Consider the following 112,254-nt stretch of genomic DNA (forward strand, 5'->3'; position numbering starts at 1 on the left):
CGGTGTCTGGTGACCTTCAAGAGCCTTCCTATAGGTGCTGGAGGCGTTTGCCATGTGAAACTCCCAACAGGTTTCAGTCGCCAGGCCAACACGGCCTGACTTAATAGTTGATTGCAAGCCCGCGGCGAGCGGGCTGATTCGGCGCCGCCGTCCTGGCTGCCGGGTCGTGCTTGTTGTTATCGCGGTTTGTTGTTGTCGTGAGGGACGGGCGCGCAAAGACACGCCCGTCTGCGTCACGGGGGCAGTTGAATCGTTGAATGGAGATTGAAGTCGTCAGTCAGCGCGTATCGCGATGTACCGCGGCGCCGAGGGCACGCAAGCACCTGTCGCCGCTGACGTGGCAGGGGGGCGGGTCAATCGGGTTGACGCACGCAGGAACGCCGATCAATGGCTTGAATGCCATTTTTATCACCTCGCAGTTTCACACTTGAACGAGCTTTTCCTGAGCTTAGCCTTGTTGATTTTATTTAACAACTCTCGTGTAAAAAATTCTAAACGTCGAGCGTCGGGTGTTGCTGATTTACCCGCGAGCCAGGGCTGATCCGCCGCTATCGTGCTGAATAACGGCCTGAAAAATAACGGCGCGGGGAAAAATGTTCGCTATTGACTTCACTTTGCCTTTCGGATTGACTGGCTTCGTGAAAGAGCAGTGAACATAATAATTAACACAATAGGTGCCTCATGTCGGTCCCCCTGCGTACCGTTCAGCTCAACGAAGCGAACGCATTCCTTAAGAAATATCCTGAGGTTTTGTACGTCGACCTTCTGATTGCGGATATGAACGGTGTGGTGCGCGGCAAGCGCATCGAGCGCACCAGTCTCCACAAGGTCTACGAAAAAGGCATCAATCTCCCGGCATCACTGTTTGCCCTGGACATCAACGGTTCGACGGTGGAAAGCACTGGCCTGGGCCTGGACATCGGCGACTCGGACCGGATCTGCTACCCGATCCCCGATACCCTGTGCATCGAGCCCTGGCAGAAGCGCCCGACCGCGCAACTGCTGATGACCATGCACGAGCTCGAAGGCCTGCCGTTCTTCGCCGACCCGCGGGAAGTGTTGCGTCAGGTGGTGAGCAAGTTCGATGACATGGGCCTGACCATTTGCGCGGCCTTTGAACTCGAGTTCTATCTGATCGACCAGGACAACGTGAACGGTCGTCCACAGTCGCCACGCTCGCCAGTGTCCGGCAAGCGTCCGATGTCGACCCAGGTCTACCTGATCGACGACCTCGACGAATATGTCGACTGCCTGCAGGACATCCTCGAGGGCGCGAAAGAGCAGGGCATCCCGGCTGACGCGATCGTCAAGGAAAGCGCCCCCGCGCAGTTCGAAGTCAACCTGCATCACGTTGCCGACCCGATCAAGGCCTGCGATTACGCGGTGCTGCTCAAGCGCCTGGTGAAGAACATCGCCTATGACCATGAGATGGACACCACCTTCATGGCCAAGCCGTATCCGGGCCAGGCGGGCAATGGCCTGCATGTGCACATCTCGATTCTCGACAAGCAGGGCAACAACATCTTTGCCAGCGAGGATCCCGAGCAGAACGCCGCACTGCGTCATGCGATCGGCGGTGTGCTCGAGACCCTGCCGGCGCAGATGGCCTTCCTTTGCCCGAACGTCAACTCATACCGTCGTTTCGGTGCGCAGTTCTATGTGCCGAACTCGCCGAGCTGGGGCATCGACAACCGTACCGTGGCGGTGCGCGTGCCGACCGGTTCCGCCGATTCCGTGCGTATCGAACACCGGGTGGCCGGTGCCGATGCCAACCCGTACCTGTTGATGGCTGGCGTCCTGGCCGGTATTCACCACGGCCTGACCAACGAAATCGAACCGGGCCCACCGGTGGAAGGCAACAGCTACGAGCAGAACGAACAGAGCCTGCCGAACAACCTGCGCGATGCATTGCGCGAGCTGGACGACAGCGAAGTCATGGCCAGGTACATCGACCCGCTGTACATCGACGTATTCGTGGCGTGCAAGGAAAGCGAGCTCGCCGAGTTCGAGAACTCTATCTCGGACCTTGAGTACAACTGGTACTTGCACACGGTTTGATCGGGGAATTTTATGAAACAAACCCATGTAAACAGCTATTACGCCGCGACCCGCAATCACACAGGCGACTTCCCGGTTCTTGAGCAATTGGTGGAGTGCGATGTCTGTGTGATCGGTGCCGGCTACACCGGCCTGTCCTCGGCCCTGTTCCTGGCCGAGGCGGGCTACAGCGTGACCGTGCTCGAAGCGGCCAAGGTCGGTTTCGGTGCCAGCGGTCGCAACGGCGGTCAACTGGTCAACTCCTACAGCCGTGACGTGGATGTCATCGAGGCGCGCTACGGCGAGAAAACCGCCGAGGTACTGGGCAGCATGATGTTTGAAGGCGCCGACATCATTCGCCAGCGCATACAGCACTACGATATCCAGTGTGATTACCGTCCGGGTGGCATCTTTGCCGCGCTGAACAAGAAACAGCTCAGAGGCCTGGCCGAGCAGAAAAGCAGCTGGGAGCGTTATGGCAACAAGAACCTGCAAATGCTCGACGCGGCTGACATCAAGCGTGAAGTGGCTTGCGACAACTACGTCGGCGGCCTGCTGGACATGCAGGGCGGTCACATCCACCCGCTGAATCTGGCCCTGGGTGAAGCCTCGGCCCTTATCGGCCTGGGCGGCAAGATCTTCGAGCAATCGGCCGCCGTGGACATCACTTACGGCGAGCCGATCAGCGTGCGCACCGCCAAAGGCGTGGTTCGCGCCAAGTACCTGCTGATCGCCGGCAACGCCTACCTGCCCCAGGATCTCGACAGCCGCGTGACCCGCAAAAGCATGCCCTGCGGTTCGCAAATCGTCGTGACCGAGCCACTCTCGGAAAAAGCCGCGCGCAGCCTGATCAGCCACAATCACTGCGTCGAAGACTGCAACTACCTGCTCGACTACTACCGCCTGACCGCTGACAACCGCCTGCTCTACGGTGGCGGCGTGGTCTATGGCGCCCGTGAACCGGACGACATCGAGCAACTGATCAGGCCGAAAATCCTCAAGACCTTCCCGCAATTGAAGGACGTGAAAATCGATTACCGCTGGACCGGCAATTTCCTGCTGACCATGTCACGCATGCCGCAATTCGGTCGCATCGAGAAAAACGCCTACTACATGCAAGGCTACAGCGGCCACGGCGTCACCTGCTCGCACCTGGCCGGCAAGCTGATCTCGGAAGTGATCCGCGGCGACGCCGAACGCTTCGACGCGTTCGCCTCCTTGCCCCATATGCCGATGATCGGTGGCCGTACCTTCCAGGCGCCGCTGACGGCCATGGGCGCCGCGTATTACGCCCTGCGTGACCGTTTCGGGGTCTAGCTTCAAACCGACCGGCGGTCCCTGGAAAAGGGGCCGTCGGCCAATGCCACCATCACTTTCCGACGACGCTGGCGCACCGGTTTCGCAATATCGGCGCCGATGAGACGCCGATCATCAGCGCGAATACGCCCGCCAACTTCTGAGGTGAAAGCCGTCTTGATGGCTGTTGCCGATGGGACGAGTCAACCTCCGGGCAATCGCTGCCCGGAGGTTGTCGCCTGTTACTCGAGCAGTTGCTCCAGGCTTGGATCGCGGATCACCCGCTGCATTGGCTGCGGCGCCTCATTGCCAGACTTCATCATCTTCAACTTCAAGCCAGCAACTTTCGCACAAGCGTTGATGCCGTTTTCGTAGATCCCGCCCATGTCACACTTCCACTGATAGAAGTTCACCAGTCCGCCCGCCATCTGCAGGCTGAAATCCGTGCTCTGGGTGCCCGGGGTGAACGGATGGCCGGCCGGGATGTTCTGGAACCACTTCATCCATTTAGGCGAGCCCACCGGCGGCGGATTTTTCTGGAACAGTGGATTCATGATCGCCACTTGCGGCGATTCGGCCGTCATGTGGCAGCTCTGGCAGGAGCTGTTGGGATTGTCCACGGGGCCGTTGAGGCGACCGTTCCAACCCAGGTGGGTCGGTGGTAGCTCCTGGGTGTTGGCGTTGATGGCGGTCTGTTTCAGCGCCGGGTTGATCTTGGTGACGGTCGGTGTCGGGTTGGTGAAGTCATTGCCGGTTTCTTTCGGATCGTTGCCCCATATGATCCCCACCGGTACCAGGTTGTCCCAACCGGCCTTGCCGGTTTTGGCACCGTTGTACTGGAAGGTGCCGAAGATCCAGCCGGTCTCCTTCATGCGGGTATCACGTACGGCGATGTCCATCTGGATCAGGGCAACATCCTTTACCTGGCGATTGGCGGAGGTGAAGGTGTCGGTGATATAGCCCTGCCACAACACCGGGTTGACCAGAAACGGCACGCTGTTGCGGTCGATGTCGGCAAACAGGGCCTTGCACACGACCGTACCGTTGGGGAAGCTGTTGGGCTGCGAGGTGTAGCTCGGATCGGGGTTTTGTGGGTCTTTCCAGACCTGGCCGATGGTGTAGGCACCGATGTCGTTGTAGATGCCCACGGCGTAAGTCTGGCCGGTGGCGGTTTGTGTAGGCGCCAGTTGCTTGACCTGAATCTGCGCTTCCTTGGTCAAGCCATGGATACCCTCACGCCCCAGCGGGCCATAGTGCTGCCACGGCATGTGATACCACTGGCGAACCTTGTTTTTCTGAACGTCCCAATTGACGTCGACGTTACCTTCCAGGCAATAGTTTTTCACGGCGTCCATATAGCCACGCCAGGTTTCAAAATTATTGTCCTGCTTGGCCGGCAGCTTCTTGAAGAACTCCGGCAGCGGGCCTTTGGGCGGTGTGGTGGGATAACTCTGGCTGAGCACGAATTTGGCGCCGGTATAGGTGTCGGGTGGCGCGTAGCCATAGTCAGGGTAGGTGCCGGCCTGGGCGGCGACGCTGAACAACGCGGCCGCCACCGCGAATGCTGTGAGCTTTCCTAGGGGTTGGGTCATCAATCATCTCCTTGATAGCGAAAACGCCTGGCATCGTTTGGGCTTGTGCCCGTCGATGCGGGGGCTTCCTTCATTTATTTTTGGTCAAGGCCTCGGTTTGATCGCCGAGACGGGCTTCACGGGTGAAACGGGGTATGGATGGTCTACCTCCTCGGCGGTGCCGGACGACTGAGTTCAATCCCCAACGAATTGCCAGGAATGATCAACAGAGAGGAAACAGAGTGTGCGCAGGGAGGGCGGGGGATTCTGACTATCGACTCCTGTCGATCGCTGGCCGTTCTTCCTTGCTATCAGGTGTAGGCCATTTTCAGGAAAGTGCCATCCTTTTAGATGGCCGCTAGAGGGACATCGGGGGGGGGCATGCATGTGCCGAATCTATCGCGTTGGGCACATCCTATAGTGTGATCAATGGACCGCTGGATTAACGGCTCAGGTCACTAGACAGATATCAAATGGCCGCCTACGCTGCAAATCGCTACTGTTAGACCTGTGCCTACAAAAGCTTAATACCTGACATCGGATGTAAACTTTTCATTAGCCAGGAGGCTAACCTTATGTCTGTTCAACCGCTTACGCATGTACTCATCGATACCGATGTCGATTTCGACGATTACATGGCCATGTCGTATTTGCTCAAGCATCATGGGATAAAAGTCGAAGGTATTACCGTGACGGGGGTGGGCGCTGTTCACTTGAGTCACGGCGTTGAAAACGTCAGCAATTTCCTCACTTTGTTTAATGACCCTGAGATAGAGCGCATTCCCGTTGCGGCGGGTCTTCAGCGCCCCATGGTGTACAGCAATACCTTTCCCTTTGAAACACGCCAGGCAGCGGATCACCATTACGACGCTCTGTTTCCAAGGAAAAACCCCACTCCCACGCGAGCTGATGCGCTCGCTTTCTTAAGGGAAACCTTGGAAAAGGCCGATCATAAATTTACCGTGTTAATGATCGGCGGTGGTACGACCTGGGGGCATTTGTTCCAGCGCGCTAAAACCGACAGTGCGTTGCAACGCTTGTTGCTCAGCAAAGTAGACCGCATCGTGATGATGGGGGGGAATTTGTTGCCGGAATACGTCCAGCCGGGTGCGGGCGGTAATATTATTGACGCTTTGGGCGACGCGCCTTATTACACCAATGAAGTGGCCGAATGGAATATCTTCCTGGATCCGCTGGGTGCCCAATATGCCTTTGATGGCGGTATCCCGGTGCAGTTGGTTGCGCTGAACGCCAGTAACTTTATCCCCATTACCCAGCCTTTCGTGAGCCAACTCTCCCGTATTTCAAACCCGGTTGCTCAGTTCCTCACCCACGTGCTGCAAAGCTCGACCATCGCGCCCGGTATCGGCAAATATCTGTATTTTTGGGATCCCCTGGCGGCCGTCGCCATCACCGACCCTCAGTTTCTTCAATTTACCCGCTATCACCTGCGGGTGGAGCAGGAGCTGAACGAAGAGCAGGATATGACCGGGAAGTTGGTGCCGGATAACGCGGGTGCCCCAGTCGATGTGGCCCTGTCGGCCGCCCCCGGGTTCGTCACCACACTTTATCTGTACACCATCGCAGGCAACTCGGCCGAAGCCACCGCCGAAAACATGGCCAAAGCAGCAGAGGTCGTGGCCGCTAAGTAGAGTTGCAAGGCAAGGGCCGGCAGCCAGGGAACAGCTACGCCGATCAGGGCGCCCCCGCGCCCTGTAGTAGCCGCTATTCAAAGGAGCGAATATATGAACGTCAAAGCAATGTTGGGTCGACTGTTGCTGTGCCTGGGTGGCGTGCTGTCGGTCTCGTCGGTTTATGCGGAGAGTGTGATCATCGCCACACCGCAACAAGGTGTGGGGATCACGGTCGATGTCTTTGATCATCCAGAGGCTTCAAGTGGCACGCCTTCTTCGACGAGCACGGTGCCCTTCAGGCCGCAAGCGTTTTATATACCCTCGGTGCAGTCGTTCAAGGGTAAGGTTTATATGTTCTGGGCCAACAACAATGACCAAAAGCATATAAATTATGCCACTTCGGCGGAAGGGAAAAACTGGTCTGCCACACAAACTATCAGTGTGGATAGTATTTTTAGTAATGTCTCGGTGAGCGTGTTCAATCAAAAATTGGTACTGACCTTTACCGATCCCCAGGGCCGCTTGAAGACCGTCAGCTCCGAAAACGGCACCGGCTGGTCCACGGCCAAGCCTATCAGTACGCTCCATACGGCCATCAATAACAAACCGATTGTGTATAACGGACAGCTCTTTGTCTTGTATAGCGAAAACTCAGGTAACGCTGTTTATTATGTCACCTCGAATGACGGTGTTGCGTGGAGCCGGGAAAATCTGGCCTTCCAGGAAAGCGCCGACAAAATTCTAACGATGGTGCCCGTCGTCTATAACGGTCAATTGTGGGCTTATTACGCTTTTGAGAACGGCGCCATGTTCGCCCGCACTTACGACCGGGCCGGCCAGTGGGGCGCGAAGCAAGCGCTGACGGGGATAAACGGCCAGGGGCCCAGGGGCTTCCTGAACAGTGCAACGATGATCGGCGAGCGCGTGTTTATCAGCAGCAGTTCCAGTACGTTTTATTCAAACGACGGGCTGCACTGGAATGCGTATTTCTCCAAACGCTTCCCTGGGAATTCGGCCTATCCATCGGGATTGGGCGTTTCCTATGCCATCACTGCAAACGATTTGACCATGAACAATCCGCAACTGCCCGCGGATCTGGCCACGGGCCTTAGCCATACCGATTATGCAACTTTCGCCTGGCGCAGCTTTATCGCACTGAACAATGCCGCCAACACACCGTTGCCGGCTAACCGCGGCATTGGCAATCCCTCCAGCAGCTTTGCCGATTCGGGCAAGTTGCCACAATCTCCCAGTCCTTTGTTGTGGCAAACCTTCGCCCACCGCACCGAGTTGTTTCCTCCAGGAGGGGAAAAAAAAGGCGTAGGCGGCCCTACGCGGCCGTTCGCTTCCAGCCCCCAATACAGCTATGTCGCTTTCCCCAACGGTGTGCCTTTAGCCCCTGGCGCGAGTTTTGCTCATTACAACAATCTGGATGAGGCGACTCAAATAGGGCAAAACGCGATATTTTTCCCGGTCAACCCGCCACGACCAGCAATGAACGGGAGTCACTATGCCCCTTCGAACGACAGCCAGATCCTGTTCGAGGCCAAGGCCAATCCCGTCATTTACACGTATGCGCAAGGCCTGAGCATGTACCCGGATCATATCGTCCTGCCCGACGGCGCGGTGGAGGTCAAGGCGGCATGGCGCAAGCTGGCGGATATTCCGGTGGCGCAGCGTGCGCGCTACCATACGGCGACGGTGGTGACCTATCACGGCACCGATAAGGCACCGGTGGCGTACAACGAAGACTATGCCCTGGTCGCCTTGCATATCATCCATAAGACGGCCAACTACCCGACCTTCATATTCGCCACGTTCGAGCATGAGGATGCGATGACCTTGCCCGACAAGTCGCCGACCGGGCTTTACTATATCGCCAACTACGACAAGGTTGCCTACTCGCCGGATAACGGTTCACCGCCGGTTGCTACCTTCTCTGACGGCAACACCACCCATACGGTGACCCTGCCCAGGGGCGATGTTGTTGACTCGACCCATACTCCGCCCATCTACTCCGGCAGCAACGGGATCCCCAAGGGGCAGGCCGGGCCGATTCGTGTCGTGCAACCGCAAACCATCTATTCCGAAGTCGCGGCGGTCAACAACCAGGTCAAGCAGCTTATGGACGGCAGCAGCGCGTTCAACAATTCGGTCTGGAAGCACTACCGGCTTAAAGGGGTGCAGGCCATCCCGTCGAGCACTGAAACCGACCCGGATTATTACCTGGCCAATATCATGGTCGAAAGCAGCCAGCCGGGGATTCAACTCTTTCGCGGAAGCAACGTATTCCCCGTTCCGGAGGACAACACCCTGACCAATATGCGCACGGTGAAGAACATCAAGGTGCCGGATTTTGATCACAGCACTGGAAGCCAGACCATGGGCGGCTGCATGGGTTGTCATGGCATCGCCCAGAGCACACTGAAACAAGGTTTCAGTTTTCTGTTTGATGCGATCAATCGCGCTAACTTCATGGACCCCTCCAGCCCCACCGGCTTTGCGAATCCGGAGACCATAGGTTTGCCGGATACTCGCACCCAGCATGCACGGGCTCTGAAATACTCTTTCGGTTTTCAGAACAAAGGCGCGGTTGAGGAGACGGGCAAGTAGGAAGCCGGTGTGGCTCACTCCTGCTTCTCGGCCACCAACAGCAATGACTGAGGCGCAGCACTCTGCGGGTGCTGCGGCTCCTGCAGGCCCGCCAGCCGAAAGCCGGCCATGTCCAGTGCATTGAGCCAACTGGACAAGGTGCGGAAATACCAGGGCATGGGCTGCCACTGCCCCTTGAACCCGTCGAAGGTCTCTTTTCGCCAACCATCCTGGTAGTCGCCCGCCGCTGCGGTCCACGGATGCAGCGTCTGGATCAGCAGCGCGCCGCCAGGGGCGAGCAGGGTGTTCATGGCGGCGAGCAGGGGGATGATGTCCTGGTGCAGCAGGGCGAAGTTGGCGCAGATCAGGTTGTAGTCGCGGCCGATATCCACCGTCGCCTCTACCAAGGCTTCATAGCTCGCCACCTGCACCCGCGACGAGCCTGCTGCCCGCGCTGCCTCAACCAGCGTTGCATCGCCGTCCACACCGACCGCGTTGATGCCGCGTTTCTCCAGCGCTCGCAACAGCCAGCCCTCGCCACAACCCAGGTCCAGCACACGCTCGGGCTGGCGGCCCAGTACCGCCAGCAGGATGGCCTGGTCAGTGACCTGGCGACGGCTTTCGATGGCGCCGCCGCGGACCGCTTCGATCCAGGATTGGGCGTTGTGGTGCCAGCTTTGCAGGAGGGTGGCTTCGGGGGAGGGCATTTTGATCTCCGCAGTGGCTGGTTGGATGGAAGGATAGATCGTAAGGTACACAGCAATCGCCAGCCTAGCTTAGAGGGCATCAGCCCATGGATAGTAGAACCTTGCACAACCTGATGCGCATTGTGCAGACCGGCTCGTTGTCGGCGGCCGCGGAGCAGTCCAGTTTGACGGTGCAGGCATTGGCCGCGCAGTTGAACAAGGTCGAGGAGCAGTTTGGTTTTCGCCTGTTTCGACGTTCCAACAAGGGCCTGACCCTGACTTCACAGGGCGCGGAGCTCCTGCCCTACATGGACGGGGTGTTGCTCGCCACGCGGCAGCTGGAAGAAAAGGTCAGCGCGCTGAAGGTGCCCGGACAACGCACGCTGAAGGTGGCGTTGAATACCACGCTGTCGGAGGACTTCAATCGCAGAATGATTGGGCGCCTGATTGAGGTGTTTCCCGAACATCAGCTGGAATTCAGCTACGCCGAATCGATGGAAAACCTCAGCAAGCTCAAGAATGAAGACTTCGACCTGGCCGTGCTGATCGGCCCGCCAAGGCCCGGAGTGCCGAGTATTGTGCTGCCGAATGTACAGATTCAGGTGGTGGGCGCTCACTGCGGCCATGAGAGCGATCCGTTGGTGTTGCTGGGCGATAGGTTTCTGGTGCGTCCGGCGGATGATTGTCCGTATTCCCATAGTTTCTTGCGCTTTCTCGACGCGGGCCTTGGAAGCCATGGGGGCGGTCAGCGGGTGATTTACTCCTGCAGCGAAACCCTGACCCTTTCGCTGATCACGCAGATGGACGGCCTCGGCATGGTGTCCCGCGAGGCGGCGGAGCGTAACGGCTTGAGCATTTTTCCCGGTTTCGAGGATCACCTCGAAGTGCGGCTGGCGGTCAATAACCCCGAGTTGTCGGACCAGGCATTAAGCGCGGTGGTCGACCTGCGGCTGCATGAACGCGCCGAGCAGCCGGTACGCAGCCTTTCCAGGCGCAGTATCGAAGATGCCCCTCAGTGAGCACAGGTGTCATTGGCGCTGACCTTCAACCACTGGGGCAGCTCCATCTTGAGGAGCTCGCCGTAGCTGTTCTTGAGCAGTACATTGCGCAGCTCTGTCGGGTAGATGGGCGCGTCCCCATAGATGATGGTCCTGATTCCCTCTCCGTCGTAGCCTTGGTGGCGGCCCTGCTCGACCAGGCCCGTGAACATGGCGGGGGCCACGAACAAGGTGATCTGGCCGAACCCCCTCGCCAGCTCGAACAGTTCGTCGGCCTTGAAGTCGCGAGACTCCGGGACGACATGGCGAGCGGCGCGGCGCACATGGATCAGGCTGTAAAGTCCGGCGCAGTGCGACATCGGCGCGGCATATACCACGGCCTCATCGGCATCGATCGGAGCGACCTCGGGCGAGCAGCCCTGCGACATCGACATCAGGTTGCCGTGGCTCAGCATCACGCCCTTGAAGTGATCACTGGGACCGCAGGTGTAGAACAGCCAGGCCAGGTCAGTGGCCTGACGCGGACAAGGCCTTTGCGGCGGCGAAGTGCTCGCGGCCAGTGCTCCCATGTCCTCTCGATCCAACTCGCGACACAGCTGGGGCAGGGCGCCGGGCGCGAATACCTGGCCGCCATCGGTGAAGATCAGCCTGGCCTTGGCATTGCGCACGATCCAGCCGGCCTCGACGGGGTGCAGCTTGCAGTTGATCGGCACCGCGACGGCGCCGGCCCACCAGATGGCGTAGAGCAGTTCGAGGTATTCGCAACAGTTTTTCATGAACAGGGCGACCCGGTCGCCGGGGGTAATGCCGTGCTCGTCGATCAGATACGCGGCTCGGTGCTGGACCAGGGCAACAAAGGCGCCGTAGTTGGCGACTTGCCGCCGTCCCTCGAACAAGGCCGCGCGCTTGGGGTGGCGAAGGCCGGCTTCGTCCAGCCAGTTGGCGATATTCATGCTCGGCTCCTGCGTGGCTGAGGGACATGCGCACACGGGGCAGCCTGATAGGGCCAACGGCTCTGCATCGCCAGCCTGCGCCGCATGGAGCGGGATAGTCCATCAGGGGCGGGATTTGCGTCCATGAGGAATAATTTCAGGCATCTCAAGCGTTGTTTGAAATGGCGCCCATTTCCTATGCTCGTCACGGTCCTAGATGGAGCGCTGGTTGACGCGCGCGGAGAGTGCTTCGGCGCTTTCCTTGCGCTCGGAGTAGCGGTCCACCAGGTATTCCTCCCGGCCGCGCAACAGAAGCGTGAACTTCATCAGTTCCTCCATCACGTCGACAACGCGGTCGTAGTAGGACGACGGCTTCATGCGCCCGGCCTCATCGAACTCCAGGAACGCCTTGGGCACGGAGGACTGGTTGGGAATCGTGACCATGCGCATCCAGCGGCCCAGCACGCGAAGCTGATTGACCGTGTTGAACGACTGCGAGCCGCCGCACACCTGCATCACCGCCAAGGTCTTGCCTTGCGAGGGCCGCAGCGCTCCCAGCGCCAGGGGAATCCAGTCGATCTGCGCCTTGAACACGGCGGACATCGAGCCATGGCGTTCAGGCGAACACCAGACCTGGCCTTCCGACCACATCACCCGCTCGCGCAGTTCCCGCACCTTGGGGTGGTCGGCGGGTGCGTCATCGGGCAGGGGCAGGCCGGACGGATCGAAGATGATCGTTTCGGCGCCCATGAGCGTCAGGAGGCGTGCCGCTTCCTCCGTCAGCAACCGACTGAAGGAGCGTTCGCGAGTCGATCCATACAGCAAGAGAATGCGTGGCTTGTGCGCGGGCGGGCGGTACTGGGCGAGCTTCTCATCGGTCGGTACATCGAACAGTGACAGGTCCAGGTTCGACACGTCGCTGGGGGGGGGCTGGGTAAAGTCGTTCATCAGAGCTCACCAATCCGGTCCAGCGCCTGCTTCAACTCCATAGGGTTGAGCGCTTTGAAATCGAGAGAGAAAAAGACGGCGAATCGCTGGCGGATGTGCGCAACCGTTGCGTCGAAGGCGGCCTGGACCTCTTCATCCGTGCCGCTGACGTCAGACGGATCAGCCAAGCCCCAGTGGCTCTTGATGGCGGGGCCGAAGTACACCGGGCAGGGCTCGCCGCCAGCCTTATCGCACACGGTGATCACCAAGTCCGGTGGCGTGTCGGCAAAGCTTTCCGAGCCCTTGCTATAGAGTCCCGAAGTGTCCACGCCAAGCCCTTGCAAGGTGCTTACCGCGCGAGGGTTCAAGCGCCCGCTGGGGAAGCTTCCGGAACTGACGGCCGTCATCCCTTCAGGCGCCATCAGGTTGAACAGGCCTTCGCTGAGCACGCTACGGCAGCTATTGGCGGTACACATGAACAGAACTTTCATCATTTGCTCCTGGGCTTGGATGCTCAACCGCAGGGCCTGAGGTATGAGCGGGATGGGAAGTGTGAGAGGGCGGCCAACCTTTGATTGTCTCGGGCGCGGGCTCAGCAGCAAGCGGCCTGGCGAACAGGGCGGTCTGCCATGGAGGTAAGGCGGTCGGTGCTCCGGTCGACCCAGGCTCGATTGGCCTTGAGGGTCACCTGGAGAATGTCCGCGACCCACTCCGGCAACTGCGGGTGCAGGCGGTAATAGATCCATTGCCCTTGGCGGCGATCTTCCAGCAGTCCGCAGGTGCGTAGCTGGGCAAGATGACGAGAAATTTTCGGCTGGCTATCGTCCAGAGCCCAGATGAGTTCACAGACGCAAAGCTCTCCCTGTTCGCAGAGCATCAGCATGATCCGAGCGCGGGTCTCGTCACCGAGGCACTTGAAGACAGTGGCGGGGGAAAGGCTCATGGCGGTGCCTCACAAAACATATGAATATTCGTATATTCGAATATACATATTTATAGGCCGTGTCGATAGTGCCGGTGCGGACGGCGTTGAGCCGGGATTGGGCGTTGTGGTGTCAGCTCTGGAGGAGGGGGGCGCAACCCCCGAGCGCAACGGAGTTGGGTGGGATGTCATCGTCTGCGGCTTCTATTCACCGGCGGGTATAAATCAACAGCAAAATAGCCCCCTGTACCGAACCCGAGCTATGTGCCGCATCCGGCGCCCGGCAACAGTAGTCGCCGACATTCAGTGTTCGCTCCTGATCAAAGAAGGAGCCTTGCAGTACGAACAACTGTTCCAGCTCCCCGGCATGGGTATGGCTGGCAACTTGGGCGCCGGGATCGACCTTCATCAACAGGGTCTTTTCACCGCGCTCGGGGTCCTCGAACAGCGGCTTGATCCAAAAGCCTTCCGCCGCTGTCGGCAGCCATTCATCAGTGGAAGACGAATGATAAAGCGAGCCGCTGACCGGGCCTTGAATGCCGTTCTTGGCGCTGATTTTCCAGGAGGGGGCTTCATTGTCTGGCATGTTTTGCACCTGGGAGTGGGTTGGCTTACAAGTCCTTGACCAGTCGCAAGGCGTCGTAGATCGCGGCATGGGTGTTGCGCGCCGCCACCGCATCGCCGATGCGGAACAGCTGGAATTTGCCGTCCGGATTGGTCACGAGCTGTTGCGGGTGGCCGACGATCAGGTCCTGCTGCTCAACCACGCCACCGTTGCTGGACGCCGGTTTCAGCTCGAAATACAGCTCGTCCAGCGGTCGGGTGCCGTGGTTGACCACCACTTGATCGACGCGCCGGACCTTGCGCGCACTGCCATAGTCGCTGTCGATGCTTGCCAGCAACTCGGCGCCCTCGCGCTCTACCGCGAGCAGGCGGAAGGTGACGGTGAAGGTGGTATCCAGCGCTTGCAGCGAGCGCATGTAGGGTACCAGGTTCATCGCCATGACCTCCGGCGCGAAGGTCCGGTCCGGGGTCATGATTTCGATTTTCGCGCCCGTTTTGGCAATGAACTCGGCGGCCTGCAGGCCGGCATGATCACCGGCGTCGTCGAACAGCAGGACATTGCGCCCAGGCTTCACATCCCCGGAAATAATGTCCCAGGCCGAGACCACCAGCTCATTGCCGGCCGAGAGAATCTCGGTGTGGGGCAGGCCGCCGGTGGCGATGATCACCACATCCGGATTTTCCTCCTGCACGCTGCCGGCTTCGGCCCAGGTATTGAAGCGAAAGCTCACGCCGCGCGCCAGGCACTGGGCCATGCGCCACTCGACGATGCTGATCATTTCCCGCCGCCGTTCCGATTGCGCGGTGAGTAGAACCTGCCCGCCGGCCTGGTTGGCGGCTTCGAACACCAGCACCTCATGACCGCGCTCCGCCGCCACCCGTGCCGCCTCCAGCCCGGCGACACCGGCGCCGACAATCACGATCTTGCGCTGGCGCGGTGCCTTGGGGATGTCATGGGGCATGCTGGTTTCGCGGCCGGTGGCCGGGTTGTGGATGCAGTAGGCGGCCCCGCCCTGGTAGATCCGGTCCAGGCAATAGTTGGCGCCGACGCAGGGACGGATATCCTCTTCGCGACCTTCGATGATCTTGCGCACGATATGCGGATCGGTCATGTGCGCACGGGTCATGCCGACCATGTCGATCTTGCCCGAGGCGATGGCGTGGCGGGCGGTGGCCACGTCCGGGATCTTCGCCGCATGAAAGGTCGGGAAGTCGGTGGCGGCGCGAATCTCCCCGGCGAAATCCAGGTGCGGCGAGTTGCGCATACCCTGGATCGGAATCAGGTCGGTCAGGCCGGCGTCGGTGTCGATATGCCCGCGCACCACGTTGAGAAAGTCCACCATGCCGCTGTCTTTCAGGCGTCTGGAGATGTCCAGGCCATCGGCCTGGGTCAGCCCGCCGGGCATCTGCTCGTCGCCGGTATAGCGCACGCCGACGATAAATTCTTGGCCGACGCGCTGGCGAATGGCACGCAGGATATCGAAGGTAAAGCGCAGCCGATTGTCGATGGAGCCCCCGTAGGGCGCCTCGAGGTCGTTGGTCAGCGGTGACCAGAACTGATCCATCAGATGCCCGTAGGCTTGCAGCTCGATGCCGTCCAGGCCGGCGGCCTTCATCCGTTCGGCAGCGTCGGCATAGTCCTTGATGATGCGCTGCACATCCCAGTCTTCCATCTTCTTCGGAAAGGAGCGATGGGAGGCCTCGCGCTCGAACGACGGCGACACCACGGGCAGCCAGTCACCCTTGTCCCAACGCGTGCGCCGGCCCAGGTGGGTCAACTGGATCATCACCGCCGCGCCATGTTCGTGGCAGGCGTCGGTCAGCTCGCGCATCCAGCCGACCACCTCATCCTTGTAGGCAAGGATGTTGTTGAACACCGGCGGGCTGTCCCGGGAAACCGCGGCCGACCCCGCAGTCATGGTCAGGGCCACGCCGGCCTTCGCCCGCTCCTCGTGGTAGGCGCGATACAGCGCCTTGGGCATGCCGTCCACCGGGTAGGCCGGTTCGTGCGCGGTGGTCATGATGCGGTTGCGCAGAGTCAGGTGCTTCAACTGATAGGGCTGGAGGAGCGGATCGTTCAGCATCGTCAAGACTCTCCGGAACAGGGCAGGGACCTCGGTTGAAATTACGGTAGGGCGAAATGTACACCTGTGTCAACAAGCTGGACATAGGTGTACATTTTACTTGCGCGGTGTCGGGTGAGCGATTAGGATCGAGCCATGAACGAACCATCCAAAGCAGTAGAAAGCGGCTGGAGAGGGTCCCTGGAAGGGTGGCTCGACGCCGCGTATGAAAGCCTGACCGAGTGCGGCGTCGACACGGTCCGGGTGATGCCGCTGGCCAAGAAGCTGGGGCTGTCGCGCACCAGTTTCTATTGGTTCTTCAAGGATCGCGAAGAGCTGCTCGGCGCCTTGATCGAACGTTGGCGGCTGAAGAACACCGGCAACCTGGTCGCCCAGACCGAGTGTTATGCCGAGAGCATTGCCGAGGCGATGCTCAATGTTTTCGACTGTTGGCTGAACCCCGACCTGTTCGATTCACAGTTCGAGTTCGCCATGCGCAGCTGGGCCTTGCAGTCGGCTGAAGTGGCCGAACATATCCGGGTCGCCGACATCGCCCGACGGGAAGCGTTGATCCGCATGTTCATGGGCTTCGACTATGACTTCGACGCCGCCGATGTGCGGGCGCGCACGATCTACCTGACGCAGATCGGCTACATCAGCACCAACACCCGGGAGGACATCGGCGAGCGCATGCGGCGGATTCCCGAGTACGTGAAGATCTTTACCGGCCAGGAACCCCTGGAGCGCGAGTTGAAACGCTTCTATGCCCGCCACGGGTATGTCACGGATGACGCGTCACCCCCCAACCCGCAATGACCGCGACTTCTGACTGACGAAGGCAGGTTCATATGTTCGACGCACCCACGATAGGCATTATCGGTGGATCGGGATGGCTTGGCCGCTCGATTGCCCAGGCGCTGCTCGACAAGGCGTTTATCCCGCCCGAGGCGTTGGTGCTTTCGAACCGCAGCGGCCGCCACCCGTTAGCGGGCGCCAGGCGCTCGCAGGTGATGCTGACCTGTGACAACCAGGCCCTGGTGGAGCGTTGCGAGGTGGTCATCCTCGCCGTGCGCCCCGAGCAGTTTGCCGAGCTGGAGATTTTCGCTGAAAACCGCCTGGTGATTTCCTTGATGGCCGGCGTGCCCCTGGCGGATGTGATGGCGCTGACCGGCAGCCGCCAGGTGATTCGCGCCATGGCCAATGCCGCCGCGCAGATCGGCAAGTCCTACACGCCCTGGTTGGCCGCGCGGGCGATCACTGACCCGCAGAAAGCCTTCGCCCAGCGGCTGTTCGAAACCTTCGGCGGCACCGATCAGGTCTTCAGCGAAGGTCATCTGAACTACCTGACGGCGCTGGTGGGGACCGGGCCGGCCTACCCGGCGTTGCTGGCGCGCAGCCTGCTCGAACATGCCCTGGGCGTCGGCCTGCCGGCCGCCATTGCCCGGCGTGCGGTGAACGCCGTGGTGGTGGACGCCAGCCAACTGATCGGCCCTGGCTACAGCGTCGATGAACTCTTGCAGACACTCATCAGTTACCGCGGTGTCACCGCCGCGGGCCTTGAAGCCATGATTGCCGGAGGCTTCGATAAAACAATAAAAGCAGGTCTGGATTCGGCGGCCTCGGTCGCCAGCGCCATGGGTCCATTTGTCCATTCTGCTGACACCCAAGAAGGTCCGATGACGCGGTAGTTGGCCCTTCCTAACTCTGGCCGCAATCGAGGTTAGCGTTTATGAATATAAAGTCTTTCTCGAAGACGGGACTTGCCCTGGGGATCGTCGCCTGCAGTGGCTGGGCGGCAGCAGCGGAGTGCGGCGATGTGACCATCGCCAACATGAACTGGCAATCGGCCGAGGTGATGGCCAACGTCGACAAGTTGATCCTCAATGCCGGCTACGGCTGCAATGCCAGCCTGGTCACCGGCGATACGGTGCCGACCATCACCTCGATGGCCGAAAAAAGCCGCCCCGACATCGCCCCGGAAGGCTGGATCGACCTGGTGCCCGAGGTCGTCAGGACAGGCATTCAGAGCGGTAACCTGATTCAGGCGGCGAACTCCTTGTCGGACGGCGGCTCGCAGGGCTGGTGGATTCCGAAATACATCGCCGACGCCCATCCGGACATCAAGAGCTTCGATGATGTGAAGAAGCATCCGGAACTGTTTCCGGCCCCGGACGACCCCAAGAAAGGCGCGATCTACAACGGTCCGCAAGGCTGGGGCGGGACGGTGGTCACCAGCCAGTTCTACAAGGCCTACGGCTTCGAGAAGGCCGGTTTCGTGCTGGTGGATACCGGTTCGGCGGCGGCGCTGGACGGCTCCATCGCCAAGGCCTACGAACGCAAGGCGCCCTGGCTGGGCTTCTACTGGGCACCCACCGCCTTGCTGGGTAAATACCCGATGGTAAAACTGGACAATGGCCATGCCGTCGACCCGGTGGAGTGGAAGCGCTGCAACACGGTCGCCGACTGCCCGGATCCGAAACCCAACGGCTGGCCGATTGATCGGGTCTATACCTTGACCACCAAGTCCTTCGCCGCGCGTTCACCCACGGTCATGGCCTACCTGAACAAACGCGCCTGGTCCAATACCACGGTGAACAAGCTGATCGCCTGGATGACCGATAACCAGGCCACCGGCGAGGAGGGCGCCAAGTACTTCCTGAAAAACAACGAGGCGCTGTGGAGCCAGTGGGTCAGCCCTGAAGCGTCGAGCAAGATCAAGGCCGCGCTGTAATCCCGCGGAGCCATGCCGTCCGTTGCGACGGGCTGCCTGGCTCCCTTGGCGGCGACAACAATAAAAACACCCATGTATTGAAATGACCTGCCAGCGTTCTTACGGTCTTCTACGAAAGGGGAATGTCATGGAGTGGTTGCTCAGCTTTCCACATATGGATGACGAAAGACTCCGCGCCTTGAAAAAGCTCATCGACGGGGCCTTTCGCCATTTCACCAGTACCTACGGCGATGCGTTCGAAGCGTTTTTCCAGCCGTTGCAAGTGTTCCTCAATCAATCCGAACGGTTTATGACCACCACGCCGTGGCCGATCATTATCGTGCTGGTGGCGCTGATCGCCTGGTTCGCCAGTCGCAGCTGGCGCATCGTCCTGGGGTGCGTGTTCACGCTGATGGCGATCGGTTATCTGGACATGTGGACCGACACCATGAAAACCCTGTCGATGATCTTCGTCTGCACCGTCATCTCCATCGTCATCGGCCTGCCCACCGGGATTGCCATGGCCCGCTCCAATCGCCTGCGCAACCTGATCAGCCCGGTACTCGATGTGATGCAGACGCTGCCGAGTTTTGTCTACCTGATTCCGGTGGTGATGCTGCTGGGCATCGGCAAAGTCGCCGGGCTGATCGCGGTGGTGGTCTATGCCTTGCCGCCGATGATCCGCCTGACCAACCTTGGCATCCGCCACGTCGATGCCGAGATGCTGGAGTGCGCAGACGCCTTTGGTTCGTCCAGTTGGCAGAAACTGAAAAATGTCCAGTTGCCGCTGGCGTTGCCATCGATCATGGCCGGCATCAACCAGACCATCATGATGGCCCTGGCCATGGTGGTGATCGCCTCGATGATCGGGGTCGAGGGGCTCGGGCAACCGGTGCTCAAGGCCATTTCCAACCAGTACTTCACCCTGGGCATGTTCAACGGCCTGGCGATTGTCGGCATTGCGGTGATTTTCGACCGGGTCAGCCAGGCCTACGGCAGAAGACTGCAAAAGCACCTGGAGCGGGTTCATGGCCACTAATCCGAGCGATGATTTCGGCATCGAAATCAAGCATCTCTACAAGATCTTCGGTTACCAGGCGCAGGCCAGTATCGAGCGGGTCAAGCAGGGCATGAGCAAGGCCGAGCTGCTGAGCCGGCACAGTCATGTGCTGGGCCTGAAGGACATCAATATCAGCATGCCCTCCGGCGGCATCCAGGTGATCATGGGGCTGTCCGGGTCGGGCAAATCGACCTTGATCCGCCATATCAACCGCTTGATCGAGCCCACGGCCGGCGAAGTCATGGTCGGTGGCGTGGATGTGCTGAAGATGAGCCCGCACGCGTTGCGGGAATTTCGCCGGCACAGCATTTCCATGGTGTTCCAGAAGTTCGCGCTGCTGCCGAACCGCACCGTGCTCGAGAATGCCGTCTATGGTTTGGAGATCCAGGGCATGGCCCGTGGCCGGCAAGTGGAGATCGCCATGGGCTGGCTGGAGCGGGTCGGCCTCAAGGGCTACGAGCGGCACTACCCGAATCAGCTGTCCGGCGGCATGCAGCAGCGGGTCGGCCTGGCCCGGGCCCTGGCCAGCGACGCGCCGATCCTGTTGATGGATGAAGCCTTCTCGGCCCTGGATCCGCTGATCCGCATGGACATGCAATCGGTGCTGCTGGACCTGCAGAAAGAAATCAGGAAGACCATCGTCTTCATCACCCATGACCTGGATGAGGCGCTGCGCATCGGTGATCGCATCGCGATCCTGCGTGACGGCGAGGTGGTGCAACAAGGTACCCGGCAGGAGATCGTCATGAGTCCCGCCGACGATTACATCGCCAACTTCGTCAAGGAAGTGAACCGGGGGCGGGTGATCAGCGTCGAGGCCATCATGCGTCCGTTGGTCAAGGCCCAGGCCGCGCTGGCGGTCCCCGTGGGGACGTCACTGGAGTCGGCGGTCAAGCGGCTGGTTGAGGCGGGCGTCGATGAGCTGGTGGTGACGGACAGCCAGGGGCAGCCCGTGGGGCAACTGGCGCTGAAGTCGATCATCGCGACCATGGTCACCTCGACCGTGAGCGAAGCGTCGTCGGTGGCGCCGTCAAGAAGCGTGGCGCAGGCGCTGTTGCGCTGAGAGAGATCAAGCCCAGGGCGGCTCGATCTCTCGGGGTTTGACTAGAGCGCCGGGATCAAGGCAGTTCAACGGCTTTCACGGGCGAGCCGTTGGTGCCGCGTGGCATCAGGTGGCCGATGCTCATGATCACCAGCGGCGTGAACAGCGCGATATAGGCATTGTCGATGCCCCACGGATTGCCGGCCAGGAACCACCCGACGGTCGCCACCAGGGAGGCGATAATGCTGATGAACGCGGCTTTCGGCGTGCCGAATTTAGGCGCATAGAACACCATCAGCACCAGCACCGCCAGGGACGCGCGCAGGGCTTTGCCGAGGAAGGCGATCATCAGCACTTTGTCGGAGGTCAGGGCCAGCGCGATCGGCAACAGGCCGACGACGACGGTTGCCAGTCGGACAAAACGCAGGGATTTGACGTCGCTTTTTTCCGGGTTGAACCAGGGCTCGTAGAAGTCCCGCAGCAATAAGGTGGCCGAACCCATGCTCACCGCCGAGATGGTGCCGAACAGCGAACCGGCCAAGCCCGCAACCACCAGGCCCGCAGTCAGTTGATCCATGCTCGCGATCAGGCGGGGAAAGGCTTGCAGCGAATCCACCTGGGGAAACAAGGCGGCGCTGCACATGCCGATCAAGGCCGCGCCGATACCGAAGGGAATCATCAGGCCCGCGCAATAGAAGCACGCCCGTTGCGCCTTGCTCGCGTCGCTGACTGTGTTCACTGCTTGAATCACATATTGGGTGGAGAAGATCGAGCCGATGCCGGCAATCATCCAGGCGATGATCTGACCCCAGCCGATGGCGGTCCAGTCGAACATGCTGGGCGGCAGTTGAGTGCGCAGGGCGCTGATGCCACCGACCTGTTTCAAGCCGAACCACAGCGCCAACCCGACGCCGAGGTACTTGAGGCTGGCGTGGACGAAGTTGGTATAGATGACCGAGCGCATACCGCCGATGCTGACGTACAGCACCGACACCACACCGACAATAATGATCGCCAGGGTGCGATCAACCTGCAGCACACTGGCCAGCACCGCGCCGCCGCTGGCATAGATCGACACCGCGACGATTTCCAGGGCGAAGATGGTGATGATCGAGGTGGCAAATCGGGTGTTCTGCCCGTAGTTGCGCGACAGCACGCCGGAGATGGTGTTGTCGCCCAGATCCTTGTATTTGCGCGCCAGCAGCCAGGCGAACAACACAAAGCCCAGGGCCAGGGCGAAGAGGTTCCAGGCGGCGGAGATACCGGTTTTGAAGCCGGTTTGCGCGGTACCGATACTGACGGCGGTGCCGATAAATTCCGACAGCATCAAAAAGCCGATCAGAAACGCCGGAAAGTGCCCGCCGCCGGTGGTGTAGTTATTGGCGCTACGCGAGTGCCGACGCACACCGAAACTGATCAGCGCGAGGCTGAGCATGTAGAACGCGGTGATGGAAAGGACGATCCAGGAGGAGTGGGACTGCATGGTCATTGCCCGATCAACGTGATGAAGGTTGAGGGAAATGCAGCAGGGGCACGTTCGTGGGCTGGGTTCATGGTGATGCTCTTTAAGTATTATTGTGATGCGTTTTAGCTTCCTGGCTTTTGTTTGCGGTGTCTAATATTGAGTAAGTATTGGTGAATACCTTAAAGGTATCGGTGCGTGCCAAAAAGACGTTGAACTATTGGGGATGAAACATTCCGATGACCCTTGTAGGATCGGTCCTTCAAGTCCCGACGAGTCAGAAAAATGGATGTTCACTCGATTCTTGCCTTCACCCTGGTTGGGGGTATTGCCATCGCCAGTCCTGGTCCCGCGACGTTGATGGCCTTGAACAACAGCATCACCTATGGCCCGCGTTCCACCCTGTGGTCGTCACTCGGTAATGCCAGTGGCCTGTTCTGCCTGTCGGCGGCGGCCATGCTGGGGCTCGGGGCGTTGCTGGCCAGCTCCGAATGGATGTTCAACGTGGTGAAGATCGCCGGTGCCGGTTATCTGTTCTATCTGGGCGCCAAGCAGTTGTTGAAAAAGAGCCCGGTGCTGGCAGGCGATGCTCAAGGCCATCCGACCCGCAACAGGCCGTCGCGCAGCAAACTGTACAAGTCGGCGTTCCTGACCGCCGCCACCAACCCCAAGGCGACGATGTTTTTCACCGCGCTGTTCCCGCAGTTCATCGATCAGAGCGCTGCGCTGCTGCCGCAATTTCTGATCCTCACGGCGATCTTCATGGCCTTGTCGCTGACGTCCTTGAGTTTGTATGCCGCACTGGCCTCTCGCGCCAAAGGCCTGCTGATTCGTCCCGTATTTTCCAAATGGTTGAACCGGGTGGTGGGGTCGACCTTTATTGGCTTTGGTGCGGCGGTACTGAGCATGCGTCGGCAGGGTGTTTAGGGGAGGGGAGAGCTGTCGAGGGTGGTCGGCGGCAATCGGCCAAAACCGGTCGCTTAGGTGTCACTCAAGCACAGGGCGAAGAAAGCTTCGCTCATAGCTCAAAATGAACTTCAGTTCGGTCGTCTCTCCCACCAAACGCACACACTCCGGGTCTTGTGCGGCCTCCTGTCGATATGATCGTGTCCCAGGAAGTGGTGTAACTGAACCAACCGAAGGCGCCCTGCGGGCGAAAGAGGTTGGTCATCGTGGTTTTTGGCTAACGTTGAGTTTGCGAAGACCAAACCTTCACCGGGGGTCTGTCTTGTTCGGGGAAGTCCGTCTGGTACTCCTCATAATCAATGCGTGAAATTGCCTTCCAAAAAAAACTCATATTTCCCACACGTTTCAGGCATGGGAGAATATTGCGTGCGCCAAACGTCGAGGCTACTGTTCAAGTGTCGCTGCAAATTCAGCGACACGGGTGTGGAAACCCGTAAAGGAATCGGCGCACATTGCCGCATAAGCGGTTTTTTTGTCTTCGCTTTATGGCGGGCTGTGCGTGGGACACCTATGGTGTGCCGGGTTCCTATTCTCCGGTTTTCCACCCCGCGCACAGTTCGCCACCCTTCGCGTGGAAACGAAATGGCGAACTCCTAAATTTGAATAGGGAGGTCACCATGACCAAGAAAATTACCCCCGATCCGCCGACCGTTCGCAAAGCTCTCAGCACTGCGGATAAAGAGACATACCTGAGTAAGCTCCCGGACACTCCGTCCAACGAATCCGAGCCAGCCCCGGCCAGCACGCCGCGTTTGCTCGATACCCTCGCGCTCACCAGCTCCAAACCCGTCATCCCCGAATCCCCCTACAAACCCACGCTATTCGCCATCCAACCCGGCATCACCGCCCAGGACGCCCTGACCTACGTTTCCAATCTGCTCGAAACCGCGGAACTCAATGGCGACGAAATCAGCCTGCACACCAACCCGGTCGAACGGGCGTTGTTCTGGGGCATGCTGCATTCGGTGGAGGTGGCGCGTGCGGTGGTGGATGCCTTGCTGGAGGGCAAATCCCCGTCTAATCAGCTATCGTCAGCGTCGGGCAACCCTCCGAATGGTTGAGGTCGCCAGCCAATAAAGCGCCCCCCGTTTCCAAGGCGTTGAGTATGGGGTGAAACGGGGGCCGTCACGCCAGCGTGCCGGTCAGCTCGGCGTTAGACCTCAGAAACGAACCATAGGCCGAATACATGTCAACCGAACACCATCACGCAACCTCTGTGTCGCTTCCCCCGGAGTCGGCGATTGCCAAAGCCTACGCATCGATGAATCTCGCCGACGCTTACTCGATCGAGCTGCCCACCGGAGCGTCAACCAATCCCGAATTGTTGGCGAGGTTCATCTTCGCTCACCAAGCGCCCTGGGTCAGCAGGCTCCTGACGGTTCGAGACGCGCTCGTAGCCGGTTTCGGCCTCAAGACCGCCAAGCATCTCGCCTCACTGGATGCGCAGAGCGGAGCGGGCCGACTCGGCATCTTCAAGCTCTACAGCACAAGTCCAACTGAAGTTGTTCTTGGAGAGGACGACAAGCACCTGGACTTCAGGCTCTCTGTTCTGTGTTCCGGTCAGTCGTCGCCGGGCGCTAAACGTCACTTGACCCTGTCGACCGTTGTTCATTGCCACAATCGCTTGGGTCGTCTCTATATTTTTCTCATTGCCCCGTTTCACCGCTTGGTCGTTCAGTCCAATCTTCGCAGTGCGGCACGGGTCGGCTGGCCGTCGGCTACGGTGAGATAACGGTGCGTTCTGCCCCAAGCAAAGAGCCGTAACCCACAAAGTGTCGGTCACCAGCTCTGTGGATGAGGATTGGTATCGCGGTCGTTAGAGAGATCTCTACCGACCGCCAACATAACAATCGGATCATCAGAAAGCTCAAAGGGCGATCGTAAACCTTCATCATCACCATATGCTGTCGTGTACTGGCGCATGGACTGCGCTAGTCCGTTGCCCTAGGCTTCTGAGTAGCTGCATCACGGATGCACTCTGCGATATACGCATAGTCGACAGCGCTGTCTAAAAATGCACTCCGCCAGTGCTATCTGAATACTCGCTATTTCTGTTGGGCTCAGAATATGCCCCAAAGCGCAATTTCCTTTGGCTCGTCATCGAATGTGTTGGCTGCTATTTCAATTGTGTTGCTGTTATTGGCTGCTTTCGTAGTGCTTAGCTATTTCTAGCCAGATGTATTTGTATCTGTGCTGGAGCCATTTAATGAGTAATGTATCTAGCTGGCGTCGAAGAAAGCTTTTCTTTCGTGCGTCGAGCATTTTTTCAATGTCGCTTTCCAGTTCCTCTCTGTTGAAGCAAAGCCATATGGTAGGGAGTATGCTTTCAAGGTTGGAGTGGCAAATGGGTGCAACCTCTGAGTAGAGGATGTTTTTTATTTTATTCATGTCAAATTTTTTTACCTGTTTTACAATGGCTGCATAGTCAACTTCGTTATCAACGAATGCGTCTGACAACGCCCATCGTATATCTGCTCGTTCTTGTTTGCTTATAGAAGTTTCCACTTGGAAAACTCCTCCAATTCGTCGTCCAGACTGTCGGCAGCCATACTTCCTGCGATGCCGCCCGCAATGCTTCCTATCAGAACTACCGCTACTGCACATACAAGAGCACCAGGGCCGCAAAGTGCTGATACACCGAGGCCAGCCAGTCCACCACCAGCGGCACCACCGCCAATGATTATGCCTTGTCGAGATGTTTCCTTTACTTTGTTGTCAGCATTCATGATTTCATAAACGGCAACGGTTGCTGTGATAAGAATGCCAACCTTTCCCATTATTCTCAGTTTTTTTTGTGACGCGACTTACAGGGGGGTTATCGCGGCCCGAAGATTCTAGGATTGAATAAGGTATAGCGTCGTTCAAAGGCATGGAAGGTCTGTCGCTGTGGGCGCAGCCGGCGCGGATGGGTAGGGCGCGGTTTTTATGGTGCGCCGAGGTTATCAGCAAACGTGCCGCGCCAGGCGTTTTGAACGCTTGGAGCAGGGGGCTGTAAATAAAACAGTCCCCTTTTCGATTTATTTCGAATTTTAAATTGGAGTGAACGTTACCGTCGCGCTTCCAGAGTTATCGCTGACTTGGAGCTGATCTACGATAAAAACATAGACAGGATAGTCGCCGTCAACTTTAATTACCGCGCCTTCCGACGTGTTAACCGTATAGAACCATTTTTCATAGTTTCCATCCTTGAGTGGGGTCGTATTGAAGAGAATAACCTGTTGTATATAAACGCTGCTGCCCGAATTAAATTTCATCGTATCATCCGACAGCGTGACTGCGTACTTGCCTGTCGCCAGATTTACCGGCGTCGCCCCGCTGCCGCTTTCTGATATATTTGTCAGGTTTATTGCAGAGTTTGCATTTATCGTAATTTGAGTAGTAGACATGTCGTTGACTTTCCCTGTTCGACCGAAACTGGTCAAAATTACTATAGTCTGATTTTTATTTTTGGAAACCGCGAGCCTTTAATTTTTTCGACCATTTCCGAGAACCCTTCGTTGGAAAGCAGGCCACGCCAGTGCAGGTCTTGCGCTCCGACGTTTCAAAGCCCACAACAGTGGCTCAGAGGGGACGGGGTATCGAGGCGCAATTTAGGGGAGAACCGGAACCGGCAGGCGCCGGGATACGCTTTTGGCCGATAGCAGCCGGTCACGCAAGGTTACTATCGACAGACCGGGCCGTTGAGTACGCTGAATGGGTGGGGGGGAGCTTTGCAGCTTCCTGACGGGCGATTCGCTAGTCATCCCAGCCCAGCTCCCTGTAGGGCTTTTTGTCTTGTTCGGGGGAAGCCCGTCTGGCTCTCCCCCCCAATCAACACGCGAAATTACCTTCCAGAAAAAACTCATATTTCCCACACGTTTCAGGCATGGGAGAATATTGCGTGCGCCAAACGTCGAGGCTACTGTTCATGTGTCGCTGCAAATTCAGCGACTCGGGTTTTGCAGCCCGGCTCGAAAAGGCGCACAGCGCCGCGTAAGCGGCATTTTTACGCTCGTGTTATGGCGAGCTGTGCGCAGGAGGCTTCGGCCTGCCGGTTCCTTTTCCCGGTCTGCAAACCTGTGTACGGCTCGCCACCTTCCGTTTTGCAGCGTGGGTGACGAACTTCCATTCATGAAAAGGAGCGTCACCATGACTAAGAAGATCACCCCCGATCCGCCGACCGTTCGCAAAGCCCTCAGCACCGCGGATAAAGAGACATACCTGCGTAAGCTCCCGGACACGCCATCCAACGAATCCGAGCCAGCCCCGGTCAACACGCCCCGTTTGCTCGACACCCTCGCATTCACCCGCTCCAAACCCGTCACCCCCGAAGCCCCCTACAAACCCACGCTATTCGCCATCCAACCCGGCATCACCGCCCAGGACGCCCTGACCTACGTTTCCAATCTGCTCGAAACCGCGGAACTCAATGGCGACGAAATCAGCCTGCACACCAACCCCGTCGAACGGGCGTTGTTCTGGGGCATGCTGCATTCGGTGGAGGTGGCGCGTGCGGTGGTGGATGCCTTGTTGGAGGGTGAATCCCCGTCTAATCAGCTATCGTCAGCGTTGGGTAACTCTCCGAATGGTTGAGGTCGTCAGCCAACAACGCGGCCCCCGTTTCCAGCGCGTTGAGTATGGGATCTTGGGAGCAACTGAAAAGGTGACCCCCGTTAGCCTTGAATCGAGACCGGCTAATGGGGGGGCACTTTTCTCCAAGGCTGCTATCGACAACCGAGCGTCCAAGAAATCGAGGCGGCGCCAGCAACCGCTTTGGGGGACACGATCTTTGATCGTGTTTGCTACGAGCGCAACATAACAGCTACTCGCATCCTATCTCGCTACGGGCCACCTTTTCGTTAGCGAGTTTTTTGCCAGTCTGCACCGAAATGCGTTTTTGAATGCCCGATAAGGTGGCGGAACTGAAGCGTTCGCAGCTTTCGGTTTCCCACACATCACCGGTTAAGATGTTAACCGCGAAATGCCCCAGCACATTGGACGCCGCGCCTTTTGGATTATTAAACACCAAACCGAAGTCATAGTATCCCGGACGAAATAGAGTCCCTTTCTCTTCGCCCTGCCATGGACCGTCAATCCACATATCCGGGTTTGACATCTTGTAGTGCTGGTGTTTCAGTACCACAAGCAGAACCTGCTTGGCTTGATCCGCCGTCAAACCGGAAGGCCGAATGCTCTCTGCGTTGAGTGATTCCGCAAACACGGGCGAACAGGCCAATAGGGCAGCAGCAACCACCAATGCTTGCAGCCGACTTATGTATCGCATTGCATTCTCGCTTTCACCATACCAATTGCATCTTCCACAAGTTTTGCATACCCAAAGCGCCCGCCAGTCTCCGCATTGCCTGTGTTGAAGTGGCCTGTAACAAGGGCTCTGCTAAACTCGCCCGGATCTTTTTTACCGCGTACTGCACTCCCAAATCGCGCTAAAAAAGACTGCCCTGACTGTAAAAATGAGTCGAAAGCAGCAACTTTCATTCTTGGATCGCCCAGTGCCGTTATTGTGCCGGTCTGTAAAGGTGCTGGCGCGTGCATCGAGAAAAAATTGTTGCCCTCGGTAGCGAACCGACCTTTCCCGTATTGACTCTCATGTGCGGCAAGGCCAAGAATGTTTTCGCAAGGAACCCCGCCGTATCACTAGACCATCCCGCTCCAAGGCGCGTAGCGTCTTAGGTGTTCAGTCCCGGAATGAGAGGGTGCGGATCAATTGTGAAACGGTCTGGATTTTGAGTCCAGGCCAGATCGTGTCCCAGGCCTCGCAGATCCCCTTGAGGGGAGTACGCCTTTGCCGCATGCCCCATGTACAGATCACCAGGCCCGGCCAGGCCACTTCAACAGACATCCGCTACTTTCCCGCACAGAAATAGGGAGTGGTTGTGCCATTTGGTAGCACGCACCTCTACCAGCCGCCCGCATCTTTCCTGCGCTTAGACAAAAGACTTTATTTGAATCAAATAGTTAAGCCTTCATGGCGGCTGTTGGCACGCATCCTGCTTTTTTGTATTCATGGATAATTGGATACAAAAATACATAGGTGCTGCCAATGCAATTTGCCCCCGCTTACGTTGACCGCCAGCCCCTTACCGCTGAGGAGGAGGCCTACAAATTCCTGCTCGACGCGATCTGCGGCGGGCGCTACCGCAAAGGCGACCGCCTGATCGCCGAAGACATTGCCAGCGAGATTGGCATGAGCCGTATGCCAGTGCGCGAGGCCTTTCGCCGCCTCGATGCCCAGGGCCTGGTGACCTTGCGGCCCAACCGTGGCGCGATCGTCAGTGGCCTGGATATCGACGAGTTGCACGAAGTGTTCGAGATGCGCAGCGCCTTGGAGGGCCTCGCGGTGCGCGTTGCGGTTAGCCGCATCGGCGAGCGCCAGATGGCGGCTCTGGAGCGGCTGCTGGACGAGATGGATGACTACCGCGACGAGAGCGCCGCGTGGGTCCGTCGCCACCGCGCCTTTCATGAATACCTGTGCAGCCTCAGCGGCCGCCCGCGCTTGATGAAGCAGATTTCGGCGTTGTATTCGCTGGTGGAAGCGCCCATGCGCCTGTGGTTGCAGCACAGCGAAAAACCCCTCAGCGCGCGCCAGGAACACGCGGTGATCCTCGACGCGATTCGCGCCGGTGACGCCGCCCGCGCCGAAGCCGTGGTGCGCGAACACATCGAAAGCACCGTGCCGCTGCTGATTCAATTTCTGCAATTGAAAAAATAAGAGAGGCGGGTCCGAACCCGTCCGTGTTTTGACTTTAGTCCTGCCCCGTTATTCAACGAAGTGGAGTGTCTGGTCATGCATAAACAACGCCGTGCCTTGCTGGTGGCTGTAACCCTTGGTCTCTGTACACAATGGGCGTTTGCCGCGCCCCAAGTGCCGGAGCGTCTGCAAAAGGTCGATAAGCTCACCTACTGCTCGGGGATGGATTCACCGCCCTTGGTGTCTTTCGACGAATCCCAGAAACCGCGCGGGCTCACCGTCGACCTGGGCCTGGAAATCGCCAAACGCCTGGGCGGCAAACAGGTGCAGTGGCGGGTGATTCCGTTCTCCGGCCTGTTACCCGCGCTGCTTGCCCAGCAGTGCGACATGATCGTCGACCAACTGTTCGACAAGCCTGAGCGCCGCCAGGTGATCGACATCGTCAATTACATGTACTCCAGTCAGGCGGTGGTGGTGCCCAAGGGCAACCCCAAGGGCATCAAGACCCTGGATGACCTCTCCGCGCACAAAGTGGCCGTGCTCAACGGCTCCACCATCAAGACCCTCCTGGATACCCAGAACGACAGCCTGGTCAAGGCCGGCAAGCCACCGATGAAGCTGGTGGTCTACAACACCGACACGGATGCCTTCCAGGCCTTGCGCATCAGCCAGGTCGACGCCTACGGCACCACCGTGGAAACCGCCGGCTACTACGCCGCGATGGCCCCGGACCTGTTCCAGGAAGGCGTGCCTGCATTCAGCCGCATCCTCACCGGCCTGGGCATGCGCAAGGATGATCCGCAACTGACCGCCGCCGTGCAGCAGATCATCAGCGACATGCGCAGTGACGGCAGCTACGCGCAATTGCTCAACAAATGGCATGTCAGCAGCGATACACTCGACTGAGGCCTTACAACAATGAATTTCAATTGGGATGTGTTCTGGCAGTACCTGCTGCAGCCCAGCGGGGTTTACCTCACGGGGCTCTGGCTGACGTGCCTGATCAGCGTGCTGGCGATGCTGCTCGGCTGTGCGCTGGGCCTGGCGGCTGCGCTGTTGCGTCTGTCGAAGAACCCGCTGCTGCACCTGCCGGTACGCTTTTACGTGTGGCTGATGCGCGGCACGCCGTTACTGGTGCAGATCGTGTTTTTGTACACGGCACTGGCGGCGGGCGGGATCTTCCGCTTCGAGGACATCGAGCTGTTTGGGCTGATCATCCCGGGCAATATCCAGGCGGCGATCATCGCCCTGGGTCTGAATGAAGGTGCTTACATGGCCGAAATCATCCGCGCCGGCATCGGCGCGGTGGACAGGGGCCAGTACGAAGCCGGACGTTCCCTGGGCATGGGGTTTGGCAAGCTGATGCGGCGCATCGTGCTGCCCCAGGCGTTCCGGGTGATCGTGCCGCCGCTGGGCAATGAGTTCAATGTGATGCTCAAGAACACCACGCTGGTCAGTGTGATCGGGGTGCAGGAGTTGTTGCTCAGTACGCAGATGGTGACCTCGGCGACGTTTCGCGTATTCGAGTTGTACTTGGTCGTCGCGATTTACTTCCTGACTTTGACCACCCTGTGGGGCTTTTTCCAACGCTGGCTCGAAAACCGCTTCGGCCAGTCCGATCGACCTTCCGCGCCACCGCCGGCCGCCAGCCGCATGTTCGGTCGCAGCACCCTGAAACTGCTGAGGGGACGTTAACCATGGCGCACCAAAGTGAAGAACTGATCATTGAGGCTCTGGACGTTCAGAAGTCGTTCGGCGAGTTGCAGATCCTCAAAGGCATCTCCCTGCAAGTGCGGCGCGGCGAAGTGGTGGTGCTGATCGGCGCCTCCGGCTCCGGCAAGACCACCTTTATCCGCTGCATCAACCTGCTGGAAGACATCCAGGGCGGGCGCATTCGCGTCAACGGCCGCGCCATGGGGTATCGCGAGCGTAGCGACGGCAGCCTGGTGCGCGATTCGGAACGCAACATCGCCCGCCAGCGCCGCGACATCGGCATGGTGTTCCAGCGTTTCAACCTGTTCCCGCACATGACCGCGTTGGAGAACATCATCGAAGCGCCGATCCAGGTGCTCGGCGTGCCGCGTGCCCAGGCGCTGGAACAGGCTCGCGGCTTGCTGGCGCGGGTCGGCCTGGCGGACAAGGCCCAGCATTACCCGTCGATGCTCTCCGGCGGCCAGCAGCAGCGGGTGGCGATTGCTCGTGCGCTGGCGATGAAGCCCCAGGCCATGCTGTTCGACGAACCCACCAGCGCCCTCGATCCGGAAACCGTGGGCGAGGTCTTGCAGGTGATGAAGGAGCTGGCCGAGGAGGGCATGACCATGGTGGTGGTCACCCACGAAATGGGCTTCGCTCGCGAAGTGGCCGACCGGGTGGTGGTGCTCGATCAGGGCGAACTCATCGAACAGGGGCCGCCGGAGCAAATTTTCAGCCACCCCAGCCATCCGCGTACCCGGGCCTTTCTCAGCCGTGTGTTATGACCTTTTTTGAAGAGCCTTTGCCATGTTGAAATTCTCCGCTCACGAGTACCCCTATCCATCGCAACGCCAGAGTGTGTTTGCCCGTCGTGGCATGGTCGCGGCATCGCAGCCACTGGCTGCTCAGGCCGGGATCGAAATCATGCAAAAGGGCGGCAACGCCATCGATGCCGCCATCGCGACCGCAGCCGCCCTGACGGTGGTGGAGCCCACCGGCTGTGGCCTGGGTGGCGATGCCTTTGCGCTGGTCTGGTGCAAGGGCCAGTTGCACGGCCTGAATGGCAATGGTCATGCGCCGGCCGCCTTGAGTATCGAGGCGGTCAAGGCCGCAGGGCATGTGCAGATGCCGTTGTATGGTTGGACCCCCGTTACCGTGCCCGGCTGCCCGTCAGCCTGGGCGGAGCTGTCGCAACGCTTCGGCAAGTTACCGTTTGCCCAATTGCTGCAACCGGCCATCAGCCTGGCGCGCGACGGTTTCCCGTTGTCGCCGGTGGTTGCCCATCAATGGCAGATCTCCTTGAATGAATTCAGCCCGCACCGCGATGAAGTGCTGGAGGCCTGGTTCGACACGTTCCTGACTGACGGCCGCGCTCCACGCGCCGGGGAGATCTTCCGCAATCCGGCCCAGGCCCGGACCCTGGAAGACCTCGCCGCCACCCGTTGCGAAAGCCTGTATCGCGGCGCCCTGGCCGAGCGCCTGGATGCGCATTCGCGCGCCAGCGGCGGCTACCTGCGCGCCAGCGACCTCCAGGATTACCGCGCGCAGTGGGTCGAACCGATCCACATCAACTACCGTGGCGTGGATGTCTGGGAAATCCCGCCCAGTGGCCAGGGCCTGGTCGCGCTCATGGCGCTGAAGATCCTTGAAGGCTTCAGCTTCGATCACCGCGACAGCCAGCAGACCTGGCATCGCCAATTGGAGGCGATGAAGCTCGCCTACAGCGATGGCCTGCACTACATCACCGACCCGGCGCACATGCGCGTGGCGGTGGCCGACTTGCTCAGCGACGACTACAGCGCCCGCCGTCGAGGCCAGATCGGCGAACAGGCCCTGCCGCCCAAACCCGGCGACCCCCACGCCAGCGGTACGGTGTACCTGGCCACGGCGGATGCCGAAGGCAACATGGTCTCGTTCATCCAGAGCAACTACCACGGCTTCGGCTCCGGCGTAGTGCTGCCCGACAGCGGCATTGCCCTGCAGAATCGCGGGCAGGAATTCAGTCTCGATGCGGCCCACGCCAACTGCCTGGCACCGGGCAAGAAAACCTTCCACACCATCATCCCCGGCTTCCTCAGCAAGGACGGCAAGGCCCTTGGGCCGTTCGGCGTCATGGGCGGCTACATGCAGCCTCAAGGCCATGTGCAGATGGTGATGAACCTGGTGGACTTCGGCCTCAACCCCCAGGCGGCCTTGGACGCACCGCGCTGGCAATGGCTGGGCGACATGAAGGTCGGCATCGAACACGGCGCTTCGCGGGACCTGGTCAATGCGCTGGCGCGGCGCGGGCATAAGGTGCAGACCGACAGTGACCTGACCGACTACGGGCGTGGGCAGATCATCTTGCGTGATCCGGCCACAGGGGTGTTGTGCGGGGGCACTGAGCCACGGGCGGATTCGCACATCGCGGCTTGGTAACGGCTGCCTGATTTCCACCCTATTACAAATTCAGTACGCGGGGAGCACTATGATCCATAGTGACTTGAGAGGGCACGTGGCACTTGTCAGTGGCGCCGGAAGTGAAGTTGGAATTGGCATGGCGATCGCTCGCAGGCTAGGTGCATCTGGGGCGAAGTTGATCGTCACTGCAAGCAGCAACCGCATTGCGGATCGGGTTAAAGAACTACGCCTTGAAGGGTTTGAAGTTGCAGGCCTGCCAATTGACCTCACCGATGAAAGTCAGGTGCGTGAATTTGGCATGTGGGCGGAGTCAGTCTGGGGGCGTGTCGATATTCTGGTGAATAATGCCGGTATGGCCATGCAAGGAAGCCCTGAGCTTTTCTCGGAATTGGCAACTATGGAGTTGCATGAGTGGAATCTGTCACTGGCAAGAAACTTAACGACAGCTTTTCTTCTGACTCGAGCCGTTTTGCCCGGCATGAGGGCGCGAAATTACGGGCGCATCGTCAATATTAGCTCCACCACGGGCACCAGGGGGAGCAACCCGGGCGAAGCAGCTTATAGCGCCGCTAAGGCCGCGATGGTTGGCATGAGCATGGGACTTGCACTTGAAGTCGCTAAACAGGGGGTTACCGTAAACAGCGTTGCTCCCGGCTGGATCACGACGGGATCAACCTCACCCGTTGAAGCAGAGGCGGGGCGCTTCACCCCAATAGGGCGGGCGGGCAGTCCCCGCGAAGTGGCTGCCGCGGTTGCATTTCTGGCGTCTCCCGAATCCAGTTACATCACGGGTGAAGTCATCGTGGTGGATGGCGGGAACTGTCTGCTCGAGAACAAAGCCCCTCACGCCTGATTTCAAGTTACGTCGGTTTATTCGCTGAATTTCAGATTGTTCAGTGGGATAAATTGATGGTCAAAAATAAGGTTGCTGCGTTCACCGAAATATACCGAGGCATAGGTTGATCCGCGCTGCAAATATTGATGGCGAGCACTCAAGTTGTCAGTGGCTGGCGAAGTGTTTTCAGTCATTCACGACCGGAGAGGGGGTGAGTGTGGCGCTGGCTGGTCGTTTATCTGGGCGGTGACGATTTTTAATTAATGTAATAATTAGAATAGGGTTTTGATCATGTCGAAAAGTGGAATACGTGAATCGGCGATTGCTGCTTTTACCGCCTCCGAGCGTGCCCGTTTTATAGAAAACAACCCAACGTCAATGGCGCTGGCCAAGCGTGCCAAGGCGAATCTGTTCAACGGTGTTCCCATGCACTGGATGAGCGATTGGTCGATGCCTTCGCCGCTCTTCGTCCAGCGTGCCAAAGGCGCACGCTTCACCGATGTTGACGGTCATGAATACATAGACTTTTGCCTGGGCGACACCGGTACGATGTTTGGCCATTCACCTGATCCTATCGCCCGTGCCATAGCCGAGCAGGCGAATAATGGCTTGACCACGATGCTGCCTGGTGAAGACGCGGTGGTCTGCGGCGAGTTGCTGGCTCAGCGATTTGGGCTGCCTTACTGGCAGGTGACCGCCAATGCGACTGACGCCAATCGTTATGTGTTGCGCTGGGCGCGAGCTATCACCAAGCGCAATGTGTTGCTGGTGTTCGACGGCTGTTATCACGGCACGGTGGATGACGTGATGGTACGGTACCGCGAGGGCAAAACAGTGCACCGTTCAGGTCTTGTGGGCCAAGCCTACGACTTGACCCAATACAGTCGATCTATTCCCTTCAACGATGTCGCCGCACTAGAGGCTGCTTTAGCCCAGGGCGATGTGTGCGCGCTGATGTGCGAGCCAGCGATGACGAATATAGGCATGGTCCTGCCCGATCCGGGATTCATGCAGAAGTGCCGCGAGTTGACCCGCCAGTATGGCAGCCTGTTGGTCATCGATGAGACTCATACCATTTCTACGGGCATCGGTGGATGCACTCGCCAGTGGGATTTGCAACCCGACTTTTTCGTGGTGGGTAAACCCATCGCAGGTGGCGTGCCTTGCGCTGTCTTTGGCGTTACCGAGCAAGTTGCGTTGGCAATGCACGACGCGCAGAAGACCGTTAGCGAAGAGAGCGGCGGGCATGGCCACAGTGGTATGGGAACGACGCTATCGGCAAACGCACTGGCGATGCGTTGCATGCGAGTCAGTCTCGAAGAGGTCATGACAGACTCTGCATACCAACACATGTTGTCCCTGGCCTCAAGACTGGCTCAGGGATTTCGAGATTTGTTCAAGCAGCACCAACTGAACTGGTCGGTAACAGAGTTGGGCGCCCGTTGTGAGTTTCAATTCTGTGCCACCCCGCCAAGAACAGGTGCGCAAGCCGAGGCGGCTTTTCATGACAGCCTTCAAATGGCTCTGCATCTCTATCTGATCAATCGCGCAATCCTGATTACTCCTTTTCACAATATGACCCTGTGCTGTCCCCAGACAAGTCATGCGGATATCGACAGGCTGATCGGTGAGTTGGATAGCGCGCTGACCACGCTGCTTGCCCTACCTGGGGCTCGGCTCATCCCTTCATGACTGGACGTCTGAAGACTCCAGATTTCTCAAATACTGCCAAGTCGCTTGAATGAGCGTTAAGAGGATTGACATGAAATTTGCTGATAAAAAAGAGGCTGAAGATTATCTGGCCGCACACCCTGAAGTGCTGAGCCTCGAGTTGTTCCTTATCGACGCGAATGGTGTTCCACGGGGCAAACTGTTGCATCGCGATGAGTTGTTGGCGATCTACGAAAATGGTCGGCCGCTGCCAAGTTCCATTCTCGCGTTGACCGTGCAGGGTGAGGACGTAGAAGACACAGGCCTGGTCTGGGATGTCGCTGACGCTGATTGCTGGACTTACCCCTTGCCGGGAAGCCTGACCTTGCAACCCTGGCGTACCAATCCCACGGGCCAAGTGCAGGTGAGCATGCACCCGACCCAAGGTATCCCCGCCGCACCGGCCGACCCGCGCCATGTACTGGTGCACACCATCGAGCGGCTTAAAGCCGATGGATTCCATCCGGTCATGGCCGTTGAGTTGGAGTTTTACCTGCTCGACCAACAACGCGACGTCAACGGCCGGCCGCAGCCGGCGTTGCAGACCAATGGCGTACGCCCTGTTGCTCCGCAGGTTTATGGCGTATACGAACTGGAGCAGCTTCAGCCGTTTCTTGATGACCTCTATGCGGCTTGCGCGGTGCAAGGGCTGCCGGTGCGTACGGCAATATCCGAGTATGCCCCAGGCCAGGTCGAGTTGACGTTAGAGCATCGTTTCGACGCACTGCAGGCCATTGATGAGGGCGTACGTTACAAACGCCTGGTCAAAGGTGTGGCCAACAAACATGGGCTGCAAGCGTGCTTCATGGCCAAGCCATTCAGCAATCAGGCTGGTAGCGGTATGCATTTGCACGTCAGCCTGGCCGATGAGCAGGGTAACAACCTGTATGCGAGTGAAGACCCACAGGGCACGCCGCTGTTGCGTCACTCAATCGGAGGGATGATGGCAACCTTGTTTGATTCGCTGGCGATATTTTGCCCCCATGCCAATTCATATCGACGGTTCCAGACCGGTAGTTACGCGCCGCTGGCCAAAAGTTGGGGAGTCAACAATCGTACTGTTTCGTTTCGCGTGCCCGGCGGCCCCGCGATAAGTCGGCACATCGAACACCGGATTTGCGGTGCCGATGCCAACCCCTATCTCGCCGCGGCCGCAGTACTTGCTGGCATTCACCATGGCATCACTCATCAAAGCGATCCCGGCGCGGCGATTGAAGGCAATGGCTACGAACAGGCTACCGAATTTCTACCCACCGATTGGCTTACAGCGTTGCAGGCATTGCAAAGTTCAACGTGGGCACACGAGTCGCTGGGAGCTGAATTCCTAAAGGTGTTTCTGGCGATCAAGTGGCGCGAGTTCCGTAAATTCTACGCTGAAGTCGGGGAGCAGGACTGGCGCTGGTACCTCACTCACGCATGAGTATTGGCCGGCCAGCACGCCTTGAAATGGATCGCTGACGGCACCGACTCCCGCCCGGCCACCGTCTGAGTCAATCAGCTATCGACAGACCGTGCCGTTGTGTGTGGTGAATGGGCGGGGTAGAGCGTTGCCGCTTCTGGCGGGCGATTGAGCATTCAGATAGTGCGAGGCTCAGATCAATTGCGGGTTTTCTTCCAGCACGCCGCGACCTGCCAGCAAAGTGGTGGTTTGCATCCTGGGCGCTGTTTGTAGAAAATCCCCCTTTTGCTCGAAAGGATGCGCGCAATGAAGGTCGAGGGGACTGTTGCAACGACGGCTGTGCGCTCGCACGTCAATGACGCTCTGCCCACCTACCATGCTGGCGACGTAATCGTCAGCATCCAGGCGCAGGTCAATGGTGGAATTGGCCCACAGCGCTCTTCCGTGTCCCTGATCATCAAGACCTGAGTAGGGCTGCACATGTCCGAAATTACCCAGACGGTCATCGTCGTGGCGCTGGCCTTTCTACTTGATCGGTTTCTTAAGCCGTACCCGCTGCGCAAGTGGCTAGGGGCGACGCTGGTGGTGACTGGCGCAATCGGCTGCGTTGCACTGAGCCAGGTCCAGTTGCTGGGCTTCGACATGGGATTGATGTCGGTGTTTGCCGTGCCGATGGGAATGGGGCTGTTCGTGACCAGGCGGCGGTTTGTGGAGGTTGGCTGAAGTGCATCATTTCAAGGCAAATATGGAAGAGCTGGGCCTTCAGGGACTTGAGTCATTCTTGGGCACTCTGTCCACCACAGTGGCGACCATCGGCGAATTGATCAGCGGCTGCACAGATCACCCTGCCCAATAAAAAGCGGCAGGAGAAAAATCGCTAGCGCAAGGACGAAGAGGGTATCGGGGACGATAAGCCGTTTTGATCTGCACCCTCAATGCCCTGCCGCACGCCTGCATGCGGTGGCGCCCACGCGCTTACCGAGTTTGATGTAGAGCTGCACGACCCTCGTGCGGTCTGCGTACGAATACATGAATGATCTCTTCAAGAGTCCAGGTTTTCGTCCGCAGCTCCGGTGGGCCTGCTGGTGAGGACGTGGTGTCGGTGATTCAGCCGATATCGACTTTCATGGCGATGTCCCAGCTGCCGGCGCTGTTTTTCGCCAGGCCGATCATCATCAGGCCGAGCGCCTCGAGCGTCTGGGCCATCTGCAGGCCGCCGACATCCAACGGACGCAGGCCGAGACTCTCGAGGAAGGTCGAGACGCGCGCCTTGGCGTGCGCATCGTCCGCTGCGATGAACGCGTCGAGACGCCCGCCCTTGGCAAGGACGTGGCCGAAGAGGGTGTTGAACGCCTTGACCACATGCGCGCTGGCGGGGGCGCCCTTGGCGATCTCCTGCGCACCGGAACTGCCGTGGGGGGTAACGAGGCCCGAGAGATCGGGAGCGACCGGGTTGGTGATATCGATGATCACCTTGCCGTCGAGCGCTTTCCCAAAGTCGGCCAGTACCGCCACCGCACTGGGGTACGGCACGGCGAGAATGACGATGTCGCCCGCCGGAGTGGCACCGTAAGTCCCTGTGATCGCTGCGGAGGCGAGCTTGTCGGCAAGCGCCTGCGCCTTGGCGGGATCGCGGCTGACCACCTCGACGGTGTGTCCGGCCTTGGCGATACGGCCGGCGATCGCCGTGGCCATGCCTCCCGAACCGATAATGCTGATAGTGCTCATGTGCAGTCTCCGTTCTGAAATCAGGTATTTCCGTCTTTTCTGGACGGGTTACGCCGTCGCGGCTTGGCCACCCGCCGGGCGCAGTGCGACCCGGCGGAGTGCCGTCACCTCATCAGACGGCCGGGAAGTAATGACCGTTATCAAGATCGGCGAAGAGTCCGGGCTGGGTCGGTTCCCAGCCAAGAACCCGGCGCGTGATGGCGTTCGATGTCGGGGTGTCCAGGGTGACCAGATTCGCAAGGAACCCGAAGTAGCCAGGCAGCATCAGCACGTCCGCGGGAATAGGTACGGCCGGCAGATTCAACCGGCTGGCAATGGCTTCGGCGATCTGGCGGTACGGGACAGCCACCTCGGCGATTGCATGCCAGTTTCTGCCCGCGGCGCCTTTCTCCAGCGCCAGGCGAAACACTGTGGCGAGGTCACGGGCGTGCACGGCCCCCCAACGGTTGGCACCGTCTCCGGGGTAGCCGACGACACCCTTTTCCTTGGCCAGCCCGATCAACAGCGGCAGGAAGCCGGCGTTATCGGTGGAGCTGTGCATGATCTCAGGGATCCGCACGATCGAAGACCGTATGCCCTTTTCGGCGAGACCGATCACCGTGGTTTCCACGATGTTGCGAACCCGCAGGGTATTCTTGTACGGATCGCCGCCGGGAAGGGGCGGATCCTCCTCGGTGGCCGGCCGGCCCAAGCCCTCCCAGCCGGGCGAGCCGACGCTTCCAGAGACGACCAACGGCTTTCCGCTTCCGGCCAGTGCTTGGCCATAGGCGAGCATGATCTCAAGCTCCGCGGCCGCAACGGCGTTGATCCCGCCGGTTGGAATCAGGTCCTGCCGGTGCGCGAGGTGGATGACGCCGTCCGAGGCTGCCGCCGCCTCCTTGAGCCGGTCGAGATCCTCGAGATTGCCGCGATGTACCTTGGCGCCGAGCGCAGCAACCGCCGCCGCGGCCGCGTCGGACCGAGCCAGGGCCGTGACCTCATGGCCGGCGGCGATAAGATCGGAGATGATGTACGGACCGGAATGGCCGGTGCCGCCAGTGACGAAAACGAGCATGTTATTGGCCCTTCTGAGCTGTGTGATACGAAGCGTGCTGGTGCACTTAATGTACGAGCCATGCTGGTGGTTTAACTTGCAAAAAGCAAGTGAATTGCAGGAATTTACTTGTATAACGCAAGCGATGTTGAGGGCCGGCCATGAAAACAACATCCCAAGAAGAGGTCCGCTCCCATTGCGCAGTGAACTATGGCGTGGAGATTTTCGGTGACCGGTGGTCGCTCTTGAGCATTCGCGACATCGTTTTGTGGGTAAGAAGACCTGTGGCCAGCTCCTGAAAAATGAACCAGACGGCAAGCAAAAACGAGGTCAGAAACCTCGCGACCAGAATGCTCTTGTCCGGGCCATCCGGTCGACTGGCACTGATAGAAGCCACGAGCTGAAACGGGCACGCTGAGCTTCTTTGGCAAGGAACCGGCCATGCGCCCAAAGCGGCCCCCGTTTCCAAGGCGTCGAGTCTGGAATCTTGGGAACAACAGGAGTAAAAAATACCTTACCTGCCTCAACCCAGAGGATGTGCCAATGGTCATTACGGTCAAGGAACGCGATGAGGATCACATGTCCCATGACGCCAATAACGCGGGCGTCAGGATGTGGGATGTCTACCAGGGCGATGTGCTGGTCGGCGTTTATCACAGTGAAGCGGATGCGTTGAAGTACAAGGCTTTACTGGAGAGCGGTCGTTTGGACAGCCTCAAGGCGCCTCCAAAAGGCTGAGGCCAACACCATAAAAAAGCCCAGCTTGATGCTGGGCTTTGTTTTTTGAGCAGGGGCGGTCGGCCAGATGAGACGCCGATCACCCGATCAAACCCCGCTGTCACCCTGGGCTTGTCGCGCGGCCTTGTCCTTCTTGTGGTTCTTCAGGTCCAGCCTGATACCCCAGGCAATGACGACGATGCCAAAGATGGCCATCAGAATGATTTGTTCGGTAGGCATAGCCTGCTCCTTGCAGAAAACGCTCATTGAACGTGCTGCCGTGGTGTCTGCCAAATCGAGGGGGTTACAGAATGTTTCGATGGGCGGGCAATCCGGCGCCTGTCGAGCCGCAAGGGTGTGCCGAATTCGTCATCGTCCCGGCCTAAAGCGATCAAGCCGCGAGCCCTGGAATGGACCAGTCTGGACAGTCTGTTCAAGGAGCTGATTATGATCCGACTGTCCCTGGCTGAAGCTCGCGAGCTGGCCGAATCGATCCTGCTGCACAACGGTTTCAACCTCGCCCACGCCCGGGCGGTGACCGACACGGTGATTGCCGGCGAGCGTGATGGCTGCGCCTCCCACGGCCTGTACCGGATACTGGGCTGCGTGAACTCCCTGAGGAGCGGCAAGGTGGCCGCCGACGCCGAACCGCAGGTCATCGATCAGGCACCGTCCATTGTGCGGGTCGATGCGGCGGGTGGTTTCTCCCAGTTGGCGTTCCAGGCGGGTCTGCCCTTGCTGCAAGAGAAAACCCGGGCCAACGGGATCGCGGCCCTGGCAATCAATCGCTGTGTGCATTTCTCCGCGCTCTGGGTCGAGATCGAGCAACTGACCGCCGCCGGTTTGGTCGCGCTGGCCTGTACGCCCAGCCATGCCTGGGTCGCGCCGGCCGGTGGCAATCAGCCGGTGTTCGGGACCAATCCCATTGCCTTCGGTTGGCCGCGTCCGGGTAACCAGCCCTTTGTCTTCGACTTCGCCACCAGTGCGATTGCCCGTGGCGAGATCGAGCTGCATCGGCGCGCCGGCAGAGCCATTCCCGAAGGCTGGGGCGTGGACGCCCAAGGGCAGCCGAGTACCGATGCCAATGTGGTGCTCGACAGCGGCGCGATGTTGACGTTCGGCGGGCACAAGGGCTCGGCGTTGGCGGCCATGGTGGAGCTGATCGCCGGGCCGTTGATCGGTGACTTGACCAGTGCCGAATCCCTGGCCTATGACGCCGGCAGCAAGTCGTCGCCGTACCATGGCGAACTGCTTGTCGCCTTCGATCCGCAACGTTTTCTCGGCGCTGCCACCGCGCAGCATCTGGCCCGTGCCGAAGCCGTGTTCGAAAGCATTGAGGGGCAGGGCGCACGCTTGCCGTCGCAACGGCGTTATGAGGCACGAGCGCGCAGTCTGGTGGAGGGTGTGCAGATTCCCGAAGCGCTGTACAACGATCTAAAAGCGCTGCTGGCCTGAATGAAGGAGGGCGCCATCGGTCTGGCCGATGGCACCCGGTTTTTACAGGGGGGTGCGCTGGTGGTGGCCGTCGACCAGGCGACTGATACCCAGCGGGTTGGCGTTTTGCAGCGCTTCGGGCAACAAGGCATCCGGGCAATTCTGGTAGCACACCGGGCGCAGGAAGCGTTCGATAGCCAGGCTGCCGACCGAGGTGCCTCGGGCATCGGAAGTGGCCGGATAAGGCCCGCCATGCACCATGGCGTCGCCGACTTCGACACCGGTCGGATAGCCGTTGAACAACACCCGCCCGACCTTTTGCTCCAGCAGCGGCAGCAGCTCGCCATAACGTTGCAGATCACCGGCCTCGGCGATCAGCGTGGCCGTGAGTTGACCGTGCAAGCTGCGTAGCGCTTGTTGCAGCTCGGCGTTGTCGGCCACTTCGATGACCACGCTGGTCGGGCCGAAGACCTCTTCCTGTAACAGCGGATCACCGTTGAACAGCAGGCTGACGTCGGCCTTGAACAGCTGCGGCTGCGCCTGATTACCCTGCTGCGGCTTGCCGGCCAGATGGCTGACGCCCGGATGCTCGAGCAGGGCCTGCACGCCGTTGCGGTAGCTGCGCAGCGTGCCGGCATTGAGCATGGTTTGTGCCGGTTGTTCGTTCATCAAGGCGCTGAGCAGCGCGGTGAACGCCGTGAACCTTGGCGAAGCGATACCCATCACCAGGCCCGGATTGGTACAGAACTGACCGCAACCCTGCACCACCGAAGCCACCAGCTCACGGGCGATCTTTTCGCCGCGCAGTTGCAAGGCTTCGGGCAATACCAGCACCGGATTGATGCTGCTCATTTCGGCGAACACCGGAATCGGCTGCGGCCGGGCGGCGGCCATGTCGCAGAGCGCGCGTCCCCCGGCCAGGGAGCCGGTGAAGCCGACCGCCTGGATCGCCGGGTGCTTGACCAGGGCTTCACCGACCCCGGCACCGTAGATCATATTGAACACACCCTTGGGCATATCGGTTTGCTCGGCGGCGCGGATGATCGCATCGGCCACCTGTTCCGCCGTCGCCATATGCCCACTGTGGGCCTTGAACACCACCGGGCAGCCCGCAGCCAACGCGGCCGCGGTATCGCCACCGGCGGTGGAGAACGCCAGGGGGAAATTGCTTGCGCCGAACACCGCGACCGGGCCGACGCCGATTCGGTACTGGCGCAGGTCGACCCTTGGTAGTGGCTGGCGTTCGGGCAATGCGCGGTCGATGCGCGCGCCATGGAAATCACCCCGGCGCAGGACTTGCGCGAACAGGCGCATCTGACCGCTGGTGCGGGCGCGTTCGCCCTGGATACGGCCGGTGGGCAGGGCGGTCTCGCGGGTGACCAGGGCGATGAAGTCGTCATCCAGGGCATCCAGTTGCGCGGCGATGGCCTCGAGAAACTCCGCGCGCCGGTTGGCTGACAGCGCACGAAAGGCCGGGTAGGCAGATGCAGCAGCCTGGGCGGCGGCATCTACTTCAGCAGCCGTGGCCTGGGTGAAGACGAAGGGCAGGGCCTCGCCGCTGCTGGCATCATGGCTGTGCAGGGTGACGGTGCCGACGGCGCTGCGCGCACCGCCGATGTAGTTGTGGCCGATGATTTTTGGCATGAAAATTCCTGTCAGGAGGAAGGGCATCCTGGTGCCAGTCGGTTATGGCGGTGGTGCGTCGAAGGCAAATTTGTGGCAAGGGGCAAGCCCCTATGCCGCTCAGTCAGGGGAAATGGGATCGCCACTGAACCTGTGGGAGCGGAGCTTGCCCGCGAAGCTTTTAGGGGCCTCAAGGGCCTCTTCGCGAGCAAGCTCTGCTCCCACAGGGACCGTGTTCGGCCTTAATTGAGCGGTATTGGCGCTTGCCCCTCGCCACAAGTGTGCAGCCAGCTGGCGTTGGAGGCATTGGGTTCGAGTCTCAGAGACCCACGTCCGGCAGCGCCGGACGGTTGGCCATCGCCTTGGCCATGATCTGCTCGACGAACACCCGGTCGGCTTCCGGCAAGGCCAGGCGTGGCGGACGGGTCAGCGCGCTGCCACGACCGGCGATGGCTTCGCACAACTTGATGCACTGCACCAGGTCGGCACGGGCGTCTAGGTGCAGGATCGGCATCAGCCATTCGTAGATCGGCATGGCTTCGGCAAAGCGCCCGGCCTTGGCCAGGCGGAAGATGGTTTCGCCTTCTATCGGGAACACGTTGGACATGCCCGAGACCCAACCCTCAGCCCCCACCGCGATACTCTCCAGCACCACATCGTCGAGGCCGGCGAACAGCACGAAACGGTCGCCGACTTCATTGCGCACGTCGATAAAACGCCGGGTGTCGCCGGAGGAATCCTTGAAGCACACCACGTTGTCGCAGTCGGCCAGGGAAATCAGGATGTCCGGGGTCACGTCGTTTTTGTAGATCGGCGGGTTGTTGTAGACCATCAACGGCACGTCGGCGTTCTTGGCCACGTAGCGGTAGTGTTCGGCGGTCTCGAAGGGCTTGGAGCCATAGACCAGTGCCGGCATCAGCATCACGCCGTCGACCCCGACCTTGCGCACCGCGTTGGCCACCTTGGCCGCCTGCACGCTGGTGAACTCGGCCACGCCGCAGATCACCGGCACGCGGCCACGGGAGGCGTCCACCGCGACTTCGGTCACGGCGATTTTCTCTTCGGCGGTCAATGAGGTGTTTTCCCCCACCGAACCACACACCACCAGGCCCGAGACGCCGTCACGGATCACGTTGGAAATCACCTGGTGGGTCTTTTCCAGGTTGATGGTGAAGTCGTCGTTGAATTGAGTGGTGACCGCCGGGAAGACGCCGCTCCAGTTGATGCGTTTGCTCATGATTAACTCCAGTGGTTTAACGTATTTCGTATACGATATTTTAAGTGAAAAAATTAGACCAGTGTTTTTTCGCCGGACGCTGTCAGGGCGCCCTCGGTTTTTCTCTATCAGCCGTCTAGCGGCGGCGTTGGCGCTCAGGCACCGGGCCAGGTGTCCGACAACCGGTAGCCTTGCGGCCAGGGGTCGGCGGGGTCGAGCAGCAATTGATGGGTGCCGGTGATCCAGGCCCGTCCGGACAGGCATGGGTAGATCGCCGCGCGCCCGGCCAGTTCGGTCAGGGAATCGATGCGGCAGTGGAACTCCGAGCCGATGATCGAACGCCCGATAAAACGCTCGCCGACCTGCAGCACGCCCTTGGCCTGCAACACCGCCATGCGCGCCGAGCAACCGGTGCCACAGGGCGAGCGGTCGATCTTGCCGGGGCGGATCACCACGGCGTTGGCCCCGGTGGCAATACCGTTCTCGTAGACCACCGGCGCGGCGATCTGGCAGAAGGAGATATGCGACCAGTCCGGGTTCAGCGGGTGGACGAAGCCCAGTTGCTCGTTGGCGGCGCGAGTGATCTTCAGGCCGGTCTCGACCATGTCCTTGGCTTCGTCGGGCCGGATGGCAAAGCCCAGGCGCCGGGCATCGACGATGGCGAAACTGTCGCCGCCATAGGCGGTGTCAACCTGGATCGAACCCAGGCCCTCGACTTCGATCCAGGCGTCGAGGCGGTCGGCGAACGAGGGCACGTTCTTGATCTCCACCCGCTGGACCTTGCCGTCCCGGCACTCGGCCACGGCTTCGATCAGTCCGCCCGGCGCCTCAAGCACCAGTCGGGTCTGCGGTTCGCTCATCGGCAGGATGCCGCTGTCGAGCAGCACGGTGGCCACGCACAGCGAGTTGGACCCGGACATCGGCGGGGTATCGGCCGGCTCCATGATGATCCAGCCCATCTGCGCCCGGGGATCCTTGGCCGGCACCAGCAGGTTGACGTGGCGGAATACCCCACCGCGCGGTTCGTTGAGGACGAAGTTGCGCAGGGTTTCATCCCGGGCGATCCAGCGCGACTGTTCCCACACCGTGGCTCCGGGCGGCGGGGCGACGCCGCCGACAATCACATCGCCGACTTCACCCTCGGCGTGGCAGCTGACCACATGAACGATTTTCGATGAGCGCATTGCATACACCTCTTTTTGTGTCTGTTCACCGTCCTGTAGGAGCGGGCGGTCCGGCGTCCCGGCTTGCCCGCGAACCGCGAAGGCGGCCATTCAGCTCTTGTTCGCGGTGCCTGTGCCGGCCTCTTCGCGAGCAAGCTCTGCTCCCACAGGGGAGCGGCTCTTCGCGAGCAAGCTCTGCTCCCACAGGGGAGCGGCTCTTCGCGAGCAAGCTCTGCTCCCACAGGGAAGCGGCTCTTCGCGAGCAAGCTCTGCTCCCACAGAGGAGCGGCTCTTCGCGAGCAAGCTCTGCTCCTACAGGGGAGCGGTTATTTCACTGATTTGAGGAACGCCGCCGTTTCCGGCTGCACGGGATTGCCGATGACCTGGTCGGGCGCGCCGATCTCGTGCACCAGGCCGTTGCGAAAGAACGCCACGCGATCGGACACGTCGCGGGCAAAACGGATTTCATGGGTCACCAGGACCATGGTCATGCCGTCTTCGGCAAGCATGCGCATGGTGTCCAGCACCTCGCCCACCAGCTGTGGGTCGAGGGCCGAGGTGGCTTCGTCGAACAGCATGTAGTCCGGCGACATGGCCAGGGCCCGGGCAATCGCCATGCGCTGTTGCTGGCCGCCGGAGAGCTTGCCGGGAAAGGTCTTGAGCTTGTCGCTCAGGCCCACGTGGGTCAGTTGTCGGACCGCCAGCTCCTCGGCTTCCTGCCTGCTTTTACCGAGCACCTTGCGCGGCGCCAGCATCACGTTTTCCAGCACGGTCAGGTGCGGGAAGGCGTTCCACTGCTGGAACACGATGCCGATCTTCTGCCGCAGGCGGTTGAGGTCGGTGGCCTTGTCATGCACCTCGATACCGTCGACGCGCACGCTGCCCTTGTGGATCGATTCCAGGCCGTTGATGCACATCAGCAGGGTCGACTTGCCGGAGCCGGAGCCGCCGATGATCGACACCACCTCGCCCTTGTTCACCGTCAGGCTGACGCCCTTGACCACTTCCAGGTCGCCGAAGGATTTGTGTACGTTGTCGATCTCAATCATTTTCTTGCCACCTTCTTTCCAGACGAGCGCCGAGGCGAGCGACCACCAGGCTCATGACGTAGTAGATAAGGCCCGCGATGCACAGCACCAGCAACGGTTCCTGGATGCGCGTGACGATGGTTTGCGAGGCGCGCAGCAGTTCGACGATGCCGATCCACATCACCAGCGCGGTGTCTTTCATCACCCCGAGCACCAGGTTCAGCCAGCCGGGGAAGGCCACCCGCGTGGCCATCGGCAGGACGATCCAGCGCAGGTCCTGCAGAAAGCTCAGCCCCAGGGAGCGACTGGCCCGGCGCAGGGTGAGGGGCACCGAGAGCACGCCACCGCGGACGATCTCGGTGAAGTACGCGGCGGTGTAGACCCCGAGCACGATGCAGCCGACGCTGAAGGCGCTGATATTCAGGCCGACGATGCTTTTCAGCGAATTGAACAGGACGAACTGGATCAGCAACGGCACGCTGCGAAACGCGTCCAGCACCCAGGCCAGGGGCAGGCTGGCGCGGGGCAACAGCGCCCGCAACAAGCCGAACAGCAGCCCGGCGGCAGAGCCGAGGAGAATCGCCCAGAAGGTCAGTTGCAGGGTGACCCAGGCGCCGTTGAGCAGGAACAGCAGGTCATTCCAGGAAAAACTGGTGGAAAACATGGTCACCTCCTCAGTAGCGGAACAGTCGCCAGGCCATCAGCCGGGCTGCCGCGACGATCGCCTTGGCAATCAGGTAATACAGCACCGCGGCAATGGCGAAGAACTCGAAGGTGCGGAAGGTCTTGACGTTGTACTCCTGGGTTACCCCGGTGAGGTCATTGTTCAGGCCGACCACCACCCCCAGCGACGTCATCAATACCGCCCAGACCATCTGATTGCTCAGCGGATAGAAGACGATGCGCAGCAGCTGCGGGACAATGATCATCCGATAGGCCTGGAACGCGCTCATGCCCAGGGACCGCGCGGCGCGCACTTGGGTATCGGGCACCGCCTTGAGGCCGCCGCGAAAGTTTTCCGCGAGATAACCGGCGTTGTTGAAGGTGATCCCGGCCAGCAGGGCGAACCATGAGCTGACGTGCAGGTCCAGCGAGCCGAGGCCGAAGTAGAGGATGTAGATCTGGAACAGCGACGGGGTGTTGCGGGCAATCGACACCCAGCCATTGCCGATGCCGCGCAGCAATGGGTTTCTGGTTTCGCGCATCACCGTCAGGGCCAGGGCGATCAGCACGCCGAAGATCATCGACAGGGCGGCGGTCTCGAAGGTGACGACGGCCCCGGCGAGCATGTCCGGCAAGGCGCGCAGGGCCGCGCGCCATTGGAAGGTGTAGTCAAACATGCGCGGGAGTCTCCTCTGGGACGGCCGGTGCCAGCCAGGCCGGCAAGCGCCCGCCGGCCACGGCAGTGCAGGCGGCGTCGACGCATTCGGCCAGGCTGGCGAAGTGCACCTTGCGGCCCACCAGGCCGGGGGCGTAGTGGGCGTACTTGCCTGAGTTGGTCATCAAGGTGGTGGCGGCCGGCGGAATCACCGGTTCGCCGAGCATGCACCAGCAGGTGTCGGTGACCAGGGTCGCGCCGAAGGCTTCGATCACCGCGATATGCCCGGCCGCGTGGGCCTGTTCCAGGACCGCGCGGCCGCAGGTGATGGCCAGGACCACCTCGGGATGCTTGCGGCGACCTCGGCAGAGACGGGCCAGATGGGCAAATTCGCTGAGGGAGAAATGCGGGTTGCCCAGGGACACCACCTCCACCCGTGGGTCACGGGCACTGTTGAGTTCACGCCAGCTGACCAGCAGGTCCGGCAGACGGATTTTTTCCACGGGCAGCGGGATATCCGGTTCCAGCACCTGGCTCGGATCGAGTGCTTCCGGGGTCACCCCGGCGATATGAAACAGCGGTGCCGCGGAGGTGGTGGCGAAGGCCGCGCCGAAGGCTTTCAGGTCGTCCAGGCTCGGCTGGCGCTGTTCCAGGCCGAGCACCAGCGGAATCCGGCTGCCGGCCAGGGCGCCGATGTGATAGCCGAGCAGCGGATAGAACGAATCGTCCAGTTCGCCCAGGGCGGGCAGCTCGATTATCAGCCGGGCCTTGCGCTGGGCATCCAGATGGCAGCCGATCAAGGGCGCGCGACCGGTCAGGGCAATGCAGATATCCAGGTAGTCCGGGTATTTCTGGGTGCGGGCGCCGAGCACGCTGTTGGCGTAGACCACGGCATTGGATTCAGCCCAGACGATCTGTTCGCCGGCCTTCGGCGCGCTGTCGAGCAGGTAGGGCGCACAGGTGAAGCTGAGTTGCGCGCCCATCGCCATATAGGCATCGCCCAGGGCACTGGCGGGCACGCCCAGGGCCGCGTCGATGCCCAGCTCACGCCAGCGGCGCTGGTCCACGGAAATGGAATTGAGGGTGGTCGGGACGCGGACGCGCGCGCCCCATTGCACCAGTTGTTCGGCAAAGCGCAGGCTCGCCGGGCCCGTATAGATGCAGCCGTCGATATGCGCCTGGGTCACGTCCAGCAAGGCGGGAGCCCTTTGCAGCTCGGCCATTTGCAGGATGATCCGCATGGCCACCTGGGCGGCCTTGCCGTACTGGCCGTCAAGCAGGGCCAGGTCGTGTTCGCTGAGGGCGACGCCGCTTGCCGCAGGTTGTGCCTGCAGCGGTGTGCCCGGTGCCTGCCAGTGATCGCTGGGTGCCTCGTCGAAAACTGTCAGGCGACTGCCTTCGACTCGGGCAAAGGCCTGGCCGCGCAAGGCGGCAAAGGCCTCCCGGCCGATGCACAGCACCGGCAGGGAGCGCTCGAAAATCACCTGGGCCACCAGCACGCCCAGGGTCAGGATTTCATCCGGCTCGGCCAACACCAGCGCCGCGGGGGCATGACCGTTGCTGATCAGCTCCATCATGACACTGCTGCCGGTACACGAACCGCGGCCGCTGGGCAGCGCCAGCACGCGGCCGGCCAGGTGCTCGCCGCTGAGGGGGTGATGGCGGTCGATCACCTCGCCACTGAACGGATCGACTCCGCCCCAGAAACTCAGGCCGACATCGGCGAACAGCAAGGGACCTTGGGCGGCCCCCTCGACCAGGCTGCGACCTATCAGGGAAGTGGGCGTGCTGGGCATTCAGGTTTCCTCAGTAGTAGACGTGGGGCACGGTCAGGTCGGTCGGCGGAATCTCGGTCCCGACCCATTTGACGAACAGCTCCTTGTAACGTCCGGTACGCACCTGTTGGTTGATGAACAGGTTGAGGTAGTTGATCAGGCCGTACTCGTTGCGCTTGGCCCCCAGCGAGACGTAGTCGATCACGTACGGCGCGTTGCCGGCGACCTTCAGGTTCTTGTATTTACCTGATTTGAGCGTAGCGGCTGCCACGGTATTGGTGACCACGGTGGCGTCGATATGGCCCTGGGCGACCGCCAGGATGGTGTCGTTCTGCGATTGGTAGGCGCGGAAGCTGCCGGTGCCCCAGCTCTTCTGGTCTTTTTCCAGAGCGAGGGCTTCGAAGGTGCCGCTGGTGTTGCCGACCGGCTTGCCCTTGAGGTCTTCGTACTTGCTGATGCCGGTGTCGGTGCGGGTCAGGACCACCATCTGGAAGGCGAAGTAGGGCAGGGACAGGCCAACGGTCTTGGCCCGTTCGAGGGTGTCGGAGGTGGAGGCGACGATCACGTCGGCGCGGCCCGAGACCAGTGCCGGGATCCGATCCGGAAACGGCGTCTCGACGATCTCGGCATCGACCCCGAGGACTTTTGCCAGGTCGTTGCAGTAGTCGACGTCGAAACCCACCGGCTTGTTGCTCTCGTCACGGGAGCCCATCGGCGGGAAGTCCAGGGTCACGGCGCAACGCAGCTTGCCTGAGCCAATGATGTCGTCGAGCTTGTCGGCCTGGGCCGTGGCGATGAAGGACGAACTGAGAACCACACTGAGCGCTGCGGCAAAAACGGGATTTTTCATGGAGACCTCGTTATCGGTGAGTGGTGTTGGCTGGCGTATTAGGAATTTCGTATACGATATTATATTAGCAATGAATGTGCCCGTTTCCATGTCAGAACCTGAATTCTTCGTTAGCCCTTGGGTTAGAGGGGTTGTCAGGTGGCCAGGGCCCGATTGCCGGTTTTATGGGGATGGGGGGGGTGTTACAGAAGGGAGCATGTTTTTGTAGCGGCGCCCTTTAAAGGAACACCGCCTTCAGCCAGCGCCGACTCGATCATTGTGGGAGCGGAGCTTGCCCGCGAAGAGGCCCTTGAGGCCGCCAAAAGCTTCGCGGGCAAGCTCCGCTCCCACACTGACACCACACAACAGTGTTGTGGGTTTCAAGGGGCTGGGAGGCTCAGCGCCGGCTGTCGCGGTATTGGCTGGGCGCCAGGCTGGTCAGGGCGCGGAACTGGCGGCTGAAGGCGCTGTGGTCGGTGTAACCGCAACGCAGGGCGATTTCGGTGATCGGCAAGTCGGTGTGCAGCAACAGCCGCGAGGATTCCTCCAGACGCGCCTTGTGGATCATCTGCCGCGGGGTGAGCTGGAACACCCGCTTGCAATGGCGCTCCAGTTGCGCCACCGAGAACCCGGCAATCGCCGTCAGTTCGGCCAGGCTGATGGGCCGGGCGAAGTGACTGCGGATATGGGCATCCACCGCGGCGAGTTTCGGGAAGGCCGGGTGGCTGGACTGCGGCAGTTGCAGATCGCGGGAGATCCCGGCGAGGCCGACGATATGGCCTTGCCGGTCATACAGCGCGAGTTTGTGGGTCAGGCACCAGATCGGCTGGTTGCCGTAATACAGGTGCAGTTCCAGTTGGTCGGCCAGCTCGCGACCGCTCGACAGCACCCGCCGATCCTGCGCGGTGTAGAGCGGGCCGAAGCGTTCCGGGAAGACCATGTCGGCGGTGCGTCCGAGCAGCTCGGCGCTTTCCTTGAAGCCGCAGCGCCGGGCCAGGGTCTGGTTGACGAAGGCGTAGCGCGCCTCGCGGTCCTTGATGAAAAACACCACGTCCGCCAGGGTATCGAGCAGCGGCGCAATCGGCTGCAAGCTGCTCAGCAGGGTCGGCAGGTCGCAGGGTTTGAAGTGGCTGAGCGAGGCATACATGGGGCTGGAAGCCTGGGGGCGATCTTCTGGATCATAGAGGCTTGCCGCCAGGCCCGGAAGCCCCGGGCCGGCATTCAGGCCGGAGGCGTGTCGTCCAGGCACAGCAAGGTCTCGATTCGCGCCGGGCTGAAGGGCGGGCGCGGCGCCGAGGGTTGCCAGCCGAACAGGTGCTGCGCGGCGGCGCCGCAGACCCGGCCCTGGCAGGCGCCCATGCCGCAGCGACTGGCCAGTTTGGCCTCGCGCCAGTCGGCGTGGGCGGCCAGTGCGGAGTAGGGCACATCTTCGCAGCGGCACACCAGCGTATCGGCTTGGGCCAGTGACTTGAGTGACGGGTTGAGGCGGAACGTGCGGTTCAAGACCTTGGCAAAGCCCTGCCAGCGTGCCCGCAGCGGCCACAAGGCCTGGGCCTGCGGACGCTCACCGACCGCCGCGTGGCCGGCAATCGCCCCTTCGACCAGGGCCAGCTCACTGCCACCGAAACCGGTGCATTCGCCCGCCGCGTAATGCTCGGCGCGGCTGCCGGCTTGCCAGGCATCGACCGCCAGCGCCTGACCCTCGAGGGCGTAGCCCAGGGCCTGGCCGAGCTGGGTATTGGGGATCAGGCCGAAACCGCAGGCCAGGCGATCGCAGGCCAGTTCGACGATCTTGCCCTGCTGCTGCAGGCGTACGCCTTCCAGCCGATCCGTGCCGAGGGCGGCGAGGACATGGCTGCCGGTTCGGTAGTGGCGGTCGAACAGGCTGAACGACTGCAGCAGTTTGTCGGGCCAACGCGGCAGTTGCGCGGCGAAACCGGCGACGGTGCTTGCGCTCGCCTGTTCGGCGATGCGCAGCACCCGGGCGCCGTTGTGTTTGGCGGTCGCGGCGCTGGCCAGCAGCAGAGGGCCGCTGCCGGCGATCACCAGGCGCTCGTCCCGCACCGGCAGGCCGCCCTTGATCAGCGCCTGGAGTCCGCCGACACCGGTCACGCCGGGCAGGGTCCAGCCGGGGAAGGGCAGCAGCAGTTCACGGGCGCCGGTACACAGGATCAGTTTGTCATAGGCAATCACCCAGCCGCGTTTATCGTCCTCGACCAGCAGCTGTTTCGGCCCGGCGCAGGCAATCACCCGGGTGCTGGCATGGCGTTGGATATTGCCGTGGCTCTCCAGTTCTTCGCGCAGACGCCGGGCTTGCTTGGCCAGCGTGGCCTGCGGCCCGTCGCGCCAGATCTGCCCGCCGGGCAACGGGTTGTCGTCGAGGATGACGATGCGTGCGGCGCTGGGCGCGGCGGCGAGGGCGGCGGCCATGCCGGCGGGGCCGGCACCGATGATCAGCAGGTCGGCGTATTCGCTCATGCCCGAGTCTCCACGCGCATGCCGTCACGACAGAGGGTCTGGCAGGCCAGGCGCCGGCGGCCGTCGATGCTCACCCGGCATTCCTGGCAAATACCCATGCCGCACAGGGGCGCGCGGCGCTGGCCGCTGACCGATGTGCGGCTGCAACCGTCGCCGCCCAGCGCCAGGGCGGCGGCGACGCTGGTCCCTTCGGCGACGCTCAGGACGTGGCCGTCCAGCAGCAATTCAGGCATAAGCCGGCTCTCCCAGAAAACGTTGCGGCAGATAAGGTTGTGCGGCCAGCGGCGGTGTTTCATCGAACAGTTGTGCCACCAGCAGGTCGGCGGTGCCGGGGGCTGTTGTCACCCCCAGGCCTTCGTGCCCGACCGCCAGCCACAGGCCCTGGCGTTGCGGGTGCTGGCCCACCAGCGGCAAACCGTCAGGGCTGGCGGCGCGAAAGCCGGTCCAGGCGCGGATGCCATTGAGTTGCGCCAGCCCGGGCATGTACTCGACAGCACGCTTGAGCATTTTGGCGAGCATCCAGCCTTCGACCTGCGGGTCGCTGGTGCCGAATTGCCGCGAGGCGCCGATAAACAGTTGCCCGGTCGGGCGCGGCTGGATATTGCACGCCGCCGAAGGACCGCTGGCGTTGTGGGCACTGGTGACGTAACCGAGTTCCACCAGGGTATGGGTGACTTTACCGGGATAGCGGTCGGTGATCAGCAAGTGGCCCTTTTTCGGCACGATCGGCAATTCCGGGCACAGTTCGCCGGCCTGGACGCCGTTGGCCAGCACCACCGCATCGGCCTGCAGCCAGTGACCGTCGTCGAGGCGCACACGGTTGCCCTCGACTTTACTGACCCGCGCCCGGCGTTGGCTGATATTGGTGGTCTCAAGCATCCAGCGGGCTGTCGCCGGCGCATAGAGAATGCCGTCGCCATTGATCAGCAGGCCGCCTTCCAGGCCTTCGCGCAATTCGGGTTCGCGCTGGCGCAAGGTGCTGCCGCCGATCAATTCGCAGGCCACGCCCCGGGCCTGCAAGTTCAGGTATTTGCCCTGGGCCACGGCCATTTCTTCGGCATTGGCCGCCAGCCACAAGGTGCCGTTGCCACGGTAGGCGCAGGCGTCGGGCAGGCTCGCGGCCGTTTCGCGCCAGCGTTGCAGGGAGTATTGGCTGAGGGCCAGTTCGGCCGGATTGTCGTCGAGCACCAGCAAATGGCCCATGCCCGCCGCCGTCGCCCCCGCCAGGCCGGCGTCCAGCACCAGGACCTGCACGCCGCGCCGGGCCAGCGCCTGGGCACAGGCGGCGCCGACGATGCCAGCGCCGATCACGATCACATCGGCCACCCGACCCTCGTTCACGGGCGAATGCCCCAGGCGAAGGGGTCGTCCTGTTCGATGATCAGGCTGGCCTCGGCGCTGATAAAGGCCCGGCCACGAATGGTCGGCACGATGCGCTCGCCCTGACGCTCGTAGGAGCCCTCGAACTCGCTGCCGATCACACTGGCCTGCCGCCAGATCTGCCCCGGTTGCAACTTGTCGTCGGCCGCCAGGCACGCCAGTTTGGCGCTGGTGCCGGTGCCACAGGGGGAGCGGTCGTAAGCCTTGCCGGGACAGAGGACGAAGTTGCGGCTGTCGGCGTGGGCGTCAGCGGCGAACAGCTCGATATGATCGATCAGCCCGCCATCTTCACCACGAATGCCCTGGGCCTCCAGGGCTTGCTGGACGGCGAAGGTATAGGCGGTCAGCGCCTCGAGATTGTCGCCGGCGATGTCCAGGCCATGCTCGGCCATCAGGAAAAACCAGTTGCCGCCCCAGGCGATATCGCCAACCACCTCGCCGAGGCCCGGCACTTCCAGCGCCAGGGCTTTCTGGTAGCGATAGGCCGGGACGTTGCGCACGCTCACCGAACGGTCTTCGTGCAAGGTCGCCTGCACCGTGCCCACCGGCGTCTCGATGCTATGAGTGCCGGGGCCGATCCGGCCCAGGTGCGCCAGCGAGGCCACCAGACCGATGGTGCCGTGGCCGCACATGCCGAGGTAGCCGCTGTTGTTGAAGAAAATCACCCCGGCACAGGCGCTCGGGTCCACCGGCTCGCAGAGCAGGGCACCGACCAGCACATCGCTGCCCCGTGGTTCGAGCACGCAGGCTGCGCGCCACTGGTCATGCTGTTCGGCCAGCCGCTGCCGACGCTCGGCCATGCTGCCGTGGCCCAGATCAGGGAAGCCGGCGGTCACCAGGCGGGTGGGTTCGCCGCCGGTGTGGGAGTCGATCACGCTGATGCGTTTCATGGGAGGGCCACGTCCATTCCGATAAGTGAAGGACAGAGTGGCCTGGAGAGGGGGGTGTCGGCTTGAGGGTTTTAACCGGTGCCGATGACGAAATCGGCACAGTGGATCATGCCGTCAGTGGCTGTGGGGCAGGTGCTCGAACAGGGTCTTGCAGACGCCGGCAATGTGTTCGTCGAGCAGCTTCACCGCGCGATCCACGTCGCCCGCGCGACAGGCCGCGAGAATCTCCCGGTGTTCGTGATCGGCGCGCTCCTTGCCGGCGGAAAGGCTCATCTGCATGCGCAGGTAGCGTTCCAGCTTGTCGTTGACCGAGCGGATCAGGCCGACCAGGAACGGCCGTTGCGCCGGTTCGTAGAGGCAGGCGTGCAGCTCCCAGTTGAGTTCGGCCCAGCGGCCGACGTCATCTTCGCCGATAAATTCCTGGCAGATGCGTTCGGCCCGGGCGAAGGTTTCCTCGGTCATGTTCGGAATCGCCAGGCGCAGCACCTTGTCTTCCAGCAGCATGCGCACTTCGAACATCTGCGCCAGTTCCGCATCCGACACCCGTGTGACCATCGCCCCGCGATTGCGCTGGAACATCACCAGGCCTTCGGCTTCCAGGCGCTTGAGGGCCTCGCGCACCGGGATCTTGCTGACGTTGAACTGCCGGGCGATATCATCCTGGCGAATTGGCTCATCCTCGGCGAAATGCCCGGCGACAATGGCGTCGCGCAGATGACGGGTGATGATTTCCGACGTCGAAGGCGAGTTGCCGAGGTCGGGAGCGTTGAGTTTTGGTAGGGCCACGGTTCTGATCGTTCGCAATGAGTTGTGCAGATGGTATACGAAATTTTCTTGCTGTTCCTTGGTGATGGTGCGGACGGTCACGCCAGTGGGGCACGCCATCTAGCTGGCGATGGCCTTCGCCGCCTGCGCCAAACGCCGTGTGGCCTCGCGGATTTCATCCCGATCCAGTGAGGCAAAACCCAAGCGTAATGCATTCTCCGCTTGGTCCGTGGGCGCGAACTGGCGACTGTTACGCACCACCAGGTCGAACTCCAGGGCCTTCTCCACCAGTTGGCCGACGTTTATTTCGTCGGCGAAACGGACCCACAGCGCCAGGCCGCCCTCGGGCTCTTGCACTGAAATGCGCTCGCCAAAACCCTCCAGCAGGCAACGCTGGAGGATTTCACGACGCTGCCGGTATTCCTTCGAAACCCGGCGCAGGTGCTTTTTCAGTTCACCGTCATTGATCAGGTCCGCCAGCATTTGCTGCGACACCGCGTCACCATGGCCGAGGGTCAGCGCGGCGTTGCGGTTAAGCAGCTCGATCACATTGCTGGGCGCGACCACATAGCTGCAGCGGAAGGTCGAGCCCAGCGACTTGGACAGCGAGCCGATATAAATCACATGGCGCTGGGCACTGTCACTGGCCAGGGGCAGGTAGGGGCGACCGTCAAAGTGATACTCGTAGTCGTAGTCTTCCTCGATCACGCAGAAATCATGCTGTCTGGCCAAGGCCAGCAGCTGCTGTCGACGCCCGGCATGCAGGCTGACGGTGGTGGGGAACTGGTGATGGGGTGTGAGATAGATCATCCGCACCTTGTGCAGCCGGCACAGCGCGTCGATCTGATCGACCCGGCAGCCTTCGCTGTCCAGGTCCACGGTCACCAGGCGCGCGCCCAGTTTACGGAAGATCTCCCACGCCGGCGGATAGCTCAGGCGCTCCACCAGCACCACGTCACCGGGCTCCAGCAGCGCGCTGGCGGTCAGGTACAGCGACATTTGCACGCCCTGGGTCAGGCAGATATGTTCGGCCTCGACGGCCAGGCCGCGATTGTTACGCAGCATCTCGGCCAGCGCCCGGCGCAGCGCATGACTGGTGCCGTCGCTGCCGTGCCGCACGGTGTTGGACACAAAGCTCTTGCGCAGCGCGTTGCGGTAATAGCGATGCAGGACGGCTTGCGGCAGCAGGCGGTGGTCACAGGCGCCGTTGTCGAAGAACAGCGCGCCGGGATGCTGTTGCAGTGCCGTCGCCTGCGGGCTCGGGCTGAAATACGCGACGGTGGGTTGGGCCCGCAGTTCCAGGGCGAAGGATGGCGGGGCGTTGCGGGCCGTGGCGATGGGCGCCAGTTGTGCATTGACGAAGGTGCCCCGGCGCGCTTCGCTGACCAGCCAGCCCTTGGTCATGGCCTCTTCATAGGCCAGGATCACGGTCTTGCGGTTGACGTCGAGCAACCGCGCCATTTCCCGGGTCCCGGGCAGCAAGGTCCCGGGCGTGAGGCGCCCGTCGACAATTGCGGTGACCAGGCCTTCGACAATCCGACGGTAGGACGCCTGAGTCTCGCGTCCCTCCAGGTTGAGCAAGGGCCGCCATTTACGCATCTGGACCATCTGAATTATCCAAAACTGGAGGTTCTAATGGTCCTAGTCTAACGCAACAATTGGCGCTCATTCAGCTCCGAGGTCCTTATGAACGCACGTCATGTCATCGAGTTGTCGCCCTCGGGCAAAACCTTCGAAGCCGGTGAAGAGTTGTTGCTCGATGCCATGCTTGCCAGCGGCCTGTCGGTGCCGTTCTCCTGCCGTCGCGGGGCCTGCGGTTCGTGCAAGGTCAAGGTGGTGGCGGGGCAGTACCGTGACAAGCTCCTGGCTGCGGATGCCCCGGCACCGTCCTACCCGCTCGCCGCCGATGAAATGCTCCTGTGCCAGAGCCATGCCTGTGCCGATATGCGCCTGGAAATCCCCGGCTGGTCGCTGGACACTCCCACGCTGGAAATCCCCGTGCGGGTCCTGGGCAAGCGCGCACTGAGCGTTGATATCACCGAGCTGGTGCTGATGCCGGAAACGACGGTGCCGCTTGAGGTCCGCGCCGGTCAGTACGTCAGGTTTCGCCTCGACGATGGTGACAGCCGTTGCTTCTCGATTGCCAATCTCCCGGCGCAAGAGGGCGGCCGACTGGTCTTTCATATTCGCCGGGTCCCTGGCGGAGTGTTTTCCGAACAGGTCCTGGCGACGCTGGACGTCGGTCAGGCGTTGACCCTGGAGGGCCCATTGGGTGCCTGTACCTGGCAGCACGAGGACGCTCGCCCCCTGGTGCTGTTTGCCAGCGGAACCGGTTATGCCGGGATCAAGCCGCTGCTGCTGACCGCACTGGCCCGTGGTGCCGAGGTGACGCTGTACTGGGGCGGCTCGCAGCCCATGGATTTTTACGACCGCCAGTTCCTGGACCAGGCGTGCACCGAGCAGCGTGGTTTTTCCTGGCACCCGGTGCTGTCATCAGAGGCCCGGGTGCAGCAGGTGGCCTTTACGCAGGCGCATCCTTGGGCGGCGGTCCAGGTCTATGCCTGCGGTAACGGCGCGATGATCCGCGATGTCCGCGAGCACTGTCTCGCGGCGGGCGTGCCGGGGCATCGGTTTGTCGCGGAAGCTTTTGTGCCCAGCGGCCTGTCGCTGCCCGAGTCGACGCTCAAACCGCTGGATCCGCTCTGGGAAAAAGTCGGTCCGCGCTATTCCCTGGACGGCATGTTGGCCGCCCGCGAGCAATCGGTCCGGGCCTTGGCCTCGATCACCAGCCAGCTGCGGGTCGGCATGACCACCGCCGAGGCCCTTGAGATGGCCAATCAGCAGTTGCAGGCGATGGGCGCGTCCCACACCTGGCATCCGACCTATATCCGTTTTGGCGACGATACCGTGCGCACGCCACGCCAGGGCATCGATCCGCAACGCAAGCTGCGCGCAACCGATATCGCGGTGGTCGATCTCGGTCCGGTGTGGGACGGTTATGAAGGCGATTATGGCGACACCTTCGTGTTCGGTGAGGATCCGTTGCACCGGGCGTGCGTCAAGGCCTTGCATGAGGTGTTCGACGAAACCCGCGAGGCCTGGCACCAGGGGCTGACCGGTCGCGAGCTGTATGACTTCGCCGAACGCAGCGCCGCCTCGAAGGGCTGGCGGCTGGAGCGCAACCTGGCCGGGCACCGCATCGCCGATTTTCCCCACGCCTTGTTCGGGCAGGAGAAGCTGGCCGAGCTCGAGATCGTGCCGAGCGAGATGGTCTGGGTCCTGGAGATCCAGCTATGCCATCCCACCGAAGCGGTGGGGGCGTTCTTCGAGGATATCCTGATCGGTGAGGGTCGCTGATGGCTGTCACCCTTTTGCGTTCAAGCGCAAACCGCCGATTTTAGCGCCGCCCCTCGAAGGCCATGCGCACGGCCAAGCCGGTGAGCACCGTGCTCATCAGCCAGCGTTGCACGATCTGCCACACTGGCCTGTTGGCGAGAAAGGCCGCGATGGAGCCGGCCATGATGGCAATCAACGCGTTGACGCTCACGCTGATGACGATCTGGGTAAAGCCGAGTGCAAGGGATTGCGTCAGCACGCTGTCGTGGCCGACGGGGTCGATGAATTGGGGCAACAATGACAAATACATGACCGCGACTTTGGGATTCAACAGGTTGGTGACAAAGCCCATGGTGAACAGCTTGCGCGGGCTGTCCTTGGGCAGGTCGCGCACCTGAAATGGCGAGCGGCCACCGGGTTTGACCGCCTGCCAGGCCAGGTAGAGCAGGTAGAGCGCGCCGCCGAGGCGCAGGACATCATAGGCGTAGGGAACCGCCAGGAGCAGGGCGGTGATGCCCAATGCGGCGCAAAACATGTAGACGACGAAACCCAAGGCCACGCCGCCCAGGGAAATCAGTCCGGCCATGCGGCCCTGGCAGATCGACCGCGAGATGAGGTAGATCATGTTCGGCCCGGGAGTCAGCACCATGCCGAGTGAGATCAGGCCGTAGGCAAGCAGGTTGGACAGTTCGGGCATGGCGTAGCTCCTGGAGGCAGAATAGGCGTCTGGATGGAGTGCACGATAGTAGGGCGGTCAATGCGAGCTTGTTAGATACAGATTGACTGACAAAACGTCATACAGCGCTCACCTTATTGCGCATTTGGGGCAACGAGATGAGCCTGTCTTGGTGACCCTCTCGGCGCTGGCATGGATGCGAGTGGAGCCAGGATGAAGCCTCCAGTGATTCGTCCGACGGTGATTTTTGACCCATATCAATTTCCTTTCGATTAGGGGGCTGGGGCCCACTTGCCGGCAATAACAGAGCTTTGTTGCCATGCTATGTTCCAGCGATTGCACACCGTATGCAGCTTGATTGGCGTGTCGGCAGTCTGGGTGAAAATGCTCGATGGCAGTCGTGTGTGTACGAGTTCGGTCCATCGAATCGTCGAGGAATGACTCATGCAGTTTCTTGAGAACGCACCGCGCTTTCTGTTTTTCACGGGTAAAGGCGGTGTCGGCAAAACGTCGATTGCCTGTGCCACGGCGTTACAGCTGACCGCCCAAGGCAAGCGTGTACTGCTGGTGAGTACCGACCCGGCCTCCAACGTGGGCCAGGTATTTGGTATCAGCATCGGTAACCACATCACTCCTGTAGCGGCCGTGGCCCATTTGTCCGCGCTCGAAATCGATCCACAAGCCGCCGCCCAGGCCTACCGTGATCGGATTGTCGGGCCGGCGCGAGGCGTGCTGGACGCCGATGTGGTCAAAGGCATGGAAGAACAGTTGTCCGGGGCCTGCACAACGGAAATTGCATCTTTTGATGAGTTCACCGGGCTACTGGTGGGCTCCCGGCAGACCGATGACTTCGACCATATCATCTTTGATACCGCCCCGACCGGGCACACCATTCGCCTGCTCCAACTGCCCGGGGCCTGGAGCGGTTTCCTCGAAGCCGGTCAAGGCGATGCTTCTTGCCTGGGGCCACTGGCGGGGCTCGATAAACAGCGGGATCAGTATCGTAAAGCGGTTGAGGCGCTGGCCGATCCCGCACGCACTCGACTGGTCTTGGTGGCCAGGGCCCAGGCGACCACTCTGCGCGAGGCCGAGCGCACGCGTGAGGAATTAGCACGCATCGGTCTGGGCGAGCAATTCCTGGTGGTCAATGGCGTGTTGCCCGCTACCGAGGCCGAGACGGACCCGTTGGCTGCCGCCGTGTATGCCCGGGAGCAGGCCGCACTGGCCCAGATGCCGGACGAGCTCAAGGCCTTGCCCATGGACCAACTGCCCCTGAAAGCCTTCGATCTGGTCGGGGTTGAGGCCCTGAAGCAGTTGCTCGGCGAAGAGCCCCGGGCGATTGGGGGACTGGAGCCTGCAACGGTCGAGTTGCACGCCCCCAGCTTGAGTGATCTGGTCGATGAGATTGCGGCTGACGAGCATGGACTGGTGATGGTCATGGGCAAAGGCGGGGTCGGTAAAACCACCCTGGCGGCGGCGGTGGCCGTCGAGTTGGCGCACCGGGGGTTACCGGTTCACCTCACTACGTCCGACCCGGCCGCCCACCTGGCGCAGACCCTGGTTGGGTCAATGCCCAACCTGACCCTCAGTCGCATTGATCCCCAGGTTGAAACCCAGCGTTATCGCGATCAGGTGATGGCCTCCAAGGGCGCGGGCCTGGATGAGCAGGGAAAAGCGCTATTGGCCGAGGATTTACGCTCGCCCTGTACCGAAGAGATCGCGGTCTTTCAGGCGTTCTCCCGGATCATTCGGGAGGCGGGTAAAAAGTTCGTGGTCATGGATACGGCGCCCACCGGGCACACCCTTTTGCTACTCGATGCCACGGGCGCCTACCATCGCGACATCGCACGGCAATTGGCAGGCAGCAACCGGCATTTCAGTACGCCGATGATGCAACTTCAAGACCCGAAGCGAACCAAGGTCTTGCTGGTCACCCTGGCCGAGACGACGCCGGTACTCGAAGCGGCCAATCTGGAAGCCGATCTGCGCCGTGCGGGCATTGAACCCTGGGCTTGGGTGATCAACAACAGCATCGCCGCCGCCAGGACGCAATCACCTTTGCTGCGCAAGCGTGCGCGCAATGAACTCAAGGAAATCGAGCAGGTGGCCCGCGAGCACGCCCGTCGCTATGCGGTGATTCCCTTGATGGCCGAGGAACCTATCGGGGTGGAGCGGTTGCTCAGGCTCAGCGAGAAGCAGCACTGAGGGCCCAGTGCTACCGCGCTGACCTCGGCGCTGCTGCCGATCCTGATGGCGATCCCGCACAACCTGCCGGGGGATTTCAGTCGGTTGGGCATGACCATGCTTTTGGGGGCGTCGTCAGCTTCGGCTTCATACTGCCCATCAATGCGCCGCAGAATATGGTGTGCCTGGGCGCGGAGACCTTCAATCCGAAACAATTCGCCCGGGTTGGCGTGGTGATTACGCTGATCGGTTATGCCTTGCTGCTGGTGATTGCCAGTACCTGCTGGGCATGGCTGGGGTGGATGTGAGCGGCGTCGGGGTCGACGCTCCTCTGATGAAGTTCAGCCCAATCGGCAACGATTGGGCTTTCTCATACCGTGGGGAGCTCCTGCTTGGCCCCACGCTGCCTAGTGCTCTTGCGGCCCATCATGCAGCAGATGAAAGATCTCCCGCTTCATCCGGATAAACCCCGGCTCCATCACCATGTCCAGGGTTCTCGGCCGGCCTATTGGAACGTCCAGCACCTCCTTGATCCGCCCCGGGCGGGCGCCCATGACGAAAATGCGGTCACCCAGCAGGATGGCTTCGTCGATGTCATGGGTCACGAACAGCACGGTCTTCTTGGTGTGTTCCCAGACCTTGAGCAGCAGTTGCTGCATTTGCAGGCGGGTCTGGCTGTCCAGTGCGCCGAAGGGCTCGTCCATCAGCAGGATCTGCGGGTCGTTGGCCAATGCGCGGGCAATCGCGACCCGTTGCATCATGCCCCCCGAAAGCTGCTTGGAGTAGTTATCGGCAAACTTCAGCAGGCCGACCTCGTTCAGGTAGTAGTCCACCGTCTCGCGGCGCTCCGCGGCGGCGACGCCACGGCGCTTGAGGCCGAACTCGATGTTCTTGCGCACCGTCAGCCAGGGGAACAGGGTGTAGCTCTGGAACACCATGCCACGGTCGGCACCCGGGCCGTCGACCAGTTGGCCGCCGACGTAGATGTCGCCCGAGGTGGGCTCGGCCAACCCCGCCGTCAGGTAGAGCAGGCTGGACTTGCCGCAGCCCGAAGGCCCGACCAGGACCGCGAACTGCTGGTCGGGGACTTCGAACGACACGTTCTCCAGGGCGGTGAAGGTCCCGCCCGAAGGTGTCTTGTAGTGCAGGCTGACGCTGTCGACGCGCAGGCGCGGGGCGGCGCTGGGGGCGATGCTCATCGGCGTGACGAGCCTGGGGGATGTTGCCGTTACTGAGCCCATGCGGCCACCTTCAAGCGAAGAAGTCTGAACAGTTGATCGGTCACCAGCCCCAACAGGCCGATCACAGCGATCGCCAGGAAAATCACGTCGACCTGGAAGCCGCGCATGGCCTTGAGGCTGAGGTAGCCCAGGCCGCTGGAGGCGGCCACCAGTTCGGCCACCACCAGATAGGTCCAGGCCCAGCCCATGGTCACCCGCAAGGTGTCCAGCACACCCGGCAGCGAGGCCGGGGCGATCACATGCACCACCGCATCCACGCGGCTGGAACCCAGGGTGTAGGAGGCATTGACCAGGTCCTTGGAGATGCCCTTGGACACATCGGCGATCATCACCAGTTGCTGGAAAAACACCCCGAAGATAATCACCGAGACCCGTTGTTCCAGGCCGATGCCGATCCACAGGATGAACAACGGCACGAACGAGGTGACCGGCAGGTAGCGGATAAAGTTGACCAGCGGTTCCAGGAACGCCTGGACCACCCGGAAACTGCCCATCAGCAAGCCGATGGGCACCGCCACCACCGAAGAGATGACAAAACCGACCATCACCACTTCGACACTGGCCCAGACATGCGGCCCCAGGGTGCCGTCGCGGCTCAGGCGCAGCGCCGCATCGAGCACGGCGCCCGGGGTCGGCAGGAACATCGCCGGCACCACGCCGCCATAGGACAGCACGGCCCACAGCCCGATCAACAGCGCCCAGGCCAGCCCGCTGGCGCTCCAGATCACCTGGATCGGCAAGCCGGTCTTGGGCGTGAGACAGCGGTTCAACCACGAATTACGCTTGGACATGCCGCCTCCTATTTCGGGGTGATGAAGCGGTTGTCGATCAGGTCGGCGTAGCTGACGTTGTAAGGCTTGCCTTGCAACTCGCTGGCGGTCTCGTTGGCCAGCTTGAGCACGCCTTCGGCGGCGCCCTTGCTGCCATTGCTGCCCAGCAGCGCTTCGCTCATGGCCTGGTCATAGAAGCGCACGCCCTTGGCGGCCGAGGCCAGTTCCGCCGGGTCCGCCAGGTAGCCGCCGACGCCCTTGGCCATGATCGCGTAGGCTTCCTTCGGGTGTTCCCGGGTGTACTGCACCGCCTTGTACAAGCCGGCGACCAGGGCTTTGACATCCTCCGGTTGTTTTTCGACGACCTCGCAGTTCAAGGCCACGACGTCGACGATCACCCCCGGGGTGCTGCTGCTGTCGACCAGGACTTTGCCGGTGTGTTTTTCACGCACGGTGGACAGGTGCGGCTCCCAGGTCACGGCGGCCGGTACGCGGCCGGCGATAAAGGCGGTGGCCGCATCGTCGGCGGTCATGTTCTGGATGGTCAGGTCGCTCATCTTCATGCCGGCGTTCTTCAGCAGGTAGTTGAGCCAGAACTGCGAGACGGAACCTTCGTTGACGGCCACGGCCTTGCCCTTGAGCTCCTGCAGGCTGTTGACCTCCTTGCCCACCAGCACGCCATCGCCGCCATGGCTTTCATCCAGTGCCGCAACCGCCTTGAAGCAGAATTGCGGGCGGTACTTGAGGATTTCATCCAGGGTCGAGGCTGAGCCGGACAGCTTGCCCGAGGCCTGCGCGGCCATGTACATGGAGGCTTCTTCGATGGTCGGCAGTTCCACGCTCAGACCCTTTTCCTTGAAGTAGCCAAGGTCCTGGGCCAGGTACAGGGTGCCATAGCCGACCCAGGTGGTATGACCGATCGACAAGGTGCCGGCCTGGGCACCTCCGGCTACGCCGGCAGCGATAGCGGTCAAGGCCAGTGGACGTATGCAGCGCGAGACGAAAGACTTGATCATTGTGCACTCCCGGAATGTTGGTTTTTTAGTTGGTCTATCTCGGGGCAGTGGGGCAAGACGCCAAAAACTGAACAACCTGGGTCTCTGACGGACCTTGTGCCTCTGTTGGGGCGAGATTGATATTGGCTGATGTGGCGGGCCAGGAAAATTAGTAAATATGTCGTCGCTAAAGAGGAAAAAACTGGCTAGGCGTGCAGGGGCGAAAAGCCTCTGCGGCGGGGGTTCTGGCGGGTAGGAAAGCTGGAAAACGCCGCCATCCGGTTGCGGGGGGCAGCGTTTTTCTGGAGCGGGCGGCGATCAGTCGGTCAGGAGCTTGTTGCTTTGAGTGCCCGTGGTTGTCAGGGGCGCGTGCTGCAGGATCAGGTCGGCGGCTTTCTCGCCGATCATGATGCACGGCGCATTGGTGTTGCCGCTGATCAGGGTCGGCATGATCGAGGCGTCGACCACCCGCAACCCTTGCAGGCCATGGACCTTCAAGTCGGGGCCGACCACGCTCATGGGGTCGACACCCATCTTGCAGGTTCCCACCGGGTGAAACACCGTCGAGGCGTAGTCACGCACGTAGGTCATCAGTTGTTCGTCGCTCTGCACGGCTTCGCCGGGCAGCATCTCCTTGCCGCGAATGCCATCGAACTGCGGGGCGGCGAGAATGCGTCGGGCCAGCTTCAAGCCTTCGATCAGCACCTTGGCGTCGGCGGGGTCGGAGAGGAAATTGAAATCGATGACCAGCTTGCGCTCACGGTCCAGGTGCAGCGCGCCGATGCTCTTGGGGCGCAAGACGCAGGTGTGCACGGCGTAGCCGTGGCCCCATTCGAACAGCCGGCCACGGTGGCTGCGATAACCGGGCACGAAGTGGAACTGCACGTCCGGCAGGGCGTCCGCCAGGGGCGTTCGGGCAAAGCCGCCGGCCTCGACGTAGTTGGTGGTCAGCCAGCCCTTGCGCGCCAGCAGGTAGCGCAGCGGCGCGCCGAGGATGCTGGGCAGGGCCCCGAGGGAAAAGCCCAGGGTCAGCGGGCTCCTGGAGCGAACGGTGACCAGGCCGTCGAGATGGTCCTGCAGGTTCTTGCCGACGCCGGGCAGGTCGTGCACGACGTGGATCCCGGCGGCTTGCAGCTCCTGCGCCGGGCCGATGCCGGAAGCCAGCAGCAACTGCGGGCTGCCCAGGGCCCCCGCGCAAAGGATGACTTCACGGTTGGCGTGCAGGACCTGTTGGCTGCCGTTCACCTCGACCCTGACGCCCCTGGCCGTGCGCCGCTCAAGGATCAGCGAGGGCACCGCGCAGTCGGTCAGCACGGTCAGGTTCGGGCGATCGATCACCGGCGCCACGAAGGCCCGATAGCTGGACAGGCGCCGGGCATCCTTTTGCGTCAGGTTGTAGATACCGCAGCCTTCCAGCCGGTCGCCGTTGAAGTCATCGTTGCGGCGCAGGCCCAGGCGTTCGGCGGCTTGCACGAACAGTTTCGACACTGGATTGGGATCGCGCGCGGCCTCGACGTTCAGCTCACCGCGGCTGCCATGCAGGCGCGGGTCCTGGCCGAGCCGGTTGTTCTCGGATTTTTTGAAGTAGGGCAGCAGGCTGGCCCAGTCCCAGCCCGGGCAGCCGGCTTGCGCCCAGCGATCGTAGTCGCTGGCGTGGCCGCGAATGTAGATCATGCTGTTCATCGAGCTGGAGCCGCCGAGGGCCTTGCCTCGTGGCGTGTGCAGCGTGCGGCCGGCGAGGTTTTTCTGCGGGGCGGAGAAGAAGTTCCAGCTGTACTTTTTGCTCTTGTAGAGGGTGATGGTACCGGCCGGTGTCTGGATCCGCGGGCTGTTGTCGTGGCCGCCGGCTTCGATCAGGCACACGCTGATCGAAGGGTCGGCACTCAAGCGGTTCGCCAGCACGCAGCCCGATGAACCGGCACCGACGATGACATAGTCGAAGTGCGTCTTCATGCGCTTTTCCCTGCTAGTTGATGGGTTGACGCGGGTGGCGGCGCCACCCCGCGAGGTCGTGGCCTACCCGGGATTCAGCGCAGCTGAAACCAGGTGGTCTTCAACTGGGTGTATTTGTCGAACGAATGCAGCGACAGGTCGCGGCCAAAGCCGGACTGCTTGCCGCCGCCAAAGGGCACGCTGACGTCCAGGGCATCGACGGTGTTGACCGAGACGGTGCCGGCATTCAAGCGCGCCGCAACGCGATGGGCGCGGTTGAGGTCGTCGCTCCACAGCGAGGCGGCCAGGCCGTAGATATGCTGGTTGGCCATCCGCACGGCCTGGTCTTCATCGTCGAAGGCGGTGATTGCCAGCACCGGCCCGAAGACTTCCTCGCGGGACAGGCGCATATCGGGAGTGACCTGGGTGAACAGCGTCGGCTGGATGAAATTGTCCGAACCGTTGATCGTCAGCCGTTCACCGCCAGATATCAGGCATGCGCCGTCGCTACCGGCCTGGTCGATGTACGCCATCACCCGTGCCGCCTGCCGGGCATCGACCATGGCGCCCATCCGGCTGGTCGGGTCGAGCGGATCGCCCGGTTGCCAGTGGCGGGCCTGTTCCTTCAGGCGCTCGACGAATTCATCGTGAATGCAGCGTTCGACCAGCAGCCGCGAGTTCGCCGAGCAGACTTCACCCTGGTTGAAGAAGATCCCGAAGGCGGCCTTTTCCGCCGCCAGGTCGAGGTCCTGGCAATCGGCGAACACCAGGTTCGGGCTCTTGCCGCCACATTCCAGCCAGACCTGCTTGAGGTTGGATTGCGCCGCGTACTGCATGAAGTATTTGCCGACCCGGGTCGAGCCGGTAAAGGCCAGCGCGTCGATATCCGGGTGCAGGCCCAGGGCGCGCCCGGCCTGTTCGCCGAGGCCGGTGAGCACATTGAGCACACCGGGCGGCACGCCGGCTTCAAGCGCCAGTTCGGCCAGGCGCAGGGCGGAGAAGGGCGATTGCTCGGCGGGCTTGAGGATCACGCTGTTGCCCGCCGCCAGGGCCGGGGCGAGTTTCCAGGCGGCCATGTCCAGCGGGAAGTTCCACGGCACCACCGCGGCGATCACTCCCAACGGCACGCGGGTGATGGTCGCCAGGGTACCGGGGCCGGTGGGCGCCACCTGGTCGTACAGCTTGTCGAGGCTTTCGGCGTACCAGGCAAAGACTTGGGCCGCGCCGGGTACATCGATGGTGTAGGCATCCATCACCGGCTTGCCCATGCTCAACGAGTCGAGCAATGCCAGCTCCTCGCGGTGGGCCAGGATCAGTTCGCTCAGTCGCAGCAGGACCGCCTTGCGTTCCCTGGGGTGCATCCGTGCCCAGGGACCGTTTTCGAAACGGTCGCGGGCCACGCGCACGGCCAGGTCGATATCGCTATCCGAGCAGGCGGCGACCCGGGCGAGCAAGGCGTTGGTGGCCGGGTTGATCACGGCGAATGTGGCGCCGTCCTGCGCCGCGTAGGCACGCCCGTCAATCCAGGCAGCATCGATCAGGCGTTGCTGTCCCGCCAGGCGCTGCCAGGTGTTCAAGTCAGTCACTGCACTCTCCAGAATAGCCGGCGATGGGCTATGTTCACGATCAGTGGTCCTGATAGTGGAGCAAGTGCGGGGGGGCACGAAATTAGTAAAAATGTCTTCGCTATCGATAAAAAAACTCACCAGTCATGCACCGGGATGGCGCGCGCCTGGACAGCTTTTTTAACGTCAGGTCCCAGGAAATAACTGGTTTCCCGTGCCTCGCGAACACCGCAAAATCGGTTCGATGCTCCAGTCGTCAGAGCCGGACGCGCAGTTCGGTTCTGATCGGGGGCGTATAAGCTTCTGGCAACCCGGCCCGATTCTTGATGGGCGATGTCGATGCATTCGCTTTGCCACTTGCGAGGTAGCCATGGCCGCTTACAACTTGCGACAACTCAAATATTTCGTCACCACGGTCGAGTGCGGCAGCGTCGCCGAAGCGTCGCGCAAGCTCTATATCGCCCAGCCCTCGGTCTCGACCGCGATCAAGCACCTGGAAGAAAGCTTTGCCGTGCAGTTGTTTATCCGCCATCACGCCCAGGGCGTGTCGTTGACCCCCAGTGGCGCGCGCTTCTACCGCAAGGCCCAGGAGCTGTTGCGGGTGGCCCACGAGTTCGAGCAGAACGCCCTGGCGGACAACGATGTGGTCGCCGGGCAGATCGATATCGGCTGTTTCGAAACCGTCGCGCCGCTCTACCTGCCGCGCCTGATCGCCGGTTTCCGCGACCGCTGGCCGGGGGTGGAAATCCGTATTCGCGATGGCGAGCAACAGGAGCTGGTGCAGGCGCTGACTTCGGGCAGCATCGATCTGGCCATCCTGTATGAGCATGACCTGGACAGCACCATCGACACCGTGCCGTTGATGGCCCCGCAGCAACCTTATGCATTGCTGCCGGAAGGGCACCGTTTCGCCCACCAGGCCAAGGTGTCGCTGCACGACCTGGTGCTGGAGCCGATGGTGCTGCTGGATGTGCAACCGAGCCGGACCTACTTTGTGAGCATCTTCGAGGAACTGGGGCTGACCCCGCATATCCTGTTCAGCTCACCGTCGATTGAAATGGTTCGGGGTATGGTCGGGCGCGGCTTTGGCTTTTCGATTCTGGTGACCCGACCACATTCCGATTACACCTACGACGGGCAGAAGGTGGTACGCGTGCCGTTGGCCGAACAGGTCACCGGCTCCGGGTTGTCCGCTGCCTGGCTGCGCCGTGGGCAACTGACCAAGCCGGCGCAGTTGTTTGTCGACCACTGCCGCGAGGTGCTGGCGCCCAAGCCGGACGCCTGAGGCGTCAGGTTCGCAGTGCCTGGACCAGGCGTTCGAGCATCGCCTCGCAACCCTGGAGCTGTTCGAGGCTGACGAACTCATCGGGCTTGTGGCCCTGGTCCATGCTGCCGGGGCCGCAGACCACGGTGGGGATGCCGATGGCGTCGAACAGTCCGCCTTCGGTACCGAACGCCACGGTGCTGAACTCGCTGGATCCGCAGAACTCGGCGATCAAGCGCGCCGCCTGGCCCCGTGGGTCGGTGGCCAGCCCCGGATAAGCCGACAGTTCGGAAAAGCGAATGCTGCTGCCCTCGTCAACGGCGCGCATCTTCGGCAGGAGCTGTTGTTCGGCGTACTGCGCCAGCAGCTGCGCGACCTCACGGGGATCCTGGCTGGGGAGGGCGCGCACTTCGAAATCGAAGCAACAGTCGGCGGGGACGATATTCAGCGCCTTGCCACCGCTGATCAGCCCGGTCTGCACGGTGCTGAAGGGCGGATCGAAGCGCGAATCATGCAAGTGCGGGGCGCGCAGCCGCGAGCCGATACGGCCCAGTTCGCCGATCAATTCGGCGGCGTATTCGATGGCATTGACACCCTGCGGCGCATAGGCCGAGTGACAGGCTGCGCCGTGGACAGCGCAGCGCATGGCCAGCTTGCCCTTGTGGCCAAGTACCGGCTTGAGTTCGGTGGGTTCGCCGATGATGCACAGCAGCGGCTTGTGCGCCCGCTGTGCCAGTTCGGCGAGCAGCGAGCGTACACCCAGGCAACCGACTTCTTCGTCATAGGACAGGACAATGTGCAGCGGCATGCGCAACGGTGCGGCCAGCAGTGCCGGTACGGCCGCCAGCACGCAGGCGATATAGCCCTTCATGTCGGCGCTGCCGCGGCCGTAGAGCCTGCCGTCCTTTTCGCTCAACTCGAACGGCGGCACAGTCCAGGGCTGGGCGTCCACCGGCACCACATCGGTATGGCCGGACAGCACGATACCCGGCCGGTCGTCCGGGCCCAGGGTGGCGAACAGGTTGGCCTTGCTGCGCTCGTCGTTGAAGATCAGTTCGCAAGGAACCTCGAACCGCGCCAGGTAGTCGCGGACAAACTCGATCAATTGCAGGTTGGATTCGCGGCTGGTGGTGTCGAAGGCGATCAGCGCGGCCAATAGATCGCGGCTGCTGTTCATCTACTCATCCCCGGGTACGCCGTAGCTCGGCGCCTTGGTCGGGTCCAGGGCGCGGACGATGTAATCCTGCACCTGCGGACTGTAGGCGGCCCACAGTTGCGCGAGCTGGCCGACCGGGTCTTCGTCCGCCCAGTCGACCCTCAGGTCGATGATCGGCCAGATCAACTCGCCGACCACCACCATGGCCGCCGAATGCACCGGGCCGGCTTCGCCACCGGCCGCCACCGCGGCTTGCATGGCGGCGATCAGGCGGTCGGCGAGTTGCCCGCCGCTGGTCTCGAAGGTGTGCACCAGGGCTTCGATCACCGCCGGGTTTGCCAGCATATTGCCGGCGGCCACGCACTGCTCGCCGGACAACGCATTGTGGCAGCCGAGGGTTTCAGCGCCACTGAAATGCGCGGTATTGCCCAGGTGATCGATGGCGGTCAGTTGGCGGAATTGACTGTAGCCGTTACTGGTCAGCGCCTTGTCCAGCGCTTGCGCCGGCGACAGTCCGTGCTCCAGCTGGTCGAGCACCTGCGGGCCGAGGGCGGGAAGGGTGATGTTCTGGGTGGCGACCGCACCCACGCTGGGGCGCAGCCAGGGGCAACGGGCGCCCACGGCAATGCTCGAAGAGCTGATGGCGATGCCCAATTGACCTGTTTCGGCACAACGGGCGACGATTGAAAACGTCATGGTGGGTTGATCCTGTTTGCGTCCAGAGTCGCCATCCGCGCCCCGGACAGCCTGCGCAGAGGCTGCCCGGGTGGGGAGTGGGTATGACTGCATTCTGTCCATCGCTGGCAGCGGGCGAAACGAGGTTTTTTATCGCGCTTGGTTAAGTAAAAACTTCTCAATGGAGCGTCGGACCTTACAGGCGGCCGTACTCGCGGGCCGTGCGATCGACCGCGATGCGGGTCTTGTCCACCAGCTCATCGAGCTCGGCGCGTGTGGCGATCAGGGCCGGCGCCATGATCATCCGGCCTAGGGTCGAGCGGATGATCAGGCCTTCTTCAAAGCCGATGGTGCGGCAGCGCCAGGCGATCTCGTTTTCGTTGGCAAAGCGCTTGCGGCTGGCCTTGTCCTCGGCGAACTGCAGCGCGGCGACCAGGCCGACACCCTGGATTTCACCCACTAGCGGATGCTGGCCGAAGACTTCCCGCAGGCAGTTCTGCAGATAAGGCCCGGTATCGGTTTTCACCTGCCGCACCACACCTTCGTCGCGCAGGGCCTTGAGGTTGGCAATCGCCACCGCCGCCGCCACCGGGTGGCCGGAGTAGGTCAGCCCGTGGGCGAACACACCGCCTTTTTCCACCAGGGCTTCGGCCATGCGCCGCGACAGGATCAAACCGCCCATGGGGATGTAGCCCGAGGTCAGGCCCTTGGCAATCGACAGCGTATCGGGCTCGAAGCCGAACGTCTGGTGGGCGAACCATTCACCGGTGCGGCCAAAGCCGCCGATGACTTCGTCGGCGCACAGCAGCACGTCGTACTGACGGCAGATGCGCTGGATTTCCGGCCAATAGCTGGCGGGCGGAATGATCATGCCGCCGGCGCCCTGGAACGGCTCGGCGACGAAGGCGGCGACCTTGTCGGCGCCCAGTTCGAGGATTTTCTCTTCCAGTTGGCGGGCCGCGCGCAGGCCGAATTCCTCCGGGCTCAGGTCGCCGTCGTGGGCGAACCAGTAGGGCTCGTCGATGTGCGCTACATCCGGGATGGTGCCGCCCATTTCATGCATGAATTTCATGCCGCCCAGGGCCGTCGCGGCCAGGGTCGAGCCGTGGTAGCCGTTCCAGCGGCCGATCATGATTTTCTTCTCCGGCTTGCCCATCACCTGCCAGAAGCGGCGCACCGTGCGGATCAGCACCTCATTGGCCTCGGAGCCGGAGTTGGTGTAGATGGCGTGGCTGTAGTGCCCCGGCAGCAGGCTGAACAGCAGTTCGGAGAGTTCGATCACCGCCGGGTGGGTGGTGTGGAAGAACATATTGTAATAGGGCAACTGTTCCAGCTGCGCGCCGGCGGCGGCCGCCAGGTCCTTGCGGCCATAACCGAGGTGGGTGCACCACAGGCCCGACATGCCGTCCAGATAGCGCTTGCCATCGTTGTCCCACAGCGTCAGGCGATCGCCGCCGACCATCACCCGCGGACCCTCGGCATTGAGCGCTTTCTGGTCGACGAACGCATGGATGTGGTGGGCGGCGTCGGCGGCCTGGTAGTCGTGGGTGCTGCGATGGGGGTCGAGTTCGGCGGACATGGCTTATCTCCAGGGGTGGGGTGATTGAATAATATTTGGCATTGAAAAATATTTTTGTAAAGAAAATATTTGTTGATGGAAATATATTTCCGTAGGCTGGGACCTATCGCCCAATCAGATCAGGACCCACATGAGCGGACTCAGGGAGCGGCAAAAGGAACAGCGTCGGCAGGTGATCGCCGAGGCCGCGCTGGGGTTGTTCAAGGCCAACGGTTTCGCGGCCACCAGCCTGGAACAGATCGCCAACCAGGCCGGGGTCTCGGCGCCCACCGTGGTGAACTATTTCGGCGGCAAGCAGGAGATTCTGGTGGCCTTGCTCAAGGCTCCCGACGAGCAGGCGATGCGCGAGGCGCGCGCCCATCTGGACGACAACAGCGACCCGCTGGAGGCCCTGTGCGAGCTGGAAGGGCTGATGACCCATTATCAGTTGCAGGCCATGCCGGCTTCCCTGTGGCGCGAGCTGGCGCCATCGCTGTTCACCGGCGAGCTGTCCCAGGCCTTGCAGCCCTGGAACAGTGCGGTCATTGAAGAAACCAAGGCCTTGCTCCTGCACTTTCAGCGCCTGGGCAAAGTGCGCCCGAGCGTGGACATCGAAGTGGCCGCGACGCTGTTCAACCAGTACGCGAATGTCGCCTTTATCCGCCTGGCCACCGAGCCGAGCCCCGACCGTGAAGCGCACGCCCGGCACATGCGCAGCGTCCTCGGGCTGCTGTGTCACGGCATGCTGGTCGAGTAGGACATCAACGCTCCAGCGTCGGCCTGAGGTTTCCCCGGGGCCTAGTTTTTTCCTGTCTTGCGACGACAAAAATCATAATTTCGCTATTCCCTGTATCTGCACAGAATGCCTGCACACCCGCCTTCGAGAAGGACACAGGCATGACAGCTGGAATCATTGAAATCGATACGCTTGTTGTGGGCGCCGGTCAGGCAGGCGTGGCCATGAGCGAGCATTTGAGCAAACTGGGCGTGCCGCACCTGGTGCTCGAGCGCAACCGCATCGCCGAGGCCTGGCGCAGCGGCCGCTGGGATTCGCTGGTGGCCAATGGGCCGGCCTGGCACGATCGCTTTCCCGGCCTGGAGTTCGATGACCTCAGCCCGGATGCCTTCGCGCCCAAGGAGCGTGTGGCGGATTATTTCGAGGCCTATGCGCGCAAGTTCAATGCGCCGATCCGCACCGGCGTGGAGGTCAGGAAGGTCGAGCGCAACAGCGGTCGGCCGGGCTTCACCGTGGAAACGTCCGAGGGCGTGATCCAGACCCGTCGCGTGGTGGTCGCCACCGGGCCGTTCCAGCACCCGGTCATTCCGGCGATCGCGCCGCAGGCCCCCGGTATCAACCAGATTCACTCCGCGCAGTACCGCAACCCCCAGCAATTGCCCGCCGGCGCCGTGCTGGTGGTGGGGGCCGGTTCTTCGGGGACGCAGATCGCCGATGAGCTGCAGCGCAGCGGCCGCACCGTGTACCTCTCGGTGGGCCAGCACGATCGGCCTCCGCGGGCCTATCGCAAACGTGATTTCTGCTGGTGGCTGGGGGTGCTCGGCGAATGGGACGCAGTGGCCATGAAGCCGGGCCGGGAGCACGTGACCATTGCCGTCAGCGGTGCCGACGGTGGGCGCACGGTGGACTTCCGCGAACTGGCCCAACGCGGCCTGAAACTGGTGGGCCTGACCCAGTCGTTCAATAACGGCGTGGTCAGTTTCCAGGCCGATCTGGCGGACAACCTGGACCGGGGTGACGAGAATTATCTCGCGCTGCTCAATGCCGCTGATGCCTACGTCGAGCGCAACGGCCTGGACTTGCCGGCGGACCCGGAGGCCCGCCGGACCTTCCCCGATCCCGAGTGCGTGACCCGGCCGATTCTTCAGCTCAACCTGGCCGAAGCGGGCATCACCACGATCATCTGGGCCACCGGCTTTGCCACTGACTACAGCTGGATGAAGGTCGACGCCTTCGACGACAAGGGCAAGCCACGCCATCAGCGCGGTGTTTCCAGCGAGCCGGGTATCTACTTCCTGGGCTTGCCATGGCAGTCACGCCGGGGCTCCTCGTTTATCTGGGGGGTTTGGCACGATGCCAAGTACATCGCCGACCAGATTGCCATCCAGCGCCAGTACCTCACCTATCGCGATGCCGCGCAGCGCGAGGCGCAGGCGACCGGCGCCAGTCCGGCAGCGATCCGCTCCGTCGTCAGCGCTTGATGTCCGAGAGCCGCACCCGGCTGTGCGGCGCCGTATTTCTTTTGAGGAGTTGTCAATGTCCAAGCCCACCCATACGCGTATCCGCATGTTCAACACCAAGGACACCTACCCGAACCAGGCGCTGGACAATGATCTGTGCCAGGCGGTCCGCGCCGGCAATACGGTCTACGTGCGTGGCCAGATCGGCACCGATTTCGATGGCAACCTGGTGGGGCTGGGCGACCCCGGGGCCCAGGCCGAGCAGGCGATGAAGAACGTCAAGCAACTGCTCGAAGAGGCCGGCTCGGACCTGTCCCATATCGTCAAGACCACCACCTACATCATCGACCCGCGTTACCGCGAGCCGGTCTACCAGGTGGTCGGCAAATGGCTCAAGGGCGTGTTCCCGATCTCCACCGGCCTGGTGATCTCGGGGCTTGGCCAGCCGCAATGGTTGATGGAGATCGATGTGATTGCAGTGATCCCCGACAACTGGCCGGCGCCCCAGGCCTGAGCCTTATCCGCCGGTCAGGCCGGACAGTTGGCTTTCGTGGACCGCCACACCATAGCCGATCACGCGGTCGAGCAGCGGCCGGCGTTTGCTCGTGGCCCCCAGGCTACCTGTTCAAACGATATCGTCGATCAGGATATGGCGCCTGGCCTGGCTGCATTTTTCGATCCGTGCCCTGACCTTGTAGACCTCACGCAGCATCTGCACGTTGATCACTTCATCGCTGGGGCCGCTGCCTTGGGCGCGGCCATTGGCGATGACCAGGACCTGGTCGGCAAAACGCAGGGCCTGGTTCAGGTCGTGGAGGGCGATGAACACGATGATTTTTTGTTGTCTGGCCAACGAGCGCATGAAGTTCAACACTTGCACCTGGCGGTGCATGTCCAGTGCGCTGGTGGGTTCGTCCATCAACAGGATTTCCGGTTCGCGCACCAGGGTTTGCGCAATCGACACCAGCTGCTGCTGACCACCGCTGAGTTCGCCGAGGTTGCGAAAGGACAACTCGCTGATGCCCAGCGCAGCGAGGATCTGATCAACCCGCTTGAGTTCATCGTCATGCACGCTCCAGCCGGGCGTGAGCTGTTTACGGGCCAGCAGCACCGATTCATAGACTGTCAGGCGGGCGCTGGCATTCAGGCCCTGGGGCATGTAGCAGATGCCTTGCAGGCCTTTTTTCGAGTCCTGCAGATTGACCCGTCCCGGGCCGTCGATCAGCCCGGCCATGCGCTTGAACAGCGTGGACTTGCCGGCGGCATTGGGGCCGACTACGGCGACCACCTGCCCACCCAGAAACGTCGAGCTGGTCACGCCGCAAATGATCTCCTGCTGGCCGTAACGGGCACCCAGGTTCTCCAGTTGAATCTTCACCATGGGTTTTTCTTCCCGTTGAGGATCAGCGAGATGAAGAACGGCACGCCAATCAACGAAGTGACCACGCCGATGGGGAATATCGCTCCGGGGATCAGGGTTTTGCTGACCACCGAGCTGGCGGACAGGATCAGCGCGCCGGTGATGAGCGAGGCCGGTAGAAAGAACCGTTGATCCTCGCCGATCAGCATGCGGGCAATGTGTGGCCCGACCAGCCCGATAAAGCCGATGGTGCCGACAAAGGCCACCGGGAACGAGGCCAACAGGCTGACCATGATCAGGGTCTGAAAGCGCAGGCGCTTGACGTTGATGCCGAAGCTGGCGGCCTTGTCATCCCCCAGGCGCAAGGCGGTCATGGCCCAGGCGCGTTTGGCGAAGACCGGCAGGGTGATCAGGATCACCAGGCAGACCACGCCGAGTTTTGGCCAGGTCGCCTTGGTCAGGCTGCCCATGGTCCAGAACACCACGGCGGCGACCGCTTGCTCGGTGGCGAAGAACTGCACCAGCGCCAGCAGTGCGTTGAAGGTGAAGACCAGGGCGATCCCCAGCAATACGATGGTTTCGGCGGTCACACCGCGCCGCAGGCTCAACAGGTGGATCAGCAGCGCGCAGAGCATGGCCATGATGAACGCGTTGAACGGCACCATGTATTGCGCCGCAACCGGGAACAGCGCGACACCGAATGCCAGGCCCATGGCCGCGCCAAAGCTGGCGGCCGCGGAAATGCCCAGGGTGAAGGGGCTGGCCAGCGGGTTGTTGAGGATCGTCTGCATCTGCGCCCCGGCCAATGACAACGCCGCCCCGACTGCCACGGCCATCAAGGCCACCGGCAAGCGGATTTCCCACATCACCACCCGCACTTGTACGGGCGCGGTATCGGGTGAAAGCAGTGCGCCGAGCACTTCGCCCAGGCTGTAGCGCGCCGGCCCCAGCGCCAGGTCAAGCAGTACGCTGAACAGCAGCAGCGTGGCGAGCCCGGCGAGGATCAGCCGTTTGCGCCGCACCCGTTGGCGGTAGGTATCGCTCTGTACGATTTGCGCTTCACCCAGGGCGCTCATGGCTGGCTCTCCTGCGGTTTCAGGCTGACGAAGTAGCCGGGTTCGTAAGGGACTGGCAGGAACCGTTCATGCAGTTCGCGAAACGAAGCATCGGGATCGAGATCGGCAAACAGCGTCGGATGGAACCACTTGGCCAACTGCTGGATGGCGACGAACTGATAGGGGCTGTTGTAGAACTGATGCCAGATGGCATGGAAAGCCCGGTTCTCCTGCGCCTTGATTCCGACATAGGCCGGGCGTTGGGTGTACCAGGTCAGTTTCCGCCGGGCCTCTGACAGGTCCGCTCCAGGGCCCACGCCGACCCAGTGCCCGCCGGGGGCAAAGGCTTCCCAGTTGGCGCTGGTGACCACCACCTGGTCCGGGTTGGCGACAATGACCTGCTCGGGGTTCAATTGCCCGAACGTGCCGGGGATGATGCTCCTGGCGATGTTGTTGCCGCCGGCCATTTCGACGAAACGCCCGAAATTCTCGTTGCCGAAACTCAGGCAGCAATCCTCGGTGTAACCGCCAATGCGTTCGATGAATACATTCGGTCGCGCGGGCCGATGCGCCTCGATCACATCGGTGACGCGGCGGATCTGCTGCTTGCGAAAGTCGATAAAGGCTTCGGCCCGTTCTTCCTTGCCAAACAACTTGCCGAACAGGCGCATGGTCGGTTCGGTGTTTTCCATCGGGTTGTTGCGAAAGTCGACATACACCACCGGAATGCCCACGGCGTTGAGCTTCTCGATGTAGCGGGCGTCCTCGGTGGCGTGCTGGGCTTCGATATTGAGGAAGATCACATCCGGTTGCAGGGCGATCGCCTGTTCGATGTCGAAGGTGCCGCTCTCGAAGCCCCCGAAGGTCGGGATATCGGCGATGGCGGGGAATTGGCGCAGGTAGGCGCCGTAGGTGTCGGGATCGGACTGGATCAGGTCCTTGCGCCAACTGACAATCCGTTCCAGTGGGTTGTGGGTGTCCAGCGCCGCCACCAGGTACAGCTGACGGCCTTCGCCGAGAATCACCCGCCGGACCGGAATATGCACCTTGACCTGGCGTCCCAGCAGGTCGGTCACCGTGACGGCCGCGGGGTCCCGCTCGGCTGCCACGGCGTTGCGCGGCGTCAGGGAGCAAAACAGTGCCATGCCCAGCAAGCCTGCCAGTAGCCGGGCGGTCAGAGCGGGGCTGCGTCGTTGTACAGATGCCATGGTGAGAGCCTTTGCAGAGGCCAGCTCAGGCAACGGTCCAGGCCGCTGCCCAAAACTGAACGTTTCAGAAGTCGACGCTGGCCGACAGTTGCAGGGTGCGTGGCGAGCCTTGGGAGAAGGCCCCATAGGACGCGACGCCGGACCAGTACTCACGATCGAACAGGTTCTGCACGGTGGCCCGGAAGGTGGTCGGCCGCTCGGCGATCCGGGTGCTGTAGCGTGCGCCGACATCGAAGCGGGTCCACGGATCGAGTTTCTGCGTGTTGGCCTGGTCCACGTACTGGCTGCCGGTGTAGATAGCGCCGCTGGTCAGGGTCAGTCCTTCAACCCAGGGGGTATCCCATTCGGCCCAGAGATTGGCCTGCACTTCAGGGACCCCCACGGGGGTATTGCCGCGATTGGCGACGGTGCTGGTCTTGGTCAGTTCCGCGTCGAGGAAGGTCACGCCACCCAGCAGGCGGGTGCCCTCGGCGACTTCGCCGAAGACATTCAGCTCCACGCCACGGTTGCGTTGTTCAGCCCCTACCGAGAACACACCGGAGGCCAGTTCGCCGCTGGGCTTCTTGATCTGGAACAGGCTCAGGGTGGAGGTAAAGGAGCCGTAGTCGACCTTGACCCCGACTTCCTGTTGGCGAGAGATGTAGGGGGCGAAGATTTCGCCGGAGTTCGAGGCCGTGGCCGGGGCGATGTCGCCCTTGCTCAAGCCTTCGATGTAGTTGTAGTAGAGCGACACGTGCTCCCAGGGCTTGACCACCACACCGAACAACGGCGTGGTTTTGCTTTCGTCGTAAGAGGTGGTGACGATGCCGGTGGTACTGTAGTTATCAGACTTGATGTTTTGCTTTCTCAGGCCGAACGTGACCTGCAGGCGTTCATCCATCATCGACAGGGTATCGGCCAGCGCCGCGCCGGACAGTTCGGTCTCGGATACTTTCAGTGCTTGCGGGGTCGCAATATCGGGTTTCGGGCGGTCAATGGGATGGTAGATGTTCGACAGCACCGCCGGACCGGAGATGATCCCCCGCGACAGCTCGTCCTGATAGTGGGTCACCTGGAACGTAGTGCTGTGGCTGATCGGGCCGGTGTCGAAGCGCAGGCGGGCGCCGGCATCCACGGTGTAGCGTTCGACCTCGAATTTGTAATAGCCGGGGATTGAAGAGGTGTCCCCGGCGGCATTGAGGATGGTCGGGGTCTGATCGGAAAGGCGGGCCACATCCGATTTCCCGCCGCCGGCATGGGCGAACAGCGTGAGGGCGTCGTTCAGGTCATATTCGGCGCCGAGCAACGCGGCCTTGTCGCGGGTTTGCGCCCAGCCCCAGTCCTGGGTGACATTGATACGCCCGTCGGCGGCGGAGGGCAGCTTCACGCCGGAGGCGATCAGGAAGGGCCGCGAGGGGGCGTCGAACTCTTCTTTCTGGCTGATCAGGTCCAGGGTCGTGCGCAGGCGCTCGCCCTGGTAATCGAGGGCGATGGCGCCGATGTTCACGTCCCGCGACTGGCTGTCGATGGCGGTGTCGCCTTGCTGGGTACTGCCGTTGATACGGATACCGAACTGGCGTTCTTCGCCAAAGCGGCGGCTGATATCGACATGCCCGCCGACCTGGGTGTTCAGGCCGTAGCTGGCGGTGAAGCGGGTCAGGTCCTCATCGAGGGAACGTTTCGGGACCACGTTGATCACCCCGCCGACCCCACTGTTGGGCGACATGCCATACAGCAGGGCTCCTGGGCCCTTGATCACTTCGATACGCTCGGCGTACTCGGTGAACACCCGGTAGTTGGGGGCCACGCCATACACGCCGTCGAAAGCCAGCTCCCCCAGGTTGCCTTCACCCACCGGGAAGCCTCGGATGAAAAACGAGTCGACCACGCCACCGGTCTGGCCGGTGGAACGTACCGAGGAGTCGCGCTCCAGCACGTCGGCCACGGTGGTGGCCTGTTGATCCTTGATCAGGGTCGAGGTGTAGTTGCTGACGCTGAAGGGCGCGTCCATCAGATCCTTGTTGCCCATCAGGCCGAGCCGTCCACCACGGGCCACCTGGCCGCCGACGTACACCGGCGGCAAGCCGTCCGGGCGCCCCCGGGTGCCGGTGATGGTGGTTTGCGAAAGGGTCAGGCCGCCCGCGCTATCGACTGCTCGTGGCGCCAGGGTGTAGCTGCCGTTGCCGCGCGCAAGCATCTCCAGGCCGCTGCCGGCCAGCAGTCGGCTGCTGGCTTCCTGGGTCGAATAGGACCCCGAAAGCCCGGGGCTGGTCAGCCCCTCGGTCAGGTCCGGTTGAAACGACAGGGCAATTCCGGCTTCGACAGCAAACCGCGACAAGCTGGCTCCCAATGGTCCGGGGGCAATGTTGAAGGCGCGGACCGCAACCGTATCCAACTGTGCGGGTGTGGCCGCCAGGGCGATGGGGGGGGCGAGACTGCTCAGGGCCAGGCTGAGGAGCGCGCTGCGCACAGCCAGTTTCAATAAGCGATCCGAACGCGGAGATCGTGCGACGAGCATGGAATGGTGACCCTTTCGGCAAGATTGAGAAGTGCTTCCTTCCCTAGCCAGCCGAGATCAGAAAAAGTATCACCCACGGTGCAATATTTTTTAATCCGGGGGGGGGCAATGGATTTCAAGCGGGGGAGAGGGTTATCCAATAACCGCTTAAATGCCCGGTGGCGACGATCGGGTAGGTTTGCACCAGCATGCCGAGGGTGCGTCGGCTGTCGCTGATGGGGAAGGCGCCGGAGATGCGCAGGTCGGCAATCGCCGGATCGCAGCGCACGAAGCCTTTTCGATAGCGCGCCAGTTCGGCCACGAAGTCGGCCAGGCGCATCTTGTCGGCCATCAGCAGACCCTGGGTCCAGGCGCTGGCGGCGCTGTCCACCGGGACCCGCTGGCCGAAGGCCCGCGATGAAAAGTCGGTGCGTTGTCCGGCATTGACGATCAGTGGGGCGACACCGCTGTCAGTGGGCAGCTCGACCCTGACAGCGCCTTCCAATACCGCGAGGTGCGTTTGGGGTTGCTCTTCACGAACGGTAAAGCGCGTACCCAGTGCCTGTATCCGCCCCTGGCGAGTGCTGACCAGGAACGGTCGAGGCTGCGCCAATACGTCCGGCGCGGTTTGCACCAGGATCTCGCCTTCACGCAGTCTGATCAGGCGCTGGTTGGCGTCAAACAGCACATCGATGGCGGTGTCGGTGTTCAGGGTGATCCGCGAGCCATCCTCAAGAAGCAATTCGCGGCGCTGGCCAACGGCGCTCTGGTAGTCGGCCGTCCATTGTTGCGTTTCCAGCAGTTTCCAACTGCCCCAGCCGACCGGCAAGACCGCCAGGATCGTTGCCAGTTTGGCCAACGCGCTGCGCCGGGAGGGATTGTTTGGGCGATCCAGTGCCGACATCGCCAGGGAGCGTGGCAGTGTGCCGAGCTTGCCTTGCAGGATCTGCGCGCGGGCCCAGGCGCGATGGCGCTCGGGGCTGCTGCTGCTCCAGCGCTCCAGGTCGGCGCGTTGGCGGGCGCTGAAATCGCTTTCGCTCAGGCGCATCAGCCACTCGGCGGCCTCTTCCAGGGCCCGGGGATCGATCGGTGCTTCACCGTGGCGGGCCGACATTCAGCTCGCCAGCATCAGGCATTGGACGAAGGCTTGCTTCATGTAGCGCTTGACGGTGATCAGCGCGACGCCGAGCTGCCCGGCAATGTCCTCGTATTTCAGGCCGCCGATCTGCGACAGCAGGAAGCAGCGTCTGACCAGGGGCGGCAGGGCATCAAGCATGGCGTCGATTTCGTGCAGGGTTTCCAGCACGATCAAGCGCAACTCGGGCGCGGGCACTTCGGGCGCCGGCAGCAGAGCCAGTGCGTCGAGGTAGGCGCGCTCAAGCGCCTGGCGCTGATACCAGTTGACGAGAATGCCCTTGGCCACGCAACTGAGATAGGCCCTGGGCTGCTCGATTACCGCCACTTTGGAGGCGAGTATGCGGGCGAAGGTGTCCTGCGCCAGGTCGGCCGCGTCCATGGCGTTACCCAGCTTCTTGCGCAGCGTGGCGTACAACCAGCCATGATGCCCGCTGTACAAGGCTTCAATCGTGCGCAGATGATGATGGGGCGGCGCGGAAAGGGTATCGCTCATGGCAGAATTGTTTTTTGCGATTGAGAAGTATTCACGATGCTACTTTGCCCCGTACCCGCGACGCAAGGGGCAGTTGTTCCGCTCACCCCTGGCGCATGCGCGGTGGCGCCAGCACCACGCAGCTGTGCAATGTCCAAAAAGACTGCTCCTTGCTCAGTCGCCATGGCTGGGCTGGGCTGGCGGTATGACCACTGGCCGATAACGCAGGACGACAATGGGCACCAGGGCCACCACGTAGGCCAGGCAGACGAACAGGTAGGTATGCTGCAAGCCATAGACCTGGCTGAGCAAACCACCGATGCAGATGCCGGCGATGGAGGCAAACTGGGCGGTACTTTGCGCGATCCCCAGCACATAGCCCTGCTGCGAGCTGTCGGCGGTTTTCGAGACCAGCGCCATGAGCACCGGTGTCGTGGCGCCCAGCAGCACGCCCCAGATGAAGTAGGCGACGACAAACACCACGGGGTTTCGCGTGACGCCGGCGATGGCGGTCAGGCTGATACAGCCGATCACCACGAAGGTGATGCGGTGCAGGGTCTCTTGCCGGGTACGGTGTTCGAAATACCGCGCCCAGCGTGTTGCCGAGAGGATGAAACCCAGGGCCAGCAGACCGTAGCACAGGCCGACCACCGAATTACTGACCTCGAACACCGAGCTGACATACAGCGAAAACGAGGTCTGCGGCAGCATCCGCGCCAGCAGCAGGATGCCCATGACCCCCAGCAGCGATAGCAGCGGCGTACCTTGCCAGAGGCTGGCCGGGCGCGGCTGGGCCGTGCTGATTTCCGCCGCCACGGTTTTTTTCACCGGCGGCACATTCGGCAGGGTCATGGCCGCCACGACGGTGCAGGCGGCGCAGAGTGCCGAGGCAACCAGATTGATCCAGAAGAAGGTGGCGTAATCGAGAATCAAGCCGCCGACCACCGCACCGAGCAACGAGCCGACGTTGGTCGAGATCTGCAGGATGGCAAACAGCCGTGCTCGCCGCGAAGGGGCTTCGATGCTGACACCGTAGGCCTGGGCCGGAGCAATGTAGCCGGCGAAGGCCCCTTGCAGGAACCGTAGCACCAGGATCACCCCAATATCACTGAACAAGGCCAGCCCAAGCTGGGTCAAGGACAACCCGGCCAAGGCCCGGATCATCATCCACTTGTGGCCGTAGCGGTCGCCGATACGGCCCCAGAATGCGCTGGTGAGAATAATGCCCAGCATCGGCCCGACATAGACGGCGATGCTGGCGAAGCTGAACACCGATTCCGATGTGGTCAGCCCGCGCAGATGGACAGGCCAGAACGGCCCGCTCATTTCCATCGCCCCCATGGAGATCAGCTGGATGGCGAACAGAAGATAGATCAGGATCCTGACGGGCGAACCCTGGATCACACCTGCATGGGACATGAGTCAGCCTCGGTGGTTAAACGGCGTTGAGCGGGTTGGTCAAGGTGTGCTGCAATCGATAGTTGGAGTACTGCATCAAGTGCATGCGCAGCAACGATCGCGTGGGCCAGGGATCCTCGATGAACGCTTTGCGCTCGACTTCCCATAGCTGCGGCGAAACCCGTTCGCGCACGGCGGCGAAGGCCCGCTCGGTTTCTTCACGCAGCACCTGCCACATCCGTGTGTTGTTCAAGGCGTACTCCCGGGTCAGCCACAAGGCCATTTCATGCAGATGGCTCAGGAACGCCGCATCCAGCACAAACATGCGTACCGGCTCGATATCGTCGACGAATACCGTTGGCAGGATGCCCGCCTGGACATGGGCTTGCAGGTGGTAACCGCGTTCCTCCAGCAGTGGGGCGTAGGTCCTGCCGTCGCCGAAATCGCGGATCAGCAGACTACTGGCTTTGCCGTCCGGGGAGAACAGCACCATGGTGTTCTGTTGATGGGCTTCGAGCCCGATACCGTATAGCAGGTAGATTGCCACCACCGGTTGGGTGACTACCCTGGCGTATTGGCGGAACCAGGTTTCCACACGGCTGGCCGTGGCCCGCGCACCGTCACGCTCGATCAGGTCGGTGAACAAGGGCCGGCCGCTGCCGGGCAGCCGGGTGAACAGCGCCGCCACGGTGATCGGCAGGCCGTTGTCGCTCCGCTCGAAGGCTTGTCGACTGGCGCGATAGACCACCGACAGGTGCCGCCCGGGCGCATCGTCCTGGGTGATTGCGTTTTTGTAACGGACACCGATTTCTTCCGGGAAGATTTCCAGGCGCTGATCGAAACCGTTTTCGGCGGCCAGGATCCGGCTGATCACCGTGCTGATGCGCGGCCCCATGTGAATCGATTTGGCTTGCAGGCTGCGAAGCTCGCTGGTCATCCAGAGCGCGATGGGCAACTTGATCAGCGGTGCCGTTTCGTCCAGCACCGGCAGCATCGTCCGATAGGACATGGTCGGCAGCGTCAGGATATCGGGGCCGTCGGTGATCAGGATGCCGGCTGCGATTTCTTCGGCAAAGGTCTTGAGCACGTAGGCTTGCAGATGCCAGGCATGGATGGGCAGCGGCAACCACTGGGTTTCATCCAGGCCCTTGGCCCGCAGCGAGGTCTTCCATTGTTCCCATTGCGCCGGGAAGTTGCTGGCGAACCAGGTGTGATAGCTGGTGACGTGGGGCATGCTTTCGATTTTGGCCATGTCGGCGCGCAACGAGGCAATGCGCAGCGGCACCTGGGCGTTGAACTCGGGGGACAATTGCGCGACTTCGGTATCGCTCAGTCCCGGCCGGGATTTCCAGGTCGGATAATACGGGTGGCCTTCCAGGGATCCCCACTGGTCCAGCAGGATGGCCGCGTCCTTGGTGCCGGTGTGCTGGCGCAGGTAGTCGGTGAAGCTGTCGAGCCCGTGGCTGTCGATGGCTTCGGCCAGTCGCGCGTTCCACTGCTGACGATACTGCCGCGCATGGGCATCGTTGCTCAGGCTGTTTTCCATGTCCGACTTGAGCCCGGCGACACCTTCATCCGAGGGTTCGAAATCGAAGCTGTCGCGCAGCACATCCAGCAGGTCCTGATGACTGTGGATGGGCTGGCGAACGCCTTCTTCGGTCTGCAACACCACGTCACCGTCGTTGACCAGGGTATCGGCCGGTGCCAGTGCGATATCGGAGAAAAACAGCTGCGCGCGCGTGTCCTTCAGGGGGAACGTGGCCTGCTTGCCTTCGGCCGAAAAGCTCAGGGCCGAACGGTCGAGAATATTCTCCGCAAACAGGCAACGAATCAGCCGTCGCATAGCGTTTTTGCGGGAGTAGGCGATGAGTGTCTTGAGATCATCCATATCAGCTATCTGCTCGTCGAGAAGTAAAAAGAAGAGGGTATTGCCGACTCATGCGCTGCGTGGCCAGTGGCGGGGGAAGTAGTCCAGCGCCGAATCCCGTAGCCCTTGCATGTAGGAAACGCTCCAGTTGAGCACCTCCTCGATGTAAGGCACTTTCAGGTCAAAGCGCCTGGCCATTTCCACCAGTAGCACCAGCCCGTAGGCAACATCCTCGTTGAAGGCGCGGCTTTCCCGTTCGATCACGTAACCGGCACGGTTGTCCGCCGGCACCATGGGCGCGAGGATGTCGTTGTAAGCCTGGTTGGTGCGCAGGATCGACAGCATGCTGCTCCGGTCGCGGATCTGCTCGCCATAGGCCTCGACGATTTCCTCCTTCAAGGATTTCACCGAAGACAGGTCGAGCCCCAGCCGCTGACTGATCACTGCACACAGGCCCTGGCTTTCCTGGTCCATGCGTTCGAGGAAGTACGCCCCCAACTCGGAGCATTCGGTCCACCAGCACAGGGGCTTGGGAAAGATTTTTCGGTGCCATTGGCCGTAGGGGCCGATCAATCCATAGATCACCGAGCTGTGCATGATCGGATTGCCCGGGGTCAGGGTGATTTCCAGGTAGTTGTCCAGCAGCGTCACACAGGGGCCATACAGTCGTGTCAGCAGTTGCAGCAGGTGCTGGCGCGAAGCGCCGGACTCCCGGGCGTGGCTGGCGACGTAGAGCTGGCTCTTGCCGCCGCCCATTTTGATCGAGCGTCCTGGTTTCAACTCGAACGCGGTGTGGGGGACATCCTTCATCCCCCAGATCACCAGGTTTGGCCGATCAGCCAGCACGGACTCCGCCAGCCAGTCGAAACCGCAGAAGCCTGGAATGGCGCCGATGTACACCGGCTTGCAGGTACTCAGGTGCGGCGCGATGGTTTGCAGGGGTTGCGCCCGGGCATGGGCCGGCACCGTGATGATGACGATATCGGCATCCTCGACGGCGAGCCTGGCATCGCTGGTCAGCCGATCCAGCCGGGCACTCAGCGTCGAACCGTCCGGCAGCTGCGCTTGCATCGGCGTACCGCGAGCGTGTTGATCGATAACTACCGGGTTGTGGGTGAGCATCGAGACCTGAACATCGGGCCGTTGCTTGAACAAAATGGCGTTCAGATGCCCGGTCCTGCCCCCGCCACAGAGGGCGACTTTCAGCGGTTTCATGGAGAGACGTTCCTGTGTCGGAGGTGGGTCATGCAACGCTCAGTTGCAGCGGCGCGGAGAAGGATTCCTGCCATTGGGTCTTACCCAGCCAGCTATCCAGCTGGGTGGCGACGCCGGGGTCGAGCAAGTCGCGTTCCGCCAGCCATTTTTCGTTGAATACGGTGTGCAGGTACTTTTCACCGCCATCGGCAATCGGCACCACCACGTTGCCGCTGAGCACACCTTTGTGGATCAGCTCCAGTGCCTTGAAAATCGCGCCGCCGGTTGACCCGCCGACCAGCAGGGCGAAGTTCCTGGCGACGTAACGTGCGGTTTCGAAGGCCTGGGAATCAGTGACCTGGACACCCAGGTCGATACAGCTGTAGTCGAGCACCAGGCCCACGGTGTCGCCGGCCGGGGTGCCGGTGCCGGATTGGTAATAGGGATAACCGGGGTGGCCGAAGACGATCGAACCGGCGGGTTCGACGCCCACTGTCACGGTGTTGCAGTTGTGCGATTTCAGCCCGCGCGCGATACCGGTCATCGATCCGCCGGTGCCGACGCAGCCGACGTAGGCCCCGACCTTGCCGTCAGCCTGGGCAATGGTTTCCCGTACGAAATCGCTGTAGCCACCGGCGTTGGCGGCGTTGTCCGATTGATTCATGAACACGGCACCGGGAATCTGCTCGGCCAGTTCGGCCGCCAGGCGTTGGCGCTCGACGACTGCGACCTCATCCTCCCGATAGGTGCCCTCGACATAGCGGACCTCAGCGCCCAGCGCCTTCATCACGGCGATCTTGTCCTGGGCCGCATGGTGATCGACCACGGCAATGAAATGCAGACCAAATTCGACGGCTGTCATGGCCAGGCCGATGCCGGTATTGCCGGACGAGGATTCGACAACCACGCCACCGGGCTTCAGTCGCCCGGACTTGAGGGCGGCCAGTACCATATTGCGGGCCATTCGATCTTTGATACTGCCGCCGGGGTTGTTCTTCTCAATCTTGAGCAGCAGTCTGGCGTTCGTATCTGGAACGGTAATCGCCACCATGGGTGTATTGCCAATAAGATCAGAAACTTTACTCAGTATCATGTGAAGTATTCCCTTTAGTAGTCAGGTGAGAATGCGTAGTGACCTTCCGTGCAACACGTCACCGTCAGCCGCCGTGGCAGGGGATGACGATGAAATTCGTTTTCCAGCAGATCCATCTGGTAGCCGGCGGTATTGGCATAAATCAATAAATCACCCGGTTGCGGCGTGGTACTGAAAGGGATCAGGCGATGAGTGATAATGTCGTCATCCAGGCAGCTGTGACCCGCAATATAAGCTTGCATGGGGGCGTGTCCTGATGCCTGGGTACTGATTAGTATTGGATCGACCAGATACTCCGATGAGAACCAGGTTTCGCAGGCACTGAAACTACTGCCTTCGACAAATATGACAATTTTATCCCTCTCCAGTTGTTTGGTGCGTGTCACTCGAAACACTGAAATTGCCGCTTGGTCGACCAGGCTTCGCCCCGGCTCCAGTGCCAACGTAATATTCTGTCTTTTCAAATAATTGGCGATGGACTGGCCTGGCGAATGTGGCGCTTCGAGAAACATTTCCAGCCACTGGCAAGCTGTCAGATAACTGCCGTAAGGATAATAAGAACGGGGTACTTTCTGGTTGTGATAATGGCTGGGTTGGTTGGCGTTCTGCAGGAAGCTGGCGTAGCTCTGGGGTTCGATATAGCGCATCGGCAAGCCGCCACCGATATCGATCATCTCTGGAGCCAGCGACATTTCTCGCGCCGTGTCGACGAAGCCGCTGAGCTCGCGAAAGGCTTGGGCCCGGGTTTCGAAGTCATACCCGCCAAGATGAAAGTGGAAGCCTTCGAAGTGGAATATTTCCCTGAGATCGGTCAGGCGTCGCAGGCTGAGCAATAGCTCGTTGGCCCCCATGCCAAAGCGGCTCGACGGGCAGCCTTGTGGCCTGTAACGCAGTAAAACCCTGGCTTTGACGGGGGCCGGCAGGGATTCGACCACAGCCTTCAGGTGCTCGAGTTCCTCCGCTGAGTCGACGCAAACCAGCGATCCCTCACGCACCAGGGCCCGATGAAAGGCGGTCGTCTTGGCGGGGCCCGTGGCGCACAGGCGCTCCGGCGGCGTACCGGCACGCAGCGCCGCGTCCAGCTCGTGGATGCTTGAAACATCAATTCCGATACCGGCCGAGGCGGCCGCGCCGAGCAGGCTTTGGGACTTGTTGGCCTTTGCTCCGTAAAAGATCGCATGGCGCACGCCGAACTGCTTCAACACCGCTTGCAAGGCCATTGCATTGACTTGGAAGGCGTGGGGCCATACCAGATTCAAGGGCGAGCCGTGTTGTGTCACCCAATCCAAAAGTGTGTTTGGAAAATGGTGAATGAAATGGGAAATAATCGAATCAAGCAGTGGCTTCAGAAGGGCTGGGTCATGAACTTCAACAGGCCTTTTAAATGCGGGCGCAATGGCATTGGGCATAGTTAACCTCTGGCATCGAAAACGTCACCATTCATATTTCGACAGCTCAAGGCTGTCGACAGATGTAATGCGGCCTCTCGTCAGGCGCGAGAGTTCAAATCGGCGGCGGTGGGTGCCAAACAGCGCTGGCTGGCACGGGAATAGCGTGGAGGGCAATCATTGATTTACAAAACAATTGCATGACAACCTCATTCCGTGTGGTTTATGCGGGTATAGCGTTTAGCCATTAATTAATGGCACGCCTCGGTATTTCTAAAGTTTCAGCAGCTGACAGCTAAATGGCATTACTGCATCACCCTTCTCATAAACAGGATCGCTTTCTTAGGCTGTAGGAAGAAACCTACGTGTTGCCGTGAAAGATATTGCTAATGCGAACGATTATCAAGTAGGATCTTCAAATATTTTGAATGACCCCACGCCACGAAGGTGCAAAGCGCCAGTGCATTCACCTACGTATTAGCTGTGAACAAGACTGCAAAAAAACTTGGGCAGCTTGAGGGATAAGGCGTTCAGCCTTGTTGAAAGTATTCGTTATCCGGCACCCCAGGCGAAGGCTCAAGGTGCCTGAAAAACTCGGAGATTTACGACTGATGCAATGCCAAGGAGAGATTCAATGACAACTGATCGTCTCAGCGCCACCGCCACGCTTCCCATCAGCTACCTGTTCGTCCCGGGCAATCGTCCCGAGCGTTTTGCCAAGGCGGTCGATGCCGGGCCCGACGCGATCATCCTGGACCTTGAAGACGCTGTTCATCCCGACTACAAACCCGCCGCCCGAGCGGCAATCTGGGTCTGGCAGGAGCAGACTCCGTCCACACGGTGCCAGCGTTACATTCGTTTGAACGGTGTCGACAGCCCCTTTTTCAAGCACGACATGACCTGGCTTGGCGATATGCGCTATCCGCAGCGCTGCACGGGCATTTTCCTGCCCAAGGCTGAATGCCCCGAGAGCTTGTTCCGGGTGGTCGAGCGTTTGTTGGGGTGGAATCCCGAGCTGCAGATTGTCGCGATTATCGAGACCGCCAAAGGCCTGCAACAGGTCGAGGCCATTGCCGGGATCCGGGGCATTGCGCGCCTGGCGTTCGGTTCGCTGGATTTTTCCCTGGACATCGATTGCAGCCAGGTGCCGGAAGCCTTTCTGTTTGCCCGCAATCGAATCGTGCTGGCTTCGCGTACGGCTGATCTGCCGGCGCCGATCGATGGCGTGACCCCTGCGCTGCGTGACATGAGCACGGTGGCGCAGGCGTCGTATTACGCCCGGGCCTTGGGCTTTGGCGCGAAGCTGTGCATTCACCCTGCACAGTTGCACGCCGTGCAGCGGGCTTTCTTGCCTGATGCCCGGCAACTGGCCTGGGCCGATCGAGTGCTGAGCGCCGTGGCCGGCGGCAGTCATGCGGTGCAAGTGGATGGAGAGATGGTCGACCTGCCCCTGATCGAACAGGCACAGCGGCTGCGTGACGTGGCCAGCCGGTATGGGCTCGCCACCAAAGTCGATGCCTGCTGAATCGTTCGTCAAATCAGGAGACGCACCATGGAAAACCAGCCGCTTTGTTTCGTCGCACCGGGTGCGCAGCAGGGGTATCGCGTCGTGTTGCGGTCTTTGCATGACGTGCGGCAGTCAGAGCAGGTCGACCCGGGCAATGTGCAAAGGCTTCGTGAGTCGATCCTGCACACGGGCCACTGGCTTGAGCCGATCATTGTCGAGCGTTCCCGGGGGATCGTGATGGATGGCAATCACCGACTCAATGCGGCGTTGCAACTGGGCTTGAAACGGGTGCCCTGCATTGAGCTCGATTACGCCGATCCTCGGGTGTGCGTGAGGCACTGGCAGACAGGGCAGGCATTCGAGGTGGAGCGGATTTTCACGACCCTGGCGCGCGGGGAGATGTTTCCCTACAAGACCACTCGGCATGCCTTCGATCCGGCGCTGCCGGTGGTCGCTATTCCCTTGGATAACCTGTATGGCTGAAGGCCGTCCTGCGCTTGAATCGGCTGGCCGCGCAGCCGGCCATGGGGCGTTGGCCACAACCCTGTGCATGTCGGTGCGGACCTTGCGGCGGCGCTTGCGGGAGGAGGGCGCGACTTATCTTGGCCTGTGCGACGAGGTCCGCGAGGCCATGGCCGAACGCTTGTTGACCGGCTCGCGCCTGCAGATCGAGCAGATTGCCGAGACATTGGGGTATTCCGAGTCCGCCAGCCTTATCCATGCGTTCAAGCGCTGGACGGGGGAATCGCCCCATGCCTTTCGGCGGGTCCGGGCTCAGTCGCGTTCCGAGTAGGGGGGATTGGGTGCCGCCGGGCGCCTGCCATCGCTTTTGGGGAGAGCGCACTATAATTAATCAGCGTCTGTGTGGCGGTGGCGCGTACTCCACAGCCGCGCCCCAGGTATGAACAGTACGTCTGAAGATTCGACAGAGGGTTCTGCCATGAAAAACCATTCCTTGCAGCATTACTCCCACGATCTGGGTATGGCGGTGCACGACACATGGACCACCGCCCGGGTCAAGTCCGCCCTGGCCATGGCGGACTCCGCGCAAAGCCTGCATATCCATGTGAAAACCCATGCCGGTACGGTGGCGTTGAGTGGTCGGGTGCTGACCCATCGCCAGTGCGAGCAGGTTATTGAGCGGGTCCGCGCGGTGCCTGGCGTGCTCGATATCGATGCCCGCGAGCTGTTGACCCATGTGTTCATGCCCGCCAGCTCCATGCAAGCGCCCGATGCCGAGGAGGCCAACGAGTACCGGCCACCATTGCCACGGCGCGAGGATGATCAATAACCGCCTGATACATCAGCGGCAGGGTCGGCTACGCGGCCCTGCCTGGCGGTTTCCCGGTCGGCCATGCTCGCCATACGCTTGATCTATCCTATAGGGGGGGATAGTATGCGCGCGTCATTCACCGAGACCCGGGACTCAAATCATGAGTGAGCACGAACATGGCCATCCCCACGCCCACCAGAGCCATGAAGCGATCATCAAGCGTCTGAAGCGTGCCGACGGCCATTTGCGCGGCATCATCAGCATGATTGAAGAGGGGCGTGAGTGCGTCGACATCGCCCAGCAACTGCATGCCGTGGAAAAAGCGGTGTGCCAGGCCAAGCGCACGCTAATCCAGGATCACATCGATCACTGCCTGGAGGACACCGTCTCGGCGTTGAACAAGGGCGAGCGTGCACCGCTGGAAGCCTTTAAACAAATCACCAAGTATCTCTAGGTTCTGACATGCCCAACTTCGCTGAACTCTTGCAACAGGGCGGTTCACACGCCTGGCTGTACTTCCCGAGCGCTATCCTGCTCGGCGCCCTGCATGGCCTGGAACCCGGTCATTCGAAAACCATGATGGCGGCGTTTATCGTGGCAATTCGTGGCTCGGTCAAACAGGCCGTATTGCTGGGCCTGGCCGCGACGCTGTCGCACACCGCGGTGGTGTGGTTGGTGGCCATCGGCGGCATGTACCTGGGCAAGGGGCTGGACGCCCAGACCACCGAGCCTTACTTCCAGCTCGCGTCCTCGGCGCTGATTATTCTGATTGCACTCTGGATGCTCTGGCGCACCTGGCGTGGCGAGCAGATGTTCAAGTTCGAGCAAGGCGATGATCACCACCATGGCGAGCATGATCATGCTCATGACCATCATGATGAAACGCAGCGGATCGATACCGGCCACGGCCGCGTCGAGCTGTCGATTTTTGAACAGGGCATGCCGCCGCACTGGCGCATGAAGACGCTGAGTGGCCATGCCTGGTCGGCTGCGGATGTGCGCCTGACGACTACCCGTCCAGACGGCAGCACCCAGACCTTTGCATTCGTCGAGCGCGAAGGGTTCCTGGAGTCGACGGTCGATATCCCGGAGCCGCATGAATTCAGCGCGCGCCTGAGTCTCGGGCATGCCGGGCATTCCCATGACTATGACCTGGAGTACCAGGAGCATGATCACGGGCATGTGCATTCCGAGCTGGAAGGTCTGGAGCTGTCGATTGACGGCTATCAGGATGCCCATGAGCGGGCGCATGCCAATGATATCCGCAAGCGCTTCACCAACCGCGAGGTCACCACCGGACAGGTCATCGTGTTCGGCCTGACCGGCGGCTTGATCCCTTGTCCGGCGGCCATCACCGTCTTGTTGCTGTGTCTTCAGGTCAAGGAAGTTGCGCTGGGTGGGATGCTGGTCCTGAGCTTCAGCATCGGCCTGGCGTTGACCCTGGTCACGGTGGGGGTCGCCGCGGCGATTGGCGCCCGGCAAGCCTCCAACCGTTGGCCTTGGCTGGGCAGCGTTGCGCGCCGGGCACCTTACCTGTCCAGCGTATTGATCATCGGTGTTGGCTTGTATGTGGGCATCCATGGCTGGATCGGCCTGAACGCCTGAGTGTCTGGACTCAGCCGTCAGGTTGCGCGGCTCGTGGCGGCAGCCGCTGCCGCCACGTTACTGCCCAAGCCCTCTGAAGCCATGGGTCAATTGCCAGGATACTCGGCGATTACCTGATCGGCGCCTGCTTGAGTCAGGCCTATCACTTGATACGGCTGCCGGGTTGGGCCGCCATCCATTCCGGGCGAACCCATGGGCATGCCAGGCACCGCGATTCCGACGAGGTCGGGATGGTTCTTCAAGTCGCGGATCTGCGCGGCGGGCACATGCCCTTCGACGAATTTACCGTCGATCACGGCGGTGTGGCAGGAAGCCAGGCGCGGTGCAACGCCAAGTCGCTGTTTGACTTCGCTCATATTCGGTTCGACATGGTCGCGAACGCTGAAGCCATTGCTCTCAAGATGCTTGATCCAGGACTTGCAGCAGCCGCAGTTCGGGTCGCGGTAGACGTCGATGACTTCAGCGGCCTGTGCCACTCCGGTCATCAGCAAGGTCGTGAGCATCGCGATGCGCAATCTGGTGTTCATGGGTGTTCTCCCGTTCAAAAACAGCACTTGCCGATAGCCGCGATCATCAGCCCGCGGCTTTCCTGTGGCCCGGCTTCATCCTCGGCCTTGCCATGATGGTAAGGTCAAGCAGACGTCCATGTCTCAAGTCATCGAAACGCGGCGCATCTACATCACTATTACCAAGCTCTCCTGCCCATGGGCATTGCCATCATGCTTGACTGTTGATCCATCATCTTCATCATCATGTTCATCATTCCCAGGCTGTTATTGTTGCCGGGCACGCCAGTGCCATTACAGTTTTGCTGCAACATGCCCATGCTGTCTCTCATTGTCTTTATGTTTTCCTGCATGGCGGCCCTTCGCTCGACAGGGGTCTTGGCGGCGGCCATTTTATCGTACGCCGCCTGCATCTTTTGCATTTGCTCGGTCATGGCCTTGTTCTGCATGGGCGTGGCTGTTTCGCTGGTTTGAGCCGGTGCGGTCGGTGTCTGCTCCGCTTGAGGCGCATCGGCGGCCGAGGCCAGGAGTGGGCTGCTTACGAGCAGGGCGGCGAGGATCAGTTTCAGTGAGGTGGACATGGCAATCTCCAAAGGTTAAGGACAACGCAGGTAATAGCGGGCGGCGCCTGGTTGGCGCAGTCGATCAGAGCGGCCGGAATTCGGCGCGCCGAAGGTTGGTTCAATCGTTGAGGCGGACGAAAATCAGGCGGGCAGGCGGCCTGGCTGGAGCAAGGCGCCGTAATACGAGAAAGGGAAAAGCCGACAACGTGGCGGGGGACCGCATCAGCAACGCCGGGATCAGCAGCAGCAACGTCCAACTGAACAGGTCAAACGCTTGAAGATGTGACGAAAGACTCAGCGTGATCGCCGTATCGGCGCAGTGTTGAAGGCAACCGAGGGTATGTGCGTCGTGGCTATCGCCATCTGACACTGTGTCGAGCGACACATGGGGTGTCGCCGGATTGTGCTCGGGAAGTGCCAGGCAGCCCTGGGTCGCGGCCAGGCCAAACGCCAATACCCACAGCACGATGGCCAGGCGTATGAACCTTGGCTGACGATGGCGAAACCAGTACATGACGCTTCCCCGGAATGGGTGACGGGTTGTAGTTTTTTCAAACTACAGAACCTGGAAGTGTCGCGATTGATCTACATCAAAGTATGCCGCCAGGCGACTCTGCTTCAAACGTCGGTAGCATTATCACGGCGTTCCCGTCGCTCGGACTCCAGCCAGATCACCAGCGCCAGCAGGCTGCCGCCGGCTATCAGCAGGCTCAGCAGCCAACCCAGGGTCTCGGCGATCTGGGTGAAGAACAGGGTGTAGAGCTGGATGATGAAGAAGGTCGAGCCATAGCCCACCAGCATGCCGAAACGCAAACGGATCCCCAGCGCCAGAATCCCCAGGCTGACCAGCCCCCAGAGCAGGTTATACCTTACCAGCTCGCCAGCATCGGCCAGGTGCCAGGGGTCGTCGATCAGCTCGTAGCTGCCAAACAGCGACAGCAGCCACAGCGACATTTCGGCGACAAACAGACCGCAGGAAATCCACACTTTGGCAAAGCCGTTGTAACGCCGCAGCAAGCTGGCCTCGCCGTGCAAATGCAGCGCGCCCGCGCCGATCAACACGACCGCGGCGCCGAGAAAACGTAGCGGGTAGTTCATGCCGAACCAGTAGGCGCCCCAGCCGGACTGATAGCCGCTGCGACCGCCAAACCAGACAAAGAACAGCACGCTGCACAATGTCAGCAGCAAGACGTTGTTCAGGACATAGCTGAGCACCAGCAGTATCAGCAGATCGACCAGCAGCAACGCCGGCCAGTTGCCCGAGCCATCCGAATAGATCATGCCCAGCACAACGCTGGTACCGATCAAGGCAAAGCCGCCAAGCAACTCCAGCGTGCCGCCAAGCAGTTTCAGTTGCCTGCCGATCAGCCAGCGGCCGCCGATAAACAACCCCAGCGTTACCAGCGTCAGGCTGACGGCCAGTTTCGGCAGGCTGAACTCCAGGTGTTCGCGCAGAAACAGCAGCAGCCCCGCCGCCAGGCTGATCGCGCCAAAGGTCAGGAACCAGCGGCCCAGCGAGCGCCAGTCCCAGCGCGTCAATACATAACGCTCGCCGATCCGTGCGTGCTGGTCGATGTCGATCTGACCGTCTCGCAGCCATTGATCCAGTGCGTTGTGCACCTGTTGATTACGCTGATCCGGGCTCATTGTGCTGCTCCCTTGGCGCGCAGGGCCATACGCTCGAACGACCAGCCGAGTAACAGGCCGATGAGCCCGGCCAGCGCGAAAAACGTTGCGATACCCAGGCGGTCCCAGGAGTACTCATAAAAGCGCGTGTACAGGTCGATGCCCAGGAACACCACGGCGAAACCGGTGAAGCTCGGATGCTTGAAGCGCGCGCCGACCACCAGTTGCCCGATGGCCGCCAGGGTAAACAGCACGGTCCAGATACGCGGGTCGCGGCTCCAATCATCCAGGCTGAGAAACCAGAGCGAGCAATTGAGGTAGAGCAGCCCGAAGATCACATACAGCCGGCCAAACCCGCAGAAGCGGCGCAATTGGCGCTCCTCGGCCAGCTGGTGGCCTAAACCCAATACCGCCGCCAGCGCGGCAATGACCGCCATCGAACGTGGGTCCTGGATGTTGAAAAAATAGCCGCCGTGCCCGACGTACCGGCCCCAGGCCCCGAGCCCGTGGAATGCGCACAGCAGGCCGAGGAGAAGCGGCCAACGCAAACGATAACGGTAGGCGGTGAGAACGCTCAGCAGCGCGGTGACCAACAGCGCCAACGGCACACTGCCAAGCTCGCCCTCGTAATTATTTGAGGAACCCAGCAACAGACTGGCGCCGATCAGGATCAGGCCGATGGTCAGGAGCGCCACACCGGTGACCGGCGTCCGTTGGGCCGGATCGCGGGCCATGCGCACACCGAACCACCACAAGCCGGCCCCAGCGCAGAAAAACAGCACGGCGCTGACCATCACCGACTGGCTGAACAGGCTCAGCCCCCCCAGCACCGCCATGCCGATCAGCAGGACCGCACCGATTCCCAGCCATTGCAGCACGCTGGACAACAGTTGGCCCGGTTGCTCGTACGGTGCGCTCAGGCGCTTGCGGGCTTCGGCATCGATCAGGCCACGGTGATGCCAGTCGGCGATTTCGTGAACCAGCAGCTGCTTTGTGGTTTTTCTCATGGTGTCCAGCGATCCGTGTTGTGAAAAATCCGATGACCTACAGAACATTAGTGTCATTCTCAACACGCGGCGTCACATTTTGAAAACCGAAGTCTGCTCAGGCTTCGCACAGCTGCGGGCGGCGGCCTTTGCGCCGCACGACAGGATCAGCCTTGCACATGGCACCTGACCCGCTGCACCTCCTCTCCCAGCAAGGCCTGGGGTTTCTCGCAGCCGCTCGTGCACAGGCTGCAGCGTTCACGAAAGAAACAGCCCTCTGGAAGGCGCCGGTTCCCCGGCAGTTCGGTCGGCGCCGCCACCTGTTCCGCATGCAGGGGCACGCCGAGGCGCGGCACCGCTTCGAGCAGCAGGCGGGTGTAAGGGTGACGTGGCTGTTCGAGCACCTTGACGGCGCTGCCCAGTTCGACGATCTGCCCCAGGTACATCACCGCCACCCGGTCGGCCATATGCCGCACGACCGAGACGTTATGGGAGATCAGGATGTAGGTCAGGTTGCGCGCGCGTTGCAGCTCCGCCAGCAGGTTGAGGATTTGCGCCTGCACCGAGATGTCCAGCGCCGAGGTCGGTTCGTCGAGGACAATGATGTCCGGGTCGGACGACAGCGCGCGGGCAATCGCGATGCGCTGGCGCTGGCCACCGGAAAACTGATGGGGGAAGCGGTCCAGATACTCCGGGCGTATGCCGACCTGGGCCGCGACCCTGGCCGCGATCTCGCGCATCTGTGCCCGCGGCGCATGCCCCCGGGCGTACAGTGGCTCGGTGATGATCCTCCAGATCGGCAGGCGTGGATCAAGCGAGGATTGCGGGTCCTGGAACACAATCTGCACATTGCTGCTGGCCTGGCCATCGGGGCGCGCGGCCCAGCTCAGCGCGCCGCTGCTCGGTGCCAGCAAGCCCATCAACAGCTGCGCCAGGGTGCTTTTGCCGCAACCCGACTCACCGACGATACCCAGGGTTTCGCCGGCCCTGACCTGCAGGTCGATGCCGTTCAGCGCATGGGCGTAACCCCGTGGCCGGCCCAGCCAGTCATTGCTCACCGGGAACCGGACGCGCACATCCTCCAGTCGCAGAATCTCGGGCGCCATGTCGGTCTTGGCGCCAATCACAGCACTGTTCATCACGAAAGCTCCTTGACCGGTAACCAGCACGCGCTTTTACGCTGCTCATTACCGTTGATGGGGTTGAGGCTCGGGCGCTGGGCGCAAATCGGCATGCAGTGCGAGCAGCGTTCCGCGAAGGTGCAGCCCAGGGGCAGGGCGGCCAGGTTTGGCACTTGCCCGGGGATGGTCATCAACGGTTGGCCCGGTTCGACCATTTCGGGCAGGCCGCTGAGCAATCCCTGGGTGTAAGGGTGCTGCGGATTAGCCATCACCTCGGCGGTACAACCCTGCTCGACCACGGCCCCGGTGTACATGACGTAAACCCGATCGCAGAACTGCGAGACCAGGGCCATGTCGTGGGTGATCAGCAAAATGGCGGTGCCTTTCTGCCGGGCCTTTTCCCGCAGCAGCAACAGCACCTGGCGTTGCACGGTGACGTCGAGGGCGGTGGTCGGTTCGTCGGCAATCAGTAGCTGTGGTTCGCAGGAGAACGCCAGCGCGATCATCACCCGCTGGCGCATGCCGCCGGACAGTTCGAACGGATAGCTGTCCAGGACTTGTTCGGGGCTGGCGATATGCATGTCGTGCAGCAGCGCAATGGCTCTGATACGGGCCTCGGTCGCGCTGATTTTCTGGTGATGGATGATCACGTCGAGCATTTGCCGGCCGATGCGCCGGGTCGGGTTCAGGGCGGTCATCGGTTCCTGGAAAATCATCGCCGCATCGCGGCCGCGGATCTGCAGCAGCTCCTTCTCGGAGGCCGCCAGCATGTCGCGATCGAGCATCCGCAGGCTGCCGGCGGTGATGCGATAGCTGCGTTCGGGCAACAGGCGCATGCTCAGCATCGCGGTGACCGACTTGCCCGAGCCGGACTCGCCGACCACGCCGACGATCTCGCCGGGATTGACCTGCAGCGAGACGCCGTTCAAGGCCTTGACGTTGTTCTTGTAGGCCGGGAATTCCAGGCTCAGGTTGTCGATGGTCAATACAGGTGTGGAGGTCGGCATGCTCATTTCCCCTGTTGCCGTGGATCGAGCAGATCGCGCACGCCATCGCCCAGCAAGTTGAAGCCGGTGGCGGTGATCAGGATCGCCAGGCCGGGAAAGGTCGAATACCACCAGTTATCGAGGATGTAATTGCGTCCGGTGGCGACCATCGCGCCCCATTCGGCGGTCGGCTGTTGCGCCCCCAGGCCGATAAAGCCCAGGGCCGAGGCCATGAGAATGGCGCTGCCGATATCCAGGCTCAGTTGCACCAGCAACGGCGGCATGGCGTTGCGCGCCACATGCCAGTGGACCATGTGCCAGCGCCCGGCGCCGAAGGTCTGCGCGGCCTTGACGTAGCCCATCTGGCGGATGCTCAGGGCCTGGCCGCGGGCCAGTCGCACATAGGACGGAATCCGTACCAGGGTGATCGCCAGCATGGCGTTGAACAGGCTCGCGCCCAACGCGGCGGCCAGGGCCATGATCAGCACCAGGGACGGCACCGACAGCATGATGTCCATCAGGCGCATGATCAGCGCGTCGAAACGCCCGCCGATCACCCCGGAAAAACAGCCGAGCAAACCGCCGATCAAACACGAGGCAAAGGCCACGAACAGGCCGACGCCCACCGATTGCCGGCTGCCGAACAGGACGCGGCTGAACAGGTCCCGGCCGACCTCATCGGTGCCGAACCAATGTTCGGCGGACGGCGGCATCAGGCGCGCGCCGAGGTCCAGGGCATTGGGGTCGTGGCTGGCCAGCCAGGGGGCGAAGAGCATGCACAGCAAGACGATAAAACTGATCGTGAGGCCGGCCATGGTCAGCGGGCTGCGGCGGATCTGATAGGCCAGGTAGGCGAGTTTTTCGCCCCAGCGCGGGCCGCGCGCGGCGGTCAGGGTCACGGACATTTCAATTCACCTCGCCGATGCGTGGGTCGATCACGCGGTACAAAAGATCGATGGCCATGTTCAGCAGGACATAGATGAACGACACCAGGATTGCGAAGCCCATCACCGCCGGGAAGTCCAGCGACTGGATCGACTTGACCACATAGGCGCCCATGCCGGGCCAGGCAAACACGGTTTCGGTCAGCACGGCGCCGTACAGCAGGTCACCGAGGGTCAGCCCGAGCACGGTCACTGATGGGATCAGCGCGTTGGGCAGGGCGTGGCGCAGGATCACCGTCCAGCGCGACAGGCCATAGGCACGGGCGGTGCGGATATAGTCCTCGGCCAGTTGCTCGAGCATGGCCGAGCGAATCTGCCGGGCGACCACACCGAGAGTGACGAAGCCCAGGGTCGCGGCGGGCAGGATCAGGTGTTGCAGCACATCGAGAAACAGACTGCCGTCACCGGCAAGCAGCGAGTCGATCAGGTAGAAACCGCTGAAGGTCGGCGGCGGTACCAGCCCTTCGGACAGGCGCCCACCCCCTGGCAACCAACCGAGCTGGCCGTAGAACAGCACAATCGCGCCGAGCCCGAGCCAGAAGGCCGGGGTGGAAATACCGGTGACCGCCAGCGTGCGGGCGATCTGGTCGATGGCCCGGTTGTGATAGACCGCCGACAGCACCCCCAGCGGCACGCCCACCAGGATCGCCAGCAGCAGCGCCACCAGGGCCAGTTCCAGGGTGGCCGGGAAGAATGCCTGCAGGTCTTCGAGCACCGGACGGTTGGTGCGGATCGAGGTACCCAGGTCGCCATGCACCAGGTCCAGCAGGTAACGGCCGTATTGTTGATACAACGGCAGGTCCAGGCCCAGCTGGTGGCGGATGCCCGCCACCAGTGCGTCGCTGGCGCGGTCGCCGGCGATCAGTCGGGCTGGGTCCCCGGGGATCAGGTGCGAAATTGCAAAGGTAATCAGCGAAACGCCGAACACGACCAATACCAGGCCGAGCAGGCGCTTGCGCAATAGAGTCAGGAAGGCCATTTGGCACCTCAGTCACAGCAACGACGAGAATCAGGCGCCGCGCCGACCGCGAACGGCCGGCGCGGGGGAGCAGGGTTACTTGCTCATGCTGCCCAGGTTGAAGACCTGTTCGAGCATCGGGTTGAACACGTAGCCTTTGACCGCATCACGCATCGGCAAGGTGTAGCTCTTCTGATAGAGGTAGGCGTAGACGCTGTCCTTGAGCACCATTTTCTGCGCGCTCTGGTACAGCTCGACGCGCTTGGCGGTGTCGCTGGTGGCGGCCGCTTCGCGGATCAGCTTGTCGACTTCGGGGTTGCTGTAGAACGAACGGTTGCCTTGCAGGCCCTGCATCTTTGAGTCGAACCAGAAGTTCATGAACATGTAGGGATCGGCAAAGTCCGGACTCCAGGCGCCCGAGGCAATGTCGTAATCGGCTTGGCCGACACGCTCACGCAAGGTCGCGTTGGCGAGTTTTTCCATCTTCAGGTTGATGCCCAGTGGCGCCAGTGCGGCTTGCAGCGTCAGGCCGATCGGTTCCCAGTTGGGATCCTTGTCCGAGTACATGTAGCTGAGGCTGGTGATCTTCTGCGGGTCCTTGGCCAGACTGGCCTTGGCGGCGGCGAGGTCCTGTTTCATCGGCGGCAACGAACTGTCGTAGGCCCACATGCCGTCCGGGATCGGCCCGTTCATCAGCTTGGCCTTGTCCTTGAGAATGCCTTTGACGATGCCGTTGTAATCCACTGCTTCGGTAATCGCCCGACGGGCATCGACGCTGGCCAACGGGCCCTTCTTGTTGTTCAGGTACAGGTAGGTCACCCGTAGCGACGGGAACTCCCGGACCACCACGCCGGACTTCTTGGCAAGCACGCCGAGCTGGTCTTCGGGCATGTCTTCGATGATGTCCAGGTCACCGTGTTCCAGTTGCAGGCGGCGCACGGAAGGCTCGGCGATGATCTTGACGATCACGCTTTTCAGTGCCGGCTTGGGCCCGGCGAAGTAGCTGTTCGGCTCCAGGGTCAGCGATTGGCCTTTCTGCCAGGTGCTCAGGCGGAAGGGCCCGGAGCCCGCGGTGTGGCTGGACAACCAGGCATTGACGTCAGGTGTCTTGGTCACTACATCGGGGTTGATGATCGAGGCGCCGTTGTGGGCCAGGGTGAACAGGAACGGCGCGAACGGCGTCTTCAGGGTGAAGCGGATGGTCTGCGGGTCGACCACCGCGACCACCATGTCCTCGGGGAAGGCCCCGGATGGACCCTGCTTGAGGGTCATCAGGCGATCGAAGGAAAACTTTACCGCGGCGGCATCCACCGGGGCGCCGTCATCGAACTTGTTGCCGGGTTTGATCTTGAATTCCCAGACCAGGTTGTCCGGGGAGACGCTCCAGCTTTCGGCCAGGTCGCCCTGGACTTCGGTGCTGCTTTTATCGCCGTCGACCTTGTAACCGACCAGGCGTTGATACGACGGATAGGTGATGGTCCAGTCGTTGTTGTCAAAGGTCACCGCCGGGTCGAGGGTCTGCGGATCGGCGGGTTTGCCGATCACCAGCGTGTCTTTGGGCACCGCCGCGCTGGCGGCCTGCCAGGCGCCGAGGCTCAAGGCGCCGCACAGGACGCTCAGCAACAGTTTGCCGGTGCCGGGAAAGGGTTTGCTCACGGTGTTCGTTGGGTTCATGCCGGTTTCCTTGATCATTCGATGTATGGAAGTTCGTCAGGTTTTTTATAAAAGCTATAACCGGGCAGTTGCAGGTGAAGCATCAATAACGCTGTTTTGTTGTTTTCAGCCGCACCGAAGGTGGGCTGTGCGGTGTCGCTTGCGAAACTCTGTGGTTTCGTCAGTGTTGGCGTTGCGCTTTGCTTGGCTTTTTCAGGGGACGGACTCCTCCTCCAGCAGGGGGTAATCGTCGGCATTCGGTAGTTCGTAATGCCACCATTCGGTATCGATCGCCTGGAACCCGGCGCCGAGCATGATCCCCAGCAACAGCAGGCGATTGCGTTGCACCTCGGCGGGCAGGTCGGGGTAGAACTGATGGGAGCGTTGTTCCATGGCGTCGAAGGCGGTGCCCATGTCCAATGGCTCGCCGTCGCTGCCCACCAGGGTCAGATCCACCGCCACGCCACGGCTGTGGTGGGAACCCAGGTGTGGGTCGCGCACGTAATCGTTGTTCGGCAAGGCTTCCCACAACAGGTACTGGGCGTAGGGCGGGCGGTAGGCGTCATAGATGCGCAGGGTCAATCCGGCCAGGCGCGCCCGTTGGCTGGCCTGGTGCAGACAGTCGGCGGCTTGACGATGCAGCAGGCAACGGGCAGTCGGGTAGATCACTTTTCCAGCCAGGTTGTCCGCGCTGGCGTAGATCAGGTCGATTTGCACCTGATAACGCTGGGCATCGATCTCTACAAGGGGGCTGTTGTTCACACAAACACTCCAGTTGGGATTCGCAGAAGCGGTGGGTCAGCCTTCGAACTGGCCGAAGGCTTTTTGCAATTGACGGTTTTTGGCCAGGCGCTCATCGAGACGCTCGCCGTATCTCTCCGCGACGGCCGAGACCATCAGGTTCAACAGGCAGGCCAGTGGAGCAGGGGAGTCCCAGAACTGCCCGACATCGGTTTTCAGTTGCAACAGATCCAGCGGGTAGTCCCGGGCCCAGGGGCATTGCAGGTCGGTGATCAGGGCCAGTGGCAGGTTGTTTTCCAGCGCCGCGTCACAGAAGGTCTGGGTCACGCTGGAGTAGGCGCGGAAGTCGGCAATGATCGCGTAGGGATTGGCGAAGCCGGAGTTCAGGGTTTCCGCGTAGATGCCTGAGAGGCCGTCGACGTAGTAGACCTTGGGGCGAATGTATTCGAGGTGACTATGGAAGGCAGTGAGAATCCCGCGGGTCGACTGGATCCCGAGAATGAATACCGCATCGGCTTCATGAATACGCTGCACGATCTTGCCAAAGGCCTCGCTGCGCGCCAGGCCATAGGCGTGCTGGATGGCCTCGATTTCGCGAGTCATCGAGCGGTCGAGCGCGTCGTCCTGGTTGCTTTCGGCGCGAAAGGCGGCAATCCGGTCGGTGATCAGCCATGAGCTCGGCGCTTCGCCGCGCAGGCTTTTTTTCACCTCATCGAGGTTGCGGTAACCCAGGGAACGCAAAAAGCGCCCGACGGAAATCCCGCTGGTGGAGGCTTGCTGCGCGATGCTGTCGGCTGACTCGAACGGCAGTTGCTCCGGATTACCCAGCAGATAGCTGGCGATGCGTTTGCCGGTGGGGGTCAGGCTGGAGAACTGTTGCTCCAGTAACAGAAGAAAGCTGTTCTTTTCCATGGGCATATCGGCGCGCCGGGATCTGGGGTTGTTATGTTTATGTCATTTTGTCGCTTGGTGTTATAAACATAACACTGGCTTTCACGGCAACACAATGTCTTTTTCAGCCATGCCGTACCGCGCGCTCCATGGCACAGCCGGGTTTCTTGATTAACGTCAACGGCAGCTACTGGCCGGCGCTGTAGCCTCGCAGCAGGCCGATGACCCACGGCGCCAGGGCAAGCCGCCCCGGAGTCATGGGACCGCCTCTCTCTCGCTTGCCATCGAAATCAAGGGCCCCATGATCTATCCGCTGCTGCTCACCCTGCATCTGTTTGCCGCGCTGGTGTTTATCGGCACGGTGTTCTTCGAGGTGCTGTTCCTGGAGAGCATTCGCCGGCAACTGCCGGCGCGGGTCATGCTGCTGGTCGAACAGGGCATCGGGCGGCGTGCCCGGACGCTGATCCCCTGGGTCCTGCTGGTGTTGTTCGGTGCCGGGCTGGGCATGGTCTGGTTGCGCTATCTGCCGGCCCTCGCGGCACCACTGGCCTCCTCGTTCGGTACCTTGCTGGCTTTGAAAATGCTGCTTGCCGCCAGTGTGCTCGGGCATTTCCTGGTGGCCATGTTCCTGTTCAAAAGTGAACGCATGAATGGCCGCTACCTGCACTTCATTCACTACAGCCTGTTCGGCCATATGGTGTTGATCGTGCTGTTGGCCAAGGGCATGTTTTATCTGAGCTGGTGAGTCGCAGGCGCCGTCGAGCGCAGGTGCCGCCCCTGCTTGATGCAAATCAAGGAGTCCCGACGGCCAACATCGGACACTGCAGATCCGCAGTCCGTCTCGGAGTCCTGTCATGCTCGATTTACATCATCCGCGCGGCGAACGATTGGTTCGACGTGATCAAGGCATTCTCGACCTTGACGGTCATGCCGAGACCGACAAGTTTCATACCGGTATTGGTTCCCTGGATTTACTGCGGGCTTTGCGTATCAGCCGTCAGAAGTGCCGCCCGCTGTCCTTGGCCGTGCAGCTTCTCGCCCTGGGCGAGCAGCGTGGCCGCAGCGAAGCGTATCTGCAGCGACTGGAACGCGAGATCGATCTGGTTGCTTGTCACCTGGGCACTGGGCAACGGGTCGAGCAATTTTATCTGGGCGGCGCCACGCCGGACGCGGCCGCTCTGCAGCGGCTGATGAGCCAGTTGCGCAAACGCTTCAACTTTATCGGACACGATGGCGGCGACTACCGTGTTGAAGTCGATCTGCACCACACCGACTGGGCGACCATGGGTTTGCTCCGCGAGCAGGGCTTCAATCAGGTCAGCATCGGTGTGCCGGATATCGGTACGGACAGCGAGCTGTCGGTGGCCTGCTACCAGAACCCGGCGCCGATCCATTCGCTGATCGACGCGGCCCGGACTTTTGGCTATCGCTCGGTCAATGTCGACCTGGGCTATGGCCATGCCTGGCAGACCCCGTCGAGTTTCGCGCTGAAACTGGCGACTCTGATCACGCTGGAGCCCGATCGTTTGCAGGTCTTCGACTACGCCCGGGCGCCGCGGCGCTACCGACGCGAGAACGAATACCGCAGGGCCGCCAGCAGCCCGTCGGACAAGGCGGCGATGCGACGGATCTGCTTCGAACAGTTGCTGGCGGCGGATTACCAGTACATCGGCCTGGGGCAGTTCGTCAGGTCCGACGACGATCTGCTGATGGCTCAGGAGCGTGGCCGCCTGCGCCGCAATTGCCAGGGGTTTACCTGCCACGGCTATTGCGACCATGTCGGCTTCGGCCTGGGCGCCATCAGTCAGCTCGACGAACTGTCGGTGCAAAACAGCGAGGCGCTTTCCGATTATCTGCAGCAACTGGACATGGGCCAGTTGGCCAGCTGTCGTGGCTGGCGCTGCGAGGCCGGCGACCAGATCCGGCAACGGGTCAGGGAGCGCCTGGAATGTGATCTGGAGTTGGACATCCTGGCCATCGAAAGTCGCTACGGAGTGATTTTCCGCCAGTACTTCTCGGCCGTCTGGCCGCGTCTGGAGCAAATGGCCCACGGCGGACTGGTGGAGTTGTCGGGGCGATTCATCAGCATCCTTCCCGCCGGTCGGCCAGAAGTCGATGCCATCTGCCAGCTGTTCACCGCGGATGTGAACAGCCCGGCGTATTCACCCCATCACGAGTTTGTCGAACATGACGTCTACCTTTGATTTCAATCGCGCCCTGGTCGAGAAGTACGATCGCCCGGGGCCGCGCTATACCTCTTACCCCACCGCGCCGCAGTTCCACCAGGCCTTTGCCATGGACGACTACCAGCAGGCGGTGCGGGCCAGCAACCAGGCGCCGACGCCCAAGCCGCTGTCGGCCTACATCCATATTCCATTTTGCCAGAGCCTTTGTTACTACTGTGCCTGCCACAAGATCATCACCCGTAAGGCCCATCGCGCGGTCGAGTACCTGGGTTACCTCAAGCGTGAAATCCTCATGCAGGGTGCCTTGTTCGAGCCTGGCCGCAAACTCACGCAGCTGCACCTGGGCGGCGGCACGCCGACCTATCTGAGCGGCGAGCAGTTGGCCGAACTGATGGCCTGCCTGCATCAGGCCTTCGAAATGGATGACAGCGATGACCACGAGTTTTCCATCGAGGTCGATCCGCGCACCATCGATACCGCACAGATTCATGTGTTGCGTCGCCTGGGCTTCAATCGCCTGAGCTTTGGCGTGCAGGACTTCGACCCGGCAGTCCAGGCGGCGGTCAACCGCCAGCAGAGCGAAGCGCAGATCTACGCATTGGTCGAGGCGGCGCGCCAGGCGCGTTTCAAGTCGATCAGCGTCGATCTGATCTACGGCCTGCCGCTGCAAACGGTACAGAGCTTCGACGTCACCCTGGGCAAGATCCTCGCCCTGCGCCCGGATCGGATCGCCGCCTACAGCTACGCGCATCTGCCCGAGCTGGTCCGCGCGCAGCGGCTGATTCGCCCGGCGGATATGCCGCCGCCCGAGCGCAAGCTGGAATTGCTTGAACTGACCATCCGCCGGCTGACCGAGGCCGGTTATGTGTATATCGGCATGGATCATTTCGCCTTGCCGGAGGACGAGCTGGCGCTGGCCCGGGCCAACGGCACCTTGCACCGTAACTTCCAGGGCTATTCGACCCATGCCGACTGCGATCTGATCGGTCTCGGGGTGTCGGCTATCGGCAAGGTCGGCGACAGCTACAGCCAGAGCGTCAAGGAGCTCTCGCAGTACTACGCGCGGCTCGATCAAGGCTTGTTGCCGGTGCATCGCGGTTACCGCCTGAATGCCGACGACCTGTTGCGCCGCGACGTGATCAACGACCTGATGTGCCATGGGCGCATCGACTTCGGCAAGTTCGAGGCGGCCCATGGCATTCGCTTCACGCACTACTTCGCCGAAGCCCTGGGGCAACTGCAGGAGCAGGTGCGCGACCGTCTGCTGGAGATCGGCGCCGACGGCTTGCAACTGTTGCCCCAGGGACAGCTGATGATGCGCAGCGCCGCCATGGCCTTTGATGCCTACCTCGGGGCCGGGCAGAAAGGCCTGTTCTCCCGGACCGTTTGAGGCGCCGCCAAGCCTAGTGCGAGGTGCCTTCGGCGAACTCGATCTTGTTGCCGACGTTGTACTTGCCCGAGGGCTTGTTCATCGGGATGCGCTTGATCTCCTTCAGGCTGTGGCTGTCATAGACGATCAAGGCGCCGTCGCTGGCCCAGATGCTCAGCAGCAGGTAACGGCCATCGTGGGTGAACTCGACGTGGGCCGCGGTCTTGCCGGGCATCGGCCGCAGGGTGTGGGCGATTTTCAGGGTTTGTTTGTCGATCAGGTGGATTGCATCGTTGTCCGGGCCGAAGAACACATCGCTCCAGGCATACGGCGAGTTGATATGGCTGCGCATGAAGAAGCCCGGCCCGAGGGTGGGGATTTCCTTGATCAGCTTCCAGGTCTTGAGGTCGATGATGGAGATCAGCCCCTTGCTGATATTCGGCGTGGCGAACACCCAACGGCCGTTGCGTTGCCAATAGGTGCCCGAACCCAGGTGCGGCATGCCCGGCAGTGCGATCTCGGTGACTGCCTGGCCGCTGTCGAGGTCGATCACCTGACCGCCCTCGGCCTTGCGCGAGGTGGCCAGCAACTGGCGATAGTCCGGAGAGAAGGAGAAGTCGTCGAGGTAGTCCTCGGCGTGGATCCGTCGCGGTTGCCAGTCCGGGGTGCCACGGCTGGAGAGTTCCCAGACTTCCTTGACGTCCTTGAGGGCGACGATGAAGCTGTCCCGCGGCGGTGCGGTGTACACCGCACTGACCCGCGAGGGGCTGCCGTCCTGGCCGAGCGCGGGGATATTCCTGACCAGGGACAGGTCGCGGGCGTCGAGCACGATCAGGTTGCCGGGCAGGTAGTTGCCCACCAGTACCCAGCGACCATCCTTGCTCACCGCCAGGTTGCGGGTGTTGAGTCCGGCGCGGACTTCGGCGATCAGCTTCAGGTTGTACAGGTCGTAGAGGCTGATCCAGCCGTCGCGGGAGGCGATGTAGACAAAGCGCCCGTCCGGGGAGAACTTCGGCCCGCCATGCACGGCGAAGTGCGAGGCGAAACGCGCCAGCACGGTAAAACGATCGCCGTCGAGAATATCGATGTGGTGATCGCCGGCTTCGACCACCACGAACAGGTTCAGCGGATCGGCGTCATGCTGGGGTGTGCTGGGCAGTTTGCCGATATCGTTGAGCACACTGTGGCTGGCGCGGATATCTTCGCTGCTCCAGCTCGGCGGGGTGGCCGGTGGGCGCTGCAGGTAGTCCGCCAGGGCATCGATCCGCGCGTCGCTGAGGACGCTGGCATAGCCAGCCATCTGGCTGGCCGGGCGACCCTTTGCAATCACCTCGCGGACCTCCGCGGGCTTGATCCGGCTGAGGCTTTCCGGCAGCAGCGCCGGGCCGGTGGCGCCGAAACGATGGAGCCCATGGCAGCCCTGGCACTGCGCCTGATAGTCCTGGGCGGCCTGTTCCAGTGCCGCGCCGGAGAGGGGCGCCGCCGCGCCGCCTTGAACCGCGCCGAGGCATGCCAGCGTGACCAGCAGCCGGCGCTTCATACCGCCACCTTGCGATAGCGCGGGGCGAACGCTGCGCCAG

106 protein-coding genes and 5 pseudogenes (1 of these 111 only partly in view) are annotated in these 112,254 nt (G+C 61.5%); 42 read left to right on the plus strand and 69 right to left on the minus strand.

Annotated features, from left to right (window positions below):
• Positions 1-298: 298 nt before the first annotated feature.
• Positions 299-403 (minus strand): annotated as a pseudogene (locus tag M5B99_RS12650) (gamma-glutamyl-gamma-aminobutyrate hydrolase family protein); the annotation flags it as partial.
• Positions 404-681: 278 nt separating this feature from the next.
• Between M5B99_RS12650 and M5B99_RS12655 the strand changes: the two are divergent.
• The 3 genes and pseudogenes from M5B99_RS12655 to M5B99_RS12665 form a co-directional block, all read left to right on the plus strand.
• A complete protein-coding gene (locus M5B99_RS12655) occupies positions 682-2,058 on the plus strand; it encodes a glutamine synthetase family protein (RefSeq protein WP_248804323.1) in 1,377 nt (458 codons plus the stop codon).
• Between the two features lie 12 nt (positions 2,059-2,070).
• Positions 2,071-3,354: an NAD(P)/FAD-dependent oxidoreductase gene (locus tag M5B99_RS12660; protein WP_248804324.1), complete on the plus strand. Its 1,284-nt coding sequence runs from the start codon at positions 2,071-2,073 to the stop codon at positions 3,352-3,354.
• Positions 3,355-3,407: 53 nt separating this feature from the next.
• A pseudogene (locus M5B99_RS12665) lies at positions 3,408-3,497 on the plus strand (XRE family transcriptional regulator); the annotation flags it as partial.
• A 78-nt stretch (positions 3,498-3,575) separates the two neighbouring features.
• Here M5B99_RS12665 and M5B99_RS12670 read toward each other — a convergent pair.
• A complete protein-coding gene (locus M5B99_RS12670) occupies positions 3,576-4,925 on the minus strand; it encodes a hypothetical protein (RefSeq protein WP_248804325.1) in 1,350 nt (449 codons plus the stop codon).
• Between the two features lie 554 nt (positions 4,926-5,479).
• On the opposite strand from M5B99_RS12670, the gene M5B99_RS12675 reads away from it, so the two are divergent.
• Complete coding sequence (locus tag M5B99_RS12675) at positions 5,480-6,556, plus strand: nucleoside hydrolase (RefSeq protein WP_248804326.1); 1,077 nt, start codon at positions 5,480-5,482, stop codon at positions 6,554-6,556.
• Between the two features lie 93 nt (positions 6,557-6,649).
• Complete coding sequence (locus tag M5B99_RS12680; RefSeq protein ID WP_248804327.1) at positions 6,650-9,151, plus strand: sialidase family protein; 2,502 nt, start codon at positions 6,650-6,652, stop codon at positions 9,149-9,151.
• A 14-nt stretch (positions 9,152-9,165) separates the two neighbouring features.
• Here M5B99_RS12680 and M5B99_RS12685 read toward each other — a convergent pair whose 3' ends face one another.
• Complete coding sequence (locus M5B99_RS12685) at positions 9,166-9,837, minus strand: class I SAM-dependent methyltransferase (RefSeq protein ID WP_248804328.1); 672 nt, start codon at positions 9,835-9,837, stop codon at positions 9,166-9,168.
• A gap of 86 nt (positions 9,838-9,923) precedes the next feature.
• Here M5B99_RS12685 and M5B99_RS12690 point away from each other — a divergent pair, with 86 nt between their 5' ends.
• A complete protein-coding gene (locus M5B99_RS12690) occupies positions 9,924-10,835 on the plus strand; it encodes a LysR family transcriptional regulator (RefSeq protein WP_248804329.1) in 912 nt (303 codons plus the stop codon).
• Here M5B99_RS12690 and M5B99_RS12695 read toward each other — a convergent pair.
• From M5B99_RS12695 to M5B99_RS12720, 6 genes are all read right to left on the minus strand, one after another.
• Positions 10,829-11,767, minus strand: a complete 939-nt coding sequence (locus M5B99_RS12695) for an AMP-binding protein (RefSeq protein WP_318654569.1) — start codon at positions 11,765-11,767, stop codon at positions 10,829-10,831. The genes M5B99_RS12690 and M5B99_RS12695 overlap by 7 nt on opposite strands.
• A gap of 192 nt (positions 11,768-11,959) precedes the next feature.
• Complete coding sequence (arsH, locus tag M5B99_RS12700; protein ID WP_248804330.1) at positions 11,960-12,694, minus strand: arsenical resistance protein ArsH; 735 nt, start codon at positions 12,692-12,694, stop codon at positions 11,960-11,962.
• Positions 12,694-13,164: an arsenate reductase ArsC gene (locus tag M5B99_RS12705; protein WP_248804331.1), complete on the minus strand. Its 471-nt coding sequence runs from the start codon at positions 13,162-13,164 to the stop codon at positions 12,694-12,696. Before M5B99_RS12705 ends, arsH begins: the two co-directional genes overlap by 1 nt.
• 101 nt (positions 13,165-13,265) lie before the next feature.
• Complete coding sequence (locus M5B99_RS12710; RefSeq protein WP_152741935.1) at positions 13,266-13,616, minus strand: metalloregulator ArsR/SmtB family transcription factor; 351 nt, start codon at positions 13,614-13,616, stop codon at positions 13,266-13,268.
• Positions 13,617-13,803: 187 nt separating this feature from the next.
• Complete coding sequence (locus M5B99_RS12715; protein ID WP_178130011.1) at positions 13,804-14,181, minus strand: cupin domain-containing protein; 378 nt, start codon at positions 14,179-14,181, stop codon at positions 13,804-13,806.
• A 25-nt stretch (positions 14,182-14,206) separates the two neighbouring features.
• On the minus strand, positions 14,207-16,243 hold the full coding sequence (locus M5B99_RS12720; RefSeq protein WP_248804332.1) for an NADH:flavin oxidoreductase: 2,037 nt from the start codon (positions 16,241-16,243) through the stop codon (positions 14,207-14,209).
• Between the two features lie 135 nt (positions 16,244-16,378).
• Here M5B99_RS12720 and M5B99_RS12725 point away from each other — a divergent pair, with 135 nt between their 5' ends.
• From M5B99_RS12725 to M5B99_RS12745, 5 genes are all read left to right on the plus strand, one after another.
• Positions 16,379-17,038, plus strand: coding sequence for a TetR/AcrR family transcriptional regulator (locus M5B99_RS12725; RefSeq protein WP_248804333.1), 660 nt, complete (start codon positions 16,379-16,381; stop codon positions 17,036-17,038).
• Between the two features lie 32 nt (positions 17,039-17,070).
• Positions 17,071-17,910 carry a pyrroline-5-carboxylate reductase family protein gene (locus M5B99_RS12730; RefSeq protein ID WP_248804334.1) on the plus strand — a complete coding sequence of 280 codons (840 nt, stop codon included), beginning with the start codon at positions 17,071-17,073 and terminating at the stop codon, positions 17,908-17,910.
• A gap of 41 nt (positions 17,911-17,951) precedes the next feature.
• Positions 17,952-18,953 carry an ABC transporter substrate-binding protein gene (locus M5B99_RS12735; protein WP_248804335.1) on the plus strand — a complete coding sequence of 334 codons (1,002 nt, stop codon included), beginning with the start codon at positions 17,952-17,954 and terminating at the stop codon, positions 18,951-18,953.
• Between the two features lie 154 nt (positions 18,954-19,107).
• Entirely contained in the window at positions 19,108-19,971 is an 864-nt protein-coding gene (locus M5B99_RS12740) for an ABC transporter permease (protein ID WP_412548729.1), read from the plus strand.
• Complete coding sequence (locus M5B99_RS12745) at positions 19,961-21,055, plus strand: quaternary amine ABC transporter ATP-binding protein (protein ID WP_248804337.1); 1,095 nt, start codon at positions 19,961-19,963, stop codon at positions 21,053-21,055. Before M5B99_RS12740 ends, M5B99_RS12745 begins: the two co-directional genes overlap by 11 nt.
• A 55-nt stretch (positions 21,056-21,110) precedes the next feature.
• On the opposite strand, the gene M5B99_RS12750 is transcribed toward M5B99_RS12745, so the two are convergent.
• Positions 21,111-22,517, minus strand: coding sequence for a sodium:solute symporter family protein (locus tag M5B99_RS12750; RefSeq protein ID WP_248804451.1), 1,407 nt, complete (start codon positions 22,515-22,517; stop codon positions 21,111-21,113).
• A gap of 264 nt (positions 22,518-22,781) precedes the next feature.
• Here M5B99_RS12750 and M5B99_RS12755 point away from each other — a divergent pair, with 264 nt between their 5' ends.
• Positions 22,782-23,423 (plus strand): LysE family translocator, encoded by a 642-nt coding sequence (locus M5B99_RS12755; protein ID WP_248804338.1) that lies wholly within the window; start codon positions 22,782-22,784, stop codon positions 23,421-23,423.
• Positions 23,424-23,483: 60 nt separating this feature from the next.
• On the opposite strand, the pseudogene M5B99_RS12760 reads toward M5B99_RS12755, so the two are convergent.
• A pseudogene (locus M5B99_RS12760) lies at positions 23,484-23,597 on the minus strand (NIPSNAP family protein); the annotation flags it as partial.
• Positions 23,598-24,079: 482 nt separating this feature from the next.
• Between M5B99_RS12760 and M5B99_RS12765 the strand changes: the two are divergent.
• Both M5B99_RS12765 and M5B99_RS12770 read left to right on the plus strand, forming a co-directional pair.
• Positions 24,080-24,523 carry a hypothetical protein gene (locus M5B99_RS12765; protein WP_248804339.1) on the plus strand — a complete coding sequence of 148 codons (444 nt, stop codon included), beginning with the start codon at positions 24,080-24,082 and terminating at the stop codon, positions 24,521-24,523.
• Positions 24,524-24,648: 125 nt separating this feature from the next.
• Entirely contained in the window at positions 24,649-25,194 is a 546-nt protein-coding gene (locus M5B99_RS12770) for a DUF2867 domain-containing protein (RefSeq protein ID WP_248804340.1), read from the plus strand.
• A 404-nt stretch (positions 25,195-25,598) separates the two neighbouring features.
• Here M5B99_RS12770 and M5B99_RS12775 read toward each other — a convergent pair whose 3' ends face one another.
• The 3 genes and pseudogenes from M5B99_RS12775 to M5B99_RS12785 all read right to left on the minus strand — a co-directional run bounded on the left by M5B99_RS12775 (position 25,599) and on the right by M5B99_RS12785 (position 26,848).
• On the minus strand, positions 25,599-25,967 hold the full coding sequence (locus tag M5B99_RS12775; protein ID WP_248804341.1) for a hypothetical protein: 369 nt from the start codon (positions 25,965-25,967) through the stop codon (positions 25,599-25,601).
• A pseudogene (locus M5B99_RS12780) lies at positions 25,952-26,315 on the minus strand (hypothetical protein); the annotation flags it as partial. The gene M5B99_RS12775 and the pseudogene M5B99_RS12780, both read right to left, overlap by 16 nt.
• Before the next feature lie 176 nt (positions 26,316-26,491).
• On the minus strand, positions 26,492-26,848 hold the full coding sequence (locus M5B99_RS12785) for a hypothetical protein (protein WP_248799904.1): 357 nt from the start codon (positions 26,846-26,848) through the stop codon (positions 26,492-26,494).
• Between the two features lie 742 nt (positions 26,849-27,590).
• On the opposite strand from M5B99_RS12785, the gene M5B99_RS12790 reads away from it, so the two are divergent.
• Positions 27,591-28,034 carry a hypothetical protein gene (locus tag M5B99_RS12790; RefSeq protein WP_248804342.1) on the plus strand — a complete coding sequence of 148 codons (444 nt, stop codon included), beginning with the start codon at positions 27,591-27,593 and terminating at the stop codon, positions 28,032-28,034.
• A gap of 229 nt (positions 28,035-28,263) precedes the next feature.
• Here M5B99_RS12790 and M5B99_RS12795 read toward each other — a convergent pair whose 3' ends face one another.
• A complete protein-coding gene (locus tag M5B99_RS12795; protein WP_248804343.1) occupies positions 28,264-28,725 on the minus strand; it encodes a hypothetical protein in 462 nt (153 codons plus the stop codon).
• Positions 28,726-29,502: 777 nt separating this feature from the next.
• On the opposite strand from M5B99_RS12795, the gene M5B99_RS12800 reads away from it, so the two are divergent.
• The 8 genes from M5B99_RS12800 (at position 29,503) to M5B99_RS12835 (ending at position 38,207) form a co-directional block, all read left to right on the plus strand.
• Complete coding sequence (locus tag M5B99_RS12800; RefSeq protein ID WP_248804344.1) at positions 29,503-30,171, plus strand: GntR family transcriptional regulator; 669 nt, start codon at positions 29,503-29,505, stop codon at positions 30,169-30,171.
• A 75-nt stretch (positions 30,172-30,246) separates the two neighbouring features.
• Positions 30,247-31,056 carry an ABC transporter substrate-binding protein gene (locus M5B99_RS12805; RefSeq protein WP_248804345.1) on the plus strand — a complete coding sequence of 270 codons (810 nt, stop codon included), beginning with the start codon at positions 30,247-30,249 and terminating at the stop codon, positions 31,054-31,056.
• 12 nt (positions 31,057-31,068) lie between these two features.
• Positions 31,069-31,845, plus strand: coding sequence for an amino acid ABC transporter permease (locus tag M5B99_RS12810; protein ID WP_248804346.1), 777 nt, complete (start codon positions 31,069-31,071; stop codon positions 31,843-31,845).
• A 2-nt stretch (positions 31,846-31,847) separates the two neighbouring features.
• A complete protein-coding gene (locus tag M5B99_RS12815) occupies positions 31,848-32,627 on the plus strand; it encodes an amino acid ABC transporter ATP-binding protein (RefSeq protein WP_248804347.1) in 780 nt (259 codons plus the stop codon).
• 22 nt (positions 32,628-32,649) lie between these two features.
• Positions 32,650-34,260, plus strand: a complete 1,611-nt coding sequence (locus tag M5B99_RS12820; RefSeq protein WP_248804348.1) for a gamma-glutamyltransferase family protein — start codon at positions 32,650-32,652, stop codon at positions 34,258-34,260.
• Positions 34,261-34,309: 49 nt separating this feature from the next.
• Entirely contained in the window at positions 34,310-35,095 is a 786-nt protein-coding gene (locus M5B99_RS12825; protein ID WP_248804349.1) for an SDR family NAD(P)-dependent oxidoreductase, read from the plus strand.
• Positions 35,096-35,368: 273 nt separating this feature from the next.
• Positions 35,369-36,769, plus strand: a complete 1,401-nt coding sequence (locus tag M5B99_RS12830) for an aspartate aminotransferase family protein (protein WP_248804350.1) — start codon at positions 35,369-35,371, stop codon at positions 36,767-36,769.
• A 70-nt stretch (positions 36,770-36,839) separates the two neighbouring features.
• Positions 36,840-38,207, plus strand: coding sequence for a glutamine synthetase family protein (locus tag M5B99_RS12835; RefSeq protein ID WP_248804351.1), 1,368 nt, complete (start codon positions 36,840-36,842; stop codon positions 38,205-38,207).
• 171 nt (positions 38,208-38,378) lie between these two features.
• On the opposite strand, the gene M5B99_RS12840 is transcribed toward M5B99_RS12835, so the two are convergent.
• The gene (locus tag M5B99_RS12840; protein WP_248804453.1) at positions 38,379-38,666 is read right to left on the minus strand and encodes a hypothetical protein; all 288 of its coding nucleotides are present in this window, start codon (positions 38,664-38,666) and stop codon (positions 38,379-38,381) included.
• On the opposite strand from M5B99_RS12840, the gene M5B99_RS12845 reads away from it, so the two are divergent.
• Positions 38,667-38,909 (plus strand): hypothetical protein, encoded by a 243-nt coding sequence (locus M5B99_RS12845; RefSeq protein ID WP_248804352.1) that lies wholly within the window; start codon positions 38,667-38,669, stop codon positions 38,907-38,909.
• 384 nt (positions 38,910-39,293) lie between these two features.
• Here M5B99_RS12845 and M5B99_RS12850 read toward each other — a convergent pair whose 3' ends face one another.
• A complete protein-coding gene (locus M5B99_RS12850) occupies positions 39,294-39,914 on the minus strand; it encodes an NADPH-dependent F420 reductase (protein ID WP_248804353.1) in 621 nt (206 codons plus the stop codon).
• 112 nt (positions 39,915-40,026) lie between these two features.
• The gene (locus tag M5B99_RS12855) at positions 40,027-40,968 is read right to left on the minus strand and encodes an SDR family oxidoreductase (RefSeq protein WP_248804354.1); all 942 of its coding nucleotides are present in this window, start codon (positions 40,966-40,968) and stop codon (positions 40,027-40,029) included.
• A 522-nt stretch (positions 40,969-41,490) separates the two neighbouring features.
• Here M5B99_RS12855 and M5B99_RS12860 point away from each other — a divergent pair.
• Positions 41,491-41,685, plus strand: coding sequence for a hypothetical protein (locus tag M5B99_RS12860; protein WP_100941691.1), 195 nt, complete (start codon positions 41,491-41,493; stop codon positions 41,683-41,685).
• An 87-nt stretch (positions 41,686-41,772) separates the two neighbouring features.
• Here M5B99_RS12860 and M5B99_RS29960 read toward each other — a convergent pair whose 3' ends face one another.
• Positions 41,773-41,904, minus strand: a complete 132-nt coding sequence (locus M5B99_RS29960) for a hypothetical protein (protein WP_263860502.1) — start codon at positions 41,902-41,904, stop codon at positions 41,773-41,775.
• Between the two features lie 207 nt (positions 41,905-42,111).
• Here M5B99_RS29960 and M5B99_RS12865 point away from each other — a divergent pair, with 207 nt between their 5' ends.
• On the plus strand, positions 42,112-43,119 hold the full coding sequence (locus tag M5B99_RS12865; protein WP_248804355.1) for an Ldh family oxidoreductase: 1,008 nt from the start codon (positions 42,112-42,114) through the stop codon (positions 43,117-43,119).
• Positions 43,120-43,161: 42 nt separating this feature from the next.
• Here M5B99_RS12865 and M5B99_RS12870 read toward each other — a convergent pair whose 3' ends face one another.
• The 15 genes from M5B99_RS12870 to M5B99_RS12940 all read right to left on the minus strand — a co-directional run bounded on the left by M5B99_RS12870 (position 43,162) and on the right by M5B99_RS12940 (position 59,171).
• Positions 43,162-44,742, minus strand: coding sequence for an aldehyde dehydrogenase (NADP(+)) (locus M5B99_RS12870; protein WP_248804356.1), 1,581 nt, complete (start codon positions 44,740-44,742; stop codon positions 43,162-43,164).
• A 298-nt stretch (positions 44,743-45,040) separates the two neighbouring features.
• Positions 45,041-45,958, minus strand: coding sequence for a dihydrodipicolinate synthase family protein (locus M5B99_RS12875; RefSeq protein ID WP_248804357.1), 918 nt, complete (start codon positions 45,956-45,958; stop codon positions 45,041-45,043).
• Positions 45,959-46,092: 134 nt separating this feature from the next.
• Positions 46,093-47,121 (minus strand): trans-3-hydroxy-L-proline dehydratase, encoded by a 1,029-nt coding sequence (locus M5B99_RS12880; RefSeq protein WP_248804358.1) that lies wholly within the window; start codon positions 47,119-47,121, stop codon positions 46,093-46,095.
• Between the two features lie 305 nt (positions 47,122-47,426).
• Positions 47,427-48,149, minus strand: a complete 723-nt coding sequence (locus M5B99_RS12885) for an amino acid ABC transporter ATP-binding protein (RefSeq protein WP_248804359.1) — start codon at positions 48,147-48,149, stop codon at positions 47,427-47,429.
• Entirely contained in the window at positions 48,142-48,792 is a 651-nt protein-coding gene (locus M5B99_RS12890; protein ID WP_103499548.1) for an amino acid ABC transporter permease, read from the minus strand. The genes M5B99_RS12885 and M5B99_RS12890 overlap by 8 nt, the downstream gene beginning before the upstream one ends.
• Before the next feature lie 10 nt (positions 48,793-48,802).
• Positions 48,803-49,468: an amino acid ABC transporter permease gene (locus M5B99_RS12895; RefSeq protein ID WP_103499549.1), complete on the minus strand. Its 666-nt coding sequence runs from the start codon at positions 49,466-49,468 to the stop codon at positions 48,803-48,805.
• Positions 49,461-51,242, minus strand: a complete 1,782-nt coding sequence (locus tag M5B99_RS12900; RefSeq protein WP_248804360.1) for an aconitase X — start codon at positions 51,240-51,242, stop codon at positions 49,461-49,463. Before M5B99_RS12900 ends, M5B99_RS12895 begins: the two co-directional genes overlap by 8 nt.
• A gap of 10 nt (positions 51,243-51,252) precedes the next feature.
• Positions 51,253-52,071, minus strand: coding sequence for a transporter substrate-binding domain-containing protein (locus M5B99_RS12905; protein ID WP_152742021.1), 819 nt, complete (start codon positions 52,069-52,071; stop codon positions 51,253-51,255).
• 376 nt (positions 52,072-52,447) lie between these two features.
• The gene (locus M5B99_RS12910) at positions 52,448-53,197 is read right to left on the minus strand and encodes an AraC family transcriptional regulator (RefSeq protein ID WP_248804361.1); all 750 of its coding nucleotides are present in this window, start codon (positions 53,195-53,197) and stop codon (positions 52,448-52,450) included.
• A gap of 74 nt (positions 53,198-53,271) precedes the next feature.
• Positions 53,272-54,528, minus strand: a complete 1,257-nt coding sequence (locus tag M5B99_RS12915) for an FAD/NAD(P)-binding oxidoreductase (RefSeq protein WP_248804362.1) — start codon at positions 54,526-54,528, stop codon at positions 53,272-53,274.
• Positions 54,525-54,761 (minus strand): (2Fe-2S)-binding protein, encoded by a 237-nt coding sequence (locus M5B99_RS12920; protein ID WP_248804363.1) that lies wholly within the window; start codon positions 54,759-54,761, stop codon positions 54,525-54,527. The genes M5B99_RS12915 and M5B99_RS12920 overlap by 4 nt, the downstream gene beginning before the upstream one ends.
• Entirely contained in the window at positions 54,754-55,869 is a 1,116-nt protein-coding gene (locus M5B99_RS12925; protein ID WP_248804364.1) for an NAD(P)/FAD-dependent oxidoreductase, read from the minus strand. Before M5B99_RS12925 ends, M5B99_RS12920 begins: the two co-directional genes overlap by 8 nt.
• Positions 55,866-56,798: a 4-hydroxyproline epimerase gene (locus M5B99_RS12930; protein ID WP_248804365.1), complete on the minus strand. Its 933-nt coding sequence runs from the start codon at positions 56,796-56,798 to the stop codon at positions 55,866-55,868. Before M5B99_RS12930 ends, M5B99_RS12925 begins: the two co-directional genes overlap by 4 nt.
• Positions 56,799-56,912: 114 nt before the next feature.
• Complete coding sequence (locus tag M5B99_RS12935; protein ID WP_248804366.1) at positions 56,913-57,584, minus strand: GntR family transcriptional regulator; 672 nt, start codon at positions 57,582-57,584, stop codon at positions 56,913-56,915.
• Positions 57,585-57,683: 99 nt separating this feature from the next.
• Entirely contained in the window at positions 57,684-59,171 is a 1,488-nt protein-coding gene (locus tag M5B99_RS12940) for a PLP-dependent aminotransferase family protein (protein ID WP_248804367.1), read from the minus strand.
• Between the two features lie 78 nt (positions 59,172-59,249).
• Here M5B99_RS12940 and M5B99_RS12945 point away from each other — a divergent pair, with 78 nt between their 5' ends.
• On the plus strand, positions 59,250-60,920 hold the full coding sequence (locus M5B99_RS12945; RefSeq protein ID WP_248804368.1) for a M24 family metallopeptidase: 1,671 nt from the start codon (positions 59,250-59,252) through the stop codon (positions 60,918-60,920).
• Positions 60,921-60,960: 40 nt separating this feature from the next.
• On the opposite strand, the gene M5B99_RS12950 is transcribed toward M5B99_RS12945, so the two are convergent.
• Complete coding sequence (locus M5B99_RS12950) at positions 60,961-61,596, minus strand: LysE family translocator (protein WP_248804369.1); 636 nt, start codon at positions 61,594-61,596, stop codon at positions 60,961-60,963.
• 423 nt (positions 61,597-62,019) lie between these two features.
• Between M5B99_RS12950 and arsA the strand changes: the two genes are divergently transcribed.
• Together arsA and M5B99_RS12960 are read left to right on the plus strand one after the other, a co-directional pair.
• The gene (gene arsA / locus M5B99_RS12955; protein WP_248804370.1) at positions 62,020-63,780 is read left to right on the plus strand and encodes an arsenical pump-driving ATPase; all 1,761 of its coding nucleotides are present in this window, start codon (positions 62,020-62,022) and stop codon (positions 63,778-63,780) included.
• Positions 63,781-63,786: 6 nt separating this feature from the next.
• Positions 63,787-64,067 (plus strand): annotated as a pseudogene (locus M5B99_RS12960) (anion permease); the annotation flags it as partial.
• Between the two features lie 99 nt (positions 64,068-64,166).
• Here M5B99_RS12960 and M5B99_RS12965 read toward each other — a convergent pair.
• The 5 genes from M5B99_RS12965 to M5B99_RS12985 form a co-directional block, all read right to left on the minus strand.
• Complete coding sequence (locus M5B99_RS12965; RefSeq protein ID WP_248804371.1) at positions 64,167-65,000, minus strand: ABC transporter ATP-binding protein; 834 nt, start codon at positions 64,998-65,000, stop codon at positions 64,167-64,169.
• Positions 64,988-65,791: an ABC transporter permease gene (locus M5B99_RS12970; RefSeq protein WP_248797662.1), complete on the minus strand. Its 804-nt coding sequence runs from the start codon at positions 65,789-65,791 to the stop codon at positions 64,988-64,990. The genes M5B99_RS12965 and M5B99_RS12970 overlap by 13 nt, the downstream gene beginning before the upstream one ends.
• Positions 65,792-65,799: 8 nt before the next feature.
• On the minus strand, positions 65,800-66,786 hold the full coding sequence (locus M5B99_RS12975) for an ABC transporter substrate-binding protein (RefSeq protein ID WP_248804372.1): 987 nt from the start codon (positions 66,784-66,786) through the stop codon (positions 65,800-65,802).
• Positions 66,787-67,083: 297 nt separating this feature from the next.
• Positions 67,084-68,718 carry a GMC family oxidoreductase gene (locus tag M5B99_RS12980; protein WP_248804373.1) on the minus strand — a complete coding sequence of 545 codons (1,635 nt, stop codon included), beginning with the start codon at positions 68,716-68,718 and terminating at the stop codon, positions 67,084-67,086.
• 74 nt (positions 68,719-68,792) lie between these two features.
• Positions 68,793-70,283, minus strand: a complete 1,491-nt coding sequence (locus tag M5B99_RS12985) for an aldehyde dehydrogenase (protein ID WP_248804374.1) — start codon at positions 70,281-70,283, stop codon at positions 68,793-68,795.
• 349 nt (positions 70,284-70,632) lie between these two features.
• Between M5B99_RS12985 and M5B99_RS12990 the strand changes: the two genes are divergently transcribed.
• A complete protein-coding gene (locus M5B99_RS12990; RefSeq protein WP_248804375.1) occupies positions 70,633-71,547 on the plus strand; it encodes a LysR substrate-binding domain-containing protein in 915 nt (304 codons plus the stop codon).
• 4 nt (positions 71,548-71,551) lie between these two features.
• Here the strand turns inward: M5B99_RS12990 and argE are convergent, their stop codons facing one another.
• From argE to M5B99_RS13005, 3 genes are all read right to left on the minus strand, one after another.
• Positions 71,552-72,703 (minus strand): acetylornithine deacetylase, encoded by a 1,152-nt coding sequence (argE, locus tag M5B99_RS12995; protein ID WP_248804376.1) that lies wholly within the window; start codon positions 72,701-72,703, stop codon positions 71,552-71,554.
• Complete coding sequence (locus M5B99_RS13000) at positions 72,704-73,378, minus strand: DUF1028 domain-containing protein (RefSeq protein ID WP_248804377.1); 675 nt, start codon at positions 73,376-73,378, stop codon at positions 72,704-72,706.
• Between the two features lie 175 nt (positions 73,379-73,553).
• Complete coding sequence (locus tag M5B99_RS13005) at positions 73,554-74,936, minus strand: aspartate aminotransferase family protein (RefSeq protein WP_248804378.1); 1,383 nt, start codon at positions 74,934-74,936, stop codon at positions 73,554-73,556.
• A 130-nt stretch (positions 74,937-75,066) separates the two neighbouring features.
• On the opposite strand from M5B99_RS13005, the gene M5B99_RS13010 reads away from it, so the two are divergent.
• The 3 genes from M5B99_RS13010 (at position 75,067) to M5B99_RS13020 (ending at position 77,625) form a co-directional block, all read left to right on the plus strand.
• On the plus strand, positions 75,067-75,672 hold the full coding sequence (locus M5B99_RS13010) for a TetR/AcrR family transcriptional regulator (protein ID WP_248804379.1): 606 nt from the start codon (positions 75,067-75,069) through the stop codon (positions 75,670-75,672).
• A 140-nt stretch (positions 75,673-75,812) separates the two neighbouring features.
• A complete protein-coding gene (locus M5B99_RS13015) occupies positions 75,813-77,132 on the plus strand; it encodes a flavin-containing monooxygenase (protein WP_248804380.1) in 1,320 nt (439 codons plus the stop codon).
• Between the two features lie 55 nt (positions 77,133-77,187).
• The gene (locus M5B99_RS13020; protein ID WP_248804381.1) at positions 77,188-77,625 is read left to right on the plus strand and encodes a RidA family protein; all 438 of its coding nucleotides are present in this window, start codon (positions 77,188-77,190) and stop codon (positions 77,623-77,625) included.
• Between the two features lie 111 nt (positions 77,626-77,736).
• Here the strand turns inward: M5B99_RS13020 and M5B99_RS13025 are convergent, their stop codons facing one another.
• From M5B99_RS13025 to M5B99_RS13075, 11 genes are all read right to left on the minus strand, one after another.
• On the minus strand, positions 77,737-78,492 hold the full coding sequence (locus M5B99_RS13025; RefSeq protein ID WP_248804382.1) for an ABC transporter ATP-binding protein: 756 nt from the start codon (positions 78,490-78,492) through the stop codon (positions 77,737-77,739).
• Entirely contained in the window at positions 78,486-79,547 is a 1,062-nt protein-coding gene (locus M5B99_RS13030; RefSeq protein ID WP_248804383.1) for a FecCD family ABC transporter permease, read from the minus strand. The genes M5B99_RS13025 and M5B99_RS13030 overlap by 7 nt, the downstream gene beginning before the upstream one ends.
• Complete coding sequence (locus M5B99_RS13035) at positions 79,544-80,734, minus strand: ABC transporter substrate-binding protein (RefSeq protein WP_248804384.1); 1,191 nt, start codon at positions 80,732-80,734, stop codon at positions 79,544-79,546. Before M5B99_RS13035 ends, M5B99_RS13030 begins: the two co-directional genes overlap by 4 nt.
• 64 nt (positions 80,735-80,798) lie before the next feature.
• Entirely contained in the window at positions 80,799-83,231 is a 2,433-nt protein-coding gene (locus tag M5B99_RS13040; protein WP_248804385.1) for a TonB-dependent receptor, read from the minus strand.
• Positions 83,232-83,346: 115 nt separating this feature from the next.
• Entirely contained in the window at positions 83,347-84,324 is a 978-nt protein-coding gene (locus tag M5B99_RS13045; protein ID WP_248804386.1) for a FecR domain-containing protein, read from the minus strand.
• On the minus strand, positions 84,325-84,840 hold the full coding sequence (locus M5B99_RS13050; protein ID WP_248804387.1) for a sigma-70 family RNA polymerase sigma factor: 516 nt from the start codon (positions 84,838-84,840) through the stop codon (positions 84,325-84,327). It abuts the gene before it with no gap.
• A 153-nt stretch (positions 84,841-84,993) separates the two neighbouring features.
• Positions 84,994-86,238, minus strand: a complete 1,245-nt coding sequence (locus M5B99_RS13055) for an MFS transporter (protein ID WP_248804388.1) — start codon at positions 86,236-86,238, stop codon at positions 84,994-84,996.
• A gap of 16 nt (positions 86,239-86,254) precedes the next feature.
• Positions 86,255-88,105, minus strand: a complete 1,851-nt coding sequence (locus tag M5B99_RS13060) for an IucA/IucC family protein (protein ID WP_248804389.1) — start codon at positions 88,103-88,105, stop codon at positions 86,255-86,257.
• Positions 88,106-88,153: 48 nt separating this feature from the next.
• A complete protein-coding gene (locus M5B99_RS13065) occupies positions 88,154-89,299 on the minus strand; it encodes an NAD/NADP-dependent octopine/nopaline dehydrogenase family protein (protein WP_248804390.1) in 1,146 nt (381 codons plus the stop codon).
• A 28-nt stretch (positions 89,300-89,327) separates the two neighbouring features.
• A complete protein-coding gene (locus M5B99_RS13070) occupies positions 89,328-90,371 on the minus strand; it encodes a PLP-dependent cysteine synthase family protein (protein WP_248804391.1) in 1,044 nt (347 codons plus the stop codon).
• A gap of 14 nt (positions 90,372-90,385) precedes the next feature.
• Positions 90,386-91,780, minus strand: a complete 1,395-nt coding sequence (locus tag M5B99_RS13075) for a Y4yA family PLP-dependent enzyme (RefSeq protein ID WP_248804392.1) — start codon at positions 91,778-91,780, stop codon at positions 90,386-90,388.
• Positions 91,781-92,393: 613 nt separating this feature from the next.
• On the opposite strand from M5B99_RS13075, the gene M5B99_RS13080 reads away from it, so the two are divergent.
• The 6 genes from M5B99_RS13080 to M5B99_RS13105 all read left to right on the plus strand — a co-directional run bounded on the left by M5B99_RS13080 (position 92,394) and on the right by M5B99_RS13105 (position 96,144).
• The gene (locus tag M5B99_RS13080; protein ID WP_248804393.1) at positions 92,394-93,284 is read left to right on the plus strand and encodes an HpcH/HpaI aldolase/citrate lyase family protein; all 891 of its coding nucleotides are present in this window, start codon (positions 92,394-92,396) and stop codon (positions 93,282-93,284) included.
• A 27-nt stretch (positions 93,285-93,311) separates the two neighbouring features.
• A complete protein-coding gene (locus tag M5B99_RS13085) occupies positions 93,312-93,749 on the plus strand; it encodes a ParB N-terminal domain-containing protein (RefSeq protein ID WP_248804395.1) in 438 nt (145 codons plus the stop codon).
• Positions 93,742-94,059, plus strand: a complete 318-nt coding sequence (locus M5B99_RS13090; RefSeq protein ID WP_248804396.1) for a helix-turn-helix domain-containing protein — start codon at positions 93,742-93,744, stop codon at positions 94,057-94,059. The genes M5B99_RS13085 and M5B99_RS13090 overlap by 8 nt, the downstream gene beginning before the upstream one ends.
• 147 nt (positions 94,060-94,206) lie before the next feature.
• A complete protein-coding gene (locus M5B99_RS13095; RefSeq protein ID WP_248804397.1) occupies positions 94,207-94,557 on the plus strand; it encodes a BON domain-containing protein in 351 nt (116 codons plus the stop codon).
• A 142-nt stretch (positions 94,558-94,699) separates the two neighbouring features.
• Entirely contained in the window at positions 94,700-94,993 is a 294-nt protein-coding gene (locus M5B99_RS13100; RefSeq protein ID WP_248804399.1) for a metal-sensing transcriptional repressor, read from the plus strand.
• A gap of 8 nt (positions 94,994-95,001) precedes the next feature.
• The gene (locus M5B99_RS13105; protein WP_248804401.1) at positions 95,002-96,144 is read left to right on the plus strand and encodes a nickel/cobalt efflux protein RcnA; all 1,143 of its coding nucleotides are present in this window, start codon (positions 95,002-95,004) and stop codon (positions 96,142-96,144) included.
• 86 nt (positions 96,145-96,230) lie between these two features.
• Here M5B99_RS13105 and M5B99_RS13110 read toward each other — a convergent pair whose 3' ends face one another.
• The 13 genes from M5B99_RS13110 to M5B99_RS13170 form a co-directional block, all read right to left on the minus strand.
• The gene (locus M5B99_RS13110) at positions 96,231-96,671 is read right to left on the minus strand and encodes a DUF411 domain-containing protein (protein ID WP_248804403.1); all 441 of its coding nucleotides are present in this window, start codon (positions 96,669-96,671) and stop codon (positions 96,231-96,233) included.
• 158 nt (positions 96,672-96,829) lie between these two features.
• Positions 96,830-97,231, minus strand: coding sequence for a hypothetical protein (locus M5B99_RS13115; protein ID WP_248804413.1), 402 nt, complete (start codon positions 97,229-97,231; stop codon positions 96,830-96,832).
• Between the two features lie 100 nt (positions 97,232-97,331).
• Positions 97,332-97,727 (minus strand): hypothetical protein, encoded by a 396-nt coding sequence (locus M5B99_RS13120; protein WP_248804415.1) that lies wholly within the window; start codon positions 97,725-97,727, stop codon positions 97,332-97,334.
• 104 nt (positions 97,728-97,831) lie between these two features.
• Positions 97,832-98,860 (minus strand): DUF2157 domain-containing protein, encoded by a 1,029-nt coding sequence (locus M5B99_RS13125; RefSeq protein WP_248804416.1) that lies wholly within the window; start codon positions 98,858-98,860, stop codon positions 97,832-97,834.
• Positions 98,857-99,846, minus strand: a complete 990-nt coding sequence (locus M5B99_RS13130) for a DUF2157 domain-containing protein (protein WP_248804417.1) — start codon at positions 99,844-99,846, stop codon at positions 98,857-98,859. Before M5B99_RS13130 ends, M5B99_RS13125 begins: the two co-directional genes overlap by 4 nt.
• A gap of 146 nt (positions 99,847-99,992) precedes the next feature.
• A complete protein-coding gene (locus M5B99_RS13135) occupies positions 99,993-100,964 on the minus strand; it encodes an ABC transporter ATP-binding protein (protein WP_248804418.1) in 972 nt (323 codons plus the stop codon).
• On the minus strand, positions 100,964-101,953 hold the full coding sequence (locus M5B99_RS13140) for an ABC transporter ATP-binding protein (protein ID WP_248804419.1): 990 nt from the start codon (positions 101,951-101,953) through the stop codon (positions 100,964-100,966). The genes M5B99_RS13135 and M5B99_RS13140 overlap by 1 nt, the downstream gene beginning before the upstream one ends.
• A 2-nt stretch (positions 101,954-101,955) precedes the next feature.
• Positions 101,956-102,837, minus strand: a complete 882-nt coding sequence (gene ddpC / locus M5B99_RS13145) for a D,D-dipeptide ABC transporter permease (protein ID WP_248804420.1) — start codon at positions 102,835-102,837, stop codon at positions 101,956-101,958.
• Position 102,838: 1 nt separating this feature from the next.
• A complete protein-coding gene (locus M5B99_RS13150) occupies positions 102,839-103,855 on the minus strand; it encodes an ABC transporter permease (protein WP_248804421.1) in 1,017 nt (338 codons plus the stop codon).
• Between the two features lie 75 nt (positions 103,856-103,930).
• Positions 103,931-105,508, minus strand: a complete 1,578-nt coding sequence (locus M5B99_RS13155) for an ABC transporter substrate-binding protein (RefSeq protein ID WP_248804422.1) — start codon at positions 105,506-105,508, stop codon at positions 103,931-103,933.
• 14 nt (positions 105,509-105,522) lie between these two features.
• Positions 105,523-105,744, minus strand: coding sequence for a hypothetical protein (locus M5B99_RS13160; protein ID WP_248804454.1), 222 nt, complete (start codon positions 105,742-105,744; stop codon positions 105,523-105,525).
• Positions 105,701-106,249 (minus strand): D-alanyl-D-alanine dipeptidase, encoded by a 549-nt coding sequence (gene ddpX / locus M5B99_RS13165; protein ID WP_248804423.1) that lies wholly within the window; start codon positions 106,247-106,249, stop codon positions 105,701-105,703. Before ddpX ends, M5B99_RS13160 begins: the two co-directional genes overlap by 44 nt.
• A gap of 36 nt (positions 106,250-106,285) precedes the next feature.
• Entirely contained in the window at positions 106,286-107,146 is an 861-nt protein-coding gene (locus tag M5B99_RS13170; protein WP_248804424.1) for a MurR/RpiR family transcriptional regulator, read from the minus strand.
• 274 nt (positions 107,147-107,420) lie between these two features.
• On the opposite strand from M5B99_RS13170, the gene M5B99_RS13175 reads away from it, so the two are divergent.
• From M5B99_RS13175 to hemN, 3 genes are all read left to right on the plus strand, one after another.
• Complete coding sequence (locus M5B99_RS13175) at positions 107,421-107,864, plus strand: CopD family copper resistance protein (RefSeq protein ID WP_248804425.1); 444 nt, start codon at positions 107,421-107,423, stop codon at positions 107,862-107,864.
• A gap of 109 nt (positions 107,865-107,973) precedes the next feature.
• Positions 107,974-109,323 carry a coproporphyrinogen III oxidase gene (locus M5B99_RS13180; protein WP_248804426.1) on the plus strand — a complete coding sequence of 450 codons (1,350 nt, stop codon included), beginning with the start codon at positions 107,974-107,976 and terminating at the stop codon, positions 109,321-109,323.
• Positions 109,307-110,695, plus strand: coding sequence for an oxygen-independent coproporphyrinogen III oxidase (gene hemN / locus M5B99_RS13185; RefSeq protein ID WP_248804427.1), 1,389 nt, complete (start codon positions 109,307-109,309; stop codon positions 110,693-110,695). The genes M5B99_RS13180 and hemN overlap by 17 nt, the downstream gene beginning before the upstream one ends.
• Positions 110,696-110,708: 13 nt before the next feature.
• Here the strand turns inward: hemN and M5B99_RS13190 are convergent, their stop codons facing one another.
• Together M5B99_RS13190 and cobA are read right to left on the minus strand one after the other, a co-directional pair.
• Positions 110,709-112,214, minus strand: coding sequence for a nitrite reductase (locus tag M5B99_RS13190; protein WP_248804428.1), 1,506 nt, complete (start codon positions 112,212-112,214; stop codon positions 110,709-110,711).
• Positions 112,211-112,254 carry the 3' portion of a uroporphyrinogen-III C-methyltransferase gene (gene cobA / locus M5B99_RS13195; protein WP_248804429.1) on the minus strand. Its footprint extends 796 nt past the window's final position, so only the last 44 of its 840 coding nucleotides appear in the window; its start codon lies off the right edge, out of view; its stop codon occupies positions 112,211-112,213. The genes M5B99_RS13190 and cobA overlap by 4 nt, the downstream gene beginning before the upstream one ends.

Source organism: Pseudomonas sp. MWU13-2100, from assembly GCF_023242365.1.
Classification (GTDB): Bacteria; Pseudomonadota; Gammaproteobacteria; order Pseudomonadales; family Pseudomonadaceae; genus Aquipseudomonas.

Bases quoted from the DNA above. Each gene is read 5' to 3' on its own strand.
- M5B99_RS12655 (WP_248804323.1), top strand. From the start codon at position 682: ATGTCGGTCCCCCTGCGTACCGTTCAGCTCAACGAAGCGAACGCATTC.
- M5B99_RS12660 (WP_248804324.1), top strand. From the start codon at position 2,071: ATGAAACAAACCCATGTAAACAGCTATTACGCCGCGACCCGCAATCAC.
- M5B99_RS12670 (WP_248804325.1), bottom strand. From the start codon at position 4,925: ATGACCCAACCCCTAGGAAAGCTCACAGCATTCGCGGTGGCGGCCGCG.
- M5B99_RS12675 (WP_248804326.1), top strand. From the start codon at position 5,480: ATGTCTGTTCAACCGCTTACGCATGTACTCATCGATACCGATGTCGAT.
- M5B99_RS12680 (WP_248804327.1), top strand. From the start codon at position 6,650: ATGAACGTCAAAGCAATGTTGGGTCGACTGTTGCTGTGCCTGGGTGGC.
- M5B99_RS12685 (WP_248804328.1), bottom strand. From the start codon at position 9,837: ATGCCCTCCCCCGAAGCCACCCTCCTGCAAAGCTGGCACCACAACGCC.
- M5B99_RS12690 (WP_248804329.1), top strand. From the start codon at position 9,924: ATGGATAGTAGAACCTTGCACAACCTGATGCGCATTGTGCAGACCGGC.
- M5B99_RS12695 (WP_318654569.1), bottom strand. From the start codon at position 11,767: ATGAATATCGCCAACTGGCTGGACGAAGCCGGCCTTCGCCACCCCAAG.
- arsH (WP_248804330.1), bottom strand. From the start codon at position 12,694: ATGAACGACTTTACCCAGCCCCCCCCCAGCGACGTGTCGAACCTGGAC.
- M5B99_RS12705 (WP_248804331.1), bottom strand. From the start codon at position 13,164: ATGAAAGTTCTGTTCATGTGTACCGCCAATAGCTGCCGTAGCGTGCTC.
- M5B99_RS12710 (WP_152741935.1), bottom strand. From the start codon at position 13,616: ATGAGCCTTTCCCCCGCCACTGTCTTCAAGTGCCTCGGTGACGAGACC.
- M5B99_RS12715 (WP_178130011.1), bottom strand. From the start codon at position 14,181: ATGCCAGACAATGAAGCCCCCTCCTGGAAAATCAGCGCCAAGAACGGC.
- M5B99_RS12720 (WP_248804332.1), bottom strand. From the start codon at position 16,243: ATGCTGAACGATCCGCTCCTCCAGCCCTATCAGTTGAAGCACCTGACT.
- M5B99_RS12725 (WP_248804333.1), top strand. From the start codon at position 16,379: ATGAACGAACCATCCAAAGCAGTAGAAAGCGGCTGGAGAGGGTCCCTG.
- M5B99_RS12730 (WP_248804334.1), top strand. From the start codon at position 17,071: ATGTTCGACGCACCCACGATAGGCATTATCGGTGGATCGGGATGGCTT.
- M5B99_RS12735 (WP_248804335.1), top strand. From the start codon at position 17,952: ATGAATATAAAGTCTTTCTCGAAGACGGGACTTGCCCTGGGGATCGTC.
- M5B99_RS12740 (WP_412548729.1), top strand. From the start codon at position 19,108: ATGGATGACGAAAGACTCCGCGCCTTGAAAAAGCTCATCGACGGGGCC.
- M5B99_RS12745 (WP_248804337.1), top strand. From the start codon at position 19,961: ATGGCCACTAATCCGAGCGATGATTTCGGCATCGAAATCAAGCATCTC.
- M5B99_RS12750 (WP_248804451.1), bottom strand. From the start codon at position 22,517: ATGCAGTCCCACTCCTCCTGGATCGTCCTTTCCATCACCGCGTTCTAC.
- M5B99_RS12755 (WP_248804338.1), top strand. From the start codon at position 22,782: ATGGATGTTCACTCGATTCTTGCCTTCACCCTGGTTGGGGGTATTGCC.
- M5B99_RS12765 (WP_248804339.1), top strand. From the start codon at position 24,080: ATGACCAAGAAAATTACCCCCGATCCGCCGACCGTTCGCAAAGCTCTC.
- M5B99_RS12770 (WP_248804340.1), top strand. From the start codon at position 24,649: ATGTCAACCGAACACCATCACGCAACCTCTGTGTCGCTTCCCCCGGAG.
- M5B99_RS12785 (WP_248799904.1), bottom strand. From the start codon at position 26,848: ATGTCTACTACTCAAATTACGATAAATGCAAACTCTGCAATAAACCTG.
- M5B99_RS12790 (WP_248804342.1), top strand. From the start codon at position 27,591: ATGACTAAGAAGATCACCCCCGATCCGCCGACCGTTCGCAAAGCCCTC.
- M5B99_RS12795 (WP_248804343.1), bottom strand. From the start codon at position 28,725: ATGCGATACATAAGTCGGCTGCAAGCATTGGTGGTTGCTGCTGCCCTA.
- M5B99_RS12800 (WP_248804344.1), top strand. From the start codon at position 29,503: ATGCAATTTGCCCCCGCTTACGTTGACCGCCAGCCCCTTACCGCTGAG.
- M5B99_RS12805 (WP_248804345.1), top strand. From the start codon at position 30,247: ATGCATAAACAACGCCGTGCCTTGCTGGTGGCTGTAACCCTTGGTCTC.
- M5B99_RS12810 (WP_248804346.1), top strand. From the start codon at position 31,069: ATGAATTTCAATTGGGATGTGTTCTGGCAGTACCTGCTGCAGCCCAGC.
- M5B99_RS12815 (WP_248804347.1), top strand. From the start codon at position 31,848: ATGGCGCACCAAAGTGAAGAACTGATCATTGAGGCTCTGGACGTTCAG.
- M5B99_RS12820 (WP_248804348.1), top strand. From the start codon at position 32,650: ATGTTGAAATTCTCCGCTCACGAGTACCCCTATCCATCGCAACGCCAG.
- M5B99_RS12825 (WP_248804349.1), top strand. From the start codon at position 34,310: ATGATCCATAGTGACTTGAGAGGGCACGTGGCACTTGTCAGTGGCGCC.
- M5B99_RS12830 (WP_248804350.1), top strand. From the start codon at position 35,369: ATGTCGAAAAGTGGAATACGTGAATCGGCGATTGCTGCTTTTACCGCC.
- M5B99_RS12835 (WP_248804351.1), top strand. From the start codon at position 36,840: ATGAAATTTGCTGATAAAAAAGAGGCTGAAGATTATCTGGCCGCACAC.
- M5B99_RS12845 (WP_248804352.1), top strand. From the start codon at position 38,667: ATGTCCGAAATTACCCAGACGGTCATCGTCGTGGCGCTGGCCTTTCTA.
- M5B99_RS12850 (WP_248804353.1), bottom strand. From the start codon at position 39,914: ATGAGCACTATCAGCATTATCGGTTCGGGAGGCATGGCCACGGCGATC.
- M5B99_RS12855 (WP_248804354.1), bottom strand. From the start codon at position 40,968: ATGCTCGTTTTCGTCACTGGCGGCACCGGCCATTCCGGTCCGTACATC.
- M5B99_RS12860 (WP_100941691.1), top strand. From the start codon at position 41,491: ATGGTCATTACGGTCAAGGAACGCGATGAGGATCACATGTCCCATGAC.
- M5B99_RS29960 (WP_263860502.1), bottom strand. From the start codon at position 41,904: ATGCCTACCGAACAAATCATTCTGATGGCCATCTTTGGCATCGTCGTC.
- M5B99_RS12865 (WP_248804355.1), top strand. From the start codon at position 42,112: ATGATCCGACTGTCCCTGGCTGAAGCTCGCGAGCTGGCCGAATCGATC.
- M5B99_RS12870 (WP_248804356.1), bottom strand. From the start codon at position 44,742: ATGCCAAAAATCATCGGCCACAACTACATCGGCGGTGCGCGCAGCGCC.
- M5B99_RS12875 (WP_248804357.1), bottom strand. From the start codon at position 45,958: ATGAGCAAACGCATCAACTGGAGCGGCGTCTTCCCGGCGGTCACCACT.
- M5B99_RS12880 (WP_248804358.1), bottom strand. From the start codon at position 47,121: ATGCGCTCATCGAAAATCGTTCATGTGGTCAGCTGCCACGCCGAGGGT.
- M5B99_RS12885 (WP_248804359.1), bottom strand. From the start codon at position 48,149: ATGATTGAGATCGACAACGTACACAAATCCTTCGGCGACCTGGAAGTG.
- M5B99_RS12890 (WP_103499548.1), bottom strand. From the start codon at position 48,792: ATGTTTTCCACCAGTTTTTCCTGGAATGACCTGCTGTTCCTGCTCAAC.
- M5B99_RS12895 (WP_103499549.1), bottom strand. From the start codon at position 49,468: ATGTTTGACTACACCTTCCAATGGCGCGCGGCCCTGCGCGCCTTGCCG.
- M5B99_RS12900 (WP_248804360.1), bottom strand. From the start codon at position 51,242: ATGCCCAGCACGCCCACTTCCCTGATAGGTCGCAGCCTGGTCGAGGGG.
- M5B99_RS12905 (WP_152742021.1), bottom strand. From the start codon at position 52,071: ATGAAAAATCCCGTTTTTGCCGCAGCGCTCAGTGTGGTTCTCAGTTCG.
- M5B99_RS12910 (WP_248804361.1), bottom strand. From the start codon at position 53,197: ATGTATGCCTCGCTCAGCCACTTCAAACCCTGCGACCTGCCGACCCTG.
- M5B99_RS12915 (WP_248804362.1), bottom strand. From the start codon at position 54,528: ATGAGCGAATACGCCGACCTGCTGATCATCGGTGCCGGCCCCGCCGGC.
- M5B99_RS12920 (WP_248804363.1), bottom strand. From the start codon at position 54,761: ATGCCTGAATTGCTGCTGGACGGCCACGTCCTGAGCGTCGCCGAAGGG.
- M5B99_RS12930 (WP_248804365.1), bottom strand. From the start codon at position 56,798: ATGAAACGCATCAGCGTGATCGACTCCCACACCGGCGGCGAACCCACC.
- M5B99_RS12940 (WP_248804367.1), bottom strand. From the start codon at position 59,171: ATGGTCCAGATGCGTAAATGGCGGCCCTTGCTCAACCTGGAGGGACGC.
- M5B99_RS12945 (WP_248804368.1), top strand. From the start codon at position 59,250: ATGAACGCACGTCATGTCATCGAGTTGTCGCCCTCGGGCAAAACCTTC.
- M5B99_RS12950 (WP_248804369.1), bottom strand. From the start codon at position 61,596: ATGCCCGAACTGTCCAACCTGCTTGCCTACGGCCTGATCTCACTCGGC.
- arsA (WP_248804370.1), top strand. From the start codon at position 62,020: ATGCAGTTTCTTGAGAACGCACCGCGCTTTCTGTTTTTCACGGGTAAA.
- M5B99_RS12965 (WP_248804371.1), bottom strand. From the start codon at position 65,000: ATGGGCTCAGTAACGGCAACATCCCCCAGGCTCGTCACGCCGATGAGC.
- M5B99_RS12970 (WP_248797662.1), bottom strand. From the start codon at position 65,791: ATGTCCAAGCGTAATTCGTGGTTGAACCGCTGTCTCACGCCCAAGACC.
- M5B99_RS12975 (WP_248804372.1), bottom strand. From the start codon at position 66,786: ATGATCAAGTCTTTCGTCTCGCGCTGCATACGTCCACTGGCCTTGACC.
- M5B99_RS12980 (WP_248804373.1), bottom strand. From the start codon at position 68,718: ATGAAGACGCACTTCGACTATGTCATCGTCGGTGCCGGTTCATCGGGC.
- M5B99_RS12990 (WP_248804375.1), top strand. From the start codon at position 70,633: ATGGCCGCTTACAACTTGCGACAACTCAAATATTTCGTCACCACGGTC.
- argE (WP_248804376.1), bottom strand. From the start codon at position 72,703: ATGAACAGCAGCCGCGATCTATTGGCCGCGCTGATCGCCTTCGACACC.
- M5B99_RS13000 (WP_248804377.1), bottom strand. From the start codon at position 73,378: ATGACGTTTTCAATCGTCGCCCGTTGTGCCGAAACAGGTCAATTGGGC.
- M5B99_RS13005 (WP_248804378.1), bottom strand. From the start codon at position 74,936: ATGTCCGCCGAACTCGACCCCCATCGCAGCACCCACGACTACCAGGCC.
- M5B99_RS13010 (WP_248804379.1), top strand. From the start codon at position 75,067: ATGAGCGGACTCAGGGAGCGGCAAAAGGAACAGCGTCGGCAGGTGATC.
- M5B99_RS13015 (WP_248804380.1), top strand. From the start codon at position 75,813: ATGACAGCTGGAATCATTGAAATCGATACGCTTGTTGTGGGCGCCGGT.
- M5B99_RS13020 (WP_248804381.1), top strand. From the start codon at position 77,188: ATGTCCAAGCCCACCCATACGCGTATCCGCATGTTCAACACCAAGGAC.
- M5B99_RS13025 (WP_248804382.1), bottom strand. From the start codon at position 78,492: ATGGTGAAGATTCAACTGGAGAACCTGGGTGCCCGTTACGGCCAGCAG.
- M5B99_RS13030 (WP_248804383.1), bottom strand. From the start codon at position 79,547: ATGAGCGCCCTGGGTGAAGCGCAAATCGTACAGAGCGATACCTACCGC.
- M5B99_RS13035 (WP_248804384.1), bottom strand. From the start codon at position 80,734: ATGGCATCTGTACAACGACGCAGCCCCGCTCTGACCGCCCGGCTACTG.
- M5B99_RS13040 (WP_248804385.1), bottom strand. From the start codon at position 83,231: ATGCTCGTCGCACGATCTCCGCGTTCGGATCGCTTATTGAAACTGGCT.
- M5B99_RS13045 (WP_248804386.1), bottom strand. From the start codon at position 84,324: ATGTCGGCCCGCCACGGTGAAGCACCGATCGATCCCCGGGCCCTGGAA.
- M5B99_RS13050 (WP_248804387.1), bottom strand. From the start codon at position 84,840: ATGAGCGATACCCTTTCCGCGCCGCCCCATCATCATCTGCGCACGATT.
- M5B99_RS13055 (WP_248804388.1), bottom strand. From the start codon at position 86,238: ATGTCCCATGCAGGTGTGATCCAGGGTTCGCCCGTCAGGATCCTGATC.
- M5B99_RS13060 (WP_248804389.1), bottom strand. From the start codon at position 88,105: ATGGATGATCTCAAGACACTCATCGCCTACTCCCGCAAAAACGCTATG.
- M5B99_RS13065 (WP_248804390.1), bottom strand. From the start codon at position 89,299: ATGAAACCGCTGAAAGTCGCCCTCTGTGGCGGGGGCAGGACCGGGCAT.
- M5B99_RS13070 (WP_248804391.1), bottom strand. From the start codon at position 90,371: ATGATACTGAGTAAAGTTTCTGATCTTATTGGCAATACACCCATGGTG.
- M5B99_RS13075 (WP_248804392.1), bottom strand. From the start codon at position 91,780: ATGCCCAATGCCATTGCGCCCGCATTTAAAAGGCCTGTTGAAGTTCAT.
- M5B99_RS13080 (WP_248804393.1), top strand. From the start codon at position 92,394: ATGACAACTGATCGTCTCAGCGCCACCGCCACGCTTCCCATCAGCTAC.
- M5B99_RS13085 (WP_248804395.1), top strand. From the start codon at position 93,312: ATGGAAAACCAGCCGCTTTGTTTCGTCGCACCGGGTGCGCAGCAGGGG.
- M5B99_RS13090 (WP_248804396.1), top strand. From the start codon at position 93,742: ATGGCTGAAGGCCGTCCTGCGCTTGAATCGGCTGGCCGCGCAGCCGGC.
- M5B99_RS13095 (WP_248804397.1), top strand. From the start codon at position 94,207: ATGAAAAACCATTCCTTGCAGCATTACTCCCACGATCTGGGTATGGCG.
- M5B99_RS13100 (WP_248804399.1), top strand. From the start codon at position 94,700: ATGAGTGAGCACGAACATGGCCATCCCCACGCCCACCAGAGCCATGAA.
- M5B99_RS13105 (WP_248804401.1), top strand. From the start codon at position 95,002: ATGCCCAACTTCGCTGAACTCTTGCAACAGGGCGGTTCACACGCCTGG.
- M5B99_RS13110 (WP_248804403.1), bottom strand. From the start codon at position 96,671: ATGAACACCAGATTGCGCATCGCGATGCTCACGACCTTGCTGATGACC.
- M5B99_RS13115 (WP_248804413.1), bottom strand. From the start codon at position 97,231: ATGTCCACCTCACTGAAACTGATCCTCGCCGCCCTGCTCGTAAGCAGC.
- M5B99_RS13120 (WP_248804415.1), bottom strand. From the start codon at position 97,727: ATGTACTGGTTTCGCCATCGTCAGCCAAGGTTCATACGCCTGGCCATC.
- M5B99_RS13125 (WP_248804416.1), bottom strand. From the start codon at position 98,860: ATGAGCCCGGATCAGCGTAATCAACAGGTGCACAACGCACTGGATCAA.
- M5B99_RS13130 (WP_248804417.1), bottom strand. From the start codon at position 99,846: ATGAGAAAAACCACAAAGCAGCTGCTGGTTCACGAAATCGCCGACTGG.
- M5B99_RS13135 (WP_248804418.1), bottom strand. From the start codon at position 100,964: ATGAACAGTGCTGTGATTGGCGCCAAGACCGACATGGCGCCCGAGATT.
- M5B99_RS13140 (WP_248804419.1), bottom strand. From the start codon at position 101,953: ATGCCGACCTCCACACCTGTATTGACCATCGACAACCTGAGCCTGGAA.
- ddpC (WP_248804420.1), bottom strand. From the start codon at position 102,837: ATGTCCGTGACCCTGACCGCCGCGCGCGGCCCGCGCTGGGGCGAAAAA.
- M5B99_RS13150 (WP_248804421.1), bottom strand. From the start codon at position 103,855: ATGGCCTTCCTGACTCTATTGCGCAAGCGCCTGCTCGGCCTGGTATTG.
- M5B99_RS13155 (WP_248804422.1), bottom strand. From the start codon at position 105,508: ATGAACCCAACGAACACCGTGAGCAAACCCTTTCCCGGCACCGGCAAA.
- M5B99_RS13160 (WP_248804454.1), bottom strand. From the start codon at position 105,744: ATGCCGACGATTACCCCCTGCTGGAGGAGGAGTCCGTCCCCTGAAAAA.
- M5B99_RS13170 (WP_248804424.1), bottom strand. From the start codon at position 107,146: ATGCCCATGGAAAAGAACAGCTTTCTTCTGTTACTGGAGCAACAGTTC.
- M5B99_RS13175 (WP_248804425.1), top strand. From the start codon at position 107,421: ATGATCTATCCGCTGCTGCTCACCCTGCATCTGTTTGCCGCGCTGGTG.
- M5B99_RS13180 (WP_248804426.1), top strand. From the start codon at position 107,974: ATGCTCGATTTACATCATCCGCGCGGCGAACGATTGGTTCGACGTGAT.
- hemN (WP_248804427.1), top strand. From the start codon at position 109,307: ATGACGTCTACCTTTGATTTCAATCGCGCCCTGGTCGAGAAGTACGAT.
- M5B99_RS13190 (WP_248804428.1), bottom strand. From the start codon at position 112,214: ATGAAGCGCCGGCTGCTGGTCACGCTGGCATGCCTCGGCGCGGTTCAA.